Below are 80,901 nucleotides of genomic sequence, written 5' to 3'. Positions count from 1 at the left end.
TAAAAGCTTTTCCACATTTATGATTAAATGAAAGTAAAACGTGATCTAAAAATGCAAGGTGATAATCGTTAACGCTTTTCGTTGACTAATGTAACCTCACGCAAGAAAATGTGTTTTTATAATGTTTTCCAACACAACAGGTAATTCTACAAAAGCACTTTGTTTATGAATACGCTCTGTCACTTTATGCGCATCTTTACCGATTGGACCACAATTAATTAATGGTGCTTGAATGGCTTCAATATCTTTAAATGGAATTTTATATGTACGATTAAATACAGGTGTATTGTGTTCAAATGATTCAAAACCAGAGCCATTCGGTGAGGGTGCTACATAACTTAAATCACTAATACCATTGAAATAATGAATGCGTTCCGAACTGCGTTGAAATGATTGTTTGAAGGTGTCACGTATAGTTTGACCTACAGCTTCAGTCATCGGGTTGAATGATGTATTTGTAGCTGGATAATAAGGTGGTGTGAAAAATGTAATGACCGTTGGACCGAGGTCTCGACACATATTCATCAGCAAATCGACAATGGTAATCGATTGTAAGTGTGCGGCAGAATCATGTGCGATAACATCGTCAATCATTTGTTGTACTGTACGTTCATCATGAATCTTTACCGCATGTTGATAGAGTTCTTGATACGTCATAAAATTCATTTGTATATCAAAAGCAATATCTTCAGCGTTGATGCGCTTTTCATAAATAGACATTCCTTTTTCTACACCTTTTTTTACGGCTGCATTAAATTTATCATAGATTTCGTCTGCATTACTTTTGAATATAAAAAGGTTAAATAATGCAACGGTACGAAATGGTGTTTGCACATCATAATAATCTTTAATGTCAGTGATTTTTAAACTTACAGGCATGGGTGTCTGTTCACCTTCAAAATGTTCCTTGAAATTCAAACTATATTCGATTTCTTGTTGAATGAAACTCATTAAAAAATTAGAACTTAAACCATTTGAAGGTGTGCCTACGTGTGTTTCGCGACCATACACCAAAACACTTGGCATAATTTTACCAATAGAACCGGTGTAATAATAATGATTGTCATCATCTTGCGCTTGTTGGAATGTGGGCTCGCTATTTAAATGTAACGCCATCTTCAACTGATGCTTTTCACGAAGTGTATTTACGTATTCTACCGCAGCATGCATCCCTTTAGATGTGACTTCTTCATCTGGGACGGTCATTAATATTAAATTGACATCCCATTCTTCAATGCTCGCTTTTTCAATGAGTGCCATATGAAGCATTAATCCTGGTTTCATATCCATCGCGCCACGACCAAATAGATAATCTCCAGACTGTAAATCTGCGCGACTCACTTCGCCAAGATAAGTGGTATCATTTCGAAAAGCTTCCGTAAGTTGATCCATATCAAATGCCTGTCCTTGAAATGGACCATAATCATCAATGCCTACAGTATCAAAATGACTAATTAAAGTGACAGTGTCTTTGGCATGTGGTGCTTTATAAAAAGCAACAACCGCATGACGTTTATCATTTGTTGAAACGAGTTGTACATGGTCTGGATGTGCTTTAAAATAGTCTAATGTCATGAGCTCGTCTTGAATCATATAAGGAAACTCTAACTCTCCAGTAGAGTGTGTCACACTTGAATGTGCGACAAGTTGTTTCAGTAATGCCTCTCTATCAGAAGCGGTTTGCCATCTCATATTCATGTTTAAATCCCCCTTGTTGAATAACAGTAAATATATCATTCAATTGCTATTGTAAAGGGTTTCACAGCCCAAAGACAATATCTAATTTTTCTTGTGGTTGTTTTTGAAATTTATGTGACGACAGCAAACTTACTACCGTCACGATATTAAACTATGATACTATAATCATAATGACTATTTAGAGAAAGTTGGATACACGATGGCGAAGAAAATTTTAGGTTTTGTATTTATCGCTGTGCTTTTATTTGTGCTCGTTGCTGCAGGATTTTTTGCTTATAAAGGATACCAAAAAAGTCAAAACTACAAATTGATAGATCAGTATCTTACAGAAAAGCATTTGAAATCTAAAATCATCGATGAAAAAAGCGATTATGATCAGCGTAAAGGTATTTTTTATAAGGAAATCCGCTTAAAAGGCGATGAAAAAAATATTTACATCGCTCAACCGATCCATTTAAAGCGCGGTTTATTTTTACAAGGCTTTGATGCTAAAACGAAAAAGCATGATAAAAAAGCCAAATACAACTTCTTTGATGAAAATTATAAAATGAAATAACGTAATAAAAAACTCGAATCGTGTAAAGAGGTTCGAGTTTTTATATTTAAGATGTCAGCAACTTTGATGATATTTTGTCTTTAATCGTTTAACGTGTGTTTGAATCGAGAAGGATGTTATAAGTTTTTGATATAATAGGTTTAAATGTATTGAAAGGGGTTATGAGATTATGAAAGAAACGAAACAATTACTTAAACAATTAACAGATATTGATGGGATTGCAGGGCATGAATATGATATTAAACATGAGATGCGAGCATTACTTGAACCGAATAGCGATGAAATGATTTATGATAACTTAGGTGGCGTATTCGGAAAAAAGCAAGCTCAATCAGGTAATAAGACGATTATGATTGCGGGTCACTTAGATGAGGTCGGTTTTATGGTTACCAAAATAGATGATAATGGATACATAAAATTTACGCCTGTAGGTGGCTGGTGGAACCAAGTGATGCTTTCTCAAAAAGTTACGATTACCACTGATCAAGGCGATAAAATAAGAGGTGTAATAGGATCTAAACCGCCCCATGTATTAGGTGCTGAAGAACGAAAAAAACCAGTAGATATTGATAAGATGTTTATTGATGTAGGGGCGAAAGACAAAAAAGAAGCTGAAGCAGCAGGAATCGAAATCGGTAATATGATCACACCTTACTCTGAATTTGAAACACTTCTCAATTCCAACTATTTGATGGCTAAAGCATTTGATAACCGTTATGGTTGTGCATTAGCTGTGGATGTTTTAGATGAATTAAAAGATACTTCTGTTCAAGTGAATGTTGTCTCAGGGGCGAATGTGCAAGAAGAAGTTGGACTTCGAGGCGCAAAAGTCGCAGCACATAAAATCAAACCTGATTTAGCGATTGCTGTGGATGTATGTATAGCCTATGATTCTCCAGGTATGGAACAGGATGGAGATGTGAAACTTGGTGAAGGACCTGCAGTGATTGCACTAGATGGCTCCAATATTGGGCATGTCGGCTTTTTACGTCATGTAAAGAAAGTCGCAAAAGCACACAATATTGCGCTACAATTCGACACAATGCCTGGTGGAGGCACGGATGCTGGAAATATACATACTTCTTTGGATGGTATTCCATCAATATGTATTTCGGTACCCGTCCGATACATGCATTCTAACGTATCGGTGTTACATCAAGAAGATTATCAAAAAGCAGTCCAACTTGTTACTGAAATTGTGAAAGCTTTAGATGATGAGACGGTAGAACAAATCATTTGGTAAATCCAATTACATCAAATATTGAATGATACTACATTTAAGGAAGTGCGCGATTTTGAAAACATTTCATGTCGTGTGCTTTCTTTTTTGTATCAATCATGATTGTCAATCAACTTGAATTCATGTTAGATTAATTTCAATACATAGTTGTAAAGGAGGCGTTATGATGCAGCACTCTCAAAAAAGATGGATAGGGTATTTTTTGGTGATTATAGGTGCATCATTTTGGGGTGTAGGAGGCACAGTGTCACAATGGCTCTTTCAACATGCGCACTTAGAGGTAAGTTGGTTCGTTGCAGTGCGTCTCATTATTTCTGGTGTGTTACTAATTGGCATTGCATTCATCACCCAAGGTCCTAAAGTATTTGTCATATGGTGGGACAAACGTGCGGCGGTTCAAATCGTTATTTATGGTATTTTCGGTATGCTTGCAGTCCAATACACGTTTATGTCATCCATCAGTTATGGTAATGCTGCAGTTGCAACGTTATTGCAATATTTAGGTCCTATTTTTATGATATTTTATCTCGTATTAACAAAAGTAACGACATTTGGTCGCAAAGAGGCTATAGCCATTATTTTAGCGCTCGTTGGTTCATTCTTATTATTGACGAATGGGCAAATCTCAAATTTACAAGTGCCCAAAGCAGCGATAGTATGGGGATTTTTATCGGCTATTGCTTTAGCGTTTTATACCATTTATCCTGTGAGATTGTTAGCACGTTGGGGTTCGTTAAATGTTGTGGGCTGGGCCATGCTCATTGGTGGAATCGCTTTGAGTTTCATTCATCCACCATGGCACGTTGATTTGACAACATGGACATTTAATACACACGTATTGTTTTGGTTTGCGATAATTTTTGGTACAATGTTAGCATTTTGGTTTTATATCGATAGTTTACATTATCTGTATCCACATGAAGCGGGGCTCTTAGGTACAATTGAACCCTTAATGGCATTATTAGCATCAATTGTATGGCTTCAAATAGGATTTGGTTTATGGCAACTCGTAGGGGTTATATGTATCATCGCCATGGTAGTCGTGCTCTCTATTATGAAAAAATAAGGTAACACTTTGAGGTTGTGCTACAAAAATAAGGAGAGCATTTTTAGAAGAAATGTGAGGCTTTGATGTTCATCTAAGATGAATGTCAAAGCTTATTTAATTGTTTTATAAAGTGCGTTTTTAAAGCATTAGTGTAGTGAGAAAATAATTCTTTTTTCTGAGGACATAACTGTTTAATGAAATGGTAACTAGAAAATAGAGGAATTACAATGTAATAAAAATGCCAACAACATTCATTAAAACATGAACATTGTTGGCTATCATTTGAAAAGGTCCTATTATGTTTCGTTATCGTGTAGTAGAGATACGTTGATGTCACTCTTATAAGTTATATACGGACGCTACTCAGTGTAATCACCAAAAGATAAACATGTTATTTTCAATGATTAATGATGCATTTTCATATCATGAATTTTCATCATTAATCCGTGTGGTACATCGTCATGAGAAACAACTTCTTTTTTCACATAATCATGTTTATCGCCTTTATTTGTAACAAGTTTGACAAAGTCACCTTTTTTAGGTTGGAAGTCATTATCTGTAGGAATCTTTACATTTTTTTCAATGGATTTATCAGATTCACTAATCACTTTTTCTGCAGTTGTATCATCTTTCATATAACCGTAATATGTTTCTTTTTGTCCAGACATCATAATTGCGACGATCACAATAATAGTTGCAACTAACATTAATCCAATTAAAATAAAGCCAAGTGTTTGTTTACTTTTCATATTTAGTAAAGCTCCTTTAATTAATATAATGTTATTGTAATAGATTGAGGGTGAAAGCAAAAGGGGGATATATATCGACAAAATTGTGACAACGTTTTAAATAATAGGTGATATTAATTTGTAATATAAATTTTATTGAAAAGCATTTATAAAATGATAGAATGTGAAGTAGCTCATTGTGTAAGAGGTGATGATATGAGCTTTTATGACTTTATGTTAGCATTTCAAGGAGATGCAACCCCTCTAGGAGAATTGGCGACGTTCTTAACGAATGACATCGATTTTCCACGAGACGTGATACATCCAAGTGAGATACTGGCATATTTTCATAAGCATACCACCGTGGATAATGACATGATTGAGACGGTCAAAAGAGCGTTACAATTATATGCCAATTCCAAAGGGTTATTATAATGGTGGTAGGGCAAGTTTATACGAACTTGCCTTCACCCTTACATATCATTGCATAACGCAGAGGTAATGTCATGGACTTACTTCTGCGTTTTATTGATGGCTCCAACAATTCAACGTATACGATTTAAAAACCATAGCTTAGGTGTCGAGCATGCTTATGATAAAATGATAACGTATTGAGATAACATAGGAGGGGCGACGATGGGAACAAGGATGCCAAATAAAATTCAAAACCAATGGCTATTAGTGGTAGGGATTATTTTTATAGCCTCAACGCTGAGGGCACCGTTAACATCAGTAGGCCCTGTGATTCATCAAATTAAGTCGGATTTACTCATCAATGATATGATAGCAGGCTTAATCACGACGATTCCATTAGTGATATTTGGCGTTGTATCAATTGGCGTGACACGCATTATAAAACGGTTTGACATGTCATTCATATTACTCATTGCTGTCATTGCTATCATTTGTGGTTTACTTGTACGTGTAGCTGGAGGTGTAAGTACCTTCTTTGTAGGGACGTTCATGCTAGGAGTATCCATAGCGTTTTGTAATGTCACACTCCCAGCTTTTGCTAAAAGTCATTTTCCACTTCGAATTGGATTAATCACTGGCATTTATAGTGCTACGATGAATTTAACAGCTGGTCTGGGTGGTGGTTTCAGCTACCCGTTATCACAAGTCAGTGCACTTGATTATCGCCTTTCGTTATCATTTTGGCTTGTGTTTGCTTTGTTAGCGATCGTATGCTGGCTTCCTCAAGTGAAACATAAGTCTGTAAATCACACGCGTGCACTCCCTCCGACAAAAACATACAATATAGTTAAATCTAAATTAGCATGGGCTGTTGCAATATTAATGGCATTTCAATCGATGACATTTTATTGCATTATAGCGTGGTATCCGTCGATCTTAATTAGCAAAGGCATTTCCCCTGAAATGGCAGGTTATATGTTAATGCTTAATCAATTTGCCCAACTACCAATGACATTTTCTTTTCCAATTTTAGCTGCTAAAATGCGCAGTCAACGTCGCTTAATCTATATCATTACAACGTTATTCGTATTAGGATTTATGTTGTTATGGTCAGAGAATGTATGGTTGTTATTATTCGCGATGATATTTTCAGGCATGGCGGTAGGCGCTTGTTTTAGTTTATGTATGACGCTTTTTTCTATTCGTGCTAAAACAACGACAGGTAGTATGCAGTTGTCAGGCTTTGGTCAAACCGTGGGTTATTTGATTGCAGCAATAGGTCCTTTCTTAATGGGGGCCATATATGAATGGACCAATCAATGGCCTATTGCAATAGCGATATTTTTAGTGATGTCGCTCATGATTTTAATAGCCGGTCATTTTGCAACTACAACTGCTGTTATCGAAGATGAATGTATAAAAAAATAGCGCTAGGGACAGAAACCGATTCTGATTTCGTCCCAAGCGCTTATTTTAATGGTGATGAGGATTGTTCCAACAATGATTGAATATAGTGCGTGATTTCGTCTTTCATTGATGGATCATTTAATGCAAAATGTAATGTAGTCTTTACAAAACCGATTTTTTCACCGACATCATAGCGCGTGCCATCAAACTCATAGGCGTAAACTTGGTCGTCTTGATTTAATCGTTCAATTGCATCCGTTAATTGTATTTCTCCACCTGCGCCCACATCTTGTGTGCCTAAATAATTAAAAATTTCAGGCGTTAATACGTAACGGCCCATAATTGCTAGGTTTGAAGGGGCAGTACCTGCCGCAGGTTTTTCAATAAATTGTTTGACTTCATAACGTCTGCCGGCTTTTGCTTCTGGCTCAACAATGCCGTAACGGTGTGTCTCTTCGTATGGTACTTCTTGTACACCAATGACAGATTTATGTGTCTCTGCATATTGATCAATAAGTTGCTGAATAGCCGGTGTTTCGGATTGAACAATATCATCTCCTAGTAAGACTGCAAAAGGTTCATTTCCAAAAAATTGACGTGCCGTCCATATCGCATGGCCAAGTCCTTTTTGCTCTTTTTGACGTACATAGAATATATTCGCTAAATCTGTAGAATGTTGTACTTTCTCTAATAAATCCATTTTGCCTTTTTCTTTTAATGTTGATTCTAACTCTTTTTGGTTGTCAAAATGATCTTCAATCGCACGTTTATGTTTACCAGTAACGATGATAATATCTTCTATCCCTGCGCGAGATGCTTCTTCTACAATATATTGAATTGTAGGTGTATCGAGAATAGGTAACATCTCTTTAGGCATCGCTTTTGTTGCAGGTAAAAAACGTGTCCCTAACCCTGCAGCTGGAATGATCGCTTTCTTTATTTTTGACATAAAAAAATAGCCTCCTAGCTCAATCTTTGTCATTTCTTACATTATAGTACAAATGAATAAGAAATACTAAAGGGAGCCGGGGCTATTTTTAAATTAAATCATTGAGCAATGATGTTGAAGGTTTATAAATTTGAATTGCTTTCACTTGGGTCGGCTTAACTTCAATATTTAACGGACCTTTACTAAAATCATGTATTAATATATGTTGTCTCAAGTGTAACGTATCTTTCACGGCTTGAATATGTTGGCTTGGAATAAACATCGTTGCATCAGTTTGAATCAGTTTACGCGCATTCATCACTTCATCATCATAGGTTCGAATAATGACAAGATGCTTATCACGAATCAGTTCACTAGAGAGGTGATAATGACAAATGTCTTCAGGGATATCTATCGCTTTATCCCAATCATCCGGTAACAGCAATATATCGTAATGATCGTCAGTTTGTTTAACAATGGCATGTTTTTGTATTTTGACGTAATGTTGCATGAATGGTCGTAATAAATCAGAAATGAAAGGAAACACCGTATTTAAATGACGTTCATTCACATAACTAAATGATGTATCGTGTGTCGCTTTTAAAGGCATATTAATGGCATTAAATGTTGGATTTAAATGGATTAAAAAATAAAGCCAAGCGTTAGGTAGATGCATGATGTACGCATGATGATAATGCTCAAAGACTTTAGGTGACAAACCGATTAAAGAAAAGGATAGCAATTGGTCTTTAACGGTATGTGTCAAAATTAAATTTTGCCAATATTTAATGATATGTTGATTAACTAGTAAAGATTGATGAGGGTTTTCACCATTCATATAGTCTGAAATATCAAGTGCATAGCCGTTGATGTTCGTTTTTAGGTGCTGAGATTGTTGAATATATTGATTAATATTTCGCTTAGTATCATGCGGAATTAACAATTCAAATGTACATGTATGAAAGATGTGCTCAAAACGTTCAGATAAATAATCAATATCTTTTGGTGTGAGCCCTTTAAAATCATAGATAACATTGACCTTGGGAAGTAGAGATTTAACGTCTGGGATGACACGTGATAACGATTTAATATTGTTTAAAAAGTTAGTTTCTAACACTTCATAGTCATATAAAGACGTGATTTTAAAGCTGAAATGTAAATGATAGCGATGCATAAATCGAATGATTCGCTCAAGCGTTGTTCCTTTATCATGAACCCATTTTACATTTACACTTCTTTCAAAATATAAATAATGTGTTTGTTTACGTAAAACGTCTTTAAACGTTTTAAAAAATTGTTCGTGCATAAACATGTCATCTAAATAAGTCAGCATGAGACGAATATGCGGTAATTTGAATAGGGACGGTGGTGTGACAGCATCTAAGTCCACTTTCAAATGCGTGCCATGATGATCTTCAGAACATTTTTGATTTAACTGATAAAAAATTTTGGAATTATCGTGATGAACAATAATTTTTGTATCATTATTTGTGTGATGTTTTTTATATGTATATGGGCTCACACCGATATAACTTTTAAATTGCTTAGAATAATTACTGTAATTGGAGAAACCGTAATTTTGAGCGATGTCATATATAGAATAATTGTTCCATAGTAAGTGAGGTAACGATAGACTTAACTTCAAGGTCACGGTATAACTCTTAAAATTAAACCCTAATTGTTCATTGAATAAAATAGAGATATAAGACGATGAAACGAAAAATGAGCGTGCTAATTCTTGTAAAGTGATTTTCTGTTTAATATCTTTATGAATCATTTTTAATACATTTGAGAACATTTCAGAATCAACTTGCATTTGAGGCATATATATGCCGTCACAAGGGGTATAACATTCTTTTAGCAACAATTGTATGAGTGTAAGAAAGGTTTTATATTGTTGGTCTTCGTCATTCAAGATAATTAAAGATTGCACACACTCACGTAATTGTTCATGTGAATACAACTGTGTATCATCGAAATAGCCATGCATAAAATTCGGTTGCATCTCCATTAAAATGTGTAACGGAATAGTAATTTTTATCAATGCTTGTGCGTGGTGTATTTTAATGAGATCACCGTGATTAATAATAGCGACTTGATAATATAACTATTTATTTAAACCATTATGTTGAATTTTTAATTTTCCATCGAGAGAGAAATACAATTCTACAGCATTAAAACAACGATATGCATCTGTATGAAATTGATCTAATAACTCAATATGGACATTCTGCATTGATGAAACCTCACTTACTAAAAATTTATGTGTCGTAATGGTGTAAACGTAATTCAGTTATAAATAATTAGTATTATAGAACTAAATATAATGAGCAACAATATTTTCTCTTTTATTTTAATTTTTTAATTACTTTTTGATATTATTAGACATATTTGTCGTTTTTATCTATAAATAAATGACATATGACTTAATAATAGAGGTTTAATTTAGATATAAATAATGAAGGTCATGGACATATAAGATTTGAGTAGGTGAGTAATGTGTAAAAAGCCTGATAAATAGAGTATTTAATGGACAGAAAGGACATGTTTTTAACGATATATTTCTAAATTTAAGTGGAGTTTTAAAAAATGGTTATACAACGTGTGAAAAACAGAATTAGCGATGCATATCGAATATTTTAATGAGGGAGCTGTAAGCGGTAAATCTTTATTAAGAGGTGCAATGATAATGATGAAGCGTAGGATTTAGTTAGAACAGGTTCTAAACCCTACGCATTACTATCATTTGAGCCGGTTGCTGTGCCACAGTAGTATAGACGTCAACGCTACAAGTATTAACGAAATCGCTATGACGATAATCCAGGAGATACCAGATTGCGCATCAATAGGTAATGGGACATTCATTCCAAAGAAACTAAATACCAATGTTGGTAAAGTAAGAAGTACCGTAAAAATGGTCAACGTTTGCATCGTTGTATTCAATTGATTTGAAAGTAGTGAAGCATAAGAATTTGTCATACTTTCAACGATGCGTAAGTAAAGTTCTGTCGTTTCAATGGCTTGTTGATGTTCATTTAATACGTCTTCCAATAATTCATCATCTTCTGAAAAACGTTTTAATGTAGAAAGTCTGTATAGTTTTCGATGTGTAGATGCGTTCGTTTTAAGAGATGCTATAAAATATACAAGACTTTTCTCGATTTCACTTAAAAAATAAAGTCGTAAATTTGTAACACGTTTTTGTAGTTTAATATCAACTTGACGACGTTCTTTATTTAATAAACGTAAGGCACGGTTAAATTCTGAAGACATTTCATACAAAACATTTAATGCAAATCGACTTTTGTATTTTAAATTAACGTGTTGATAAAGTAAGTGCTCAAAATAGTTAAAACTTTGACTACAAATCGTTATAATGACACCTTTACCAATAATGATTCCTAATGGAGACGTGTGATAACTTTTGATATCATAATGGTCATCCTTAAGTACTGGAAAGTCACTGATGATGAGTGAATAACCGCTTTCATCGTTTTCAATACGTGAACTTTCCTCACTATCTAAGGCATCTTCCAAAAAGTCTTTTGGGAATGGAAAAAATTCTAATAAAGCTTGGCTTTCTTCTTGTGTGGGTTTCACTACATTAATCCACTGTGCTGTGGACCAATCTGACGTTTCTACTATCGCTAATGCTTCATTGTTACGATAAGCTGTGATCATAGTCGTCTCCTTCTTCCTCGCTCGGTTTAAGGTGACGGATGTCTTGAAAACCTTGTCTAGACTCCGCAAAGCCTTCCATGAGATCATACCAGTTGTCACCACGAGCCTCTTTTATCTTTTTAAATAATTCACTTTGAGCTTGATTTAACGTCGCAATCAATGCTTTACCTTTTTCAGTAGGGTATAAACATTTTAACCTTCGATCTGTTAAATCAAGTTCATCATAGATGAGTCCGTTTTCTTTTAACAACTTAAGTGTGGCATGAGAGCCTTGTTTAGATATTTCGAGATTTTCTAATAATTTTTTGGTAGTGATACCTGGCAGTTTATTGATAAAAAACAAAAACCGATGATGTTGACGGCTTAGCCCGTATTCTTTTATCAAGTCATCTGCCGTTTTCGTAAATGTTTGATATGCGTAATAAAACAACATTAATTCATAATCGTTTTGATGGCTCATACTCGTCGTCCCTTTATTTCATAATGACTATATTATAATGGACTTTATAATTTATGTCATTGGATTACGAATGAAAATGCACTTTCAATTGTGTATTTCATGTAACTAATGTAAACTCATTTAATGTGACTTATTTATAGTAAAGTAATGTTTGAGATGATTTTATTTACAATCAAAGTGTAATTTTAGCGTTGATTTTAAATATTTTTTACGTAATCTTAACATTAAATTTACATTTATGAGCGATAATCGAACTATAAAGCTTAATAGAGGTGAAATAATGGAAATGTCGGTTATGGAAGTCATCTTTTCCTTTTTAGGCGGGTTAGGGATTTTTCTCTACGGCTTAAAAGTAATGGGAGATGGGCTTCAAGCTTCAGCAGGGGATAGGCTACGTGATATTTTAAATAAGTTTACATCAAATCCAGTGTTAGGGGTCATCGCTGGTATTGTCGTAACCGTTTTAATTCAAAGTAGTTCAGGGACAACAGTCATTACAATTGGACTTGTAACGGCTGGTTTTATGACATTAAAGCAAGCAATCGGTGTGATTATGGGTGCTAATATCGGGACCACTGTGACAGCGTTCATTATCGGTATTGATTTAGGTGAATATGCAATGCCTATTCTTGCGATTGGTGCATTCTTAATTTTCTTCTTTAAACGATCTAAAATTAACAACATCGGCCGTATTTTATTTGGTTTCGGTTCTTTATTCTTTGGTTTAGAGTTTATGGGCGGTGCTGTTAAACCTTTAGCAGAACTAGAAGGATTTAAACAATTAATGCTCGATATGTCATCAAATCCGTTCTTAGGTATTTTTGTTGGAACGGCGTTAACCGCTTTGGTACAAAGTTCAAGTGCTACAATTGGTATTTTACAAGAATTTTATCAACAAAATATGATCAGTTTAGATGCAGCGATTCCAGTATTACTTGGTGATAATATAGGAACAACGATTACAGCTGTTTTAGCAAGTTTAGCTGGTTCATTAGCTGCAAAGCGTGCCGCATTTGTCCACGTTATTTTTAACGTGATTGGTGTGATCATCTTTTCATTATTCTTACCAATTGTGATTCATCTTGTAGGTGTACTTCAAGAAACATGGCATCTAAAACCAGCCATGGCAATTGCGTTTGCACATGGGGCATTTAATGTGACTAATACGTTAATTCAATTACCATTTGTTGCTGTACTTGCTTGGCTTGTAACGAAGATTGTTCCTGGTAAAGATGTGACTGAAGATTACAAACCGCAACATTTAAATAAAGATCTTGTATACCATGCACCAAGTGTGGCTTTACAAGAAACACAAAAAGAGTTACAAAACGTAGGGAACATTGTTGAATCTATGTTTGATGATGTGAAAGATACGTCAAAAGTAGATAAAAAGTTATTGAAAAAACTAGAACAAAAACATCAAGCTGTTGAAACAATTAATGATAGCATTCGCAGTTATCTTGTACGTATTTCAACTAAAGATATTAATAAAGGCGATGTGGAACGTTTAGCTGTCATGTTTGATGTGAATCGCTCTGTTTTAAAAGTTGCAGATTTAATTAAAGAATATGTAGAGCAGTTAGACCGTAAGCACCAAAAAGAAATTTACCTTACTGAAGATGCACAACGTGGTGTGGAAAAATTATTTAACCATGTAACAGAATCATTTGATAAAGCGATTGATATGTTAGATGTGTACGACACGACGAAAAAAGATGAGATTGTGGAACGTAGTCGTGAATCATTTAATATTGAACACAAGTTACGTAAAGGGCACATTAAGCGTTTAAATCGTGGGGAATGTTCGACTGATGGTGGTTTAATCTATATTGATATGATAGGTGTGTTAGAACGTATTGGTTATAACGCGCGTAATATTTCTGAATCTCTAGTAGGACTCAATGATGATGTTCCTACAGATGAGGAAATTGCGACGCATGACATTTAAAATAGGATATGATGTACAAGTCTCCAATGTTCATTTTTTAATGAACATTGGAGACTTTTTTGTATTTATTGAATCCTAAAATGGTGAGGTAAAGTAACTATTTTTTACAATTCCATGAACGATTCTGAATTGGATTGTAATCTTATTAGCGTTTGCTAAAATTTTCATTGTATGCATTTTAGGAGGGGGTTCAATTGACGGTCTTTAAAACCGTATTACATTGGAGTGTGCTATTATTTTTTTGTATTTATAGTATAGGGGGGATGTTCAATCCTGTTTCTGCGCATGCGACATTAGAACGCGCAACTCCTGCAGCTAAAGAAGTTGTTTCGCAATCACCACATCACATTGAATTGCAGATGAGTGAACCAGTGAATACAACCTATAGTACACTCACGATATATAATGATCAAGGTCATAAAATCACTACTGTAAAGCCAAAAGAATCAGGGTTTTCAAAACAGATTTCATTTAATGTTCCATCCTTAGAAAAAGGGTCACATCTGGTTGAATGGGAAGCGACTGCACAAGATGGTCATACGATGCATGGGACATACATATTTTCAATTGGGCATTCAACCGCAACGGCAATCGACAAGACGCAACCTATTTGGAAAGATGTCAGTTTGTGGTGGGGCGCGATGCGCTTTTTACTTCAATGTATGCTACTTCTTTTTATCGGATTGTACTATGTGAATCGCATCATGAAATATGAAGGACTATCGACATATCCAGTGTTACTTCGACACCGTGGTGTAACGGTGACGTTATGTCTATGTGTTCTCGGAACGAGTGTATTGTATTTAATGACTTTGCCTCAGTCAGTCATCGATAACATTCTTCGGTTACAATTTGATACATGGTTGCAATTTCCATTTATTTTAACAATGACTGCAGTCATGACGCTCTTAATATTGTTAGCGCTACGTAATATGGAGCAGATTTGGTATGATACGTTACCAGTGATATTACTTATTGCTTTGGCAATGTCAGGACATGTATGGGCGCAAGAGATACCAGTATATGCGATTCTTATTCGAACACTGCATTTAAGCGCTATCGCCTTGTGGTTAGGAACATTGCTCTATCTCATGTTTTACATATTTACACAACATCGGCATTCGTACGTGCTGATCTTACGTTCAATCATTTTAAAATTAAATATATGTGCAGTAGTAGTCATTATCGTAACCGGTGTACTGATGACTATCGATCAAACATCATTTACACATTTATTTCGTCATATGACCACTTATTTGAGTTTATGGATTTCGAAAGTAGTGTTCACATTAGTGATGATAGGGCTTGGCGCATATCAAACGTTTAAAATGATGAAACAAAAGAAATGTATTCATAGAAAATTGCTTATAACTGAGTTGTTGATTGGCATAGTGCTCGTCTTATTCGGCATCATTATGAGTCAAATTAATCTGTAAAGAGGTGGACGTATGAAGTTAATTAAAGGAATAATCAGTATCCTGATAATAGGGGTTATTTTAGGGTGTCAAAGTGTTGAAGCACATGTAACACTTAATCCGAATACGAGTGCACCAGGTGCATATGACGAATATCAAGTGCGAGTGCCTGTGGAACGTGACGTGCCAACAGTTAAGCTTGAATTAGAAGTACCCGATGGCGTTGCGTTATCATCTGTAGCACCTGTACCAGGGTTTAAACATACATTTGAAATGGACAAACAAGATAATATAAAAAAAGTAACTTGGGAAGCAACAGGTAAAGGGATAGGCGCACATGAGCATGTCAATTTTCCAATAGTTGTTGCAAATCCTGAAAAAGAAGGAAAGTTTGTATGGAAAGCGATACAAACATATAAAGACGGCAAACAGGTAAAATGGACGGATGCAAATGAGGACAGCGAACACCCTGCGCCTGTTTCTGAAGTGAAACAAGGTGGCGGCACTACTGCAGGTCATAGTCATCATGAGCAACATGATGCGCATCACACAGCTTCAGAAGGCACCCATCCAGCAATATGGATCATGTCCATTCTTGCATTAATAATGTCTTTCGTTGCTGTATTTAAGCGTTATAAACAAAGTCAAAATGACAAGTAATGTACATTGACATACCTTGTTGTTATCGTCATAATTAATTTGACTAAAGATAGGAGATGACGATTCATGAAACGCATCTTATACACATTTATGGCTTATACCGCATTAGGATTACTGAGTGGTTTTGCTTATCGTGAAATTACTGTTCATTATCAATTTACTGGGGCTACACAGATGAGTGTGATGCATACACACTTACTTACGCTTGGGATGTTTATGTTTTTAATGCTCATTCCTATTGAGAAATTATTTAAGATTAGTAGCTACTATTTATTTAACTGGTTTTACATCATATACAATATAGGTGTTCTGACGACAGTAGGTATGCAGTTTACAAAAGGGTTCATGCAAGTGTCGAAACAAACCATCCCCCCAAGTTTAGCGGGATTTGCTGGGTTAGGACATGTGACCATTACGGTTGGTTTTATTCTATTATTCTTTTTATTAAGACAAGCGATTATTACAGAACCAAGAGATGGGGAACCATTGGTTAAGAAAAAGAAACACTAAATACAAATAGTAAAAGGGCTGTGCATAAAAACAACGTGCGCAGCCCTTTCATATTTAATACAGCCTGCTATACCAACTTACCTAGTTCGAAATAATTGAACACATTAGATGGGCCAACACAAGGATGAATGACAGTGAAACAGCCTTGCTCCTTAGCATGTGTAGATGATGAAACGAATAGTATGAAGCTGTAATCATTTTGATTGAAAGGTTATACAATGATTAACGGTGTGATTGAAGTAAAAATTGCTTGTTTGCTTCTTTAAAGGCAGGGTGATGACTCGATACACATCCTTGTTTTGTATCATCGGGTGAAATATACACTTTTGCACTATTTACCGCATGTGCAGCGTCATGAAACGCACCTGTAATTAGATTTATTTTTGAAGGGTGCGTTAATATGTCTCCACATGCATAGACACCGTCAACAGTCGTTCGTGTGTCTCCTTGACCTGCAATAAGTTGTTGCTCTGTTAATGCAAGGGGCATCGTCGTCTCTTGTAGTAAGTCAATTTGGCGTTCATAACCGTGACTGACAATGACAGCATCTATAGGATATGTCATTCGTTCTTGAGTTTCTAAGTGTTGTAGTGTAACGGATTGAATACGGTCATGACAATGACAATCATGATGTAAAGCTGTTATAGACACATTTGGCAGACATTGAACACGTAATTGTTGAAGTGCTTCCCACGTTGATTCATGTCCTTTTACCGAGTCATTACGATAGACTAAGATGACTTCTTTAGCAATCGGGGCAAGCGCCTGAGCCCAATCCATTGCGGAATTACCGCCTCCTGAAATTAACACTTTTTTACCTCGAAAATGCTCATATTTAGAAATTGCATAATGTAAGTTGGTGTATTCAAAATCGTGTGCATCATCTGATAATTGCAATTTTTTAGGTGTGATGATCCCACCACCAATGGCAATAATGATAGATTTTGAAGAGAACGTTGTACCAGATTCAGTCGTAACATTAAAATGATGATGACTCACTTTCTCTATATTGACGACTTTAGAATTTAGATGAACGTCTGGATTAAAATGTAAGCCTTGGCAAATGATATCTTGCATGATTTCACCACATGACTTAGGTGCGACGCCCCCTATATCCCAAATGATTTTTTCAGGATATATGCGCATTTTACCCCCTAAGCTCGGTTGGGCATCTATTAAACGTGCCTGCATACCACGTACGCCTGCATAGAAGCTTGCATAGAGTCCAGCAGGTCCTCCACCAATAATAGTGACATCTTTCATACGACATTCCTCAATTCTTATGTGTTTACATCCATTATGTTACAAATGAGATTCGTTATCAATTAAAAAGATAAAAAAAGCATCTGATGCTTACTTTAATCGTAAGTCAGATGCTTAAACGTGCGCATGAGAAATTATTTTTTAGCCGAACGACCACGTAAATCTGCTTCGATTTGTTCTAAGCTACGACCACGTGTTTCCGGTAAAAATTTCATTACAAAGAAGAATGCAATCACACCCATAACGGCGAAGATTAAAAATACTTCTTGCACACTTAAAATATCACTAATAATCGGGAATAAATAAGCCACGAGTAAACTTCCGATAGATAACACAAGTGCGGCAATACCTGTAGCAGCTCCACGTGCACGCATTGGGAATAATTCTGGTAACATTACCCATAACACAGGTCCCCATGAAATACCAAAGAACACAATGAATAATGCTAAACAGATAATAATAATCCATACAGCTGCATTTACACCTAATAAACTTATTAATACACTCATAGCAAGTAATGAGCCGACCATACCTAAGTTACCAATCATCAATAACTTTTTACGATCAATTTTATCGATAATTAGAATAGCAACAATTGTGACTGAGACGTTCACAACACCAATACCGACAGTACTTAAAATAGACGCTGAATCACCAAGTCCTGCTTTATGGAAAATGGTTGGTGCATAGTGAATGATGGCATTAATTCCAATTAATTGTTGTAATAATGCGAATATCGAGCCAATGATGATAGTAGTACGTAACCAAGGTGACTTTAGAACATCCCAAGTGCTTTCAGAGATAGCATTGATTTTTTTCATGTTTGCAATCTCTATATCAATTTCATGCTCAGGATAAGTTAATTTCATGACATCACGCGCTGCTTTTTCACCACGTTTTTCTAATAACCAACGTGGACTCTCAGGCATAAAGATAACACCAATCATTAAAATAAGTGACGGTATCACTGCTAATCCTAACATCCATCGCCAAGCCTCAAAAGGTGCTAATGCATAATTGACTAGGAATGATGATAATATACCGATTGTAATCATTAATTGGTTTAATGAACTTAAAGAACCACGCGCATCAGTGGGTGCAAGTTCTGATAAGTATACAGGAACGATTGCTGTAGAACCACCCACAGCAAGTCCGATTATAAATCGACCTAATACAACGATTTCAACAGTTGGTGCTAACGCTAAAACAAGTGTGCCGACAATAAAAATAATGGAAATTATAAAAACGAGACGACGACGGCCTAACTTTTCAGATAATGGCCCGCTAAACCCTGAACCGAAAATGGCACCAAATAACATCGATGATACGACGACGCCTTGTAGTTTCGGGGTAAGTGGAATATCATTTTGTAAATACAATAATGCCCCAGAAATGACTCCCATATCATATCCATACAGTAATCCGCCTAAAGCACCAATAAAGAAAATAAACTTTTTATTGATATTCATCAGGTAACCTCCAATTGATTAAGTATGGATATAAGTATACGCTTTCAGAAATAATTCGTAAATTATAATTTTTCATTATTTGAGAATAATTTGTATTTTCTTATATCGAAATTATGACATTTGTAAATTTAAATTAAAATGGGATGTTAATTAAGTTAAACGAGCTATTTTAATTAATCCATTTTAATAACGATACGCCCTTGTATATGATTATCTTTCAAGGCTTCAATATGGCTTTCGATATCTTTAAAAGGAACAACGGTTTTAATTTCATGAAGTTGTTGTGGTTTTAAATCCGTTGCTAAACGGCGCCATAACAATAGTCTACGACGCATTGGAAATTGAACAGAATCAACCCCCAATAGCTTCACACCGCGTAAAATAAATGGAAAGACTGAACTTTCAAAAGTCATGCCACTTACATTACCGCTTAACGCGACTGCACCGTGTGGTTGAATATACTTTAAACACTCTCCGACAGTGATGCCACCAACGGGATCAATAATGGCCTGCCACTGTCCTTTTTGAAGCGGTTTATCTGATAATGTATCTAAACGTCCAATGACTTCTCTTGCACCTAATGATTTTAACCAATCTGTTTTGTCATGCTGACCAGTGCTTGCAGTCACTTTATAATTCAAAGCGCTAAGCATCATAGTTGCCATTGTACCTACGCCACCAGTTGCGCCACGTACACAGACAGGACCGCCATCAGAAGTGATTTTATTATCTTCTAACAATTGAATTGAAATTGCTGCAGTAAAACCAGCGGTACCAATGATCATTGCCTCCTCTAGTGTTAAACCTTTAGGAAGTGGTACAAGCCAATCGCCTTTTACGCGAGCCATTTCACTAAATCCTCCAGCATGAGATACACCTAATTCATAGCCAGTCGCAATCACTGCATCACCGGTTTTGAAAGATGGATGTTTAGATTCTATGACTTCGCCGGCTAAATCGATGCCAGGAATCATTGGATAGTGTCGTATAATTTTGTTGTGATCTTGTGTTGCGAGCATGTCTTTATAATTTAAACTTGAATAATGTACTTTGACAATCACGTCTCCATCAGGTAAATCATCTACGGTTAACGTTTGATATTGTCCAGTGACATTACCGTTGTTTTCATCTAATACATAAGCTTTAAATGAATGTGCCATAAGCAACCCCTCTCAAAATTTTACTTTCACACTTTATCATGAGATCACATGAAAGACAATGATATTGCAACAAAGATATGTTTAGAATATAGTAATAAAAAGTAATAAATGGGGGATGGGTGTATGAATTTTCGTATTAAAAAGGTTGAGATATCTGATGTAATGGAGTTAAGGCGTGTAAGTATTGAAACTTTTGCTGAAGCGTATGCATCAGATTATGATCATGCATTGTTTAATCAATACTTTGAGGAAGAAATGTCTATAGAGAAGTTGACTGATGAAATACAAAATCCTAATTCATTTTTTTATTTTGCTATGGTCGACGAACATATTGCCGGGTATTTTAAAGTGAATATCGGTGACGCACAAACTGAAGCGTTTTCGTCTCAATATGCTGAACTCCAACGCATCTATTTATATCAAACGTATCAAGGATTAAAACTAGGTCAATATATCTTTAATTATGTTATCCAATTTGCAAAAGGATTGAACAAACGCTATTTATGGTTAGGTGTGTGGAGCGAAAACCATACCGCTATTGCATTTTATAAAAGCCAAGGATTGAAAAAAATAGGAGAACATGAATTTAAAATGGGGCATCATGTTGATGTCGATTGGACCATGGGACTGGAATTATAATATTAGTCGTATGAATCTATAAAAAAATGTTATAATAATGATGGTAGTTATTTTCGTTTGATAAAGGAGGCGCAATATCATGAAAAAGTGGTTGGCAAGTTTTATCGCACTTTCACTTGTTTTAGCAGCATGTGGCAATGACGATAGTAACACATCAAAAGAACATGAGTCATCCAAGACTGATAAGCAAACATCTCAGAATAAGAAAGATAAACCCGCTTCGGAATCATCAAAAACCAACAAAGATAATGCACAAAATAATGGTGAATCGAATTCTGGTGAGGATTCTAACGCGACTACGTCAAACACTAACGAAGGTCAAGGCGATGCATCTCAAAACAATATGCCACAAAATGATAATGGTTCAACATCAAAACCTGGACGTTCATATGTTGCTCCATATCAAGGTCAAAATGTCGTACCAGTGGCACAAAACTTAGCACGTCAGTCCGTAGATACGCAACAAGCGTTAAAACAACTTCCGAATTTCCAAACTTCTTTGGATGTGGCACAACGTGAAGTGACTCGTTTAAATGGTCAACAAAATCCATATAATGATTATGCGATTCAAGGTGAAGTAGGGAATTATCATTATGTTTTTAGTTTTATTAATCAATCACAACCTGGAACGTATATGATTGTAACAGTTGATCAGACAGGACAACCGAAAATTGTAGATCCAGCTTATCGTCAGTAAGCACGCAATCTAAAGTTGTAAATTGAGCTGATTTCATCTTTATTTGAAGTCAGCTTTTTATTGTATGGTTTCAGAATATTCACATACATAACGCATTTTATAATTAAGTAATAATCATATTTTTATGAGAGTAAAAGTAATTTGTTAAAAGTTAATAGATCTAAAAATTCAATAGTGTTTGATTGTTAATACAACTTTAAATGAATAGTAAATATAAGTGTAAAAGGTGATAAAAAAATTACGGCAACCTATTGAATTGTATACAAAGCAATGGTATATTTTAATTGTGAAATAATTCACATGAATAAATAAGTAATAATATAAATATAGAACAAAGGAAGATGATTTAGGATGTTAGTTCATAGTTACGATCCGTTCCAAAATCTTGCAATATCTGCATTAATTGCAAGTATCCCCATCATATTATTTTTACTCTGTTTAACATTGTTTAAAATGAAAGGGATTTATGCGGCGATGACAACATTAGCGGTTACCATCGTCATTACATTAGTAATTTTCAAACTTCCAGTAGGTATCGTAACAGGCGGTATAACTGAAGGGTTTTATCAAGGTATTTTACCAATTGGCTTTATCGTTATGATGGCAGTTTGGTTATACAAATTAACGACAGCTACAGGTCAATTTGCCATTATTCAAGATAGTATTACGGCCATTTCAGAAGACCAACGTATCCAATTGTTATTAATTGGTTTTGCGTTTAATGCCTTTTTAGAAGGTGTGGCAGGTTTTGGTGTACCAATTGCCATTTGTGCCGTGTTATTAATACAACTTGGGTTTAAACCGTTACAAGCAGCGATGCTCTGTCTAGTAGCTAACGGTGCAGCGGGTGCGTATGGTGCGATTGGTATTCCGGTAGGTGTAGTAGATACTTTAAATTTACCTGGCGGCATTACAGCATTAAGCGTATCTCAAGCGTTAAACTTAAGTTTACCTTTATTAAGTTTTGTAACACCGTTCTTATTAGTATTTATTATTGATGGCTTCAAAGGTATTAAAGAAACGTTACCTGCAATTTTAGTGATGGTGATTCCATTTGTACTATTGCAAATTATTTTTAACCAATTTTTAGGACCTGAACTTGTAGATATCATTCCACCACTTGCAGCAATGGGTGCATTGGCATTATTCTCTAAAAAGTTCCAACCAAAAAATATTTTCAGATTAACTCAAGGTGAAGTTCTTGAGACGAAACGTCATTCATTTAAAGCAATTGCGTATGCATGGAGTCCATTTTATATTTTAACGTTTCTTGTTTTAATTTGGAGTTCAAAATTCTTTAAAGGATTGTTCCTTGAAGGTGGGGCACTCGCATTTTTAAATATTCAATTCCCAATCCCAGGAACAATGAATGATGTGACGCATAAACCAATCATGCTTACATTTAACTTAATCGCACAAACAGGTATGGCGTTATTAATCGCAGGTATTATTACAATTTTATTATCGAAAACAGTTAACTTTAAGCAAGCTTTTAGTTTGCTAGGAGAAGCATTTAAAGAATTATGGTTACCAATTTTAACGATTTGTTTTATTTTAGCAATTGCTAAGCTTACAACATATGGCGGTTTAACAAGTGCGATGGGTCAAGCGATTGCAAAAACGGGAACAATCTTCCCATTCTTATCTCCAATACTTGGATGGATTGGTGTATTTATGACTGGATCAGTTGTGAATAACAATGTGTTATTTGCACCAATTCAAGCTTCAGTCGCACCACAAGTTGGTACGAGTGGCGCATTACTTGTCGGCGCTAACACAGCAGGGGGTGCAATTGCGAAGTTAATTTCACCACAATCCATTGCAATTGCAACAGCAGCAGTTAAAGAAGTGGGTCAAGAATCAGTACTTTTAAAAATGACTTTAAAATACAGTGTAGGGCTCCTCGTCTTCTTCTGTATTTGGACACTGATTTTATCATACTTCTTAAGTTAATACACAGATTTTAAAAGCCTTCAAACACATGGTGCGCATGTGTTCTGAAGGCTTATTTTATACTGTCGCTTATTTGGATTTCGTACACTAAGTGTGTGATGTTCAGAGATCATTAAGACATTAAATCATCTACGACTTGCTTAAATTGTACATAGATACGTTCAGGAGTATAGTGTGCCACTGTATGAAACGCAGAATGGATAATAGGTTGAATTTGACGCGCGTGGCCTTTTTCTATGACTTCTAATATTTGATGTGCTAAGCGGCGCGTATCTCTAGCAGGCACTAAAAAACCGTTGTGTCCATGTGTGATTAATGATTCCGGACCGGTATTCCCATCATAACTAATCACAACGCTACCTTGATTCATGGCTTCAAGTATTGTCATACCAAAGCCCTCATTACGAGAGGGTATGACTGTGATTTTACTCATTGCGATATACGTGCTGAGTTGATTCGTCGTTGGTTGTAAGAAGATTAAGTCTTGTAAACGCGCATAACTTATATGTTGCGATAAGGCTTCTTTTTCTTTTCCATCTCCGTAAATATCTATTGTAAATCCATAATCTCTTAAGTCATCTTGAATATGATATACAGCTTCAATTAATAAATCGAACCCTTTTTCATATTCAAAACGTCCAGCTGCAATAATTTTATTTTCTTTCATCAATTGTAATCGTTTTTCATCTAACATATTAGATACGACGTAAGTTGGTGTATCAACATAAGTTTGGTAACGTTCGCGATCCTTTTCCGTTAATGTCGTAATCGCATCTAATTTTTGGTAGTGCTTGAGGATTTCAGCACGAAAACCGTCATCATAAGCATCTAAATTCATATGTTCCATGCCAATGGTTTTTTGATTTGAATTAGCATATTGGGCAATGATTAAATTATGACTTGCACGCGTACCTACTAAAATATCGCTTTCATTATTTTGAATGGCACGAATCATCTTCTTTTCTATATAACTTGAGTATTGTTTAATGCCTGGCTCATATTGCGTCAGTAATTTCGGTTTGAGAAAAGGGGAGAATTTACGTATGCGATTTGATATTATAGGTACACTATTGCGTAGTTTGAGTTGGTAGTCGACAAGCGGTAGTACACGTACGCGAGCATCAAGCGGAAAGTAGGGTTCTGCTTTATTTCGAAATATGGATATAATTGTCACTTGATGGCCTTGACGTACAAGTTGATTTGCAAGGTTCGTAATCGTTTTTACAGTGCCACCTACCGCATAGATATTATGCATTAGAAATGTGATAGACTTCATGACGCATCCCTCAATTTGTTTATTTGAGTTAATTATATCATGCAAAATTTCATAAGTGATAATAAAGCGTTATTAAAATGTATTGAAATACATTTAATGAGCGACGTAGCTTTTTTATTGTGCATTATAGGTATATAATATAAGTAACACGTGATAAAATGGTCGTATTGTTAAAGATATGGATGTATATACACTGTTTTTAAGTGTTAAGTATGACAAGTGAGATGTCATTTTCAATACTTGATGATAATCAAAAAGGGGGACTGGATTGTTGTGGAAAACTTACATAACAAGACAGATGTAGTGCTAATTGGCGGAGGCATCATGAGCGCTACATTAGGTGTATTATTCAAAGAGTTACAACCAGAGTGGGACATCAATGTGTTTGAAAGATTAGATCAATGTGGTAAGGAAAGTTCAAATGTATGGAACAACGCGGGGACTGGGCATTCAGCATTATGTGAATTGAATTACACAAATGAAATGCCAGATGGCACTATGGATATCAAAAAAGCCATCAAAGTGAATGAGCAATTTCAAATTTCTAAACAATTCTGGTCATATTTAGTCAAAACGAATAAACTCACAGAGCCAAGTGCGTTTATTCGCACAGTACCACATATGAGTTTTGTAACAGGGGAGAAGAATGTTACATTTCTAGAATCCCGTGTTAAAGCCCTTAAAGAAAATGTGTTATTTAGTGGTATGGATATTACTAAAAATAAAGCTACCTTAAAACAATGGATTCCTCTCATGATGGAAGGTCGTGATGATAAAGAAGTCGTCGCAGCTACACGTGATGAATCAGGAACAGACGTTAATTTCGGTGCGTTAACGAAACAACTTATGACACAGTTGCAAAACCAAGGTGGCGCCATTTATTATGAACATGAAGTTCAAACGTTAAAGCAAAATAAAGATGGGTCTTGGCGGATTCAAATTAAAGATTTAAAAGAAAATAAAACATTTACAGTTGAGTCCAAATTTGTCTTCATTGGAGCAGGTGGTGCAAGTTTACCACTGCTACAAAAAACACACCTGCCAGAGTCCAAACATATCGGTGGTTTCCCAGTGAGTGGACTATTCCTTGTATGTAAAAATCAAGATGTTGTGAATCAGCATCTAGCTAAAGTATATGGAAAGGCAAAAGTGGGGGCACCGCCTATGTCAGTGCCACATCTCGATACACGATATATAGATGGGGAACGTGCATTGTTATTCGGACCTTTTGCGGGATTTTCGCCTAAATTTTTAAAAACTGGCTCTTATTTAGATTTAATTAAATCTGTTAAACCATATAATTTAACGACAATGCTTGCTGCCGGAGCAAAAGAGATGGGATTAACAAAATATCTTATTCAACAACTCATGTTGAGTCATTCAGAACGCGTTGAAGAGCTTAGAGCATTTATTCCGAATGCAAAAGAAGAAGAATGGGAAGTAGTTGTTGCGGGTCAACGTGTTCAAGTTATAAAAGATACTGAAGACAAAGGCAAAGGGACATTACAATTTGGCACAGAAGTCATTACCTCTCAAGATGGTTCGCTTGCGGCATTACTCGGTGCATCTCCGGGTGCCTCTACCGCAGTAGCTGTGATGTTAGATATTTTACAACGTTCATTTAAAAATGAATTTCCAACATGGGAACCTAAAATTAAAGAAATGATCCCATCGTTTGGCAAAGCACTTACACATGAAATTGATTTGTTTAAGTCCATTAATCATGATATTTCACAGCAACTAAAATTGAATGAAGACGGTAGCTTATTAAGCTAAAATATGATAAATGATAAAAACGGGATGAACATATCATCCCGTTTTTATGTCTGAGGCTTGGACATAGCAGACCTGTTAATTAAAAATAAGCCAACAAAAATCATTTATACATGAACTTTGTTAGCTATTATTTATCTAAATAAATCGATTTAGTCTTAGTGATGGACACTATGATAAATTGTGATTGATCCCTTAGCCGAGACTTCTGAGGCATATAGCCGCAACCGAAAATCCATTTTGAGAGCAACAATCTAAGACTATTGGCTTTTACAATATATAAGGCAGTAGCTGACTGGATTGCGTATGCGCTTAAAAGCTTTCCGCAATTAGGCTATTGACCACCTATTCACGCATGTTCATAGGTGTACTGAAGACGTAATTCATTTCATTTCTAACGTCTTCATGCACCGGCGGGCATTACAACGAAATCAATTAGATTTCTGTAATGCTCCCTAGTTGAGGTAAGGCGCCTAGAAAAGCGAGGCGTTAGGGACAATCATAGGTTTAATGATTGATGTCCAAGCCTCTTATGTCTTAATGACTTCTAACATTGATGTCACCTGAGTGTTAGAAAGTTTTTTATTGTAAGGTGTTATGCTAAGGGTAATGTAATTGTGAATGTTGTGCCTTCTTGCGGCATACTTGCAACTTTGATTTCTCCATGATGACGTAAAATAATATCTTGTGTAATGGCTAATCCTAAGCCATTACTATCTGTATGAGAAGTAGATTTATAAAAGCGTTCGAAGATGTGTTCTTGAGCTTTTTTAGATATACCAGGGCCATCATCCGTAATAGTAAGTTGAGCATTATTATTAATCGTATTAGCCGTTAAAGTGACTTCAATCATGCCATCTTGATGTGTATATTTGATGGCGTTACGTATGACATTTTCGATGGCTTGAGTTAATAAACGTTGATTACCTTTTACTTGCAATGCTGATAAATCATGTAACAAGACGATGTTTTTTTGATCCATATTATAGGATTCATGTTTAATGATATCTAAAATCGTATCTTTTAAAGCCACGGTATCGTCAAAAGCTAAATGTTCATCGTTATCTAACTCGGAAAGGAGTAACAATTGACGTGTCAGTTGACTCAACCGGTGTGTTTCATCATAGATTTGTTGAATATATTGTGATTGTTGCGCTTTAGAGTGTTCCACTTGAAGTTGACTGAGTAAATGGTGAATATGTGTTAACGGTGTTTTGATTTCATGGGACACATTTTGAACAAAGTGTTGGCGCATATCATCTAACTGCTTTAAAGCACGACGCATGGAATCAAAGTGTTCTTGAAGCGTACCGATTTCATCATCCCGGGTTTTCGAAATAGGTGTTTTAAAATCACCATCCATCATGCGTTGCGTCGCAATTTTTAACTGTTTTACCGGTTTCACAATAGAATAGGTAGACCATATGACAAGACCAATTGAAAAGCTAACTAATAAAAGAAGTAATACAAATAAAAATATGCGGAATTCTCCGAGTGCTTGTCCAACATCTTGTCGCATAAACACTGCATATGTTTGGTTCTTGGTTTTAAATGAGGTTCCTACGGTATTTTGTGTTTCATTATCAAAAAAGCCTGTGATAATCGGATTGAAAGGTCGCTCTTTCACGCCATGATAATTCTCGCCTTGTAATACGCTATCGACTGTTGATGGCGGTAAGTTATCTTTGCGGAAAGGTTCGCCATAAAAGTGGCTATGATGAGACGAGTCATAAACTTTCAATTGGTAGTTCAAATGACCTAGGAGTTTGAAATAATCATGAAGTTCTTTGTCATTGGATGCGCGATCATATTCATGCGCATGTTGAAGCGTAGTCATTAATTTCGCATCATTTTGAGCTTTTAATTCAAAGTGATAATAAATATTACTGAGTAAGAAACTGGCTATAGAGCTAATGATCATAACTGTAAGTGTGTACAAAGCGACGCGCGTATATAGGGATTTAAGCATTGTCGGTCACCTTGTATCCGATACCACGTACAGTTTCGATTTGCACATTGGCACCTAATTTTTTTAAACGTGCACGTAAGCGTTTAATATGTACATCTACCGTTCGCGTGTCGCCATCGTAATCAAATCCCCAAATTTTCTCGATTAATGCTTCTCTTTCAAATACTTGTTTAGGATAAGAAACGAGTAAACTCAGTAACGCAAATTCTTTATTCGGTAAAATCATGCCTTTATTATCCACTTTCACTTCAAGTTGAGTTTGATCTATTTCTAAATTTCCTAATTTTAAGTGAACGTTCGTTTGAATTTGGTATCGACGTAACACCGCTTTAATGCGAAACATAAGTTCCGAAACTTCAAATGGCTTAGTTACATAGTCATCTGTTCCAGCTAAAAACGCACGTTCTTTATCTGTTAAAGCATCTCGAGCAGTAAGCATAATGACTGGGTAGTTATAGTCATACTTCAAGATTTGACAAAGTTCAAATCCATCCATCTCATCCATCATAATATCAACGATCGCAATATCAATATCATGTTGAGCGACATAAGCTTCAGCAGCTTCTCCGCTCGGTTGCTTCACAGCTTGATAACCCTCTTTTTCAATCCTTGAAGCAACATAGTCCAAAATCTCTGGATCATCGTCAACAATTAAACATGTTACAGCCATTGGTTTCACATCCTTTATCTTCTCTTTCTATTCTTATTATAGGTGTAATCACGTCTTGCGTAAATGAACGTTCATTTTATCAACATGTATGACATCCTTTTTAGAAACCTAGCGTGTTTAATTTCACTAACGAAAAAAATTTAGACATTTGACATTTGTTCATATTCAGTTCATAAACCCTTTTTATAATGTGGCTACAAGGTAAAGAAAAGGGGAGCTTAATTATGAAAATAGCATTAAATGAATTGAAGTTTTACAAATTCAAATATTTGCTTATCACATTTATCGTCGTGCTATTAGCGAGTATGGTGTTATTTATATCAGGACTAGCCAAAGGTTTAGCACGTGAAAATGTATCACTTATTGATCAATTTAAATCAGAACAATTTGTGATACAAAAAGATGCAGATAATCAAATCCAGCGTTCAAATATTAGTCCAGACCAACAAACAGAAATTGAAAAAATCGTGAAGACAGCACCATTTAAAGCAAGTATGGCAACAGCACAATATAAAGATGGCAATAGTGATTTATTATTTGGATCAATGCCTAAAAATGAACAACCTTCATTGAAATCAGGGGAGTATCCTCAAAACAATCATGAAGTCGCATTAAACAGTAAATTAGAAGGTGAAGGTTTAAATATCGGCGATACAATTAAAATTAAAGGTAAAGACCAGGAATTCAAAATTACAGGTTTCTTTAATCACGCGATGTATGCACATACAGATTTTGCGCTGGTTACTGAAAAAGGATTAGACCAAGTGACCGACAATCATACGCCTACATCAATGTATTTTCTTAAAGGTTTAAGTCACAAGCAAATTCAAGACTTAAAAGACATCAAAGATGTAAAAGTAGTGACTCAAAAAGACCTCACTGATGGTATTCCAAGTTATCAAGCTGAGCAAGCGCCATTAACAATGATGATCGTCAGCTTATTCGTTATTACAGCAATTGTGCTCACTGCATTTTTCTATGTCATGACCATTCAAAAAACATCTGAAATTGGTATTTTAAAAGCAATTGGTATTAAAACAGGACATTTATTAGGATCACTACTGTTCCAAATTTTATTTGTGACACTTTTAGGAGTCGGTTTTGCATTAGGTATTATTACTGCATTATCGTTAATCATGCCAGTTACCATGCCGTTCCATTTAACATCTAATTTGATGTTGATTATGGTAGTCGTATTTATAGCAGTGGCAATTATAGGCGCATTATTATCACTTGTACGTGTACTTAAAGTAGATCCGATTGAAGCGATTGGAGGCGGCAACTAATGGGTTTAAAAGTAAATAATTTAATTAAAACGTTTGGCAAAGGTGACGCGAAAACAGAGGTATTAAAAGGGATAAATTTTGAGGTTCAACCAGGGGAATTCATTATATTAAACGGCGCATCGGGTTCAGGTAAATCAACTTTATTAAGTATTATGGGTGGATTATTATCACCAACAGAAGGTCAGATGACTTTAAACGGTGAAGATTTTGGTCAGTTATCACAAAAAGCGTTAACAACGAAACGATTAAAAAATATTGGATTTATTTTTCAATCTTCGCACTTACTTCCGTATTTAAAGGTAAAAGACCAGTTGATTATAGTAGGGAAAGAGGCTGGGATGTCGAAAAAAGAAGCGGAAATACGCGCGAAACAATTATTAGATGACATCGGATTAAGCCACCGTATTGATGCCTATCCGCATATGTTATCTGGAGGAGAAAAACAACGTGTTGCGATTATGCGCGCTTGGATGAACAAGCCACAGTTGTTACTTGCAGATGAACCAACAGCGAGTTTAGATGCGAAACGTGCGACAGAAGTTGTTGAAATGATTAAAGAACAAGTTCAATCCAAAGGGACAATAGGGATTATGGTAACACATGATGAACGTTTATTTGATTATGCCGATCGTATGCTTTATTTAGATGACGGCAAAATCGTATCCAAATAGAATTAGTAAGACCGATAAATAAATCAGTGACTTTCATAAATATGGAGTGAGACTGGAATCATTATGATTTCACAGTCCCACTCCTTTTTGTTGATATTGCAGTACACGTATGTAGGTAGACGCGTACATGCATGAGACATCATTATCATGACATTATTTATGATGATGTATAGGACCACCTGGACCTACTGGGATGCCAAGCAAATACCATATAATTAAAAATGCTGTCCAAAAGATGGCTAAGAAAATCGTATAAGGCATCAAACTGGCAATCAATGATCCTAATTTCATATTTTTATCGTATTTTTGTGCATAGGTGAGTAATAATGGCAGATAAGGCATCATTGGTGTGATAGGGTTTGAGATAGAATCACCAACACGATAAATCATTTGAGTAAATGCAGGATGAAATCCTAATAAAAGTAACATAGGTACAAAGATTGGTCCAAGTAATGCCCATTTCGCAGAAGCACTTCCTATAAGTAAATTAATAAGACTACTGAGAAGGATTAATCCTAAAATTAAAACGACACCATTTTGATGTTTTAATGCTTCAGCGCCTTTTACAGCAATAAAAATACCAAGGTGACTCCATGTTAAAAATGCAAGTAATTGTGCAGCAAAAAATACGATAACAATAAAATTACCCATCGCAGCCATCGACTCAGTTAACATCCGACCGATATCTTTTGAATTTCGAATCGTACCCGCTTTAATCCCATATACGCATCCAGGGATAATAAAGATTATAATGAGGATGATACCGATGCCATTCATTAAGGGTGAATCATCTATTAAACTTCCAGTTTTAGCATTTCGCAACCAACTTTTTTCGGGTAGCGCTAAAAGTGTGAGCGTGATGAGTGTGATCAAAAAGCTGATGTTTGCGAAACGAATGGCGCGTGCTTCTTTAGGTGAAATCGATGCATTATTCATTGTTTCGTCCGTGTTAAGTTGTGACGACTCATATGTTCCAAGATGTGGAATAACAATACGTTTTGTGACATACCATAAAATAGGTAATAAAAAGAATGTGCTTGCTGCAATAAAATACCAATTCATTGCAACATTCATCTTGACACTTTTATCAATTAAATGTGCAGCAGGCTCAGTAAAAGCATAAACTAATGCATCCTGTAACCCGATAAAGATATTAGCAGCAAAACCTCCTAAAGTGGCTGCATAGGCTAATGCCAACCCCGCAATTGGATGATAGCCAAGTTTAATAAATATCATGGCAACTAATGGGGGTAACACAATCGGTGCAGCATCACCAGCGATATTTCCTAACATGCCCACAAATATAATGACCGGCAAAAGCACTCTTTCAGGTGCGATAGAAACAATATGCACCATTAACTTATCAAAATAACCACTTTTTTCTGCGACGCCGATGCCAAGCATTACAGCGAGGACGATACCTAATGCTGGAAAAGTAGAAAAGTTTTTCACTGCATCATTTAAAAACATCACAACACCATCATGACTTAAAACATTTCTTACGGAAATCATTTCGCCAGTACCCGGATGTTTTACACGTGTATCAAATTGTGACACGATTGCAGTGACGACTGCTAAGACGATACATAAGCTGAAAAATAATATAATAGGGTCAGGTAATTTATTTCCCGTTTTTTCAACCAAATTTAGAAAGCGTGTCATAAGTTTGTTTTTTTCTAATTGAGTAGACATGTCCAATCCCTCCGTTTAAATGGATTGGGTCGAGTATAACAAACTTCCAAACGTGTGAATATATATTTTTAGAAAATTATGACATTAATATGGTCGTTAGAATGATATGAAAAATGACATAAATACACCATAAACTAGGATAGTGCAGTAGCAATCCACAATAATCTCGAAGCAACGCTTTTGCACGTAAAGTGATTGGTGAAGGTGCACCGTATCCTAAAAGATATAAACCATATCGCTGTGCAATACGGAGTGCTCGTAATACGTGAAATTCACTTGTCACACACATACCATGTTTTTCTGTAAATAATGGCTTCGAAAATCTAAAGTTTTCGACGGTATTTGTAGATTGATCTTCCATTTTAATAGTATGGCATGGAACGTTGTGTTGTTTTAAATAGCGATACATTGCTAAAGCTTCAGATATTGGTTCATCAGGCCCTTGTCCGCCAGATACGATATATTTTTTGATTTGATACTGACGATATAGGGTGAGACCGCAATCTAAACGTGCTTTTAACATTGGTGTTACGTTTTCAGTATAGATGCCAGCACCTAACACAATTAAAGTGTCCACGCCTTTTTGAGGTAAGCGTATTGTTAAAAGGTGCGTTAAATAGAGGTAAATCGGCTAAGTCAATAAAAATACCCATATAAAAATTTCGGAAAATTGTAATGGTAATGACAGCCACCAAGGAACAATTGGCGTAATGCATTCGATGCCAAGTGATAGTCCTAGAAGTGCCAACGTGTAACAAGTTATCTTTAATACAAATTGTCGGCCATGTTTTGTTTGAAGGTGCGCACGTTTTAACCATAATAAATAAAGCATCATGATAACGACGAAAGCGTATTGACGCCATTGCTGAAATTGTGTAAATTGATTAAATGTGACTAAAATCATGTTTAGAATTAACAACACATTAAATAGTTCTATACGAACATTAAAATTACGTTTTGCTGAAATAATAAAAAGCAAACTTATAATGAGAGATGTTATAATAGGTGAGACGAAATACATGAGCAATGCCCTTTTACCTTTCAATTGATATTTTTAAAAGACATCTTTTGAATACAGGTATACGTTATTTTGTTGTCATAATATACCATACAGTTTTAATTGTGTATGGTTATTATACATGGTGATTTATAAATAGAGAAATAACTGAAATGGGTATCATAACAAGTGAAATAACAAAACGTACAAAGACGAGGTGGAATTAAAATGACTAAAGAGATGTCGATGCATGTCGGTTTTATGGGAGAATTTATGGTGAATTTAAATGCACTCACGGCGACGCTATTAAAAGATTTGCGCAATAAATACGGGATATCTAATGAACAATCTAGTGTTTTACTAATGTTATCGCATGACAGAGCTTTAACATTAACTGAAATTACCCTACGCCAAGGGGTGAATAAAGCGGCTGTAAGTAGACGTGTAAAAAAGCTAGTCGAATTAAAACTTGTAGAGTGGGTACATTTAGAGTATTCCTATGATAAACGACTGAAATATATAGCGCTCACTGAGAGTGGTGTAAATTATGTAAGAGAGTCGAGACGTATCATTGCAGATTTGGCTTCTGAAATGTTGTCAGATATTCCGATTGATCAAATTGAACAAACACGTGAAGTATTAGAGCAAATTGATCAACGCGTAAAAGCACATTTAAAAAAAATGTAACACTTTTATCATGACCATACGTCCAATGAATGAGGCGGTAAGATTAAAAGTGACATAAAATAAGTTACACTACTAAGCGCTGTAAGGAGGTGTGAATGCAAAATGAAACAGTGTCCGCATTGTAACCACCATCAGCTTGGTGAAGACATGAGGTGTACCTATTGCTATCATCAAGTTTCATTTTCTAAGCAGTCATTGAAGCATACATCGCCAAAATTAAAGACAAGAGAAGAAGCTGAACAAAGTGCCAAGCAAATTAAAATGAGGCAAATGATTCCAATTGCAATTGTTGGTTTTATTCTTATTTTATTAATCATCCTATTTTTATTGTTAAGGAATTATAACTCTCCAGAAGCACAAGCAGAATTATTAGTTAACGCAATCGATAATGATGATGCTTCTAGAGTATCAACATTGCTCAGCTCTAAAGCTAATAAAGTAGGCAGAAAAGAAGCAGCAACGTATATCCAATTCATAAAAAAAGAAATTGGCATGCGTCAATTTGAAAAAAATGTCTACCATACTGTACATCAATTGGACAAAAACAGTACAGTAGCTAAATATATTAAGACAAAAGATCATGTCGATGTTTTACGTATTAGTAAAAATGGGCGTCGATATTTAATATTTGATAATTTAAGTTTTCAAGCTCCTACAAAACAAGCAGAAGTCAAAGCGAACTTAGATGCGACGTATCATTTTGAAGCAGACGGCCGTCCTAAAAATGTAGTTGCTAAAAAGGGACAAACCGTCTCATTAGGAAATTACATACCAGGAGATTATGTCATCCCTGCACGTAAAGAAACGGATAGGGGTACATTTGACGGGAAATTACGATTTAATTCTAAATCGAGTCAAAATGAAGTAATGAAAGTCACTGAAGATTTTGAAACGGCACAAGTCGATATCAACCTTAAAAATACAGCAGGATTAAATCAGGAGAAAACAGTGATTATAAATGGAGAAAGATTACCTTATACAAGTGAACAAGGTTTCGGACCTTTTCCAGTAAATAAGGACTTAACGATTCAAGCAGAAGGTAAAAGTCATGGTAAAACCTTTAAAACGGAAGAGAAAGTCATCAAGAAAAATGACCTTAAAACGGTGAATGCGGTAACATTGTCTTTTGATGAATCAGAAATTGAGGAACATAATAAAGATCAGGAAGATAATATTTTAAATAAAATTGATGATTTTTTTAAATCATACACAGGAACCTTAGATGAAGTAAATGATTCACATTCACCCAAAGGTTTGTCTAAATTTGTTTTAGAAGATAGTCCATTTTACGATAACTTAGTGTCAGATATCAAAAATCATCGTATTTCTTCAATTAAATCTTCTAATATAATGAATGTCAGTCGAAATGGGCAATTTTATTCTGTAATTGTTCAAAATGAGGATAATAAAGGACGCAATGAACAAGGGCATTATTTGTTAAAAGGTAACGATGACGCAGAACAATTAAAAATTGTTAACTATGAACGTTATCAATAATCCGAGCTTTACCCTTTTCACAATCGACATAAGTGTATTTTTAAATTAGCCTTCAAAGTTTATCAGAAGATGGACTTTGAAGGTTTTTCGTATGCTTAAAATTATCAGGTTATTGTATTGTTTATAAAAAGTTTAAGACAATATGAATAAGTAATTGAGTTTTTTCAAAGATTGAAGATTAATATGTAATAAAAAAGGAATAATAATTATGCATATCTTTAGAATTAATTCACTGAATCAGTTACTATAGGATAAGTTGGGTTTTTAAGAGTTGATTAAAACTCAATTTTTCTACAGATTAGATTGATTGTAGATTAATGTATCACATGATTAAGTACCATTTTAATGTATTTATTATTTAATTACGAAATGTATAATGAATGTAAATTTTTATAAAGGGGGAATGGGGTGGTTAGAATTCAAAAGCAAGACTTACGCATTATTAAAACAATATCCAAGTTAACCGAAGTTTTAATTCTATTACTTCAAACGCATCGTTATTCAAAAATTACTATTAATCAAATCTGTAATGAAGCGAATGTGCACAGAACCACTTTTTACAAGCATTTTAAAGATAAAAATGAATTATTATTACATGTATTTGAAGCATCAACACAACCTTATTTCAAAAATGATATTAACCAAAGGATGGTTCAACCATTTACTTGTCTTGAACAAACGTTGAATCCTACGATTAGAGACATTTTAAAAATGCAAGAAAGCGATGTTAATTTTTATAAAATGTTAGTTCAATTTTTTACGCAAACTGTACATACTGATGTAAAAAGCCATATCAATGCTTTGCCACATGATCAACGTTTTCCATCAGAAGTATTTGGATATGTCCAGACAGCGATTATTTCATCTTTAAATCAGTGGCGTATTGATTCAAACACGGAATTTGATGCATCAAAAATGGACCATATTTATCAAACATTAATGCGCTATCGTTTTTCTAAATTTTAATGTAACCTTTTATTAAGAAATAAAGGATAGACGTGAAATAATGACATGTGAGGGATGTCACGATTTCACGTCTATCCTTTTTAAATAAGGTTATAGTTTAGGTCGTCTATTTCTAAAAAATAAACTTATAAAGTAGAATAATGTCGCGATACTTGAGAAAATAATCGCGTTGTGTAAACCATTTGCTTCTGTGAGTAGTGCAGATGGTTCAAGGTTTCCTAAATAGTGTGAGAATTTAGATGCTAATGCTTGAGCCGCTTCACGAATCATAAAAAGGATGGCAATCGGAATGAGTGTCGCGCATAGTGCAATCACAACGTTCAATAATTTAATCAATGTACGATTAAAAACAAGAATTAATATTGAAAGTACAATATTAATGAATACCAATATGAAAAAGACATGGATCATCATTAATAATATATTGAGGTTGCTTTCCAAGTCACGCGTATCTATTAAAGATTGATGCCCTAACTCTTGTATCACATTTTTAAACTGTTGATAGTTAACGGTTTGATCTATAAAGTTCATTTTAAATAATGTATTGAAGTACATATGATATGCAGCAATTGCTGACAATACTAATGCAATCAGTGTCAAAATAAAACTAATCCAGGAGCGACGTTTTTTAGGGTTTAATTGCGTTTTATGTAATGAATGATTATGGAATTGGTGTTCAAATTCCTGAGATGATTCGTTTGAAACTTTCATAAAGACTCCTTTCAGTTTCTTCAAATTAAAGTTAAGATTAAAATATAACACATATTATAGTATAACTTTTTATAAAATCATAGGTAAACCTAAAAGAGACGAAAAGGGTTCAGTTGACGAAGCGGTTACCGAGTAGTGATATGTGTTTAGTCGATGTTAAGTATAAAGCGCATGGTTTATAAATTGCGTTTAAGGTTGCCACAACTGTTAACGAAGTGTAGCGTTAATAATGTCATAGAAATATTTTCCAAAAATATGAAAGCATTCATACTTAAAACGTATTATAATAGAACTATTCATATTAATTAATGGTAAAGTGAGGGATTGTATTGAAACGTTACGTTATGAGTAACTTGATGGGGCGTTATTTATCTCATCAACGTCATATTAAATTTAAGTCACAAGCTGAAATCGATGCTTTTCTTGAAAAGCGAGAAGTTTTAAATAAAGAGAAACATAAACAACCGGATCAAATTAATGTGAAGTCTAATTTGGTGAAAGATATGTTTGATGATATGCAAGTCTTCCGTTTCAATTTTGGTCATCACATAAAAAATAAAATTCTTTACATATATGGTGGTACTTTTGTATTGCAACCCTCTGTTTTTCATTGGCGGTTTATGGATAAACTCGCATACGAGACGTTACACGAAGTCGTATTACCAATTTATCCAAAAGCACCTGAATATACGTATAAAGAGACTCATGAAGCCATTGAACAAGCGTATCGTCGCTTATTAAAAGAAACAGAACCTTCAAACATCGTCATTATGGGAGATAGTTCAGGTGCGAACATGGCGCTAAGCTTTGTTCAAAAACATTTAAAAGAGCAAGAATTACCTTTGCCTAGTCAAGTGTATTTAATATCACCATGGCTTGACTTATCTTTGTCTAATCCTGATATCACGGAACAGGTTCAAAAGAAAGACCCTCTGCATAATGTGTCGAGTTTACAATCGATTGCAAAAGTCTGGGCTGATGATTTGGAGATAAAACATCCCAAAATATCACCTTTATATGGACCAGTACGAGGATTGCCACCAGTATATATGTTCGGAGGCACGATTGAATTGTTTTATCCAGATATGTTGAAATTAGAATCTTATTTTAATGCAGAGTTACAGCCAATTCATTTCTATCAATACAAAGATATGGTAACTGCTTTCCCATTATATCCAATTGTAGAATCACGTAAAGTTTTGAAGCAAATACGTAAAACAATCAATCAACCGTAATGTATGGGAATACGCATTTAAAAATAATGATCATCCATCAGTTATATGTATGTGACATAATAAAATAAGTCTATTTCGTGAACGTATAACAAATAGAAATATATATAAATACATGATTGTTCCGTGCAATCATGTATTTTTTTTAGTAAAATAAAATTTGTGATGAATCATTACATCTTAGTGATCACAAAAGTTTCGAACGCAAATAGCACAAGACGATTATTGAAAGGGGTAAGGCATGGATTTATTAATAGGGACGTTGTTTTTAGTTTTAGTACTTGTGATTTTTACATTATTTACATATCGTGCGCCAAGTGGGATGCGTGCAATGGGCGCCTTAGCCAATGCGGCAATTGCTTCATTTTTAGTTGAAGCTTTTAACAAATACGTTGGCGGTCAAGTATTTGGCATAAAGTTTTTGGAACAATTAGGAGATGCGGCTGGTGGACTTGGTGGCGTGGCAGCTGCTGGTTTAACTGCGTTAGCAATTGGTGTTTCACCCGTTTATGCACTTGTTATCGCTGCAGCATGTGGAGGCATGGATTTACTACCGGGATTCTTCGCTGGATATATCATCGGTTATTTAATGAAATATACTGAGAAATATGTTCCAGATGGGTTGGATTTATTAGGAGCAGTGATTGTCATTGCACCTTTAGCACGCCTGATTGCAATTGGCTTGTCACCAGTTGTCGATAGTACGCTTATTAAAATAGGTGACATTATTAAAAGTTCAATGGATGTCAATCCAATCATTATGGGGATCATTTTAGGCGGCATTATTACAGTTGTAGGTACTGCACCATTAAGTTCGATGGCCTTAACGGCACTATTAGGCTTAACAGGTGTGCCAATGGCAGTAGGGGCGATGGCTGCTTTCAGTTCTGCATTTATGAATGGGACATTATTTCACAGATTAAAATTAGGTGACCGTAAGTCAACGATTTCAGTGAGTATAGAACCTTTATCTCAAGCAGATATCGTATCCGCGAATCCGATACCTGTTTATATCACTAATTTCTTAGGCGGCGCATCAGCAGGGTTAGTGATTGCGATGAGTGGCATGATTAATGATGCAACAGGTACAGCAACACCAATTGCCGGATTTTTAGTGATGTTTGGTTTTAATCATTGGAGTACCGTTTTAATATACGGTGTGATAATGGCAGTGATTGGTACGATTTGGGGGTTTGTAGGATCATTAATTTTCAAAAATTATCCTATTGTGACGAAACAAGATATGATCGCACGTGGCGCTGTAGACGCATAAAACAATGGGATTAGGACATACATCATTAAACCTATGATTGTCCCTAACGCCTCGCTTTTCTAGGCGCCTTACCTCAACTAATTTTGAGAGTAAAAATGTAAGAGATTGTTGCTCTCAAAATGGATTTTCGGTTGCGGCTAAATGCCTCAGAAGTCTCGGCTAAGGGATCAATCACAATGCATCATAGTGTCCTTCACTAAGACTAAACCGATATATAGATAAAAAATAGCTAACAAAGTTCACGTATAAATGAATTTTGTTAGCTTATTTTAAATTAATAAATTTGCTATCTGCCAGCCTCGTTTTACTTAATGGGGCTCAAAGTCGTGCACAGGTCTACTTTAATTTTTGGATGGAATACCTATTGGATGACCGAGCTGTTGAGGAAAATCAAGGTTACCTTGAGACTGAGCATAGGTTTGGATTAGTGCAAAGATATCGTCGGGAAATGGTGCAGGCTTTTGAGTTTTACGACTCATGCCCATCATCATCGTTTCGGCTGTCGCACAAGTTTCATTCGTATTTTCATTTATGAGTGTTAAAAAGAAATGGATCCGTTTATCGTCCATATCATAGATTGCAACTTCAATTTTAAACGGTGTTCCTTTTTTTAATTCTTTTAAATAAGAAATATGTGTTTCTAATGTAAAGACTGTATATTGACGTGCATCGCGTTCCGCATTTGTTAAACCTACTTGATCGTGAAAGTGATCAATCGCTAAACTGAAAACACGTGCATATTCAGCATCATTCATATGACCATTACGGTCTATCCAAGCTTCTTGGACTTCATTTTTATCATAAAATGGAAATTGTAACATGAGTCACACTCCTTCAACAATTTTTCATTAATACTATATTAACCTATTTTATAACTTTCACGCATGTCTACACATATAAATGTGATATAGTTAAATTGATACGAGTATATGGAGGGATGCAGGTTGGTAAATCAAAGAGAGATGCGAAAAAATGAACATGTTAAATTAGCGTTAGCACAATCGTCTTTACCAATATCAGATTTTGATCGCATCCATTTTGTCCATCATGCGATTCCGAATATGAATACGCGTGATGTAACAATGGTGTCGCAATTTCCAGACTTTCAATTGTCAAAAGCATTATATATTAATGCGATGACAGGGGGATCAGATTGGACATTAGAGATCAATCAAAAATTGGCACAAGTCGCACGCGAAGTCGGTATACCCATGGCAGTGGGTAGCATGCATGCTGCGTTAAACAATGATGCAGTGAAACAGTCATTTGCGATTGTGAGACAAGAAAACCCTGATGGTGAAGTATGGGCAAACGTGAGTGCAGATGCGACACTTGAAGAGGCAAAACGTGCAATTGAGATGATAGATGCAGCGGCGCTACAAATTCACGTCAATGCCCCGCAAGAATTGGTTATGCCAGAAGGAAATAGAAACTTCGAACACTGGTCAGCATCGATTGCAAGGATTGTAGCAGGTGTTCATGTGCCAGTTATCGTGAAAGAAGTCGGCTTTGGCATGAGCTATGAAACCATTCGTTCACTGATTCAATGTGGTGTCACGTATGTTGACGTTAGTGGCAAAGGTGGTACCAATTTTGCAGCGATAGAGAATGAAAGACGGAAACTAAAGGATATGTCATATATGCAAGAATGGGGGCAGTCTACAGTTGTTTCACTATTAGAAGCACGTAATCTGAATAACCGTATTCATATTTTAGCGAGTGGGGGCATTAGAAACCCGCTTGATGCGATTAAGGCATTGCGATTAGGCGCAGAGGGCATTGGTATGTCACGTCATATTCTTCAAGTTGTTCAAGAAGAAGGTGTAGCGGTTGGCATTGATTATTTAAATGCGTTTCATGAACAGATGATAAAAATCATGACGCTGTTAAACGTTAAGGATATCGTCTCGTTACGTCAATCTTCTATTGTAATAGATGATTACTTAAAATCATGGATTCAACAACGACAACTATACTAAGTTGAATAAAATAAATATTTCACAAGGACTGGGACACAAATCATTTCAATTTTTGGTTCCGTCTTAATGCTCCAAAAGTCTCACTTAAAGAATCAATCACAATTCATTACACGGTACATCACTAAGATTAAATTTATTTGGATAGATAATAGCCAATAAAGTTCATATATAAATGAATTTTTTTGGCTTCTTTAATTAACAGGGGCCTTATGTCCCTGTTTTTTTTATTGTCTCAAATTTTTCTCAGTCTATTGCATTGTAATAAAATGTGGCGTATACTTTTAAATCGTAACAATTACGATTTAAAAGTGGAGGGTCTAATCATGAAGAAAGTACCAGTTACAGTTTTGAGTGGTTATCTCGGTTCAGGGAAAACAACTTTACTAAATCATATTTTAAATCAGCGTGAAGGACGACGCATCGCTGTGATTGTAAATGATATGAGTGAAGTCAATATCGATAAGGATTTAGTTGCTGAAGGTGGGGGCTTATCACGCACAGATGAAAAATTAGTAGAGTTATCTAACGGATGTATTTGTTGTACTTTACGTGAAGATTTACTAAAAGAAGTGGAACGTATCGTTGAAAAAGGGGGTATTGACCATATTGTTATTGAATCAACAGGTATTTCAGAGCCAGTACCCGTAGCACAAACATTCTCATACGTCGATGAGGAACTAGGTATTGATTTAACAGAAATCTGTCAATTAGATACAATGGTAACCGTTGTTGATGCGAATCGCTTTATAAATGATTATCAGTCTGGAGATATGTTACTTGATCGAGATCAAGCAGTAGGAGAAGAAGATGAGCGTACAGTAGCAGATTTGCTCATTGATCAAATAGAATTTTGCGATGTGCTGATCTTAAATAAAATAGATTTAGTATCAGAAGAAGATGCAAATCGTTTAGAGGCAATGTTACGTAAATTACAACCATCAGCAGAAATCATCCGAACAGTTAATTCTGAAGTATCCTTAGACAAAGTATTGGATACTGGAAAATTTGATTTCGAAAAAGCAAGTCAATCTGCAGGATGGTTACAAGAGTTAGAAGCAGGAGGGCACGAAACACATACACCTGAAACAGAAGAGTATGGTATTTCGTCCTTTGTATATAAGCGACGCTTACCCTTTCATGCTGAACGCTTTAATGAATGGTTAGAGCATATGTCTGAATCTATCGTGCGTGCGAAAGGGATTGCTTGGCTAGCACAATATAACAATGTCGCTTGTTTAGTGTCTCAAGCAGGAACAGCTGTGGACATTCATCCTGTAACATATTGGGTTGCAGCGATGCCTAAAGCGGAACGTGCGGCGATTTTACAAGAACGTGAAGATGTGCGTGCAGATTGGGATCCTGAGTATGGTGACCGTCACACACAACTTGTTATTATAGGAATCGATTTAGATAAGGCACAAATTGAAAAAGACTTGGATGCTTGTCTTTTAAATCGTCACGAAATCGATGCGGATTGGTCTCAATTAAAAAGTCCATATGAATGGGAAATTGTAAGACAATCATAAAAAAGTCTGGCACGAATGCCAGACTTTTTTTAAGGTTTAAAAATATTAATAAATGTTGTAATAATTGGTACCCCTAATAAATCAACTAAAAATGCCCCTACAATTGGTACAACAAGATAGGCTCTTGGAGAGTTACCAAACTTCTTTGTAATTGCATCTAAATTTGCCATCGCATTCGGTGTAGCACCTAAGCCGTGACCAATGAATCCACCAATCATTACGGCAGCATCATAATTTTTTCCGAGTAATCGGAAGACGATAAAGATTGAGAATAATGCCACGAAAATAATTTGACATATTACGATGATAACAAGAGGTAACGCTAAGTCGTAAATTTCCGTAATGTTAATACTCATTAACGCTAATGATAAGAAAACACCTAACGAAATATCACCTATACGGTTTGTAAATTTTAAATCAATTAAGTTTAAGTTTCCGTATTCAGAAATGTTGCGAATGATTACAGCGATAAACATTGCCGCAACATATAGTGGAATGTTAAATCCTGTTAAATCTGTAAATAATTCTCCTAAGTATGTGCCAACTGCCATACAGAATAGCAGAATGGCTATTTGAATAAAAAACACTTCCGAAAATGAAAAGCGTTTATGTAAATGTGTATTTTCATCGATTTCAGAGTAGTCTTTTTGTTCGTTTTCAATTTGTTTCGGTGCAAGATCATGTTTTTTAATTAAATAACGAACCACAGGACCTCCAATAAGACCACCTGCGACTAAACCAAGTGTTGCGGCAGCAAGAGCAGCTGTTACAGCTGAGTTAACGCCTAAGTTTTGGATAGTTTGTCCATAAGCTGCGGCGTTACCATGGCCACCTTCCATTGACATTGCCCCTGCAGTTAAACCAAGTAATGGATCAATACCTAATACTTTTGAAAGGGAAACACCAATCACGTTTTGCATTGTCGCAAGGACACCACAAAGTACCCAATAAACAATAAGGACCTTTCCACCTAACTTTAGGAGCTTAAATGAAGCACCTAAACCAATTGTAGTGAAAAAGGCTAACATGAAAAAGTCTTGGAAAAATTTTCCGTTTAATTTAATTGTTAAAATGCCTGTGCTAGATAAAATAGCTGCTAAGATTGCAAATATTAAACCACCTATTACCGGGGACGGGATACTCAAACGGTTAAATATAGCGACCCTGTTGACAATGGCGTGCCCTATGAGTAAAAGAAACACGGCAAGACACAAGGTTGATATTTCATTTAATTCAATCATGCTGGGTTATCCTCCTCGTATAAATAATGAGAGCGCTTTATACGCTCACGTCAGTTTATTATACTACATGAGAAATAAAAATCTATATTAAATTTATGTTAAAGAGATTAATACATGTTTACGTGTAAAATACCTATTTTGCAATGATTAAATTATTTATACATCTTCCGATACGTTGAAGGGGGCATGTCAAAATGCTTACGAAACGCTTTTGAGAATAATAACGGATCATTGTATCCGACATTTTGAGCAATCTCTTGAATAGGCTTTGAAGTCGTTTTAAGCATTGAGGATGCATGGTATAACCGTAAATAGACTAGGTATTGTTGAGGCGATTGATCCATCCACTTCATAAACAATTTGTATAAATAACTGCGACTTACTTTAGCATGCTGTGCCACATCATCAATCGAAATCGTATGCATATAATGTTGATTCATATAATTCACAGCGGCTTGTACGCTAGAGTATATTTCATTAGGATGGCTTTCAAAAGGTTTAGGAGAAAGTTGTGTTAGTAAAAATAATAATTTATATAAGTCACTTAAATGGTGAATATCATCAGATGCTGTGGTTTCATAGGTGATGGCACGTTCGCATATTTGATACATTAATTTGGAAAGTTTCGAAGTATCTTGATTTAATACGACAGGACAGTCGATGAGCGTGGTGCGTTTTAAATAGTCCATTGCTAAGTTTCCGCTAAAACCCACCCAATGATAGGTCCATGGATCATCAGTTGACGCTTCGTAATGGACACGCATGCCTTCTCGTAATAAAAACATATCTCCTGCTTTTAACTCATAAGACGTGTGTTGGTGTGTGAACGTTCCTGTTCCAGACATAATAATGTGTAATACAGCAGGCTTTACAACTGTATATTGATAACTTACATTAGGGGTGCCAATTTCAATACCACATTCATCAATATTCGCTTCAAAATGATTCTTTTTAAATAATTTCCATAATAATTGCACGAGAACAACTCCTTTAATATGGAAACATTTTACCATGTTTTTGAATGATAGTAATATATTACAAGTGAAAAAAGTGTGTTAAGTTATGAAAGTACAAAAAAGTGTAGTCTTATTTATTGGAGGTCTATTATGTATATAGAAAAAAAACGCATTACCCCTTATAAAAATCAAAATCGTATTTCATCTCCTAGACTTTTAACACCATTTATGAATAAACAAGAATATTTTAATATACCTCAAAAAGAAGAAGCGGCAGCATGTATACCTGTCCAATTTGTCAGCAAATTTGAAGATTACTCATCATTATTGCTGGACCACGTATCGCATCAAGGGCAAAAAGATAACGCCGTGGTTCCAAATGTCTGTACAACGTTAACAGCACAATTTATGGTAGATGATTATGACAAAGCTCAAGATTACCATTTATATGTTCATGACATTCTATGTCCGATGCTGATTGTTATTGATGACGCCATCGTTTCTTATATAGAACCAGATGACACATATCACCGTATCGATATCACACATCTCGTTACCTCGGGTAGTCATGAATTAAAAATAATAGCTTATCAAAAATGCAATGATGCAACATATCCGTCTGCCAACATTTTACTAGATGACATCTATATTGTTACGCGTGCTTATGATCGTATAGAAGATTTTGATATATATTGTCAATATGAATCTGAAACAGGTTTGTTACAACCTACCTTAAATATTAAAGATATCGAAGGTGCACCTCAAATCACTTACAGTATTCTTGATCAGTTTGGAGAAACGTTAGTTACAGATGAGGTCAATATTGATCAATCGAACCGTTTGAATCTCAACGCGATTACTTTAGATGACAGTACTATTCATCATTTAACTTTAATGCTCGAAACGCAAGATGAAGTCATCATGCATGAATTAATGATGAAATTTGTGATGCCTACTATAGAAGCACAACACCCTACAAAAGTATTTACGATGTAGTAAAAACAAGTGTACAAGTGAATATTAAAGGGTGTATACGCATACAATTTTAACTTTAAAAAAAGTTAGACTTGTCAAATTGTTATATGGGTGTATAATTCATATCATAAAACTATGGATTAAGGAGCGTCACCCATGTCAAACGAATTACGAAGTCAGAAACATTATGGGGCATTAGCGTTATTGCCATTGGTTGTATTTTTAATTATATATGTTGGTGTAGGATTATTTTTTACAATCATAGGAAAAGACGAAGCATTTAATCAACTACCGAGACATGTTGCGATTATGATTGCCATTGCCATCGCTTGGCTCGCTTATGATAGACGTACCCCTTTAGCAAAAAAAGTAAAAATCTTTACTGAAAATGCTGGGTCGTCAGGTATCGCTGAATTAGGATTGATTTTATTACTTGCAGGGGCATTTGCAAGTGCAGCGAGCGCATCAGGCGGTCAAGACGCATTAGTTAATATGGGATTGTCAATAATACCACCTAGTTTATTAATTCCAGGTATTTTTGCGATGAGTGCATTTGTAGCTACGGCAATGGGCACATCAACCGGCACACAAGCTGCGTTTTTACCTATCGGCATTGCAGTCGCACAATCTGCAGATTTAAATGTTGCAGCGGCTGCAGCGGCTGTGATTGCTGGTGCGTATTTTGGGGACAATTTATCGATTATTTCTGATACTACGATTGCAGCAACTACAGGGGTAGGCGCAAATATGAAAGATAAATTTAAAGCGAATTTTATGATTGCATTACCCGCTGCGGTCATTACGTTTATTATTTATGCGATTGTAGGAGGCACAGGTAAGATTAAAGGTGACTTGTCCTTCAATTTCTTCGATATCATCCCGTATCTATTTGTATTAATTGCCGCAATTGCCGGCATGAATGTCATGTTTGTTTTACTTCCAGGGATTGTATTAACAGGCATTATCGGTATGATTCGTGGTCATTTGCACTTCTTTGAATGGACAGCCAAAGTTGGAGAAGGTATGGAATCTACGTTTAGTATCTTTTTAGTGGCCTTCTTAATTTCTGGGCTTGTCGCATTGATTCGATATTACGGTGGTATTGATTGGATTGTCGAAACGATGAAAAAGCAAGCACGTGGGCGCAAAAGTGCTGAGTATGCAATGGGGATTTTATCGGGTATTTTATCAGCAGCGCTCGTTAACAATGTCGTTGCAATTTTAATTGCAGCACCTATCGCTAAAGAAATTGGCGATGCTTCACAAATTCCACCGAAACGGATGGCAAGTATTTTGGATATCTTTGCCGCAAGTGCTTTAATGGTGTTACCTCACGATAGTGGAATGTTAATGGCCGAACAATTCGGCAATGTGTCTTATTTAGAAGTACTCCAATATTCATTTTATCCAGTTATTTTAATATTATGTACTTTTATATCAATTCATTTAGGTATGTTTAAAGGAAAGAAAGCAGCATAATAGAAAGCGCACGCGAACGAATCATCGCGTGCGTTTTTTCTATTTCCAAGTCTCATCAGGGTGTATATAATCCCGTTTACGTTGGTGAGAGACGTAAGGATTACCGTGCACAGTATATCTTAAAGGTTTATGTGTCCATTGACCTTTATTAGGAATACCAATACGTGGACTTTCAACGATGTTGCGTGGATATTTACGGTTTTTTGTATCTATTTTTAAACGGCCTTCATTGAGCCGAGTGCCATCTATAGTACGTGGAATTTGCATCGCAGTAGTAAATTTACCGGGTCCATTTGTGAGCTCATAACCTGATTTACCTCGATTTTGAATCATCATTTCAATGCCATCCTCTGGTTCTATTGCACGAATCAGTACGCCTTCTGGAACACCTTTTGCTTGAGTAACAAAATTAATGAGCAGATAACGGTGCATCATATGACCATAAATGGTTCCACCTAACTGATAAAGCGAACGTACTTTAGGTGTTTGTTTACCTTTATAGCCATGTGCGGCTTGATCTTCAAAACCTAAATACGCTTCCGTCTCTACGATGTAACCCGTATAAGTCATTTGATTACTCTCATAAATGAGTTTAACGCCAAGTAAGTCTTTCGCAACCTCTGTCGTAGGTCGGTGAATAAAATCCATAATGAACTGCCTCCAATAAGTCATTACTGTAAGTGTAACGAAAAGAACACGTTGCGTAAAAGGAGAACACCTAAATTTATTATAATCTTAATCATAAGCATTATTATTGTTAAAAATCAATATTTAATTTTTAACAAAAGTTTAATATACTTAGGGTAAGGTTTTATATGGATTAAAATTTAAAAGGGGGACTATCTTCTATGATAGCAACACCGCAAGTAGGTTTTTTAGAAGCTTTTAAGCTCTTTTGGTTGAACTATATTAACTTTAAGGGTCGTAGTCGACGTAGTGAGTATTGGTGGGTCATGTTATGGCATATCATTATACTTCTACCATTTAATTTTTTAAATGGCTTAGCATCTGCCATTTCAGATGAATTAAGTTACATAATTCTAACCATTATCATCTTGTATTATATAGTAACGTTTCTTCCTAATTTGGCACTCACAACGAGACGTTTTCATGATTACGGCTTTTCAATGTTAGTACCGATCATTAATATAATTGTGTGTATTTTAGGCTATTTGAACTTAATAATAGTAGTAAGTTCAATGGTTGGCCTAATCGCAAGTTCTTCATCAACTTTTGGTGTGATAGCTTTAAATTTTTTAATCCTTTTTATCATTGCTTCGTTTGGCTTACAAATTTTTATATTAGTGATTAGTGTTATGGATAGTAAAGAGGAAGCGAACAAGTATGGACCTTCACCTAAGTATGTGCAGTATGAAGCATCATACATAGAACCTAATCAGGGCAACATGCATCAACAAACGCATCAACCTATAACATCTAATGAAGAAGGATTACCTCAGAAAGACAATTACAACACGGATCATAAAAATATGTAATTATAAAAGATGCAGAACAACAATCACTACGATGATTGTTCTGCTTTTTTATATTTTAAAATCAACTGCTATAAGAGCCGTTATTGAATTTCAACTAGGATTTTATATGGAATGTTGTAATAAAACATATTAACTTTCCATTCATTTTCCTAACTAAATGTATTTAACGGTTGGTAAGTAAACTTTGAAGTTCAATTATCTATAGAAAGTAACGGCGTATTAGGGAAAGTTTCAGTAATTGTTAAGAAAAACCATCTGACAATGACGTTCAAAGTCTCGTGCATACAAAAGTTAAGAGTTTATATAAGAAAAAATCACAAATATCACTACAAATCTTAAAAAGAAATCTTTATTGTTGTCAGTAATCCATATTTATTTTTAAATGAACATTTAATATACTTATGTTGAAGATTTATATAGATTACAATTTAAGGGAGATTGATTTTTTATGTATGCAACATCGCAAATAGGTTTTTTAAAAGCATTTAAACTTTTTTGGTTGAACTATTGCAACTTTCAGGGGCGTGCGCGTCGTAGTGAATTTTGGTGGGTTGTGTTGTGGCATACAATAATACTATTACCATTTTATTTTTCAATTTCCTATGCATCTGCCATTACAATTGAATTAGGGTACTTAATTCGAATGATTACCTTATTTTATCTTACAGTAACGTTCATCCCTAACTTGGCACTCACAACGAGACGTTTGCATGATTACGGCTTTTCAATATTAGCACCGATCATTACAATAGTTGCTTGGATTTTGTCTTTTTTGTCTTTTATGTATGCAATATTTACGATATTTGATCCATATGCAACTGATACGGGACATTCGATAGAGAATAGTGCTTTTTTCTTGTCATTTATTATGTTGATTGTCGCGTTAAGCTTACATATTTTTATATTAGTGATTAGTGTTATGGATAGTAAAGAGGAAGCGAACAAGTATGGACCTTCACCTAAGTATGTGCAGTATGAAGCACCATACATAGCTCCAAAACAGGGTGACATAACTGATAACGGAAACGAAACAGAAGCAGCACGTGAAAATATAAATACAACTAATGAGGAAACTCCTCTAAAAGAGAATCACAACATGGATAACAAAAAAATGTAATTACAAAAGATGCAGAACAACAATCACCACGATGGCTGTTCTGCTTTTTTATATTTTCTTAAATTAAAGGTATCTTTATGTAAACTATATAAGTCTTTTTGACAAATATATTTGTCAAATCAAAGCGTGTTATAGTATACTTACATTATCAAATAGAGAAAGGGCGATACGCTATGTCATTAAAGGTGGCGCATGTCAGCAAGAAGTTTAAAGATATCACAGCCGTCGATGATATTTCTTTCGAGCTTGAAACGGGTAAAATGTTAGGGTTTTTGGGACGAAATGGTGCAGGTAAAACGACGACATTTCGTATGATTTTAGGATTAACTGAACCGTCAGAAGGTGAGATTTATTTTAACGGTGAGACGATTAAGGCTTCCCATTATGATGTAATCGGTTATTTACCTGAAGAACGTGGCTTACATGCGAAATTAAAAGTTGAAGAAGAGTTAACGTATTTGGCAACGCTAAAAGGGATGCCTAAAAAAGAAATTAAACGCGCGATTGACTATTGGTTAGAACGATTTCATATTACTGAACATCGAAACAAAAAAATTGAATCTTTATCAAAAGGGAATCAACAGAAAGTGCAACTTCTTGCGAGTATGATTCATGAACCTCAGTTGCTTATTTTGGACGAACCCTTTAGTGGTCTTGATCCAGTCAATGTTGAATTGTTAAAAAAAGCCGTAATTGAATTGAATCAAAAGGGAACGACCATCATTTTTAGTTCACATCGCATGGAACATATCGAAGAATTGTGTGATGACGTATGCATTTTAAATAGAGGACAAATGGTAGTACAAGGGCCAATTCAAACGGTGAAACGTAACAGTGGTTATCAGCGTGTAGTTATCGAATCCACATTTAATTTAGACGACTTAAAAGATGTCCCTGGTGTGATTGATACAAAACATACACCTCAAAAATATGTTTTCATTATTGAAAATGAAGATGTAGCGAAAGTATTATATTCCAAAATACAAACATTTGGATATGTGAAACATTTTGAAGTGCTTGATCCAACAATTCAAGAAATTTTTATTGAAAAAGTGGGTGATCATCATGCATAAGTTTTTAGCGACATTCAAATTAACCTATTTCAGTAAACTTAAATCAAAAGCCTTTGTTATTACAACATTATTATTTATGTTAGCAATTATTGGGATAGCCAATGCAGACAAAATTATAAAAATGTTTGATGATGGTCAGAATCACATTGCGATTGTTACTCAAGATAATCAAGTGTTTAACTATATTAAAAAAACGAATGAAGCATTACATAAAGACACAACTTATAAGAAACTTTCAGCATCTAAAGTTGATCAAGCATTAAAAGATGAAAAGATTGATCAAGCTTATATTATTAATACAGATGATGGCCGTTTATCGGCAACAATTAAAGCGAGTAAAGCACCGTCTGAAGAAGAGCAAAAAAAGCTTCAAACTGTTTTAACACAATATCAATCACAACAAGTCGCTCAAAAATTAGGACTGTCAGCTCAAGAACAAAAACAATTATTTACACCAAGTAATGTGGATACAAAAGTGATTAAAGTGGGAGAAGGACAATCAATTAACCAAAATGAAAAAGATTTTAGTTCCTTTATTGTAATGCTAGGCAGTTTCTTAATGATGTTTATTATTTTGAATTATGCGAATCAAATTGCAATGGAAGTCGCAACTGAAAAAACATCAAGAGTATCTGAAATGATAATTACCAGTGTGAAACCCTCACTTCATATTATTGCTAAAATTTCAGGGGTGCTCGCCGTTGCGTTGACACAAATTGTTGCGATTGCTGCAACCATTGTTGCATGTATCATCTTTTTTGATCTTGGGAAAAAATTAAAAGGGTTGGACTTTATGCTCACACCGCACATTACAAGATTGATTGTTTTTGGCATCATCTTTTTATTAATAGGTGTGTTCACATATGTCGTTTTTGCAGCCATATTAGGTAACTTAACCGCAAGAATTGAAGATATGGGTCAAACGTTAATGCCATTAACGATGTTGATGCTTGCGAGTTTTTATACGGGCTACTTTAGTGCGGTTACAAACCCAGATAACCTTTTCGTTAAAATTATGAGTTATGTTCCATTTTTCTCACCATTTGTTACATTTGCGAGATTATCAATTCCTGAAACACCAACTTATGAAGGAATTATCGCAATAGTAATTCACATTGTGCTCATTTTGGTGCTTTTCTACTTTGCAAAAAAATCATATCAAAATGCAGTACTTACTTTTGAAAAAGGTTGGTGGAAAGCATTAAAACGGGCACTTCAAAAATAAAAGATAAATGGTAGATATTCATTCGAATCTGTCTCGTGAATGACCATATAAGTCTTCAAATCTCGTATATATGCGATATTTGAAGGCTTTTTTAAATGACACAAAAAATTCTATCCACAAGTATTGTTGAAACTGATACAATATAAAAAAAGTATTTGAGGTGGAATCATGGGCATTTTTTATCCCATCACGATATTCATTTTAGCCGGTTTCTGTGAAATAGGTGGAGGTTATCTGATTTGGCTATGGTTAAGAGATGATAAGCCGATGTGGTTAGGTTTAGCCGGAGGAATGATTCTAATGCTTTACGGAATGATTGCAACGTTTCAAAGTTTTCCGACATTTGGACGTGTGTACGCTGCTTATGGTGGCGTCTTCATTATCTTAAGTTTACTGTGGGCACACTGGATTGACCATGAACCACCTGATAAATATGATGTTATTGGCGGTATCATTTGCATTGTAGGGGTATTAGTGATGGTGCTTCCATCAAGAGGTTGATTGGAGCGCATTTAAAGGAGTTAGATGAAAGTATGAAAATTGGGATTGAACATCAAGCGAATGGCATAGATTTAATAAAAATACATCATAAAACCATGTCTATCGTCTTCACAAATTATGGCGCACGTATTGTCAGTTGGAAAATCGATTATAATAATATTGTTTTAGGGAATGAAGTTGAAGCGGATGAATTTTATCCTAATCATCCATATTATTTTGGTGCAACCATAGGTCGTTATGCGGGTAGAATTGACAAAGGCACTTTCACATTAAATCACCAAACGTATCAAGTTGAAACAAACGCTGAAGGTCATCATTTACATGGCGGGTCTAAGGGATTATCGTCACGTTTATTTGATTATAGTATTCATCAACATGAACATGATGTGAAGGTCATTTTTACGACGCAAGTACTGAGTTCTGAGGATGATTTCCCGGGTAATATAGATGTGCGTATTGTCTTTACTTATGATGTAACCAATACTTGGACGATTGAATACTATGCAAATTCAACAGAAGATACACTATTTAATCCAACAAATCATGCTTATTTTAATTTAAATCCAGATAATAGAACAATCGATAATCATGTTTTAATAAGTGACAAAATGCATTTATTTCCTTTGAATGATGCACGGTTACCTCAGAATAAGCCGATTGATTTAATAAAAACAATGGGTGTCAATCGTATTCCGATTCAAACAATATTTCAATCACAAGATCCTAGATTACATCCTCAAATCGAACGTTTTAAAGGATTAGATCATCCTATGGAAGTTGGTAACGGAAAACTCACATTATCAAACGATAAAGTGATGTTACATGTCATTACAGATCGACCACAAATTGTAGTGTATACATTTAATTCACCAGAAAAGCGAGCACATGCGAATCAGCTCTTTAAATCTCATTCTGGTATTGCATTGGAAACGCAAAGTATGCCTAATGACATACATATGTTTGGTCATAAAGCGCATTCTATCTTACGCGCCAACACACCGTTTTATTCAAAAACATCCTATCAAGTTGAACCTATGTAAAAAAATTTTGTGCGCTAAAGGAGATGACGCAATGCGTACACGTTTAAAAGAATTACGTGCACGTGAGGGCTATAATCAAACAGAATTGGCCAAAAAAGCTGGTGTCTCAAGACAAACCATCTCACTTATTGAACGTAATGAATTTATGCCCTCTATTCTAACGGCGTTTAAAATCGCTCGAATATTTGGAGAAAAGGTAGAAGATGTATTCATATTTGATGAAGACCACTAACATCATGTGTAGTACAGCGTCACTATCATTGTAAAATATCAATCGCCCTCACAATTCATTTTAAATGAATCCTGAAGGCGATTTCTGTTTGCTATGATAATGTTAAAAGCATCTAGCTAAGCGTTTTTCTAAAGTCTTACGGCGTTCTGTAGTAATAAACGAGTTTTTTATGGCATATGAGAGTTTTTCTTTATTTTTCTTGTCATTATAATACACGTCATTTAAAGCTTGAACAGATAATCGTGTGTCATTCGGAGCTTCTTTAATCAATGTTAAATTACTATCAGGATACACGAGCCCTTCTTTGATAACTCTGAAATAACAACCTGTTTTACCGGTTGCCATCATACGTTTCATGATGCCTTTATATTGATATTTACGCTGAATTTTATTACAAGGCTCCCTGATTTCTGAAACTTCTATAATTGCCTCACCGATTTGATATTGATTGCCAAAATATAAATCATTTTCATCAATATCATTTACAGAAATGTTCTCGCCAAACATTGCATATTCAGGGATAGGTGAAATCACATCTTCCCACATAGTATAGTGCGTTGTACTAAATAAGCATAGCGCTTTATCAGGACCACCGTGACCGTGGTATGCTTGTTCATCACCTTCAAAACCTAATTTAGAAAGCCAAGTGGGCGCATCAATAGGTGTTTTATCCATACCACTCTTCATAGGTTTCTCATCGTAATGTAACGTTTTAATTTTACCTGCGCAAATCGCCTGGATTGTGTAATTCATCAATGAACCTCCTTGTCTTTCAATAAATATATTGTATATGAAAAAATGTAAAACGTCTTGTAGTGGGTGCCATTATGGTGCATATTCATGTAAAATAAAAGTATAAAATAAATCAAGGGAGCGTCATTTGATGGATACGAAACAACTTAAATTAATGACTTTAACAGATGCTGTTGAACGTATTGAAGATGGTATGATTCTAGGTATTGGAACAGGTAGTACGATTGAGTTATTAGTTCCCGAAATCGCCAAACTTATCGAAAAAGGCTATGAACTTAAAGGCGTATGTACCTCAGAACGTACGGCATATCAAGCGAAAGCTCTGAACATTCCTATACTAGACATTAATGATGTTGAAAAGATTGATTTAGCTATTGATGGTGCTGATGAAATTGATCCAAATTTAAATTTAATCAAAGGTGGCGGAGGTGCATTATTTAGAGAGAAAGTCATAGATGCATTTGCGACGCGTTTTATCGTTTTAGCTGACCAAACGAAATGTGTATCTTACTTAGGTGAGACATTTAAACTACCTGTGGAAGTCGACCAATTTAACTGGTATCAACTTGGTAAACAAATTGAAGCCGATTATCCTGTAAAAGCCTATCGTCGTATGGTTGAAGATACGCCATTGATTACAGATAATGGGAATTATATTTTAGATGTTGAAATGACATCTCAGATTGATCCATATGCGTTTCATGAATACCTTATTCATTTAACAGGCGTATTAGAAACTGGGTATTTCTTAGATATTGCGGATGAGGCGATAGTTGGGACAGAAACTGGTGTAAAAATTTTAACGAAATCACACTAATTAAAAGCACTTATTTTTAAAGTACAGGTCTATATATCAATAATGAGAAAATATAAAAACCTTCAACGTTCACTCAAGTGAATTTTGAAGGTTTTTGAAATATTTAGCTATTGTTTTTTAAGTTCATTTAACGACGTATATGTCTATGTTGACGGTTGAATGATTGTGGTTCATCTTCCTGAACAATTGCACGTGCACGTGTTTCTTCACTCACATGTGCATTTTGGTCATGCGTTTTCGTCGTTAATGCTTCATGTTCAGTATCGTTCTCATGATTTTCAGTTTCAGAGGTATCGTGAGCATGTCTCGCTGCATTGTCCGCTTCCTCAATTTCAGCTTCGCGTGACTGCTTATTAAACATCGGCGTATCATCGTCATCGCCTTCATGACGGGGCATGATAAGTCGCTTAATTAAACTGAAAAGTATCACGATGATGGCAATTGCTGCTGTTGCATAGGCAAGGACTTGCATAGAAAAGACATCGCCAATCTCTTCACTAAAGAAAAACACTTTGGCGAATGACATTGCCGCATGGAAGAGGGTAGCAATATAAATGGCATGCCCCCCTGTACCTCTAACAAGTTCACCGACAAGCATTGAGAATGAGAAAACATAAATTGCACTGTACATCGTATATGGCATACCAAACGCAGTGTTAACATCCCAAATGAGGTAAAGTAAACTTACACCGACATTTGCGATTAAAAATGGTAAACGTCTTTCAACGATATTGAGCAAGTACGCACGAAAACCGGACTCAATGAAAAATGCCATAAAAAGATGTCCGATTAATATAGTCCAAACGGTTTCTGATAAATCTTTTGCTTGTAATAAAATAAAGCTATTACCATACGTGTTAAAGCTATACATACCAATAATAAAAATTACTAAAGGTAATGTTAAGGCAAGGATAAGGCGTTCAATCACTTTTAAATTGATGCCTAATTTGAAACCTTCAAGCTGTTCTTTTTTATGCTTAAAGATGAGTATAAAAACAATTGCAGCAATAAATGGTCCTAAACTATTTAGTGAAAACACAAAGTTTTTTAAACCAGATGCTTGTTGAAAATCTCTTAAAATTATCGGGCTCGCATATGCAATAACAAAGAAAATGAATATCGTCAATGCCCATTGAAAGCCAGATATACGAGAATGCTTCATAGTTAATCCTCCATATTCAAGGTACGCAAAATTATCATTTTTAATAATATGAAACGCACTAAGTACAAATCATATCAAGTCAATATTAGAATCTAGCTTACATTATAACGGTATATTTACAATAAATAAATTGATGCATGAAATTATCATCTAATTGTAATAAAAGTATAACCTTGAAAGCGTTTTTATATTGAATTAAACAGGGTATAATATAGAGGTATTATGATTAGAAACCACGCTTAGCTGTAGGTCAGATGATAATAGTAGTCATGAAATCTCACGTTATTGATTCTATTGAAAGGGGATGCTTAAAATGTACCAATCGCCACAACGTCATGTATGGACGGGGAGATTAGATAGTGAAGTCGAACGTGAATCTTTTCGCCATTTTCAAACCATACATTTCGGTGATATTCATAATATCGCGTCACAAGCCAATGGTATCGCGTTATTCGGTTATGCAGTTGATAAAGGTGTTGAATTAAATAAGGGACGCACAGGTGCAAAAGATGGACCGGACGCTATTAAGAAAGCTTTCGCTAATCTTCCTGCTGCGACGGAAACGTCCATTATCGATTATGGCAATTTAACACATAGTCAATCACAACTTATTGAGACTCAAAAAATATTTGGTACATATGTGCATCAATTAATCAAAAATCACCAGCGTACTTTTTTGTTAGGCGGGGGACATGACATCGCTTATGCTCAGTATTTAGGTGTGCGAGCTGCATACCCAAATCAATCTATAGGCGTTATTAATATAGATGCGCATTTTGATACGCGCAAAGAAGCGGAGTCAACATCAGGCACAAGTTTTCGACAAATGATAGAAGAAGATTCCAATTTAGATTACTTTGTCATAGGTATTCAAAGACCTGGGAATACATCGAGTTTATTTCGTTATGCGGAAGAAACGCAAACTCAGTATGTTTTAGCAGATGAACTAGTGGAACATATTGATCCACGGATTAAAGATAAAATCGAGCACTTTATTACACACCATGACGTCATTTTATTTACAATTTGTATGGATGTGATAGATAGCGCCTATGCACCCGGGGTTAGTGCAAGTGCTGTACTCGGTTTGACACCCCATTGTGTACTCTCGTTAGCCAAACGTATTCTTCAATTTGATAATGTGACGACAGTAAGTATCGCAGAGATGAACCCTACTTATGATGTCGATCAACGTACCGCTAAACTTATTGGTCAATTCTTGTCTCATTTTATCCACTATTCGTAAAATCGATATTTAGACAAGTACAGTCGTGTTAGGCGCCAAAATGAGCCAGCTGCAGTCATTAAATATGAGTGTGGCTGGCTTTTTGATGATTTAAAAAGGTTGGACTCAATGCTTGACAATGAGTGATTTATTGAGAGATTTCTCAAATTTATAATCTTTAAGCATGTCGAGAATGACTCGAGTGCCGTAGGAAAGCGCTCAAAATCTTAAAACATTGCATCATGAACAAAACCACTTCTATATACGATGTACCGCCCAGTAATTTTGAATTTTGTCTAATAGCGCTGTCATTTGGGGCGTGAATTGTCTGTTTTTAGCAACATTAATATATATAGTTCGCTCTATTTTAGGTTGAATAGGAATGGCGTCGAGGTGATTAGTCTTAAATGATTGGTAGTAAATTCTAGGTATCACTGCATAGCCCATTTGCTGATGAACAAAATTTGTCGCCATTTCAAAGCGTTCTACTTCCATGACGATATTTGGACGTGCTTGCAAATGTGTGAAATAGTCATCAATATGTTTTCTTACTTGATAGGGCTGTATTGGTACAATTAAAGGTAAATTTTGAATGGATAATGACGTTTGCCCTTTAAATGTTTCTCTTGGTGTCAATACGACATAATCTTCTGTATATAATGGGATGGATGTAATTGCTTCATGTTTAATTTTGTCATTGGACAGCCCTAAATGAATTTCAAAATCAAGTAAATGTTGCGTTAAAGTATCTAAATCTAAAATTTCAGTAACTTGATAATGTTGATCGACATGTTCAAGTTGATGTTGTTTTATAACTGTAGCAACCCAATGAGCAGTTGATTCGAGAATAGAGAGTTTAATTTTTGGTGTTTGACTCAATTTTAAATCATACATTTGTTCTAAAGTTAAATGATATTGGTTCACTAATTTTTGGGCATGATTATAAAATTGAATGCCTTTTTCGGTAATTGAAATATCTTTTGTTGTTCGCTTCAGTAATGCGTAGCCTAATTGATCTTCCATTTTTTTAATGGTAGCGGTTAAAGAGGGTTGACTTATATGCAATGTGCGCGCAGCTTTTGTAAAGCTATTTTGGTTCACCACTTCAATAAAATATTCCAGTTGAACAATTTTCATCTCAACACCGTCCATTTATAGTTTTAAGTTATTAATAATTAGTTTATTTATATTGGTCATTAATATCTTAACATATTACAATAAAAGTGTGGATGGTTCGAACCATTTTAAATATTCATGTATGCCATGCTTACAGTGCATGGCACAAGGAAGAAATGATTGGTATTGTTTCCATGATAATGGGAGATTGAGGTTGAAGGGGTGTGTATTAAAATGACGCAACCTCAAAAGTTAGAACGTATAAAAGGCTATAAAATGTGGCGTTTTTGGTTATTGAGCTGCATCGGTATGATTTGTTTTTTTATACCTATATCGATTCGTGGAACAGAAACTATTATAGTGGATCACATTTATTTAGCCATACGTGCGCGATTAGGTCATGCGATGCCCTATGTAGCATTGGGACTCATCATGTTAGGGGCTATCGTACCAATGATACGTAAGGATTTTGCTCAATCTAAAACAGAAGCAGTGATTGTGCTTTTTAAATGTTGTGGTGCAATCATAGGTATAATGTACGTCTTTAAATTTGGACCTTCATTTTTGTTTCGTCCGAATTATGTTCCATTCTTATTTGAAAAATTGATGTTGCCACTGAGTGTATTAATACCTGTTGGTGCAATCGCATTATCATTACTCGTAGGATATGGCTTACTCGAATTTATAGGTGTATTGATGGAACCTATAATGCGGCCTATTTTTAAAACGCCAGGTAAATCTGCTGTTGATGCAGTCGCTTCATTTGTAGGAAGCTATTCTCTTGGGCTACTCATCACGAATCGTGTCTATAAAGACGGTATGTACAATAAAAAAGAAGCGGTCATTATCGCAACGGGCTTTTCTACTGTGTCCGCCACATTTATGGTGATTGTGGCACGGACATTGAATTTAATGGGATATTGGAATTTGTACTTTTGGCTTTGTTTAGTTATCACATTTGTAGTAACAGCAATCACAGCCCATTTGCCACCTATTTCAAATGAAAGCCAAGATTATTATAAAAATCAAGAAGGGGAATCACCCACAAACATTGAAGGTAATCGTCTCATTGTTGCTTGGGAAGAAGCGAAACGTCAGTCTCACCAATCATTACCATTATTTAAGAATATTTGGCTCAATGTACGTGATGGAATAGAAATGACCATTGCGATTTTACCGTCGATATTATCTATTGGTTTTTTAGGGTTAATTTTGGCGCATTATACACCACTTATAGATTGGATGAGTTATATTTTTTATCCATTTGTTATGATATTTCCTATTCAAGATCAAGCGGTGTTGGCTAAAGCTTCAGCAATTTCTATTATTGAAATGTTTTTACCTTCATTACTTGTTGTGAAAACAGCACTGGAAGTACGTTTTGTCATTGCGATTACAAGTGTGTCGGCGATTATATTCTTCTCGGCACTAGTGCCATGTATTTTAGCAACAGAGATACATATTCCATTATGGAAGTTAGTCGTCATTTGGTTTATACGTGTTGCACTCACGCTACTCATTACAATACCAATTGCGTTACTCATATTTTAAACAAAGGGAGAGATGAAGAATGTCTAGAGAAATTAAAGCGAAAAAAGGCCTCGAAATTGAATGTAAGGGTTGGGAACAAGAAGCTGTTTTACGTATGCTCTATAACAATTTAGATCCAGAAGTGGCAGAGCATCCAGACAAACTCGTGGTTTATGGAGGCATTGGTAAAGCAGCGCGTAATTGGGAAGCTTTTGATGCTATCGTTAAGACGTTACGTCGCCTTGAAAAAGATGAAACAATGCTCGTTCAATCAGGGAAGCCAGTCGCAGTATTCAAAACACATGAAGAAGCGCCGCGTGTATTATTATCCAATTCGGTGCTCGTACCAAAATGGGCGAACTGGGAACATTTCCATGAACTCGATAAAAAAGGGCTCATGATGTATGGTCAAATGACCGCTGGAAGTTGGATTTATATTGGTTCTCAAGGCATTGTACAAGGTACTTATGAAACGTTTGCAGAATGTGCGAATCAGCATTTTAACGGTTCATTGAAAGGAACCATTACATTAACTGCGGGTCTCGGTGGCATGGGAGGTGCACAACCGTTAGCAGTTACGATGAATGAAGGGGTGGTCATCGGGGTAGATGTAGATGCGTCACGTATTCAAAAACGCATCGATACACGCTACTGTGACATTATGATGCATTCGTTAGATGAAGCGTTAGAAAAAGCAGAAGAAGCTAAAAATAATGGTCAAGCGTTATCTATAGGATTAGTAGGCAATGCGGCTGAAATACATCATGAAATTTTGAAACGCCAATTCAAAATTGATATCGTAACAGACCAAACGTCTGCGCATGATCCATTAAATGGTTATGTACCTGAAGGATACTCATTAGAGGAAGCTGTGCAACTTCGTGAAGCAAATCCTGAAAAATATGTGCAATTAGCATCTCAGTCTATGAAAAAACATGTTGAAGCCATGTTGCAATTTCAAGAACAAGGTGCCATAGCGTTTGATTACGGCAATAACATTCGTCAAGTCGCTTTCGACCAAGGGTTAAAAGACGCATTCAACTTTCCTGGTTTTGTGCCCGCATATATTCGTCCATTGTTCTGTGAGGGTAAAGGACCGTTCCGTTTTGCAGCTTTATCTGGAGATCCTAAAGACATTGAACGTGCGGATCAACTCATGCGTGAGTTATTCCCTGAAGATGAAAAATTAATGCGTTGGCTCGATATGGCAAGTGAGAAAATTGCGTTTCAAGGATTGCCATCTAGAATCGCATGGCTCGGTTATGGCGACCGTGCAAAAATGGGTCTCGCATTAAATGATCTGGTACGTAAAGGTGAAATATCTGCGCCAATTGTAATTGGACGAGATCACTTAGACTCAGGTTCAGTCGCTTCACCCAACCGTGAAACAGAAGCGATGAAAGATGGTTCAGATGCGGTAGGTGACTGGGCAATTTTAAATGCGCTTGTGAATACTGCGGCAGGCGGTTCATGGATTTCTGTACATCATGGTGGCGGTGTTGGTATGGGTTATTCACTTCACGCAGGTATGGTTGTCGTTGCTGATGGGTCTGAGCGTGCAGAACGTCGTTTAAAACGAGTATTAACGACAGATCCGGGTATGGGTGTGGTAAGACACGCGGATGCAGGCTATGACATTGCGATTGATACTGCCAAAGATAAGGGTGTAGATATTCCAATGATAACAGGTAAAGGTGATGACAAATAATGAATGATTTAATAATCCAAAACATTAAACAATTAATTTTACCCAAATCAACAGAACGTCCTTTAAAAGGTGCAGACTTAGATAAACTGAACATCGTAGAAAATGGAACAGTGGTTGTTAAAGACGGCAAAGTTGTTTATTCGGGACCTTATACAAAGGATTATGAAGCAAAAGATACAATTGATGCGACAGGCAAAGTGGTGTCACCAGCTTTAGTAGATGCGCACACGCACCTCGTACATGGAGGGTCACGTGAACATGAAATGTCTTTAAAACGTCAAGGCGTGTCTTATCTTGAGATATTAGAACAAGGTGGGGGCATCCTTTCAACAGTACAAGCAACACGTCAAACGAGTGAAGATGATTTATTCAAAAAGGCAGAGCATGATTTACTTACAATGATGCACCATGGTGTATTAGCAGTTGAAAGTAAAAGTGGCTATGGTTTAGATAAAGAAAATGAATTGAAACAACTTAAAGTATCACGTCGCTTACAAGACAAATATAATTTGGATATGCGTCATACGTTTTTAGGCCCTCATGCAGTACCCAAAGATGCATCATCGAATGAAGCATTTTTAGAAGACATGATTGCCTTGCTTCCTGAAGTAAAGGCCTATGCCGATTTTGCAGACATTTTTTGTGAAACAGGTGTATTCACTATTAAAGAATCTAAACGTTACATGGAAGCCGCTAAAAAAGAAGGCTTTAAAGTTAAAATTCATGCCGATGAAATTGATCCTCTTGGTGGATTAGGACTCGCGATTGATCAACAAGCCATTTCAGCAGATCATCTCGTAGCATCAAGCGATACTGATAAAGCAAAATTGAGTGACTCAGATACGGTAGCGGTACTATTGCCTGGAACAACCTTTTACTTAGGCAAAAATGATTATGCTGATGCACGAGGTATGATTGAAAACAATGGTGCCATAGCGATTGCAACGGATTTTAATCCCGGAAGTTGCGTAACAAATAATCTTCAAATGGTAATGGCTATTGCGGCGTTGAAATTAAAATTATCACCGAATGAAATTTGGAATGCAGTTACAGTGAACGCAGCGAAAGCAATAGATGTGGATGCAGGCACTATTAATAAAGGGGATAAAGCAAATATTGTGATATGGCATGCGCCAAATCATGAATATATTCCATATCATTATGGTATTAATCATGTTGAAAAAGTAATAAAAGATGGTAAAGTAATCATCAATCATGACATTGCACTAGCTTAAATTTGATAAAATACATTGATATATGACGTTCTTGAAATTTATTTTTGAATAAATTTTGAGAACGTTTTGTATTAGAATGAGGCATGCTTGATGATAATGAGGATATATGGAAATTTTATTGAAAGTAAGATGCTGTATACGAGATAATATGACTATTCATTCAAAACGTGTTAATAACATCTCAGCGTTTTAGGTCATTGTTAAATAATCAATAAGGGGGAGTTCTATGTCTTATCGGTTTGATCAAATGGTCTCATGGAGACGTCACTTTCATATGTATCCCGAGCGTTCTAATGAAGAGTTTCAAACAACTAAAAGATTAAAAGCGATATTACGAGATATGGATGTGTCAATTTTGGATGTTCCACTTCAAACAGGTTTGATTGCAGAAGTAGGGCAAGGTGATTCAATGATTGCGATACGGTCTGATATTGACGCACTTCCAATCCATGAACAAGCGACTGTTGCATTTAAATCGCGTACTGAGGGCGTGATGCATGCGTGCGGTCATGATATTCATATGGCGAGTGTACTTGGCACAGTGGAACGACTTAAAACGATGGAATCTAAATTAAATGGTCGTGTGCGTATCATCTTTCAAGCTTCTGAAGAACTCGGGTTTGGTGCAAACCGTGTAGTGGAAACAGGTGTCTTAAATGGTGCAAAAGCCATCTTAGGATTTCATAATGATCCAACTTTAAAAGTAGGTCAGTGGCGCTCTAAAATTGGAATCATGACATCAAATGTTGATCGCTTTAAAATTATCGTTCATGCTAAAGGAGCCCATGCGGCGATGCCGCAAGATGCTAAAGATCCGAGTATCATCGTGGCACAATTGATTCAAAGTTTTCAAAGTATTGTGAGTCGTAATATTGCTCCCTACGAGGAAGCAGTTGTAACTATTGGTCAAATTCACAGTGGGCAGACATGGAATGTCATTCCTGATCATGCAATCGTAGAGGGAACTGTACGTACATTTGACCATGACACACAGCTTAAAGTTGAAACACGTATGAAACAAATGTGCAAAGGTGTTGCTACACAATTTGACACTAAGATTGATTTAGAGTATCTCAAAATAACTAAAGCTGTTAATAATGAAGAGGCGCTCCATCAGCTCGCAGTTCAAGCCGCTAAAGAAGCGGGCTATGATGCTAAGGAGTTGGTGCGTCCACTGACAATAGGAGAAGATTTTTCGGGTTATCAGGCGATAGCACCAAGTTATTTTGCTATGATAGGCTCCGAAAGTGACTATCCTTTACATCATCCGTTATATCAACCAGATGAACGTATTTTTGAAAATGTCACAGACTATTTCGTAAATGCCATTCAACTCATTTTGAAATCATCATAGAGATTGACGAATTACAAAATTTCATGTAAAGTTTAACAGTAAAATTAAATACTTCATATCAAGAGAAGTGGAGGGACTGGCCCTTTGAAACTTCGGCAACATGGTCATGCGTGTGCCAATTCCAGAAGCTTTGAGGCTGAAGATAAGAAGTTCGAGAAACGATATCAGGTCAAGCCCTAATAGTATGTATGCGCATGATGTACTATTAGAGTTTGACCTTAATTTTTGTGAGGAGAAAAAAATGTCTACAGATTTTAAAGATAAAATGAATGGTTGGGCTTTACTACCTTTAGTTGTATTTATTTGTATATTTTTAGGCGCAGGTATAATTACGAAAGATTTTACATTTATGCCGCTCAATGTAGCAGCAATTATTGGTGTAATTATGGCGCTATTGATGAACCGAAAAGAAAATTTTGCGCACAAAGTTGAAGTGTTCGCAAAAAGTGCTGGTCATCCTAATATTATTTTAATGATGTTTATTTTTATATTAGCAGGTGCTTTTTCTAAAACTGCTGAAAAAATGGGTGGAGTTGAATCTATTGTCAATTTTGGATTGTCGATGATTCCACAAAATTTATTGATAGTAGGGTTGTTTATTATTTGTATGTTTGTTTCGATATCGATGGGAACATCGGTTGGAACAGTGGCAGCGATAGCGCCTGTAGGATTTGGGTTGAGTCAAGCGACAGACATTCCAGCTGCATTAGCGATGGCTACTGTGGTAGGTGGTGCGATGTTTGGCGATAATTTATCGATGATTTCTGATACGACCATTGCGGCAGTGAGAACGCAACGTACACAAATGGCAGATAAATTTAAAGTGAATTTTCGTATCGTTTTACCGGGTGCGATGATTACAATCATCATTTTATGGGTACTTACACTCGGTAACCACGTTAATCATGGACAAAGTTATGATTACAATTTTATTAAAATCATCCCTTATTTACTTGTATTGATATTAGCTTTAATAGGCATTAATGTCGTGCTCGTATTGATAGGTGGGATTTTACTATCTGGAATAATTGGCATTGCTGACGGTTCGTTTAATTTAGCAGGGTTTTTAAAAGCTGCTTCAGAAGGTATAGTGGGGATGGAAGATATTGCAATCATCGCGCTCTTAATTGGTGGAATGATAGGACTTGTTGAGCATAATGGTGGGATTAATTGGCTATTGCACAAAGTGAAAAGTAAAATTAAATCACGTAGAGGCGCAGAATTTGGTATTGCAAGTCTCGTAAGTGTGGCGGACATTTCTACTGCAAATAATACGATTTCTATTATTATGTCAGGTCCATTAGCCAAAGATATCGCTGATGAATATGAAATCGATCGACGTAAATCGGCCAGCATTTTAGATATTTTTGGTAGTGCATGGCAAGGTTTTATCCCTTATAGCCCACAGCTGATTGCAGCAGCAGGTGTTGCGGGTATTTCACCTGTGATGTTAGTCCCATATTCTATTTATCCAGTAATGTTAGCTTTATGTGGGATTGTAGCCATCATCTTTAACTTACCAAGACTTAAAAGCAAATAGTATGTATATAAATGGCTAAAGGGTATAATGAAGGAATTTAGTGAGATTGCAACGATAACAGTTCATAGTGCAGTGATAATGGTACACCTTCTATTAGATGAGAAGATAGTGTCACTCAATCTCTAAATGGGAGACTTTTAAGCGCGATGCAATGTTTATAATACTATGATGCATACACATTTTAGTAAGATATGGTAATGAATCATAAATAGGATGTTTAATGATAGAGAAAAAGGTTTTAAAGTGAGGAGAATCGCCATGAATAATACGCAAAATGAACGGGTCGAAGTTAAAATAGTTCGATTATTAAAAACTTCACCTGAGTTTGCTTATCAAGCTTGGACAGATCCTGAAATGTTGCGTCACTGGTTTATGACTACATCAAGATCGAATAAAACAATCGAAAGTGATGTGACTGAAGGGGGTCACTATTTAATTATTGACCAACGCCAAGGTAAAAAAATACGTGTAGAAGGTACTTATCAAACATTAATTCCAGGAGAACACCTTTGTTTAACGATTCAAATGCCTGATTTCAGTGATCAACAAGACGATATCAATGTGTACTTCGAAGAACGCAGTCCGGGCATTACACAAATGACATTTTTCTACAAAAGTGAAGTGCCTAAAGAAAGACGTTTAACGCAACTTGAATATAAACAAAAAAAGAAAGAATATCATGATAGTACTGTACACGGTTTTGAAAATATGTTTGATACGATGCAGCGGTATATTGAAGAACAAACACTCAATGAATCAGGGCAGTAGCCTCGAGTTCAACATAAAACCTGCAAAATTCTGGAGAATGAATTTTGCAGGTTTTAAAAATTTTAAAGTCAATGCTTGATCGTGATTACCATCGTGTATTTAAAAAGATTCATCATTGGCAAATCGTCTATATTATTTAATTTAAAGCTCAAAACTTTTATGAGATACGCGTAATATGAGATTGTGGATGTGACGGCGCGTATGCTTGATAGATATCAATATGGTGACACGCTAATAGACTTAACATTGTGCCTGCTTCTTCAAGTGTTGATGTTAAAGTTAAAATATTTTTACGTATAGTATATTTTAATTGTAGCGTTGTACCATGGTGAAGAATATCAATGACTTTATCTTTAATAAATGGGTCTGTTAAGCCATCAATGTAAAATTCAAAACGACGCTCTGTCAATGCGAGTTGATCAAAAGGTATCAATTCTTGTTCGAATTTTGAACGAATCACTTGATAAATAACATAGTGATGGAATCCTAAAAAGCTCAGCAAATAGGGTAATGTCTGTTTTTGAATATGTACACGAAGTACATACGTTTTCTGAGTCTTAATAAATTCGTGTTGAAGTGGAGAAGGTAGATTCACATGTTTTAACAATTGACTTAATTGAGCTCGATGTTTGCGTCGATTTAACTCAGAGATATGAAGGGTATAGCTTTCTAATTTATCAATAAGCATGACATTTCCTCTTTTTAAATGTGATTTATTAAATCTATTGTATCATTCTAAATTTCAAAAAGCATTAGGACTAAAGACGTAAACATTTCGCATTCCTATTTTATTTACATAAATAGTGTTGTCATTCGTTATTCATTGTGTTAATATTCTGAATATTAAAATAATAACGAGGTGACAACAATGCTACGACAAATTGGACAATTTGCTTCAAAAACATTTTTATTATGGATGTTGCTAACAAGTTTTATTGGATTTGTTTTGCCATCTGCATTTACTACTTTTACACCATGGATACCCTATCTTTTAGGTATCGTCATGTTAGGGATGGGGTTATCCATTCGATTAGAAGATTTTAAAATTGTATTTAAATACCCTAAACCTGTCATTATTGGTGTGGTGTTACAATACACAATTATGCCATTACTTGCTTATTTCATTGTAAAACTATTTCAGTTACCACCTGAAGTAGCCATTGGTGTCTTACTCGTTGGATGTTGCCCTGGTGGAACTTCAAGTAACGTTATCAGTTACTTAGCGAAAGCCAATGTCGCTTTATCGGTTGCAGTCACTTCTGTATCTACGATATTATCTCCATTTGTTACACCATCACTGATGTTTTTAATGGCACATCAATGGATGGATGTCTCATTTATGAGTATGTTTGAATCTGTATCTAAAATTGTATTGATCCCAATCATCGTAGGATTGGTTATTCAAAGACTTTTTTATAAAGTTGCTGAGAAAACAGATGATATTTTACCTTTAATCTCTGTCATAGCGATATCGGTGATTTTAGGGACGGTTGTTGCAAGTAGTAAAACATTAATTGTAGAAACAGGTTTACTCATTTTTGCCGTCGTTATTTTACACAATGTTTTAGGGTATGTGATCGGTTATACGTTATCAGCGCTGTTTAAATTGAATTATGAAGATAAAAAAACGTTGTCTATTGAGGTTGGCATGCAAAATTCAAGTTTAGCTGCTTCGTTAGCTACGGTACATTTCAATCCTTTAGCAGCAGTACCGGGAGCGGTGTTTAGTTTTGTTCATTGTATTACAGGGCCAACGCTTGCACGTTATTGGTCGTCACGTTTTGATAAGCAACAAAAAATCATCAAACCCTTAAAACAAACAAAAGTTTAAAACTCACATGGGCTTTCAGTTGCATTGCGAGTTAAAAAGGATTTGGACATAACGATTTTGTATATCTCAAAACTCAACTAAACAAGATATGCCCCAATAAAGTGGACACTTAAAAAGTGAAAACTTTATTGGGGTGTTTGTATGAGAAATGAAAACATGACTTTGATTGCTTCCAGAAAAGCGAGGCGTTAAGAACAAAAAAATTAAAACAATTTGTTTTTCACCACCGTTCATTTCGGGCTTCTTTACATTTGAATTAGGTTGTGCGAAAATATTTTTAAATTAATAGTAAATTTTATTAAAACGTGAAAGGGTTTGAGAATATGGTGACTAAAATATTACAAAACTATTTTATTACCTTCACGCTTTTCATTACGATGATGATGCTTTCAGTAGGATTTGTGAACCAATATGATAATGGCGTTGCGTTATTAATCGTATTAACGTTTGTTATTACGTTATTTAATTTTTTGATTGAAACATGCTTGCTTAAATCTCAGTTATCGATGCGTAAAATTCGCTTGTTTCAAACCATTGCATTTCCTTGTTCAATTATTTTGATAGGACTCGTATGTTTCGTGATGTTAATGTAAAATCATAGCGTGACAAGGATATAAAAAGTATACTATGGTTGAAGATGAAAGGAGTGAGTCGTTTGTCTAAAATTATAGGTCACCATCATATATCCATGTACACAAAAAATATCACACGTAACAAAGCGTTTTATTTAGACGTATTAGGACTCGATTTAATTAAAGAAACCGTTAATCAAGATAATGAAACCATGCCGCATATTTTTTATGGTAATGCTAGCGGTGATCCAGGAACGTTATTAACTTTTTTTGAAATTCCATTAGCTGGAACAGTGTATAAAGGCACGAATATGATTGCGCGTATAGGACTCTTAGTACAGGATCGTAACATGTTAGATTTATTTGAGGTTAAATTAGAAAAACATGGTATATCAACACAACGTGGAATATATTTACATCAAGATGCGCTTTATTTCGATGATCCAGAAACGCTATCTTTCGTCATGATAGCAAATGAAGGTTACAAGTTACCGGCGCATTGGCATATAACTAATGAAGAAACTTCGACTACGGCTGCAACGATTTTGGGTATGGGGCCAATCGAAATACACGTGGAGGATATCGCATCAACAGCTCATTATCTCACGGCACATTTAGGATATCGTAAACGTGAAGATTTTGAAGAGACTATTTATACGCTCAATGAGGAAGGGTTTTACAGTGATATTGTATTAATACAACAAGATGGTCCTCAAGTGAGACCTGGAAAAGGGTATGTGCATCATCACGCCTTTGCAATAAAAAAAGCGGATATGCCTACGATATTGGACATACATGACCACTTACCTCATCAACATTCAGGTGTAATCAATCGACAATGGTTTGAATCGTTGTATTATAGACAAAATTTTATCACTTATGAATTTGCGACAGTAGAGCCTGGATTTTAGTGAGACGTGAATCATAGGTTGAGATTTGCTACACTGAATGTAAATGGTTTTCAAGGAGGCACAACATGTATCGAGCAGTCATTTTTGATTTTGATGGTACGATTATAGATACAGAACAACATCTTTATGAAGTGATCAATACACATTTAATTGAAGCTAACGCGTCACCGGTAACATTGGACTTTTATAGAGCAAATATCGGGGGACGCGCGCTTGCTTTACATCAACATTTAATTGATGTTTTTGGTGAGCAAAAAGTTAGAGAGATTTATAAAGCGCATCATAGTCATGCAGGTCAACTACCACTGAGACCGGGGATTCAAACGTTAATGGAACAGCTTCACGCACGACACATTCCAATGGCCATTGCTACAAGCAGTGCACGTGCTGATATTGCACCTTTAGTAGAAGAACTGGGTATCCAACCGTATATCAGTGTGATAAAAGGAAGAGAAGATGTATCAGATGTGAAGCCTGATCCGGAGTTATATTTAAGCGCTGTGCAAGCGTTGAATTTTAGTCCGACATATTGTTTAGCGATTGAAGATTCGGTTAATGGGGCAACAGCGGCAGCTACAGCTGGTTTAGATGTCATCGTGAATACCAATCCTATGACAGAAGTGAGTGATTTTTCCCAAATTACGTTATTGGATAAAGATATTCATTTATCAAAAATTATAGAACGTTATTTTCAAGGTGGCTTAAAATGAGTGTTGAAATGATTTTATTCTTTATTGTTGCGCCACTTATCATTGTTTTTGGGAACTTAGTGCTCGCCCCTAAATTTCAACGTCATATACCAATGCAAGTGCACGTCACTTCATGTTTGATAGGGCTAATTCTATATGCCATAGGTGCAACATTAGCATATTACTTCTTATTACAAGGGAAAATATAAAAATAGCCTTCAAAAGTCGTAGATATTACGATTTTTGAAGGCTTTCATATATTTAAGTTAAAAGAACAAGTGCAGTGATTACAAGTACAAGTAAGATTGCATCTACACCAACCATTAATGCATAGCGTGTCGATGGTGTATGTTGTTGTTTACTTTTATATAACAGATATATATTCGGAATAAAACTGAGTAAAAGTATGACAATGATTAAAATGCCAATTGTTTGTGTGGACATCATCAATTTCTCCTTTTAAACCATCCAATGAAATAGCCAATAAGTAATGCAAGTAGCAAGCCAATAGCAAAGCCAGCAAGTGGAAACTGAATCATATTTCCTATTAATAGGCCTAAAATTAAACAAATGATTAGCGGAGGGCCATATTGACGTTTACGTTGATCCGAATTTAAGATGCTAAAAAGTACTATATATAGAATATAAAAAATACATATAAATAATAGTGTACGTAACAGCAAGCTACCGACGTCACTCTGATTTTGAATCATATTTACGATATAAAATATGATACCTATTAAGATGGCGGTTATCGCACCGCGTACGAAGCGACTTTTTTCCATAATGAACTCCTTCATTGGATTTTTTGTTCATTATAACATAGAGTGACCGCAATTTATTTAAAACGATGTGCTTTAAATTGACCATGATCATTTAAATAGGCATAAAATAACCCGATAATGAGTCCGCCACCAATGTAATTACCAATAAATGCGGCGATGATATTTTTTGCAATTGGCCATAATGCCATATGCTCGATATTATAAAGGACACCAGCAGCAAAGAGACAGGCATTATAAATGACATGCTCATAGCCCATAAATGCAAAAATCGTAACTCCGAACATCATTACAAACATTTTAGCTAATATATCATCTATTTGCATCGCAATGACTAAGGTAATATTTATAAAAAAGTTAGCGAAAATAGCACGTACCAAAATATTATGAAATGTATAATCATGAATTTTTGTCGCTATAATTTTGTCGAGTAAAGTGACCATCTCTGGTGTCATCACATCACTTGCGCGCATTAAACTGAATAGCACAAACGCACCTACCACATTGCCAATAAAACATAACATAAAGATATGACCGACGCGGTAAGGTTTTATGAGTCTATAATATAAACCTACAGTAAAATACATAAAGTTACTCGTGAGTAGTTCAGAATTGGTGAACAGTATCAATACGAGTGCAAAACTAAATGTTATCGCACTAATCATACTTACAATGCCGGGGCCTAAGTCAGGCGCAAACGTCGTTTTTACCATTAATACAAATACACTAATAATGCTAATGATGAAACCAGCCATCATTGCACGTAGTAAATACCGTTTAAAATAAAAACTTTCTAAAATGTCTTTCGTTTGAATGGTATCTATAATATTCGCAATCCATGTTCGTCCATAAAAAATTTTATCCCATTTAATATTTCGATCCTCCATGACATGCACTCCTTTATAAGATATACTTCTACATTATAAAGGGTGCAACTATATTTGTGAATATAATCACAAATAATTTTTAGCAATTGCTTTAGGTTATGATGTTGTGCAAGTGAATAATATTTTATAAAAGCGTTTTCATAACACTTTAAAGGGACAAAGGTTGGTCGCCTAGCACAATTGTTTTTAGGTGAAAAATGCAATATATTTTATGAAAGCACTTACAAAATTTTAAAAAATACACTTTTCAGTTTTTGAAATTGTAGTATAATAGCGTCATGATGGAAAATTAGAAAACCCTTATAATATTAAGGAGATGGGGAGTTATCATGAAAGATAATCAAGAGTTACACAGAGGGCTAAGTTCGAGACAAATCCAGATGATCGCACTTGGCGGTACAATCGGTGTAGGCCTATTCATGGGGGCATCGAGCACAATTAAATGGACAGGACCTGCTGTTATTTTCGCATACTTAATTGCCGGAATTTTTCTATTTTTAGTAATGCGTGCGATGGGTGAAATGGTTTACTTATATCCGACAACAGGATCATTTGCAAACTATGCCACGGATTACATACATCCTGTTGCAGGCTATGTTACATCATGGGCAAATATATTCCAATGGATTGTAGTTGGGATGTCTGAAGTTATAGCGGTCGGTGAATATATGAATTTTTGGTGGCCCGAGTTACCCACATGGATACCAGGTGTTATCGTTGTTATTTTACTTGCTGCAGCTAATGCAGTATCTGTAAAAGCATTTGGAGAATTTGAATTCTGGTTTGCTACAATCAAAATTGTCACAATTATTTTAATGATTATTGCCGGTTTCGGTTTAATATTCTTTGGATTAGGTAATGGAGGGAATCCAATTGGTTTAAGCAATTTATGGGCACATGGTGGCTTTTTACCAAATGGAATCATGGGATTCTTCTTTGCATTATCAATTGTCATTGGTTCTTATCAAGGTGTTGAATTAATAGGGATTACTGCTGGGGAAACAAAAGACCCTCAAAAGAACATTAAACGTGCAGTGAATGGAGTCATTTGGCGTATATTAATATTCTATATTGGTGCTATTTTTGTTATCGTTACAGTTTATCCTTGGAATCAGCTTCAAGATCTTGGTAGTCCATTTGTCGCAACTTTCTCTAAAGTTGGTATTACGATTGCAGCTGGTTTAATTAACTTTGTCGTGATAACAGCAGCAATGTCAGGTTGTAATGCGGGTATTTTCAGCTCAAGTCGTATGATATATACGTTAGCGCAACATGGTCACTTACCAAAAATCTTTACACGTGTTATGAAAAATGGGGTACCTTTCTATACGGTTATTGCTGTGTCAATTGGTATTTTCATTGGCGTTATTTTAAATATTGTTTTACCTTTAATCATTGATGGTGCAGAGAATATATTCGTTTATGTATATAGTGCCTCAATTTTACCAGGTATGATTCCATGGTTTATGATTTTATTCAGTCATATTCAATTCAGAAGAAAATATCCTGAAAAAATTCAAGATCATCCTTTCAAAATGCCATTTGCTCCGTTTTCTAACTACTTAACGATTGCATTTTTTATGCTCGTTTTAATTGGAATGGTCATCAATGCTGAAACACGTGTTTCTGTCATTATTGGATTTGTATTTTTAGGATTTATGGCGCTCTTCTTCTTTATGAGAGGTTACCATAAATTAAGTAAAGAGGAATTTAAACTATAATACGTTAACGTTTGATTTGAAACGTTTAATGTCAATACAAGAGACCCTCAAAATTAAGTTGTTTAACAAATTTTGAGGGTCTTTTGTATTTTATTATTTACCAAATTGATCGATAAGTGGTTTAGGTGAACCAAATAAAAATGTAAGTATAAATCCACTCACATAAGCAGCAAGTAAACCTGCTAAATAGCCTAAAAACATGTTGTGTGTAATGAGTGGTAAGAGAGAAAGCCCGCTAGGACCAATTGCACTTGCCCCAATATGACCAATGCCGCTTATAACGGCACCTCCAATACCACCAGCAATACAAGCAGTGAAGAACGGTCTTACAAGTGGTAAAGTGACCCCGTAAATAAGGGGTTCTCCGATCCCTAAGAACCCTACAGGTAATGCACCTTTTAATACATCTCTCAGTAAAAGGTTGCGTTTACTTTTATACCACAATGCTAAACATGCACCCACTTGTCCAGCACCTGCCATTGCTGCAATCGGTAAAAGGTATGTGGCACCAGATTGATTAATCATTTCAATATGAATGGGTGTAAATATATGATGTAAGCCAAACATCACAAGCGGTAAGAAAAAAGTGCCAATAATGAAACCGCTAAATATTCCGCCATGATTAATGACGCCATTCACAACGCCTACAAGACCATCTGAAATCCAACCTGCGATAGGCATCAAAATGAAAATGGTTAATAGACCTACAATGAGTAATGTAAGGGTTGGTGTTACGATGATATCTACAGCATTAGGGACAATTTTGTGTAATTGTCGTTCGATGAGACTTAAAACCCATACAGCTAGAATGACCCCAATGATACCGCCTTGACCAGCTAATAACCCTTCGCGTGTAAAGATGTTAGGCAATGGGTTCTCGGGAGACATACCTGTTAGCAACGTCGTACCACCAATGACGCCGCCTAATCCTGGTGTAGCATTGAACTCTCGAGCGGCATTAAATCCTGTAAAGATTGCCAAATAAGCGAGCATTCCATTTTTAATAATATCGAAAACGAGTGCTAATTGTTTAATCCATGTTGCTTCAATTGTACCTGCACTTAGTAAATTATTGAGAATTGCTGCAATGCCACCTATTAATCCGGCGCCGACAAAAGCGGGAATTAAAGGAATAAAAATATTAGCAATGGTTTTGGCAATGCGTTTAAACAGGTTAGGTTTGGACTGGTATTTAGCTTTCGTATGTGCTTCAAGCGATTGAGCGTTGCCCTGAGGAATCTCTTCTCCAAGTTTTACACCTGTCATGTTAGCCATATGACTTGCAACTTTATTGACGACACCAGGGCCAACAACAATTTGCAATCTTTCATCCTCAACGATGCCAAGCACGCCTTCAGTGTCTTTAATCGCAACTTTATCTACTTTATCACTATCCCGAATATCTAATCGAATGCGCGTCATGCAGTGGATGATAGAGCGAATGTTGTCCACGCCTCCGACATGTAATATCAATTGTTCAGCAAGTACTTTTTCTTTTTGCATATGACACATCCCCTTACAAGTTTTTTGATTTCAATACATCCTTCACGACGCCATGATGAAGTTTAAGGCAGTGTTCTGCGTCGTCAAAACGCATCTCTTTAAAATGCATAACAATCGCAGTTTTGACCTGATGATGAGCCGCCTCATATAATGCTTTACTTTCAAGAGTATCTAAACCAGTAATCATTTGAATCATATGAAGCGCACGATCGATGAGTTTATCATTCGTTGCTTGAACATCAATCATTAAATTGTTATAAACTTTTCCAACGCGAACCATTGTTATAGTTGAAATCATATTTAAAATCATTTTTTGAACGGATCCCGCTTTTAATCGCGTAGAGCCTGTTACGATTTCTGGACCAACTGCTATCTCAATAGGGATGTCAGCATGCTTGCTAATAGGCGTGTTATGATTACAACTTAATGCAACTGTATGACATTGGATATTTTGTGCATAAGTTAATGCGCCTAATACATAAGGTGTACTACCGCTCGCAGCTATACCAATAACAACGTCTTGAGAAGTTAAGTTTACATTTTTTAAATCTTGAGCACCTTGTGTTTTTGAATCTTCAGCACCTTCAATCGCACGTGTCATTGCTTCGAATCCGCCTGCTATTAATCCGAAATAACGGTTGGGGTCTGCGTTAAATGTTGGGATTAATTCAGCTGCATCGAGAACACCTAGACGTCCACTCGTACCCGCACCTATATAGATGACCTTCCCCCCATTTTGGTAAACTTTCGTCGTCAATGCGATGACACGTTCGATTTCATGTAAATGTTGACCGATAATTGTAGTTAACCTTTGATCCTCTTCATTCATGAGTTGGAGTATGTCAATTGTAGACATTTCATCTAAATGTAATGATCTTGGATTACTTTGTTCTGTTATTTTTTGGTTCATCACTCATCCTCCTCCGCTAAAACAAATGTAAATGTAGTTGACGCGTCGAAATAATTTAAATAAGGTAAACCTTCTTTAGTAAGCGTGCCTACAACATTAACATGCGGATGCGGTTTTAAATTGATTTTTGTAATTTGGAGTTCCCCCATATAACGGCCATTGCGTTCATTATCAATCGTGATGGTGCCTTTAGCTCTAGGTTCAATGTTGAAAGGTGGGATAGATGCGTCCACATGTTGGCGAGAAAATTGGGAACGAATGACATGTGCCGCGCAATCAGGTCTAGATTGGTGTGTTTTTAAAATTAATGCGTCATCTACACCATTAACAAGGTGACACGGTAAAATAAAATGATTATGTTGAATCATTTGAACTAAACGTTGTGCAGTTCTTGTAGATACAGATAGGTCACCGATAATGATGCCATCAATATTTAAAGCCTTTAATGTGAGTGCGGCAAGACAAGGATGACAATGTCTAGTACATTCTAAAGTCGGTAAACCTTTATAGAGGGGTGCACGATATGTCTCCCCTGGAATAAAAGCTAATATTTGAGCGTCGGTATGATAGTTGCGTATGCGTATATTTTGATCTTGTAAAAAAGAGCGACTCAATCCGGTGTCAGGTCGTGGATAATAGTTATGCAAATAAATGAGATGAGGTTGAATTCGTGGATGTGAGCTTATGATATTTAAAAAGTGCTCAGAAACCGTACTTGCATTGATACAACACTTATGTGCGTGTTGTATAATGGCGTTCACTAATGAAAGGGAAGTCCCTTCGTCAATACGAATGACGTATTCTATTGAGGGATATTTAGCGAGTTGCGAAAAAAGCTGTGATGTAATATTCGATTCATTCGTGTCTATAATGAGTGTGATATCATGATGAGATAATTGTGATAATAGCGCTTCAAATTGTGGTGCGATATGTAATTCTTCGGGTATTTGGAGAGAGGTAAACACGGTATCATAACCAAGCGCTATCATTTGTGATATATTGTTTACATTCAGCGGTGTACCAAGATAAACAGAAAATCCTAACATCGTTAAACCTCCTTCATTGTAAAAGAGATAGTGTTAAATTAATTATATATGAAAAGAGATTAAAACGCTTACATTTTTAATTTTTAGGTTTGGAGGTGCGATTTTGCGTGTAAGATGTGATCTATATAATTTTGTGTCACACACATTTGATTTCCTATATCGATACGTGTTAAGGGGTTGTGATATAAATGGTGAATACATTGGTAAAATGTTGCATAGTCATACGAAGGAGATGAAGTCGACTGTGGAGGGGGTAAATGTTTGTAGGCTGTTGTTAAAGTAGCGTGTAACGTATGCAAGAGGTCATGTGCATCTTCAGGCTTTTCTCTGTAGAGCAGTTGAAAAGAAAGTGCCATTTTATGACAGTCATTTAAAAATATAATAGCTTCGGAGTATTTTGGAACATTGTGTTGATGCATAGTTGTTTTCCTTTCAAATTTTATATAGGATTATAACATATTGGTATTTATAATGACCATATTGATATAAAATTTTAGAATTTGGGAGGTATGTATGGAGAAATATCGTTGGCGAGATATCAGATGGCGTGATTTTAGTCTGGTGCCAATCATCATAGTCACATTTATCGGTACTATAATTTATATCGTTTTTACTAAGGCAATTTTTGAAGAAGCACTTCTTATAGAAAACTTTACGCTCATTGGAATAGATGAAATTAACGTTCTTACGCAATTGTTCACCTATATCCTAGTCATTACTGCCTTTTTGTGCCTTAACATCGACTTATTCAAAACGTGGATGCGACAGTGGTGGAATGGGTTGAAATGTTATTGGCTATGGATCATTTGCGCTTATATAGTTACTTTTGAAGTGGCTTGGGCTTATGGTTGGGTGAAAGACCTATTTCCAAATATATACACGACAGAAACAACTCAAAATGAACAAGTGATTAACCAATTGTTATCCATACCTGAGCTTACATTATATAACTTTCTATTAATTGTATTTGCCGGGCCTATTGTTGAAGAAATATTTTTTAGGCATATTTTAATCGGTGAATTAGGTAAGAAGCTTAATTTTATTGTGATGAGCATCGTTTCTATAGTGCTGTTTTCTGCGATGCATTTAATCGAAATATCGAATTGGATTGAAATTATTGATTATTTAATCATTGCCATTCCCTTAGTTTTTCTTTACATAAAGAGTGGACGTAATTTAGGGGTGGCCATCTCCTTTCATATCCTTAATAATTTTATTGCATATTGTATCAATATGCTAAATTGATATGTCATATTTTGAAAAATGAAGCTACAGTTAGAGCGCAATTTTATTACTCATTTCAAGTGAAAGCGTCTGTGAGTGCTCCATTAAATCTATGTAAGATTGATAGACGTTAAGAATGTGTCTTCTATTTCATATAAGGGGATGGGTTAACAATCCTATAAATTAAAACAGCCAACAAAACG

Annotated in this window: 78 protein-coding genes, 1 pseudogene and 1 riboswitch; of the genes and pseudogenes, 46 read left to right on the top strand and 33 right to left on the bottom strand. The window is 35.5% G+C overall.

Annotated features, from left to right (window positions below):
• Positions 1 to 96: 96 nt before the first annotated feature.
• Positions 97 to 1,698, bottom strand: a complete 1,602-nt coding sequence (locus G8Y85_RS05585; protein ID WP_103345360.1) for a M20/M25/M40 family metallo-hydrolase — start codon at positions 1,696 to 1,698, stop codon at positions 97 to 99.
• Between the two features lie 199 nt (positions 1,699 to 1,897).
• Between G8Y85_RS05585 and G8Y85_RS05580 the strand changes: the two genes are divergently transcribed.
• The 3 genes from G8Y85_RS05580 to G8Y85_RS05570 all read left to right on the top strand — a co-directional run bounded on the left by G8Y85_RS05580 (position 1,898) and on the right by G8Y85_RS05570 (position 4,560).
• On the top strand, positions 1,898 to 2,254 hold the full coding sequence (locus tag G8Y85_RS05580) for a DUF3139 domain-containing protein (RefSeq protein WP_060551726.1): 357 nt from the start codon (positions 1,898 to 1,900) through the stop codon (positions 2,252 to 2,254).
• Positions 2,255 to 2,423: 169 nt separating this feature from the next.
• Positions 2,424 to 3,497 carry a M42 family metallopeptidase gene (locus tag G8Y85_RS05575; RefSeq protein WP_165805553.1) on the top strand — a complete coding sequence of 358 codons (1,074 nt, stop codon included), beginning with the start codon at positions 2,424 to 2,426 and terminating at the stop codon, positions 3,495 to 3,497.
• 160 nt (positions 3,498 to 3,657) lie between these two features.
• A complete protein-coding gene (locus G8Y85_RS05570) occupies positions 3,658 to 4,560 on the top strand; it encodes an EamA family transporter (RefSeq protein WP_165805552.1) in 903 nt (300 codons plus the stop codon).
• A gap of 386 nt (positions 4,561 to 4,946) precedes the next feature.
• Here the strand turns inward: G8Y85_RS05570 and G8Y85_RS05565 are convergent, their stop codons facing one another.
• Positions 4,947 to 5,291, bottom strand: coding sequence for a DUF4889 domain-containing protein (locus tag G8Y85_RS05565; RefSeq protein ID WP_103345363.1), 345 nt, complete (start codon positions 5,289 to 5,291; stop codon positions 4,947 to 4,949).
• A 195-nt stretch (positions 5,292 to 5,486) separates the two neighbouring features.
• Between G8Y85_RS05565 and G8Y85_RS05560 the strand changes: the two genes are divergently transcribed.
• Both G8Y85_RS05560 and G8Y85_RS05555 read left to right on the top strand, forming a co-directional pair.
• Positions 5,487 to 5,705 (top strand): YozE family protein, encoded by a 219-nt coding sequence (locus G8Y85_RS05560; RefSeq protein WP_103345519.1) that lies wholly within the window; start codon positions 5,487 to 5,489, stop codon positions 5,703 to 5,705.
• Between the two features lie 201 nt (positions 5,706 to 5,906).
• Complete coding sequence (locus G8Y85_RS05555) at positions 5,907 to 7,112, top strand: CynX/NimT family MFS transporter (protein ID WP_103345518.1); 1,206 nt, start codon at positions 5,907 to 5,909, stop codon at positions 7,110 to 7,112.
• A gap of 40 nt (positions 7,113 to 7,152) precedes the next feature.
• Here the strand turns inward: G8Y85_RS05555 and galU are convergent, their stop codons facing one another.
• The 5 genes from galU to G8Y85_RS05535 all read right to left on the bottom strand — a co-directional run bounded on the left by galU (position 7,153) and on the right by G8Y85_RS05535 (position 12,160).
• Positions 7,153 to 8,040, bottom strand: a complete 888-nt coding sequence (gene galU / locus G8Y85_RS05550; protein WP_103345517.1) for a UTP--glucose-1-phosphate uridylyltransferase GalU — start codon at positions 8,038 to 8,040, stop codon at positions 7,153 to 7,155.
• Between the two features lie 88 nt (positions 8,041 to 8,128).
• Positions 8,129 to 10,063, bottom strand: coding sequence for a helix-turn-helix domain-containing protein (locus G8Y85_RS05545; protein WP_165805551.1), 1,935 nt, complete (start codon positions 10,061 to 10,063; stop codon positions 8,129 to 8,131).
• 63 nt (positions 10,064 to 10,126) lie between these two features.
• Entirely contained in the window at positions 10,127 to 10,255 is a 129-nt protein-coding gene (locus G8Y85_RS12450) for a hypothetical protein (RefSeq protein ID WP_282593884.1), read from the bottom strand.
• A gap of 506 nt (positions 10,256 to 10,761) precedes the next feature.
• A complete protein-coding gene (locus G8Y85_RS05540; RefSeq protein ID WP_060551719.1) occupies positions 10,762 to 11,700 on the bottom strand; it encodes a magnesium transporter CorA family protein in 939 nt (312 codons plus the stop codon).
• Positions 11,681 to 12,160, bottom strand: coding sequence for a MarR family winged helix-turn-helix transcriptional regulator (locus tag G8Y85_RS05535; RefSeq protein ID WP_037566559.1), 480 nt, complete (start codon positions 12,158 to 12,160; stop codon positions 11,681 to 11,683). The genes G8Y85_RS05540 and G8Y85_RS05535 overlap by 20 nt, the downstream gene beginning before the upstream one ends.
• A gap of 286 nt (positions 12,161 to 12,446) precedes the next feature.
• Between G8Y85_RS05535 and G8Y85_RS05530 the strand changes: the two genes are divergently transcribed.
• The 4 genes from G8Y85_RS05530 to G8Y85_RS05515 all read left to right on the top strand — a co-directional run bounded on the left by G8Y85_RS05530 (position 12,447) and on the right by G8Y85_RS05515 (position 16,693).
• Complete coding sequence (locus G8Y85_RS05530) at positions 12,447 to 14,108, top strand: Na/Pi cotransporter family protein (RefSeq protein ID WP_103345520.1); 1,662 nt, start codon at positions 12,447 to 12,449, stop codon at positions 14,106 to 14,108.
• 194 nt (positions 14,109 to 14,302) lie between these two features.
• On the top strand, positions 14,303 to 15,544 hold the full coding sequence (locus G8Y85_RS05525; RefSeq protein ID WP_165805550.1) for a copper resistance CopC/CopD family protein: 1,242 nt from the start codon (positions 14,303 to 14,305) through the stop codon (positions 15,542 to 15,544).
• Positions 15,545 to 15,556: 12 nt separating this feature from the next.
• Positions 15,557 to 16,183, top strand: coding sequence for a YcnI family protein (locus tag G8Y85_RS05520; RefSeq protein ID WP_165805549.1), 627 nt, complete (start codon positions 15,557 to 15,559; stop codon positions 16,181 to 16,183).
• 66 nt (positions 16,184 to 16,249) lie between these two features.
• Positions 16,250 to 16,693, top strand: a complete 444-nt coding sequence (locus G8Y85_RS05515) for a DUF2871 domain-containing protein (RefSeq protein ID WP_060551715.1) — start codon at positions 16,250 to 16,252, stop codon at positions 16,691 to 16,693.
• 222 nt (positions 16,694 to 16,915) lie between these two features.
• Here the strand turns inward: G8Y85_RS05515 and G8Y85_RS05510 are convergent, their stop codons facing one another.
• From G8Y85_RS05510 to G8Y85_RS05500, 3 genes are all read right to left on the bottom strand, one after another.
• Entirely contained in the window at positions 16,916 to 17,956 is a 1,041-nt protein-coding gene (locus G8Y85_RS05510) for an NAD(P)/FAD-dependent oxidoreductase (protein WP_165805548.1), read from the bottom strand.
• Positions 17,957 to 18,090: 134 nt separating this feature from the next.
• The gene (gene glcP / locus G8Y85_RS05505) at positions 18,091 to 19,425 is read right to left on the bottom strand and encodes a glucose transporter GlcP (RefSeq protein WP_165805547.1); all 1,335 of its coding nucleotides are present in this window, start codon (positions 19,423 to 19,425) and stop codon (positions 18,091 to 18,093) included.
• A 173-nt stretch (positions 19,426 to 19,598) separates the two neighbouring features.
• On the bottom strand, positions 19,599 to 20,585 hold the full coding sequence (locus G8Y85_RS05500; RefSeq protein WP_060551712.1) for an acrylyl-CoA reductase family protein: 987 nt from the start codon (positions 20,583 to 20,585) through the stop codon (positions 19,599 to 19,601).
• 123 nt (positions 20,586 to 20,708) lie between these two features.
• Here G8Y85_RS05500 and G8Y85_RS05495 point away from each other — a divergent pair, with 123 nt between their 5' ends.
• From G8Y85_RS05495 to G8Y85_RS05485, 3 genes are all read left to right on the top strand, one after another.
• Positions 20,709 to 21,224, top strand: a complete 516-nt coding sequence (locus G8Y85_RS05495; RefSeq protein WP_060551711.1) for a GNAT family N-acetyltransferase — start codon at positions 20,709 to 20,711, stop codon at positions 21,222 to 21,224.
• 79 nt (positions 21,225 to 21,303) lie between these two features.
• Positions 21,304 to 21,921, top strand: a complete 618-nt coding sequence (locus tag G8Y85_RS05490) for a hypothetical protein (RefSeq protein ID WP_165805546.1) — start codon at positions 21,304 to 21,306, stop codon at positions 21,919 to 21,921.
• Between the two features lie 351 nt (positions 21,922 to 22,272).
• Complete coding sequence (locus tag G8Y85_RS05485; protein ID WP_165805545.1) at positions 22,273 to 23,874, top strand: L-lactate permease; 1,602 nt, start codon at positions 22,273 to 22,275, stop codon at positions 23,872 to 23,874.
• Positions 23,875 to 23,986: 112 nt separating this feature from the next.
• Here G8Y85_RS05485 and G8Y85_RS05480 read toward each other — a convergent pair whose 3' ends face one another.
• Positions 23,987 to 25,150 (bottom strand): glycosyltransferase family 4 protein, encoded by a 1,164-nt coding sequence (locus G8Y85_RS05480; protein ID WP_060551708.1) that lies wholly within the window; start codon positions 25,148 to 25,150, stop codon positions 23,987 to 23,989.
• A gap of 273 nt (positions 25,151 to 25,423) precedes the next feature.
• On the opposite strand from G8Y85_RS05480, the gene mqo reads away from it, so the two are divergent.
• Positions 25,424 to 26,926, top strand: a complete 1,503-nt coding sequence (gene mqo, locus G8Y85_RS05475) for a malate dehydrogenase (quinone) (RefSeq protein WP_107400820.1) — start codon at positions 25,424 to 25,426, stop codon at positions 26,924 to 26,926.
• A gap of 592 nt (positions 26,927 to 27,518) precedes the next feature.
• Here the strand turns inward: mqo and G8Y85_RS05470 are convergent.
• Positions 27,519 to 28,892, bottom strand: coding sequence for a sensor histidine kinase (locus G8Y85_RS05470; protein WP_103345649.1), 1,374 nt, complete (start codon positions 28,890 to 28,892; stop codon positions 27,519 to 27,521).
• Positions 28,885 to 29,562: a response regulator transcription factor gene (locus tag G8Y85_RS05465; RefSeq protein ID WP_037566594.1), complete on the bottom strand. Its 678-nt coding sequence runs from the start codon at positions 29,560 to 29,562 to the stop codon at positions 28,885 to 28,887. The genes G8Y85_RS05470 and G8Y85_RS05465 overlap by 8 nt, the downstream gene beginning before the upstream one ends.
• A gap of 224 nt (positions 29,563 to 29,786) precedes the next feature.
• Between G8Y85_RS05465 and G8Y85_RS05460 the strand changes: the two genes are divergently transcribed.
• Positions 29,787 to 30,848: an ABC transporter permease gene (locus G8Y85_RS05460; protein WP_107371279.1), complete on the top strand. Its 1,062-nt coding sequence runs from the start codon at positions 29,787 to 29,789 to the stop codon at positions 30,846 to 30,848.
• Positions 30,848 to 31,519, top strand: a complete 672-nt coding sequence (locus G8Y85_RS05455) for an ABC transporter ATP-binding protein (RefSeq protein ID WP_060551703.1) — start codon at positions 30,848 to 30,850, stop codon at positions 31,517 to 31,519. The genes G8Y85_RS05460 and G8Y85_RS05455 overlap by 1 nt, the downstream gene beginning before the upstream one ends.
• A 153-nt stretch (positions 31,520 to 31,672) precedes the next feature.
• Here the strand turns inward: G8Y85_RS05455 and G8Y85_RS05450 are convergent, their stop codons facing one another.
• From G8Y85_RS05450 to G8Y85_RS05440, 3 genes are all read right to left on the bottom strand, one after another.
• A complete protein-coding gene (locus G8Y85_RS05450) occupies positions 31,673 to 33,211 on the bottom strand; it encodes an AbgT family transporter (RefSeq protein ID WP_165805544.1) in 1,539 nt (512 codons plus the stop codon).
• Between the two features lie 76 nt (positions 33,212 to 33,287).
• Positions 33,288 to 33,788, bottom strand: a complete 501-nt coding sequence (locus tag G8Y85_RS05445; RefSeq protein WP_165805543.1) for a YdcF family protein — start codon at positions 33,786 to 33,788, stop codon at positions 33,288 to 33,290.
• A gap of 54 nt (positions 33,789 to 33,842) precedes the next feature.
• Positions 33,843 to 34,115, bottom strand: a complete 273-nt coding sequence (locus tag G8Y85_RS05440) for a hypothetical protein (protein ID WP_165805542.1) — start codon at positions 34,113 to 34,115, stop codon at positions 33,843 to 33,845.
• Between the two features lie 321 nt (positions 34,116 to 34,436).
• On the opposite strand from G8Y85_RS05440, the gene G8Y85_RS05435 reads away from it, so the two are divergent.
• The 3 genes from G8Y85_RS05435 to G8Y85_RS05425 all read left to right on the top strand — a co-directional run bounded on the left by G8Y85_RS05435 (position 34,437) and on the right by G8Y85_RS05425 (position 37,358).
• On the top strand, positions 34,437 to 34,895 hold the full coding sequence (locus G8Y85_RS05435; RefSeq protein ID WP_085622662.1) for a MarR family transcriptional regulator TcaR: 459 nt from the start codon (positions 34,437 to 34,439) through the stop codon (positions 34,893 to 34,895).
• Between the two features lie 102 nt (positions 34,896 to 34,997).
• On the top strand, positions 34,998 to 36,392 hold the full coding sequence (locus G8Y85_RS05430) for a membrane-associated protein TcaA (protein WP_143564699.1): 1,395 nt from the start codon (positions 34,998 to 35,000) through the stop codon (positions 36,390 to 36,392).
• Positions 36,393 to 36,800: 408 nt separating this feature from the next.
• The gene (locus G8Y85_RS05425; RefSeq protein ID WP_060551699.1) at positions 36,801 to 37,358 is read left to right on the top strand and encodes a TetR/AcrR family transcriptional regulator; all 558 of its coding nucleotides are present in this window, start codon (positions 36,801 to 36,803) and stop codon (positions 37,356 to 37,358) included.
• Positions 37,359 to 37,448: 90 nt separating this feature from the next.
• Here the strand turns inward: G8Y85_RS05425 and G8Y85_RS05420 are convergent, their stop codons facing one another.
• Positions 37,449 to 38,069, bottom strand: a complete 621-nt coding sequence (locus G8Y85_RS05420; RefSeq protein WP_103345643.1) for a hypothetical protein — start codon at positions 38,067 to 38,069, stop codon at positions 37,449 to 37,451.
• Between the two features lie 329 nt (positions 38,070 to 38,398).
• On the opposite strand from G8Y85_RS05420, the gene G8Y85_RS05415 reads away from it, so the two are divergent.
• The gene (locus G8Y85_RS05415; protein ID WP_060551697.1) at positions 38,399 to 39,304 is read left to right on the top strand and encodes an alpha/beta hydrolase fold domain-containing protein; all 906 of its coding nucleotides are present in this window, start codon (positions 38,399 to 38,401) and stop codon (positions 39,302 to 39,304) included.
• Positions 39,305 to 39,541: 237 nt separating this feature from the next.
• On the opposite strand, the pseudogene G8Y85_RS12345 reads toward G8Y85_RS05415, so the two are convergent.
• A pseudogene (locus G8Y85_RS12345) lies at positions 39,542 to 39,625 on the bottom strand (hypothetical protein); the annotation flags it as partial.
• Between G8Y85_RS12345 and G8Y85_RS05410 the strand changes: the two are divergent.
• The gene (locus tag G8Y85_RS05410) at positions 39,585 to 40,574 is read left to right on the top strand and encodes a PTS sugar transporter subunit IIC (RefSeq protein WP_223249663.1); all 990 of its coding nucleotides are present in this window, start codon (positions 39,585 to 39,587) and stop codon (positions 40,572 to 40,574) included. The pseudogene G8Y85_RS12345 and the gene G8Y85_RS05410 sit on opposite strands and share 41 nt — an antisense overlap.
• A 341-nt stretch (positions 40,575 to 40,915) precedes the next feature.
• Here G8Y85_RS05410 and G8Y85_RS05405 read toward each other — a convergent pair whose 3' ends face one another.
• The gene (locus tag G8Y85_RS05405; protein WP_060551695.1) at positions 40,916 to 41,395 is read right to left on the bottom strand and encodes a thioesterase family protein; all 480 of its coding nucleotides are present in this window, start codon (positions 41,393 to 41,395) and stop codon (positions 40,916 to 40,918) included.
• A gap of 141 nt (positions 41,396 to 41,536) precedes the next feature.
• Here G8Y85_RS05405 and fni point away from each other — a divergent pair, with 141 nt between their 5' ends.
• Together fni and G8Y85_RS05395 are read left to right on the top strand one after the other, a co-directional pair.
• On the top strand, positions 41,537 to 42,553 hold the full coding sequence (gene fni / locus G8Y85_RS05400; RefSeq protein ID WP_390901911.1) for a type 2 isopentenyl-diphosphate Delta-isomerase: 1,017 nt from the start codon (positions 41,537 to 41,539) through the stop codon (positions 42,551 to 42,553).
• A gap of 323 nt (positions 42,554 to 42,876) precedes the next feature.
• A complete protein-coding gene (locus G8Y85_RS05395; protein ID WP_037566615.1) occupies positions 42,877 to 44,079 on the top strand; it encodes a GTP-binding protein in 1,203 nt (400 codons plus the stop codon).
• Between the two features lie 29 nt (positions 44,080 to 44,108).
• Here the strand turns inward: G8Y85_RS05395 and gltS are convergent, their stop codons facing one another.
• Positions 44,109 to 45,320: a sodium/glutamate symporter gene (gene gltS, locus G8Y85_RS05390; protein WP_060551692.1), complete on the bottom strand. Its 1,212-nt coding sequence runs from the start codon at positions 45,318 to 45,320 to the stop codon at positions 44,109 to 44,111.
• A gap of 152 nt (positions 45,321 to 45,472) precedes the next feature.
• Complete coding sequence (locus G8Y85_RS05385; protein ID WP_060551691.1) at positions 45,473 to 46,297, bottom strand: AraC family transcriptional regulator; 825 nt, start codon at positions 46,295 to 46,297, stop codon at positions 45,473 to 45,475.
• Between the two features lie 129 nt (positions 46,298 to 46,426).
• On the opposite strand from G8Y85_RS05385, the gene G8Y85_RS05380 reads away from it, so the two are divergent.
• Positions 46,427 to 47,272 carry a hypothetical protein gene (locus G8Y85_RS05380; RefSeq protein WP_165805541.1) on the top strand — a complete coding sequence of 282 codons (846 nt, stop codon included), beginning with the start codon at positions 46,427 to 46,429 and terminating at the stop codon, positions 47,270 to 47,272.
• 135 nt (positions 47,273 to 47,407) lie between these two features.
• Positions 47,408 to 48,730 carry a Na+/H+ antiporter NhaC family protein gene (locus G8Y85_RS05375; protein WP_165805540.1) on the top strand — a complete coding sequence of 441 codons (1,323 nt, stop codon included), beginning with the start codon at positions 47,408 to 47,410 and terminating at the stop codon, positions 48,728 to 48,730.
• Between the two features lie 39 nt (positions 48,731 to 48,769).
• Here the strand turns inward: G8Y85_RS05375 and G8Y85_RS05370 are convergent, their stop codons facing one another.
• On the bottom strand, positions 48,770 to 49,378 hold the full coding sequence (locus tag G8Y85_RS05370; protein WP_103345637.1) for a DNA-3-methyladenine glycosylase: 609 nt from the start codon (positions 49,376 to 49,378) through the stop codon (positions 48,770 to 48,772).
• Between the two features lie 200 nt (positions 49,379 to 49,578).
• Here G8Y85_RS05370 and G8Y85_RS05365 point away from each other — a divergent pair, with 200 nt between their 5' ends.
• The 7 genes from G8Y85_RS05365 to G8Y85_RS05335 all read left to right on the top strand — a co-directional run bounded on the left by G8Y85_RS05365 (position 49,579) and on the right by G8Y85_RS05335 (position 55,414).
• The gene (locus G8Y85_RS05365) at positions 49,579 to 50,226 is read left to right on the top strand and encodes a DUF805 domain-containing protein (RefSeq protein ID WP_107370888.1); all 648 of its coding nucleotides are present in this window, start codon (positions 49,579 to 49,581) and stop codon (positions 50,224 to 50,226) included.
• A gap of 448 nt (positions 50,227 to 50,674) precedes the next feature.
• A complete protein-coding gene (locus tag G8Y85_RS05360) occupies positions 50,675 to 51,343 on the top strand; it encodes a DUF805 domain-containing protein (RefSeq protein WP_103345635.1) in 669 nt (222 codons plus the stop codon).
• A gap of 173 nt (positions 51,344 to 51,516) precedes the next feature.
• Positions 51,517 to 52,416 (top strand): ABC transporter ATP-binding protein, encoded by a 900-nt coding sequence (locus tag G8Y85_RS05355; protein WP_085622657.1) that lies wholly within the window; start codon positions 51,517 to 51,519, stop codon positions 52,414 to 52,416.
• Positions 52,409 to 53,641 (top strand): ABC transporter permease, encoded by a 1,233-nt coding sequence (locus G8Y85_RS05350; RefSeq protein ID WP_165805539.1) that lies wholly within the window; start codon positions 52,409 to 52,411, stop codon positions 53,639 to 53,641. The genes G8Y85_RS05355 and G8Y85_RS05350 overlap by 8 nt, the downstream gene beginning before the upstream one ends.
• 174 nt (positions 53,642 to 53,815) lie before the next feature.
• Entirely contained in the window at positions 53,816 to 54,142 is a 327-nt protein-coding gene (locus tag G8Y85_RS05345; protein WP_107370892.1) for a YnfA family protein, read from the top strand.
• A gap of 32 nt (positions 54,143 to 54,174) precedes the next feature.
• Complete coding sequence (locus G8Y85_RS05340) at positions 54,175 to 55,182, top strand: aldose epimerase family protein (RefSeq protein ID WP_107370891.1); 1,008 nt, start codon at positions 54,175 to 54,177, stop codon at positions 55,180 to 55,182.
• Positions 55,183 to 55,213: 31 nt separating this feature from the next.
• Entirely contained in the window at positions 55,214 to 55,414 is a 201-nt protein-coding gene (locus G8Y85_RS05335; RefSeq protein ID WP_060551685.1) for a helix-turn-helix transcriptional regulator, read from the top strand.
• Between the two features lie 102 nt (positions 55,415 to 55,516).
• On the opposite strand, the gene G8Y85_RS05330 is transcribed toward G8Y85_RS05335, so the two are convergent.
• Positions 55,517 to 56,167, bottom strand: a complete 651-nt coding sequence (locus G8Y85_RS05330; protein ID WP_165805538.1) for an MOSC domain-containing protein — start codon at positions 56,165 to 56,167, stop codon at positions 55,517 to 55,519.
• Positions 56,168 to 56,294: 127 nt separating this feature from the next.
• Here G8Y85_RS05330 and G8Y85_RS05325 point away from each other — a divergent pair, with 127 nt between their 5' ends.
• Positions 56,295 to 56,984, top strand: coding sequence for a ribose 5-phosphate isomerase A (locus G8Y85_RS05325; RefSeq protein WP_165805537.1), 690 nt, complete (start codon positions 56,295 to 56,297; stop codon positions 56,982 to 56,984).
• A 127-nt stretch (positions 56,985 to 57,111) separates the two neighbouring features.
• Here the strand turns inward: G8Y85_RS05325 and sdpC are convergent, their stop codons facing one another.
• Positions 57,112 to 58,146 (bottom strand): peptidoglycan release complex CPBP-like subunit SdpC, encoded by a 1,035-nt coding sequence (gene sdpC, locus G8Y85_RS05320; RefSeq protein ID WP_165805536.1) that lies wholly within the window; start codon positions 58,144 to 58,146, stop codon positions 57,112 to 57,114.
• A gap of 313 nt (positions 58,147 to 58,459) precedes the next feature.
• Here sdpC and hutG point away from each other — a divergent pair, with 313 nt between their 5' ends.
• Entirely contained in the window at positions 58,460 to 59,392 is a 933-nt protein-coding gene (gene hutG / locus G8Y85_RS05315; protein WP_060551681.1) for a formimidoylglutamase, read from the top strand.
• A 237-nt stretch (positions 59,393 to 59,629) separates the two neighbouring features.
• On the opposite strand, the gene G8Y85_RS05310 is transcribed toward hutG, so the two are convergent.
• Positions 59,630 to 60,508, bottom strand: a complete 879-nt coding sequence (locus tag G8Y85_RS05310) for a LysR family transcriptional regulator (RefSeq protein ID WP_060551680.1) — start codon at positions 60,506 to 60,508, stop codon at positions 59,630 to 59,632.
• Between the two features lie 213 nt (positions 60,509 to 60,721).
• On the opposite strand from G8Y85_RS05310, the gene G8Y85_RS05305 reads away from it, so the two are divergent.
• The 6 genes from G8Y85_RS05305 to G8Y85_RS05280 all read left to right on the top strand — a co-directional run bounded on the left by G8Y85_RS05305 (position 60,722) and on the right by G8Y85_RS05280 (position 68,622).
• On the top strand, positions 60,722 to 62,038 hold the full coding sequence (locus G8Y85_RS05305; RefSeq protein WP_165805535.1) for a YjiH family protein: 1,317 nt from the start codon (positions 60,722 to 60,724) through the stop codon (positions 62,036 to 62,038).
• A 19-nt stretch (positions 62,039 to 62,057) separates the two neighbouring features.
• A complete protein-coding gene (hutU, locus tag G8Y85_RS05300; protein WP_165805534.1) occupies positions 62,058 to 63,725 on the top strand; it encodes a urocanate hydratase in 1,668 nt (555 codons plus the stop codon).
• Positions 63,725 to 64,960: an imidazolonepropionase gene (hutI, locus tag G8Y85_RS05295; protein ID WP_165805533.1), complete on the top strand. Its 1,236-nt coding sequence runs from the start codon at positions 63,725 to 63,727 to the stop codon at positions 64,958 to 64,960. The genes hutU and hutI overlap by 1 nt, the downstream gene beginning before the upstream one ends.
• A gap of 226 nt (positions 64,961 to 65,186) precedes the next feature.
• Entirely contained in the window at positions 65,187 to 66,314 is a 1,128-nt protein-coding gene (locus tag G8Y85_RS05290) for an amidohydrolase (RefSeq protein WP_165805532.1), read from the top strand.
• Positions 66,315 to 66,366: 52 nt separating this feature from the next.
• Positions 66,367 to 66,463, top strand: a riboswitch (SAM riboswitch).
• 92 nt (positions 66,464 to 66,555) lie between these two features.
• Complete coding sequence (locus G8Y85_RS05285; RefSeq protein ID WP_165805531.1) at positions 66,556 to 67,854, top strand: Na+/H+ antiporter NhaC family protein; 1,299 nt, start codon at positions 66,556 to 66,558, stop codon at positions 67,852 to 67,854.
• Positions 67,855 to 68,112: 258 nt separating this feature from the next.
• On the top strand, positions 68,113 to 68,622 hold the full coding sequence (locus G8Y85_RS05280) for an SRPBCC family protein (protein WP_103345625.1): 510 nt from the start codon (positions 68,113 to 68,115) through the stop codon (positions 68,620 to 68,622).
• Between the two features lie 157 nt (positions 68,623 to 68,779).
• Here G8Y85_RS05280 and G8Y85_RS05275 read toward each other — a convergent pair whose 3' ends face one another.
• The gene (locus G8Y85_RS05275) at positions 68,780 to 69,310 is read right to left on the bottom strand and encodes a hypothetical protein (protein WP_085622651.1); all 531 of its coding nucleotides are present in this window, start codon (positions 69,308 to 69,310) and stop codon (positions 68,780 to 68,782) included.
• 180 nt (positions 69,311 to 69,490) lie between these two features.
• Here G8Y85_RS05275 and G8Y85_RS05270 point away from each other — a divergent pair, with 180 nt between their 5' ends.
• From G8Y85_RS05270 to G8Y85_RS05250, 5 genes are all read left to right on the top strand, one after another.
• A complete protein-coding gene (locus G8Y85_RS05270; protein ID WP_060551672.1) occupies positions 69,491 to 70,453 on the top strand; it encodes a bile acid:sodium symporter family protein in 963 nt (320 codons plus the stop codon).
• Positions 70,454 to 70,776: 323 nt separating this feature from the next.
• On the top strand, positions 70,777 to 71,046 hold the full coding sequence (locus G8Y85_RS05265) for a hypothetical protein (protein ID WP_060551671.1): 270 nt from the start codon (positions 70,777 to 70,779) through the stop codon (positions 71,044 to 71,046).
• A 62-nt stretch (positions 71,047 to 71,108) separates the two neighbouring features.
• Positions 71,109 to 71,936 carry a VOC family protein gene (locus tag G8Y85_RS05260; RefSeq protein WP_241954751.1) on the top strand — a complete coding sequence of 276 codons (828 nt, stop codon included), beginning with the start codon at positions 71,109 to 71,111 and terminating at the stop codon, positions 71,934 to 71,936.
• Between the two features lie 65 nt (positions 71,937 to 72,001).
• A complete protein-coding gene (locus G8Y85_RS05255) occupies positions 72,002 to 72,646 on the top strand; it encodes an HAD-IA family hydrolase (protein WP_103345623.1) in 645 nt (214 codons plus the stop codon).
• Complete coding sequence (locus tag G8Y85_RS05250; RefSeq protein ID WP_060551668.1) at positions 72,643 to 72,834, top strand: hypothetical protein; 192 nt, start codon at positions 72,643 to 72,645, stop codon at positions 72,832 to 72,834. The genes G8Y85_RS05255 and G8Y85_RS05250 overlap by 4 nt, the downstream gene beginning before the upstream one ends.
• Positions 72,835 to 72,886: 52 nt before the next feature.
• On the opposite strand, the gene G8Y85_RS05245 is transcribed toward G8Y85_RS05250, so the two are convergent.
• Genes G8Y85_RS05245 through G8Y85_RS05235 form a run of 3 tightly spaced genes read right to left on the bottom strand, consistent with a single transcriptional unit; the run spans position 72,887 to position 74,294 of the window.
• Complete coding sequence (locus G8Y85_RS05245; RefSeq protein WP_103345622.1) at positions 72,887 to 73,069, bottom strand: hypothetical protein; 183 nt, start codon at positions 73,067 to 73,069, stop codon at positions 72,887 to 72,889.
• A 2-nt stretch (positions 73,070 to 73,071) separates the two neighbouring features.
• A complete protein-coding gene (locus G8Y85_RS05240) occupies positions 73,072 to 73,410 on the bottom strand; it encodes a hypothetical protein (RefSeq protein ID WP_060551666.1) in 339 nt (112 codons plus the stop codon).
• 53 nt (positions 73,411 to 73,463) lie between these two features.
• Positions 73,464 to 74,294 carry a formate/nitrite transporter family protein gene (locus G8Y85_RS05235; RefSeq protein WP_060551665.1) on the bottom strand — a complete coding sequence of 277 codons (831 nt, stop codon included), beginning with the start codon at positions 74,292 to 74,294 and terminating at the stop codon, positions 73,464 to 73,466.
• 329 nt (positions 74,295 to 74,623) lie between these two features.
• Between G8Y85_RS05235 and G8Y85_RS05230 the strand changes: the two genes are divergently transcribed.
• On the top strand, positions 74,624 to 76,015 hold the full coding sequence (locus G8Y85_RS05230) for an amino acid permease (RefSeq protein ID WP_037566646.1): 1,392 nt from the start codon (positions 74,624 to 74,626) through the stop codon (positions 76,013 to 76,015).
• Between the two features lie 93 nt (positions 76,016 to 76,108).
• Here G8Y85_RS05230 and G8Y85_RS05225 read toward each other — a convergent pair whose 3' ends face one another.
• From G8Y85_RS05225 to G8Y85_RS05210, 4 genes are all read right to left on the bottom strand, one after another.
• Positions 76,109 to 77,518 (bottom strand): PTS transporter subunit EIIC, encoded by a 1,410-nt coding sequence (locus G8Y85_RS05225; protein WP_165805530.1) that lies wholly within the window; start codon positions 77,516 to 77,518, stop codon positions 76,109 to 76,111.
• 13 nt (positions 77,519 to 77,531) lie between these two features.
• A complete protein-coding gene (murQ, locus tag G8Y85_RS05220; RefSeq protein WP_165805529.1) occupies positions 77,532 to 78,428 on the bottom strand; it encodes an N-acetylmuramic acid 6-phosphate etherase in 897 nt (298 codons plus the stop codon).
• Positions 78,428 to 79,474 (bottom strand): MupG family TIM beta-alpha barrel fold protein, encoded by a 1,047-nt coding sequence (locus G8Y85_RS05215; RefSeq protein ID WP_165805528.1) that lies wholly within the window; start codon positions 79,472 to 79,474, stop codon positions 78,428 to 78,430. The genes murQ and G8Y85_RS05215 overlap by 1 nt, the downstream gene beginning before the upstream one ends.
• Before the next feature lie 83 nt (positions 79,475 to 79,557).
• A complete protein-coding gene (locus G8Y85_RS05210; RefSeq protein WP_107371335.1) occupies positions 79,558 to 79,893 on the bottom strand; it encodes a hypothetical protein in 336 nt (111 codons plus the stop codon).
• 94 nt (positions 79,894 to 79,987) lie between these two features.
• Here G8Y85_RS05210 and G8Y85_RS05205 point away from each other — a divergent pair, with 94 nt between their 5' ends.
• On the top strand, positions 79,988 to 80,719 hold the full coding sequence (locus G8Y85_RS05205) for a CPBP family intramembrane glutamic endopeptidase (protein WP_165805527.1): 732 nt from the start codon (positions 79,988 to 79,990) through the stop codon (positions 80,717 to 80,719).
• Positions 80,720 to 80,901 lie beyond the last annotated feature (182 nt).

It is taken from the genome of Staphylococcus sp. 11007852 (assembly GCF_011394325.1).
Taxonomy (GTDB): domain Bacteria; phylum Bacillota; class Bacilli; order Staphylococcales; family Staphylococcaceae; genus Staphylococcus; species Staphylococcus agnetis.
The sequence above is the reverse complement of the archived record's forward strand: the minus strand, read 5'-3'. Positions and strand labels throughout refer to the sequence as shown.

Bases quoted from the DNA above. Each gene is read 5' to 3' on its own strand.
- G8Y85_RS05585 (WP_103345360.1), bottom strand. From the start codon at position 1,698: ATGAATATGAGATGGCAAACCGCTTCTGATAGAGAGGCATTACTGAAA.
- G8Y85_RS05580 (WP_060551726.1), top strand. From the start codon at position 1,898: ATGGCGAAGAAAATTTTAGGTTTTGTATTTATCGCTGTGCTTTTATTT.
- G8Y85_RS05575 (WP_165805553.1), top strand. From the start codon at position 2,424: ATGAAAGAAACGAAACAATTACTTAAACAATTAACAGATATTGATGGG.
- G8Y85_RS05570 (WP_165805552.1), top strand. From the start codon at position 3,658: ATGATGCAGCACTCTCAAAAAAGATGGATAGGGTATTTTTTGGTGATT.
- G8Y85_RS05565 (WP_103345363.1), bottom strand. From the start codon at position 5,291: ATGAAAAGTAAACAAACACTTGGCTTTATTTTAATTGGATTAATGTTA.
- G8Y85_RS05560 (WP_103345519.1), top strand. From the start codon at position 5,487: ATGAGCTTTTATGACTTTATGTTAGCATTTCAAGGAGATGCAACCCCT.
- G8Y85_RS05555 (WP_103345518.1), top strand. From the start codon at position 5,907: ATGGGAACAAGGATGCCAAATAAAATTCAAAACCAATGGCTATTAGTG.
- galU (WP_103345517.1), bottom strand. From the start codon at position 8,040: ATGTCAAAAATAAAGAAAGCGATCATTCCAGCTGCAGGGTTAGGGACA.
- G8Y85_RS12450 (WP_282593884.1), bottom strand. From the start codon at position 10,255: ATGCAGAATGTCCATATTGAGTTATTAGATCAATTTCATACAGATGCA.
- G8Y85_RS05540 (WP_060551719.1), bottom strand. From the start codon at position 11,700: ATGATCACAGCTTATCGTAACAATGAAGCATTAGCGATAGTAGAAACG.
- G8Y85_RS05535 (WP_037566559.1), bottom strand. From the start codon at position 12,160: ATGAGCCATCAAAACGATTATGAATTAATGTTGTTTTATTACGCATAT.
- G8Y85_RS05530 (WP_103345520.1), top strand. From the start codon at position 12,447: ATGTCGGTTATGGAAGTCATCTTTTCCTTTTTAGGCGGGTTAGGGATT.
- G8Y85_RS05520 (WP_165805549.1), top strand. From the start codon at position 15,557: ATGAAGTTAATTAAAGGAATAATCAGTATCCTGATAATAGGGGTTATT.
- G8Y85_RS05515 (WP_060551715.1), top strand. From the start codon at position 16,250: ATGAAACGCATCTTATACACATTTATGGCTTATACCGCATTAGGATTA.
- G8Y85_RS05510 (WP_165805548.1), bottom strand. From the start codon at position 17,956: ATGAAAGATGTCACTATTATTGGTGGAGGACCTGCTGGACTCTATGCA.
- glcP (WP_165805547.1), bottom strand. From the start codon at position 19,425: ATGAATATCAATAAAAAGTTTATTTTCTTTATTGGTGCTTTAGGCGGA.
- G8Y85_RS05500 (WP_060551712.1), bottom strand. From the start codon at position 20,585: ATGGCACATTCATTTAAAGCTTATGTATTAGATGAAAACAACGGTAAT.
- G8Y85_RS05495 (WP_060551711.1), top strand. From the start codon at position 20,709: ATGAATTTTCGTATTAAAAAGGTTGAGATATCTGATGTAATGGAGTTA.
- G8Y85_RS05490 (WP_165805546.1), top strand. From the start codon at position 21,304: ATGAAAAAGTGGTTGGCAAGTTTTATCGCACTTTCACTTGTTTTAGCA.
- G8Y85_RS05485 (WP_165805545.1), top strand. From the start codon at position 22,273: ATGTTAGTTCATAGTTACGATCCGTTCCAAAATCTTGCAATATCTGCA.
- G8Y85_RS05480 (WP_060551708.1), bottom strand. From the start codon at position 25,150: ATGAAGTCTATCACATTTCTAATGCATAATATCTATGCGGTAGGTGGC.
- G8Y85_RS05470 (WP_103345649.1), bottom strand. From the start codon at position 28,892: ATGCTTAAATCCCTATATACGCGCGTCGCTTTGTACACACTTACAGTT.
- G8Y85_RS05465 (WP_037566594.1), bottom strand. From the start codon at position 29,562: ATGGCTGTAACATGTTTAATTGTTGACGATGATCCAGAGATTTTGGAC.
- G8Y85_RS05460 (WP_107371279.1), top strand. From the start codon at position 29,787: ATGAAAATAGCATTAAATGAATTGAAGTTTTACAAATTCAAATATTTG.
- G8Y85_RS05455 (WP_060551703.1), top strand. From the start codon at position 30,848: ATGGGTTTAAAAGTAAATAATTTAATTAAAACGTTTGGCAAAGGTGAC.
- G8Y85_RS05450 (WP_165805544.1), bottom strand. From the start codon at position 33,211: ATGTCTACTCAATTAGAAAAAAACAAACTTATGACACGCTTTCTAAAT.
- G8Y85_RS05440 (WP_165805542.1), bottom strand. From the start codon at position 34,115: ATGATTTTAGTCACATTTAATCAATTTACACAATTTCAGCAATGGCGT.
- G8Y85_RS05435 (WP_085622662.1), top strand. From the start codon at position 34,437: ATGACTAAAGAGATGTCGATGCATGTCGGTTTTATGGGAGAATTTATG.
- G8Y85_RS05430 (WP_143564699.1), top strand. From the start codon at position 34,998: ATGAAACAGTGTCCGCATTGTAACCACCATCAGCTTGGTGAAGACATG.
- G8Y85_RS05420 (WP_103345643.1), bottom strand. From the start codon at position 38,069: ATGAAAGTTTCAAACGAATCATCTCAGGAATTTGAACACCAATTCCAT.
- G8Y85_RS05405 (WP_060551695.1), bottom strand. From the start codon at position 41,395: ATGTTACAATTTCCATTTTATGATAAAAATGAAGTCCAAGAAGCTTGG.
- fni (WP_390901911.1), top strand. From the start codon at position 41,537: ATGCGAAAAAATGAACATGTTAAATTAGCGTTAGCACAATCGTCTTTA.
- G8Y85_RS05395 (WP_037566615.1), top strand. From the start codon at position 42,877: ATGAAGAAAGTACCAGTTACAGTTTTGAGTGGTTATCTCGGTTCAGGG.
- gltS (WP_060551692.1), bottom strand. From the start codon at position 45,320: ATGATTGAATTAAATGAAATATCAACCTTGTGTCTTGCCGTGTTTCTT.
- G8Y85_RS05380 (WP_165805541.1), top strand. From the start codon at position 46,427: ATGTATATAGAAAAAAAACGCATTACCCCTTATAAAAATCAAAATCGT.
- G8Y85_RS05375 (WP_165805540.1), top strand. From the start codon at position 47,408: ATGTCAAACGAATTACGAAGTCAGAAACATTATGGGGCATTAGCGTTA.
- G8Y85_RS05370 (WP_103345637.1), bottom strand. From the start codon at position 49,378: ATGGATTTTATTCACCGACCTACGACAGAGGTTGCGAAAGACTTACTT.
- G8Y85_RS05365 (WP_107370888.1), top strand. From the start codon at position 49,579: ATGATAGCAACACCGCAAGTAGGTTTTTTAGAAGCTTTTAAGCTCTTT.
- G8Y85_RS05360 (WP_103345635.1), top strand. From the start codon at position 50,675: ATGTATGCAACATCGCAAATAGGTTTTTTAAAAGCATTTAAACTTTTT.
- G8Y85_RS05355 (WP_085622657.1), top strand. From the start codon at position 51,517: ATGTCATTAAAGGTGGCGCATGTCAGCAAGAAGTTTAAAGATATCACA.
- G8Y85_RS05350 (WP_165805539.1), top strand. From the start codon at position 52,409: ATGCATAAGTTTTTAGCGACATTCAAATTAACCTATTTCAGTAAACTT.
- G8Y85_RS05340 (WP_107370891.1), top strand. From the start codon at position 54,175: ATGAAAATTGGGATTGAACATCAAGCGAATGGCATAGATTTAATAAAA.
- G8Y85_RS05335 (WP_060551685.1), top strand. From the start codon at position 55,214: ATGCGTACACGTTTAAAAGAATTACGTGCACGTGAGGGCTATAATCAA.
- G8Y85_RS05330 (WP_165805538.1), bottom strand. From the start codon at position 56,167: ATGAATTACACAATCCAGGCGATTTGCGCAGGTAAAATTAAAACGTTA.
- sdpC (WP_165805536.1), bottom strand. From the start codon at position 58,146: ATGAAGCATTCTCGTATATCTGGCTTTCAATGGGCATTGACGATATTC.
- hutG (WP_060551681.1), top strand. From the start codon at position 58,460: ATGTACCAATCGCCACAACGTCATGTATGGACGGGGAGATTAGATAGT.
- G8Y85_RS05310 (WP_060551680.1), bottom strand. From the start codon at position 60,508: ATGAAAATTGTTCAACTGGAATATTTTATTGAAGTGGTGAACCAAAAT.
- G8Y85_RS05305 (WP_165805535.1), top strand. From the start codon at position 60,722: ATGACGCAACCTCAAAAGTTAGAACGTATAAAAGGCTATAAAATGTGG.
- hutU (WP_165805534.1), top strand. From the start codon at position 62,058: ATGTCTAGAGAAATTAAAGCGAAAAAAGGCCTCGAAATTGAATGTAAG.
- hutI (WP_165805533.1), top strand. From the start codon at position 63,725: ATGAATGATTTAATAATCCAAAACATTAAACAATTAATTTTACCCAAA.
- G8Y85_RS05290 (WP_165805532.1), top strand. From the start codon at position 65,187: ATGTCTTATCGGTTTGATCAAATGGTCTCATGGAGACGTCACTTTCAT.
- G8Y85_RS05285 (WP_165805531.1), top strand. From the start codon at position 66,556: ATGTCTACAGATTTTAAAGATAAAATGAATGGTTGGGCTTTACTACCT.
- G8Y85_RS05280 (WP_103345625.1), top strand. From the start codon at position 68,113: ATGAATAATACGCAAAATGAACGGGTCGAAGTTAAAATAGTTCGATTA.
- G8Y85_RS05275 (WP_085622651.1), bottom strand. From the start codon at position 69,310: ATGCTTATTGATAAATTAGAAAGCTATACCCTTCATATCTCTGAGTTA.
- G8Y85_RS05270 (WP_060551672.1), top strand. From the start codon at position 69,491: ATGCTACGACAAATTGGACAATTTGCTTCAAAAACATTTTTATTATGG.
- G8Y85_RS05265 (WP_060551671.1), top strand. From the start codon at position 70,777: ATGGTGACTAAAATATTACAAAACTATTTTATTACCTTCACGCTTTTC.
- G8Y85_RS05255 (WP_103345623.1), top strand. From the start codon at position 72,002: ATGTATCGAGCAGTCATTTTTGATTTTGATGGTACGATTATAGATACA.
- G8Y85_RS05250 (WP_060551668.1), top strand. From the start codon at position 72,643: ATGAGTGTTGAAATGATTTTATTCTTTATTGTTGCGCCACTTATCATT.
- G8Y85_RS05245 (WP_103345622.1), bottom strand. From the start codon at position 73,069: ATGTCCACACAAACAATTGGCATTTTAATCATTGTCATACTTTTACTC.
- G8Y85_RS05240 (WP_060551666.1), bottom strand. From the start codon at position 73,410: ATGGAAAAAAGTCGCTTCGTACGCGGTGCGATAACCGCCATCTTAATA.
- G8Y85_RS05235 (WP_060551665.1), bottom strand. From the start codon at position 74,294: ATGGAGGATCGAAATATTAAATGGGATAAAATTTTTTATGGACGAACA.
- G8Y85_RS05230 (WP_037566646.1), top strand. From the start codon at position 74,624: ATGAAAGATAATCAAGAGTTACACAGAGGGCTAAGTTCGAGACAAATC.
- G8Y85_RS05225 (WP_165805530.1), bottom strand. From the start codon at position 77,518: ATGCAAAAAGAAAAAGTACTTGCTGAACAATTGATATTACATGTCGGA.
- murQ (WP_165805529.1), bottom strand. From the start codon at position 78,428: ATGAACCAAAAAATAACAGAACAAAGTAATCCAAGATCATTACATTTA.
- G8Y85_RS05215 (WP_165805528.1), bottom strand. From the start codon at position 79,474: ATGTTAGGATTTTCTGTTTATCTTGGTACACCGCTGAATGTAAACAAT.
- G8Y85_RS05210 (WP_107371335.1), bottom strand. From the start codon at position 79,893: ATGCATCAACACAATGTTCCAAAATACTCCGAAGCTATTATATTTTTA.
- G8Y85_RS05205 (WP_165805527.1), top strand. From the start codon at position 79,988: ATGGAGAAATATCGTTGGCGAGATATCAGATGGCGTGATTTTAGTCTG.